83 protein-coding genes (2 of these 83 only partly in view) are annotated in these 115,343 nt (G+C 63.6%); 38 read left to right on the top strand and 45 right to left on the bottom strand.

Translation table 11 applies throughout. The features are described 5' to 3' along the window. The 5 genes in view from pgl to tkt are tightly spaced (at most 5 nt apart) and all read right to left on the bottom strand, a layout consistent with a single transcriptional unit that may run on beyond the window. On the bottom strand, window positions 1-704 hold the 5' portion of the coding sequence (gene pgl, locus ACFWEM_RS09615) for a 6-phosphogluconolactonase (protein WP_378533117.1). It extends 37 nt beyond the left edge of the window; 704 of the gene's 741 nt are visible here — the first part of the coding sequence; the start codon lies at window positions 702-704; its stop codon lies beyond the left edge, outside the window. Continuing rightward, window positions 697-1,605 (bottom strand): glucose-6-phosphate dehydrogenase assembly protein OpcA, encoded by a 909-nt coding sequence (opcA, locus tag ACFWEM_RS09610; RefSeq protein WP_095970270.1) that lies wholly within the window; start codon window positions 1,603-1,605, stop codon window positions 697-699. Before opcA ends, pgl begins: the two co-directional genes overlap by 8 nt. Further along, window positions 1,605-3,149, bottom strand: coding sequence for a glucose-6-phosphate dehydrogenase (zwf, locus tag ACFWEM_RS09605; RefSeq protein ID WP_378533115.1), 1,545 nt, complete (start codon window positions 3,147-3,149; stop codon window positions 1,605-1,607). The genes opcA and zwf overlap by 1 nt, the downstream gene beginning before the upstream one ends. 4 nt (window positions 3,150-3,153) lie before the next feature. Then, a complete protein-coding gene (gene tal / locus ACFWEM_RS09600) occupies window positions 3,154-4,278 on the bottom strand; it encodes a transaldolase (RefSeq protein WP_378533113.1) in 1,125 nt (374 codons plus the stop codon). 5 nt (window positions 4,279-4,283) lie between these two features. Further along, complete coding sequence (tkt, locus tag ACFWEM_RS09595) at window positions 4,284-6,386, bottom strand: transketolase (RefSeq protein ID WP_378533111.1); 2,103 nt, start codon at window positions 6,384-6,386, stop codon at window positions 4,284-4,286. A gap of 200 nt (window positions 6,387-6,586) precedes the next feature. On the opposite strand from tkt, the gene ACFWEM_RS09590 reads away from it, so the two are divergent. Then, window positions 6,587-7,570 carry a heme o synthase gene (locus ACFWEM_RS09590; protein ID WP_378533109.1) on the top strand — a complete coding sequence of 328 codons (984 nt, stop codon included), beginning with the start codon at window positions 6,587-6,589 and terminating at the stop codon, window positions 7,568-7,570. 56 nt (window positions 7,571-7,626) lie between these two features. On the opposite strand, the gene ACFWEM_RS09585 is transcribed toward ACFWEM_RS09590, so the two are convergent. After that, on the bottom strand, window positions 7,627-8,592 hold the full coding sequence (locus ACFWEM_RS09585; RefSeq protein ID WP_317552900.1) for a quinone oxidoreductase: 966 nt from the start codon (window positions 8,590-8,592) through the stop codon (window positions 7,627-7,629). Window positions 8,593-8,675: 83 nt separating this feature from the next. Here ACFWEM_RS09585 and ACFWEM_RS09580 point away from each other — a divergent pair, with 83 nt between their 5' ends. Beyond that, complete coding sequence (locus ACFWEM_RS09580; protein WP_230815574.1) at window positions 8,676-9,038, top strand: hypothetical protein; 363 nt, start codon at window positions 8,676-8,678, stop codon at window positions 9,036-9,038. Window positions 9,039-9,101: 63 nt separating this feature from the next. Here the strand turns inward: ACFWEM_RS09580 and ACFWEM_RS09575 are convergent, their stop codons facing one another. The 5 genes from ACFWEM_RS09575 to mptB form a co-directional block, all read right to left on the bottom strand. Beyond that, window positions 9,102-10,076, bottom strand: a complete 975-nt coding sequence (locus tag ACFWEM_RS09575) for a heme A synthase (RefSeq protein WP_378533107.1) — start codon at window positions 10,074-10,076, stop codon at window positions 9,102-9,104. Between the two features lie 208 nt (window positions 10,077-10,284). Further along, the gene (locus tag ACFWEM_RS09570) at window positions 10,285-11,679 is read right to left on the bottom strand and encodes a hypothetical protein (RefSeq protein ID WP_378534513.1); all 1,395 of its coding nucleotides are present in this window, start codon (window positions 11,677-11,679) and stop codon (window positions 10,285-10,287) included. 47 nt (window positions 11,680-11,726) lie between these two features. Then, window positions 11,727-12,566, bottom strand: coding sequence for an ABC transporter permease (locus ACFWEM_RS09565; protein WP_378533105.1), 840 nt, complete (start codon window positions 12,564-12,566; stop codon window positions 11,727-11,729). A gap of 14 nt (window positions 12,567-12,580) precedes the next feature. Then, on the bottom strand, window positions 12,581-13,522 hold the full coding sequence (locus ACFWEM_RS09560; protein WP_378533103.1) for an ABC transporter ATP-binding protein: 942 nt from the start codon (window positions 13,520-13,522) through the stop codon (window positions 12,581-12,583). After that, entirely contained in the window at window positions 13,519-15,273 is a 1,755-nt protein-coding gene (mptB, locus tag ACFWEM_RS09555) for a polyprenol phosphomannose-dependent alpha 1,6 mannosyltransferase MptB (protein WP_378533101.1), read from the bottom strand. The genes ACFWEM_RS09560 and mptB overlap by 4 nt, the downstream gene beginning before the upstream one ends. 130 nt (window positions 15,274-15,403) lie before the next feature. Here mptB and ACFWEM_RS09550 point away from each other — a divergent pair, with 130 nt between their 5' ends. From ACFWEM_RS09550 to ACFWEM_RS09515, 8 genes are all read left to right on the top strand, one after another. After that, window positions 15,404-16,150 carry a metalloregulator ArsR/SmtB family transcription factor gene (locus tag ACFWEM_RS09550; protein WP_076948451.1) on the top strand — a complete coding sequence of 249 codons (747 nt, stop codon included), beginning with the start codon at window positions 15,404-15,406 and terminating at the stop codon, window positions 16,148-16,150. A gap of 171 nt (window positions 16,151-16,321) precedes the next feature. Next, window positions 16,322-17,782, top strand: coding sequence for a Fe-S cluster assembly protein SufB (sufB, locus tag ACFWEM_RS09545; RefSeq protein WP_003944799.1), 1,461 nt, complete (start codon window positions 16,322-16,324; stop codon window positions 17,780-17,782). Continuing rightward, window positions 17,782-19,002, top strand: a complete 1,221-nt coding sequence (gene sufD / locus ACFWEM_RS09540) for a Fe-S cluster assembly protein SufD (protein ID WP_378533099.1) — start codon at window positions 17,782-17,784, stop codon at window positions 19,000-19,002. Before sufB ends, sufD begins: the two co-directional genes overlap by 1 nt. Before the next feature lie 60 nt (window positions 19,003-19,062). Continuing rightward, a complete protein-coding gene (sufC, locus tag ACFWEM_RS09535) occupies window positions 19,063-19,878 on the top strand; it encodes a Fe-S cluster assembly ATPase SufC (RefSeq protein WP_230815582.1) in 816 nt (271 codons plus the stop codon). A 5-nt stretch (window positions 19,879-19,883) separates the two neighbouring features. Beyond that, the gene (locus ACFWEM_RS09530) at window positions 19,884-21,149 is read left to right on the top strand and encodes a cysteine desulfurase (protein WP_003944865.1); all 1,266 of its coding nucleotides are present in this window, start codon (window positions 19,884-19,886) and stop codon (window positions 21,147-21,149) included. Between the two features lie 3 nt (window positions 21,150-21,152). Next, on the top strand, window positions 21,153-21,653 hold the full coding sequence (gene sufU / locus ACFWEM_RS09525) for a Fe-S cluster assembly sulfur transfer protein SufU (protein ID WP_378533097.1): 501 nt from the start codon (window positions 21,153-21,155) through the stop codon (window positions 21,651-21,653). After that, a complete protein-coding gene (locus tag ACFWEM_RS09520; protein WP_003944963.1) occupies window positions 21,650-22,072 on the top strand; it encodes a metal-sulfur cluster assembly factor in 423 nt (140 codons plus the stop codon). Before sufU ends, ACFWEM_RS09520 begins: the two co-directional genes overlap by 4 nt. 338 nt (window positions 22,073-22,410) lie before the next feature. After that, window positions 22,411-36,726 carry an amino acid adenylation domain-containing protein gene (locus ACFWEM_RS09515; protein ID WP_378533094.1) on the top strand — a complete coding sequence of 4,772 codons (14,316 nt, stop codon included), beginning with the start codon at window positions 22,411-22,413 and terminating at the stop codon, window positions 36,724-36,726. 1 nt (window position 36,727) lies between these two features. Here ACFWEM_RS09515 and ACFWEM_RS09510 read toward each other — a convergent pair whose 3' ends face one another. Further along, window positions 36,728-37,585 (bottom strand): Ku protein, encoded by an 858-nt coding sequence (locus ACFWEM_RS09510; protein ID WP_378533092.1) that lies wholly within the window; start codon window positions 37,583-37,585, stop codon window positions 36,728-36,730. Window positions 37,586-37,725: 140 nt separating this feature from the next. On the opposite strand from ACFWEM_RS09510, the gene ACFWEM_RS09505 reads away from it, so the two are divergent. After that, on the top strand, window positions 37,726-38,697 hold the full coding sequence (locus ACFWEM_RS09505; RefSeq protein WP_378533090.1) for an alpha/beta hydrolase: 972 nt from the start codon (window positions 37,726-37,728) through the stop codon (window positions 38,695-38,697). 14 nt (window positions 38,698-38,711) lie between these two features. Here the strand turns inward: ACFWEM_RS09505 and ACFWEM_RS09500 are convergent, their stop codons facing one another. Both ACFWEM_RS09500 and ACFWEM_RS09495 read right to left on the bottom strand, forming a co-directional pair. Then, window positions 38,712-39,842: a lycopene cyclase family protein gene (locus ACFWEM_RS09500; RefSeq protein ID WP_378533088.1), complete on the bottom strand. Its 1,131-nt coding sequence runs from the start codon at window positions 39,840-39,842 to the stop codon at window positions 38,712-38,714. A gap of 10 nt (window positions 39,843-39,852) precedes the next feature. Next, window positions 39,853-40,638 (bottom strand): SDR family oxidoreductase, encoded by a 786-nt coding sequence (locus ACFWEM_RS09495; protein ID WP_378533086.1) that lies wholly within the window; start codon window positions 40,636-40,638, stop codon window positions 39,853-39,855. A gap of 129 nt (window positions 40,639-40,767) precedes the next feature. On the opposite strand from ACFWEM_RS09495, the gene ACFWEM_RS09490 reads away from it, so the two are divergent. Continuing rightward, entirely contained in the window at window positions 40,768-42,399 is a 1,632-nt protein-coding gene (locus ACFWEM_RS09490) for an ABC-F family ATP-binding cassette domain-containing protein (protein WP_020907739.1), read from the top strand. Window positions 42,400-42,459: 60 nt separating this feature from the next. On the opposite strand, the gene ACFWEM_RS09485 is transcribed toward ACFWEM_RS09490, so the two are convergent. Together ACFWEM_RS09485 and acnA are read right to left on the bottom strand one after the other, a co-directional pair. Then, entirely contained in the window at window positions 42,460-43,026 is a 567-nt protein-coding gene (locus tag ACFWEM_RS09485; protein WP_214886600.1) for a TetR/AcrR family transcriptional regulator, read from the bottom strand. A gap of 180 nt (window positions 43,027-43,206) precedes the next feature. Continuing rightward, window positions 43,207-46,008, bottom strand: a complete 2,802-nt coding sequence (gene acnA, locus ACFWEM_RS09480) for an aconitate hydratase AcnA (protein WP_378533085.1) — start codon at window positions 46,006-46,008, stop codon at window positions 43,207-43,209. Window positions 46,009-46,463: 455 nt separating this feature from the next. Here acnA and ACFWEM_RS09475 point away from each other — a divergent pair, with 455 nt between their 5' ends. The 8 genes from ACFWEM_RS09475 to ACFWEM_RS09440 all read left to right on the top strand — a co-directional run bounded on the left by ACFWEM_RS09475 (window position 46,464) and on the right by ACFWEM_RS09440 (window position 55,177). Next, window positions 46,464-47,054 (top strand): DUF6676 family protein, encoded by a 591-nt coding sequence (locus ACFWEM_RS09475; protein WP_378533083.1) that lies wholly within the window; start codon window positions 46,464-46,466, stop codon window positions 47,052-47,054. Window positions 47,055-47,505: 451 nt separating this feature from the next. After that, complete coding sequence (locus tag ACFWEM_RS09470) at window positions 47,506-49,068, top strand: NlpC/P60 family protein (RefSeq protein WP_378534511.1); 1,563 nt, start codon at window positions 47,506-47,508, stop codon at window positions 49,066-49,068. Between the two features lie 152 nt (window positions 49,069-49,220). After that, the gene (locus tag ACFWEM_RS09465) at window positions 49,221-50,399 is read left to right on the top strand and encodes an AAA family ATPase (protein WP_378533081.1); all 1,179 of its coding nucleotides are present in this window, start codon (window positions 49,221-49,223) and stop codon (window positions 50,397-50,399) included. Continuing rightward, window positions 50,396-51,388 (top strand): DUF58 domain-containing protein, encoded by a 993-nt coding sequence (locus tag ACFWEM_RS09460; protein WP_030536393.1) that lies wholly within the window; start codon window positions 50,396-50,398, stop codon window positions 51,386-51,388. Before ACFWEM_RS09465 ends, ACFWEM_RS09460 begins: the two co-directional genes overlap by 4 nt. After that, window positions 51,385-52,365: a VWA domain-containing protein gene (locus tag ACFWEM_RS09455; RefSeq protein WP_378533079.1), complete on the top strand. Its 981-nt coding sequence runs from the start codon at window positions 51,385-51,387 to the stop codon at window positions 52,363-52,365. The genes ACFWEM_RS09460 and ACFWEM_RS09455 overlap by 4 nt, the downstream gene beginning before the upstream one ends. Window positions 52,366-52,435: 70 nt before the next feature. Further along, entirely contained in the window at window positions 52,436-53,185 is a 750-nt protein-coding gene (fabG1, locus tag ACFWEM_RS09450; RefSeq protein WP_378533077.1) for a 3-oxoacyl-ACP reductase FabG1, read from the top strand. Window positions 53,186-53,242: 57 nt separating this feature from the next. Continuing rightward, window positions 53,243-54,040, top strand: a complete 798-nt coding sequence (gene inhA / locus ACFWEM_RS09445; protein WP_003944803.1) for an NADH-dependent enoyl-ACP reductase InhA — start codon at window positions 53,243-53,245, stop codon at window positions 54,038-54,040. An 84-nt stretch (window positions 54,041-54,124) separates the two neighbouring features. Then, window positions 54,125-55,177 (top strand): ferrochelatase, encoded by a 1,053-nt coding sequence (locus ACFWEM_RS09440; RefSeq protein ID WP_378534509.1) that lies wholly within the window; start codon window positions 54,125-54,127, stop codon window positions 55,175-55,177. Window positions 55,178-55,188: 11 nt separating this feature from the next. Here the strand turns inward: ACFWEM_RS09440 and ACFWEM_RS09435 are convergent, their stop codons facing one another. Next, window positions 55,189-55,797: a transcriptional regulator gene (locus ACFWEM_RS09435; RefSeq protein WP_378533075.1), complete on the bottom strand. Its 609-nt coding sequence runs from the start codon at window positions 55,795-55,797 to the stop codon at window positions 55,189-55,191. Window positions 55,798-55,903: 106 nt separating this feature from the next. Next, window positions 55,904-56,245, bottom strand: coding sequence for a metallopeptidase family protein (locus tag ACFWEM_RS09430; RefSeq protein WP_003944783.1), 342 nt, complete (start codon window positions 56,243-56,245; stop codon window positions 55,904-55,906). 77 nt (window positions 56,246-56,322) lie between these two features. On the opposite strand from ACFWEM_RS09430, the gene ACFWEM_RS09425 reads away from it, so the two are divergent. Beyond that, window positions 56,323-56,814 (top strand): hypothetical protein, encoded by a 492-nt coding sequence (locus tag ACFWEM_RS09425; protein WP_378533073.1) that lies wholly within the window; start codon window positions 56,323-56,325, stop codon window positions 56,812-56,814. Window positions 56,815-56,968: 154 nt separating this feature from the next. Continuing rightward, window positions 56,969-58,762 carry an enoyl-CoA hydratase-related protein gene (locus tag ACFWEM_RS09420; RefSeq protein WP_378533071.1) on the top strand — a complete coding sequence of 598 codons (1,794 nt, stop codon included), beginning with the start codon at window positions 56,969-56,971 and terminating at the stop codon, window positions 58,760-58,762. Here the strand turns inward: ACFWEM_RS09420 and ACFWEM_RS09415 are convergent. Next, entirely contained in the window at window positions 58,752-59,543 is a 792-nt protein-coding gene (locus ACFWEM_RS09415) for a hypothetical protein (RefSeq protein ID WP_378533069.1), read from the bottom strand. The two genes, ACFWEM_RS09420 and ACFWEM_RS09415, sit on opposite strands and share 11 nt — an antisense overlap. Before the next feature lie 67 nt (window positions 59,544-59,610). Between ACFWEM_RS09415 and ACFWEM_RS09410 the strand changes: the two genes are divergently transcribed. Genes ACFWEM_RS09410 through ACFWEM_RS09400 form a run of 3 tightly spaced genes read left to right on the top strand, consistent with a single transcriptional unit; the run spans window position 59,611 to window position 62,195 of the window. Next, window positions 59,611-60,438, top strand: coding sequence for a DUF3097 domain-containing protein (locus ACFWEM_RS09410; protein WP_378533067.1), 828 nt, complete (start codon window positions 59,611-59,613; stop codon window positions 60,436-60,438). 42 nt (window positions 60,439-60,480) lie between these two features. Further along, window positions 60,481-60,912, top strand: coding sequence for an NfeD family protein (locus tag ACFWEM_RS09405; protein WP_003944877.1), 432 nt, complete (start codon window positions 60,481-60,483; stop codon window positions 60,910-60,912). Next, window positions 60,912-62,195, top strand: a complete 1,284-nt coding sequence (locus ACFWEM_RS09400; RefSeq protein ID WP_378533065.1) for an SPFH domain-containing protein — start codon at window positions 60,912-60,914, stop codon at window positions 62,193-62,195. Before ACFWEM_RS09405 ends, ACFWEM_RS09400 begins: the two co-directional genes overlap by 1 nt. Window positions 62,196-62,244: 49 nt before the next feature. On the opposite strand, the gene ACFWEM_RS09395 is transcribed toward ACFWEM_RS09400, so the two are convergent. The 3 genes from ACFWEM_RS09395 to ACFWEM_RS09385 are packed head-to-tail and all read right to left on the bottom strand — an operon-like array spanning window position 62,245 to window position 64,186. Beyond that, window positions 62,245-62,778 (bottom strand): hypothetical protein, encoded by a 534-nt coding sequence (locus tag ACFWEM_RS09395; RefSeq protein WP_378533063.1) that lies wholly within the window; start codon window positions 62,776-62,778, stop codon window positions 62,245-62,247. Between the two features lie 54 nt (window positions 62,779-62,832). After that, a complete protein-coding gene (locus ACFWEM_RS09390) occupies window positions 62,833-63,429 on the bottom strand; it encodes a hypothetical protein (protein ID WP_378533061.1) in 597 nt (198 codons plus the stop codon). Window positions 63,430-63,460: 31 nt separating this feature from the next. Then, complete coding sequence (locus tag ACFWEM_RS09385) at window positions 63,461-64,186, bottom strand: TVP38/TMEM64 family protein (protein ID WP_378534507.1); 726 nt, start codon at window positions 64,184-64,186, stop codon at window positions 63,461-63,463. 436 nt (window positions 64,187-64,622) lie between these two features. Here ACFWEM_RS09385 and mutA point away from each other — a divergent pair, with 436 nt between their 5' ends. Genes mutA through meaB form a run of 3 tightly spaced genes read left to right on the top strand, consistent with a single transcriptional unit; the run spans window position 64,623 to window position 69,804 of the window. Continuing rightward, window positions 64,623-66,518 carry a methylmalonyl-CoA mutase small subunit gene (gene mutA / locus ACFWEM_RS09380; protein ID WP_378533059.1) on the top strand — a complete coding sequence of 632 codons (1,896 nt, stop codon included), beginning with the start codon at window positions 64,623-64,625 and terminating at the stop codon, window positions 66,516-66,518. After that, window positions 66,515-68,767: a methylmalonyl-CoA mutase gene (gene scpA / locus ACFWEM_RS09375; protein ID WP_378533057.1), complete on the top strand. Its 2,253-nt coding sequence runs from the start codon at window positions 66,515-66,517 to the stop codon at window positions 68,765-68,767. Before mutA ends, scpA begins: the two co-directional genes overlap by 4 nt. A 17-nt stretch (window positions 68,768-68,784) precedes the next feature. Then, complete coding sequence (gene meaB, locus ACFWEM_RS09370) at window positions 68,785-69,804, top strand: methylmalonyl Co-A mutase-associated GTPase MeaB (RefSeq protein ID WP_378533055.1); 1,020 nt, start codon at window positions 68,785-68,787, stop codon at window positions 69,802-69,804. 61 nt (window positions 69,805-69,865) lie between these two features. On the opposite strand, the gene ACFWEM_RS09365 is transcribed toward meaB, so the two are convergent. From ACFWEM_RS09365 to ACFWEM_RS09300, 14 genes are all read right to left on the bottom strand, one after another. Beyond that, window positions 69,866-70,813: a sulfite exporter TauE/SafE family protein gene (locus ACFWEM_RS09365; protein ID WP_378533053.1), complete on the bottom strand. Its 948-nt coding sequence runs from the start codon at window positions 70,811-70,813 to the stop codon at window positions 69,866-69,868. 233 nt (window positions 70,814-71,046) lie between these two features. Then, entirely contained in the window at window positions 71,047-72,081 is a 1,035-nt protein-coding gene (locus tag ACFWEM_RS09360; protein ID WP_378533051.1) for a nucleoside hydrolase, read from the bottom strand. Further along, on the bottom strand, window positions 72,074-72,550 hold the full coding sequence (locus ACFWEM_RS09355; RefSeq protein WP_378533049.1) for an OsmC family protein: 477 nt from the start codon (window positions 72,548-72,550) through the stop codon (window positions 72,074-72,076). The genes ACFWEM_RS09360 and ACFWEM_RS09355 overlap by 8 nt, the downstream gene beginning before the upstream one ends. Window positions 72,551-72,581: 31 nt before the next feature. Beyond that, the gene (locus ACFWEM_RS09350; RefSeq protein ID WP_378533047.1) at window positions 72,582-73,883 is read right to left on the bottom strand and encodes a CoA transferase; all 1,302 of its coding nucleotides are present in this window, start codon (window positions 73,881-73,883) and stop codon (window positions 72,582-72,584) included. A gap of 19 nt (window positions 73,884-73,902) precedes the next feature. Further along, window positions 73,903-74,778 (bottom strand): 3-methyladenine DNA glycosylase, encoded by an 876-nt coding sequence (locus ACFWEM_RS09345; RefSeq protein ID WP_378533045.1) that lies wholly within the window; start codon window positions 74,776-74,778, stop codon window positions 73,903-73,905. Between the two features lie 3 nt (window positions 74,779-74,781). Continuing rightward, on the bottom strand, window positions 74,782-75,870 hold the full coding sequence (locus ACFWEM_RS09340) for a hemolysin family protein (protein WP_230815612.1): 1,089 nt from the start codon (window positions 75,868-75,870) through the stop codon (window positions 74,782-74,784). Beyond that, entirely contained in the window at window positions 75,863-77,245 is a 1,383-nt protein-coding gene (locus ACFWEM_RS09335; protein ID WP_378445995.1) for a hemolysin family protein, read from the bottom strand. The genes ACFWEM_RS09340 and ACFWEM_RS09335 overlap by 8 nt, the downstream gene beginning before the upstream one ends. A gap of 311 nt (window positions 77,246-77,556) precedes the next feature. Beyond that, on the bottom strand, window positions 77,557-78,993 hold the full coding sequence (locus tag ACFWEM_RS09330) for a GuaB1 family IMP dehydrogenase-related protein (protein ID WP_378533043.1): 1,437 nt from the start codon (window positions 78,991-78,993) through the stop codon (window positions 77,557-77,559). Between the two features lie 3 nt (window positions 78,994-78,996). Then, window positions 78,997-79,878 (bottom strand): DMT family transporter, encoded by an 882-nt coding sequence (locus tag ACFWEM_RS09325; RefSeq protein ID WP_378533041.1) that lies wholly within the window; start codon window positions 79,876-79,878, stop codon window positions 78,997-78,999. 4 nt (window positions 79,879-79,882) lie between these two features. Next, window positions 79,883-81,385 (bottom strand): DEAD/DEAH box helicase, encoded by a 1,503-nt coding sequence (locus ACFWEM_RS09320; protein WP_378533039.1) that lies wholly within the window; start codon window positions 81,383-81,385, stop codon window positions 79,883-79,885. Between the two features lie 62 nt (window positions 81,386-81,447). Beyond that, window positions 81,448-82,905 carry an NADP-dependent phosphogluconate dehydrogenase gene (gndA, locus tag ACFWEM_RS09315; protein ID WP_378533037.1) on the bottom strand — a complete coding sequence of 486 codons (1,458 nt, stop codon included), beginning with the start codon at window positions 82,903-82,905 and terminating at the stop codon, window positions 81,448-81,450. Between the two features lie 217 nt (window positions 82,906-83,122). After that, window positions 83,123-85,099 carry a DEAD/DEAH box helicase gene (locus tag ACFWEM_RS09310; RefSeq protein ID WP_378533035.1) on the bottom strand — a complete coding sequence of 659 codons (1,977 nt, stop codon included), beginning with the start codon at window positions 85,097-85,099 and terminating at the stop codon, window positions 83,123-83,125. Window positions 85,100-85,360: 261 nt separating this feature from the next. Continuing rightward, the gene (locus ACFWEM_RS09305) at window positions 85,361-86,314 is read right to left on the bottom strand and encodes a M56 family metallopeptidase (RefSeq protein ID WP_230815619.1); all 954 of its coding nucleotides are present in this window, start codon (window positions 86,312-86,314) and stop codon (window positions 85,361-85,363) included. Window positions 86,315-86,339: 25 nt separating this feature from the next. After that, the gene (locus ACFWEM_RS09300; RefSeq protein WP_003944876.1) at window positions 86,340-86,753 is read right to left on the bottom strand and encodes a BlaI/MecI/CopY family transcriptional regulator; all 414 of its coding nucleotides are present in this window, start codon (window positions 86,751-86,753) and stop codon (window positions 86,340-86,342) included. Window positions 86,754-86,930: 177 nt separating this feature from the next. Between ACFWEM_RS09300 and ACFWEM_RS09295 the strand changes: the two genes are divergently transcribed. Then, window positions 86,931-89,504 (top strand): bifunctional lysylphosphatidylglycerol flippase/synthetase MprF, encoded by a 2,574-nt coding sequence (locus ACFWEM_RS09295; protein ID WP_378533033.1) that lies wholly within the window; start codon window positions 86,931-86,933, stop codon window positions 89,502-89,504. 10 nt (window positions 89,505-89,514) lie between these two features. Here ACFWEM_RS09295 and ACFWEM_RS09290 read toward each other — a convergent pair whose 3' ends face one another. Genes ACFWEM_RS09290 through ACFWEM_RS09280 form a run of 3 tightly spaced genes read right to left on the bottom strand, consistent with a single transcriptional unit; the run spans window position 89,515 to window position 92,911 of the window. Next, window positions 89,515-90,366: an ABC transporter ATP-binding protein gene (locus tag ACFWEM_RS09290; protein ID WP_020907760.1), complete on the bottom strand. Its 852-nt coding sequence runs from the start codon at window positions 90,364-90,366 to the stop codon at window positions 89,515-89,517. Then, window positions 90,363-91,454 carry an iron chelate uptake ABC transporter family permease subunit gene (locus ACFWEM_RS09285; protein WP_230815623.1) on the bottom strand — a complete coding sequence of 364 codons (1,092 nt, stop codon included), beginning with the start codon at window positions 91,452-91,454 and terminating at the stop codon, window positions 90,363-90,365. The genes ACFWEM_RS09290 and ACFWEM_RS09285 overlap by 4 nt, the downstream gene beginning before the upstream one ends. Beyond that, window positions 91,451-92,911 carry an iron ABC transporter permease gene (locus ACFWEM_RS09280; RefSeq protein WP_230815749.1) on the bottom strand — a complete coding sequence of 487 codons (1,461 nt, stop codon included), beginning with the start codon at window positions 92,909-92,911 and terminating at the stop codon, window positions 91,451-91,453. The genes ACFWEM_RS09285 and ACFWEM_RS09280 overlap by 4 nt, the downstream gene beginning before the upstream one ends. 203 nt (window positions 92,912-93,114) lie before the next feature. On the opposite strand from ACFWEM_RS09280, the gene ACFWEM_RS09275 reads away from it, so the two are divergent. Both ACFWEM_RS09275 and ACFWEM_RS09270 read left to right on the top strand, forming a co-directional pair. Beyond that, on the top strand, window positions 93,115-93,897 hold the full coding sequence (locus tag ACFWEM_RS09275) for a hypothetical protein (protein ID WP_378533031.1): 783 nt from the start codon (window positions 93,115-93,117) through the stop codon (window positions 93,895-93,897). A 236-nt stretch (window positions 93,898-94,133) separates the two neighbouring features. Beyond that, window positions 94,134-94,562: a PaaI family thioesterase gene (locus tag ACFWEM_RS09270; protein ID WP_003945020.1), complete on the top strand. Its 429-nt coding sequence runs from the start codon at window positions 94,134-94,136 to the stop codon at window positions 94,560-94,562. Between the two features lie 68 nt (window positions 94,563-94,630). Here the strand turns inward: ACFWEM_RS09270 and ACFWEM_RS09265 are convergent, their stop codons facing one another. After that, on the bottom strand, window positions 94,631-96,046 hold the full coding sequence (locus ACFWEM_RS09265) for an NAD(P)/FAD-dependent oxidoreductase (protein WP_378533029.1): 1,416 nt from the start codon (window positions 96,044-96,046) through the stop codon (window positions 94,631-94,633). A gap of 410 nt (window positions 96,047-96,456) precedes the next feature. On the opposite strand from ACFWEM_RS09265, the gene ACFWEM_RS09260 reads away from it, so the two are divergent. Continuing rightward, the gene (locus tag ACFWEM_RS09260) at window positions 96,457-97,254 is read left to right on the top strand and encodes an ArsR/SmtB family transcription factor (RefSeq protein ID WP_378533027.1); all 798 of its coding nucleotides are present in this window, start codon (window positions 96,457-96,459) and stop codon (window positions 97,252-97,254) included. 391 nt (window positions 97,255-97,645) lie between these two features. Here the strand turns inward: ACFWEM_RS09260 and ACFWEM_RS09255 are convergent, their stop codons facing one another. Then, the gene (locus ACFWEM_RS09255; RefSeq protein ID WP_378533025.1) at window positions 97,646-97,927 is read right to left on the bottom strand and encodes a hypothetical protein; all 282 of its coding nucleotides are present in this window, start codon (window positions 97,925-97,927) and stop codon (window positions 97,646-97,648) included. A 102-nt stretch (window positions 97,928-98,029) separates the two neighbouring features. Here ACFWEM_RS09255 and ACFWEM_RS09250 point away from each other — a divergent pair, with 102 nt between their 5' ends. From ACFWEM_RS09250 to galE, 5 genes are read left to right on the top strand one after another with little or no spacing between them, the layout of a single operon-like run. Next, window positions 98,030-100,117 carry a glycosyltransferase gene (locus tag ACFWEM_RS09250; RefSeq protein ID WP_378533023.1) on the top strand — a complete coding sequence of 696 codons (2,088 nt, stop codon included), beginning with the start codon at window positions 98,030-98,032 and terminating at the stop codon, window positions 100,115-100,117. 47 nt (window positions 100,118-100,164) lie between these two features. Then, window positions 100,165-100,437, top strand: a complete 273-nt coding sequence (locus tag ACFWEM_RS09245) for a PqqD family protein (RefSeq protein ID WP_378533021.1) — start codon at window positions 100,165-100,167, stop codon at window positions 100,435-100,437. Window positions 100,438-100,444: 7 nt separating this feature from the next. Further along, window positions 100,445-101,323 (top strand): hypothetical protein, encoded by an 879-nt coding sequence (locus tag ACFWEM_RS09240; RefSeq protein ID WP_378533019.1) that lies wholly within the window; start codon window positions 100,445-100,447, stop codon window positions 101,321-101,323. Further along, window positions 101,302-102,432, top strand: coding sequence for a nucleotidyltransferase family protein (locus tag ACFWEM_RS09235; protein ID WP_378533017.1), 1,131 nt, complete (start codon window positions 101,302-101,304; stop codon window positions 102,430-102,432). The genes ACFWEM_RS09240 and ACFWEM_RS09235 overlap by 22 nt, the downstream gene beginning before the upstream one ends. After that, complete coding sequence (gene galE, locus ACFWEM_RS09230; protein ID WP_378533015.1) at window positions 102,429-103,463, top strand: UDP-glucose 4-epimerase GalE; 1,035 nt, start codon at window positions 102,429-102,431, stop codon at window positions 103,461-103,463. The genes ACFWEM_RS09235 and galE overlap by 4 nt, the downstream gene beginning before the upstream one ends. Here galE and ACFWEM_RS09225 read toward each other — a convergent pair. Beyond that, window positions 103,435-104,418 carry a hypothetical protein gene (locus tag ACFWEM_RS09225; RefSeq protein ID WP_378533013.1) on the bottom strand — a complete coding sequence of 328 codons (984 nt, stop codon included), beginning with the start codon at window positions 104,416-104,418 and terminating at the stop codon, window positions 103,435-103,437. The genes galE and ACFWEM_RS09225 overlap by 29 nt on opposite strands. A 535-nt stretch (window positions 104,419-104,953) precedes the next feature. On the opposite strand from ACFWEM_RS09225, the gene ACFWEM_RS09220 reads away from it, so the two are divergent. After that, entirely contained in the window at window positions 104,954-106,087 is a 1,134-nt protein-coding gene (locus ACFWEM_RS09220) for a diguanylate cyclase domain-containing protein (RefSeq protein WP_378533011.1), read from the top strand. Here ACFWEM_RS09220 and ACFWEM_RS09215 read toward each other — a convergent pair. The 3 genes from ACFWEM_RS09215 to ACFWEM_RS09205 all read right to left on the bottom strand — a co-directional run. Next, window positions 106,076-106,549 (bottom strand): DUF5709 domain-containing protein, encoded by a 474-nt coding sequence (locus tag ACFWEM_RS09215; RefSeq protein ID WP_003945009.1) that lies wholly within the window; start codon window positions 106,547-106,549, stop codon window positions 106,076-106,078. The two genes, ACFWEM_RS09220 and ACFWEM_RS09215, sit on opposite strands and share 12 nt — an antisense overlap. A gap of 73 nt (window positions 106,550-106,622) precedes the next feature. Then, the gene (locus ACFWEM_RS09210) at window positions 106,623-107,858 is read right to left on the bottom strand and encodes a lipase family protein (RefSeq protein WP_378533009.1); all 1,236 of its coding nucleotides are present in this window, start codon (window positions 107,856-107,858) and stop codon (window positions 106,623-106,625) included. A gap of 50 nt (window positions 107,859-107,908) precedes the next feature. Beyond that, window positions 107,909-115,343, bottom strand: the 3' end of a protein-coding gene (locus ACFWEM_RS09205; protein WP_378533006.1) for a non-ribosomal peptide synthase/polyketide synthase. The gene runs 19,154 nt beyond the window's last position; 7,435 of the gene's 26,589 nt are visible here — the last part of the coding sequence; its start codon lies off the right edge, out of view; it ends in the stop codon at window positions 107,909-107,911.

Raw genomic sequence — 115,343 nt, 5'->3', positions numbered from 1 at the left:
CAACGCGTCGCAACCAAACCGGTGGCTCCGGCGGACGGCCAGTCCTCGGCCGAGGCACCACCAACCGCTTTGGCAACGGCCTCGGCCTTTGCTGCACCGGAGACGAGTAACCAGACCTCTTTGGCACGCCGAACAGCAGGCAACGTCAGCGTGATGCGAACCGGTGGCGGCTTGGGGGAGTCCGTTACCGCGACAACGAACCGTGCTTCTTCTCGAACGGCGTCGGTGTGCGGGAACAACGAGTTGACGTGTCCTTCGCCTCCCATGCCGAGCAGGTGCACGTCGAAGGTCGGAACCTGATTGCCGTGTGCCTGAGCGCCCAGCAGTTGTTCGTACGCCGTCGCCGCACCGTGGGGATCACCGTCGTAGATACCGTCGGATGCGGCCATCGCATGCACCCGGTCGGGATCGACCGGCACATGATCGAGGAGCGCCTCACGTGCCTGCACTTCGTTCCGCTCGGGATCGCCGGACGGCAGGAACCGCTCGTCACCCCAGTACAGGTCGATCTGAGACCAGTCGATGTCGCCGGGAGCATTCCGCAACTTCTCGAGAAGTGCGATCCCGGTTCCGCCACCGGTCAGAACGATGGATGCGACTCCGCGAGCCTTCTGGGCCTCGACGATGGTCGTGACCAGGCGTGCGACAGCAGCATCGACGAGTTGGCCGGCGTCGGAAAACTTTTCTACGACAACATCACTCATAGGTCACCTTCTCCAATCCGGCCAGAGCTTCCTCGTAGATCTCGTCGGGATCGAGTCGACGCAATTCCTCGGCGAGGCAATCGCGTGTCTCTCGGCGACCCAGAGAAACCAGCGCGTCGGGCTGACCGGTACGGATCAACGTTGCAGTCGTGCCCTCCTGCGGGCGACTGATGGAAATGCTGCGGGTCTCGAGCTTCAACTCGACGGTCAGCTCACCCGTACGCCGAATGACCGGACCGTCGATCTTGGCCGCCAGCCAACCGGCGAGAATATCCAGTGCCGGTTCGGTTTTGAGACCGGAGACCACTGCGGAGGTGATCTTCTCGTGCGGCGGCTGATCGAGAGCCGAAGCAAGCAGCGCGCGCCAGTAGGTGACGCGACTCCAGGCGAGATCGGTGTCACCGGCGGTGTACGACGCGAGTCGCCCCTTGATGGTGGCCGTCGGATCGGGAGCACCGGTGGCATCGGTGATGCGCCGTATCGCGAGCCTCCCGACGGGGTCCTTCGCCGGAATCTCGGGTGCCTCGAGGGGCCACCACGCGACTACCGGGGTGTCGGGGAGTAGGAACGGGATGACGACGCTGCTCTCGTGATCCGCAAGCGGACCGTAGAGACGCAGGACCACGACCTCCGAGGCGCCGGCGTCGCCGCCGACACGGATCTGAGCATCGAGCCGAGGCTCACTCTGCTCGTCGCCACGCAGAAGCACGATGACGCGGCAAGGGTGCTCGCGGCTTGCTTCGTTGGCGGCCTCGATGGCTTCCTCGGCGTTCCCGGTGTCCCTGGTGCAGACGACCAGCGTCAACACTCGCCCCAAGGTGACAGCGCCGCCGGTCTTACGTACCTCGACCAGTTTCTTGCTGACCTGGACCGTGGTGGTGGACGGCAAATCGAGAATCACTAGGGTCGCCTCCATTCGCGTCCGGTGCGTTGCATCATTTCGTCCGCAGACGGTGGTCCCCACGTTCCGGCCTCGTAGGGTTCCGGCTTACCGCCGGCAGCCCAGTGCTCGAGGACGGGATCGAGGATCTCCCAAGACAATTCGACTTCGGCATTCACCGGGAAGAGAGACGGCTCGCCGAGCAACACGTCGAGAATGAGCCGCTCGTACGCCTCCGGTGACGACTCGGTGAAAGCCTGACCGTACGAGAAGTCCATGTTGACGTCACGGACCTCCATGCTCGATCCGGGAACCTTCGAGCCGAACCGCATGGTGACGCCCTCGTCGGGCTGCACGCGGATGACCAGAGCGTTCTGGCCGAGGTCTTCGGTCATCGTCTTGTCGAACGGCAAGTGCGGTGCGCGTTTGAACACCACTGCGATCTCTGTGACGCGACGGCCGAGTCGTTTGCCCGTGCGCAGGTAGAACGGCACACCCGCCCAGCGGCGGGTGTCGACCTCGAGGGTGATGGCGGCAAAGGTCTCCGTGATGGAGTCCGCTGCGAAGCCGTCTTCTTCGAGGAGCCCGACCACCGGCAGCCCACCCTGCCAGCCGCCCGCGTACTGGCCGCGGGCGGTGGTCTCGTCGAGGGGTTCTGCGAGGCGAGTGGCAGAGAGGACCTTGATCTTCTCCGCCTGCAGATTGAGCGGCTCGAAGCTGATGGGTTCTTCCATCGCCGTGAACGCGAGCAATTGCAGCAGGTGGTTCTGGATCACGTCGCGAGCCGCGCCGATACCGTCGTAGTACCCGGCGCGTCCACCGAGGCCGATGTCCTCGGCCATCGTGATCTGAACGTGGTCGACGTAGTGCGCGTTCCAGATCGGATCGAACAACTGGTTCGCGAAGCGCAGAGCCAGGATGTTCTGGACCGTTTCCTTACCGAGGTAGTGGTCGATACGGAAGACCGTGTCCTCGGGGAACACCTTGTTGACGACGGCGTTCAGTTCGCGAGCGCTCTCGAGGTCGTGACCGAACGGCTTCTCGATGACCACGCGTCGCCACTGACCGTCCTCGGCCTGCGCGAGACCGGAGGCAGACAGCTGTTCGAGGACCTGAGGAAATGCGTTGGGCGGAATCGCGAGGTAGAAGCCGTGATTGCCGCCGATGCCACGCTCGTTGTCGAGCGTGGACAACGTGTCGGACAGGTTCTGGAAGGCCTCGGCCTCGTCGAAACTGCCCTCCACGAACCGGATGCCTTCGGCGAGCCGCTCCCACACGTCCTGACGGAACTTGGTGCGAGCACCGTCCTTGACTGCTTCGAGGACGACGTTCGCGAAGTCCTCGTCCGTCCAGTCACGCCGGGCGAACCCGACCAGAGCGAATCCGGGCGGCAACAGTCCACGGTTGGCGAGGTCGTAGATGGCTGGCATGAGCTTGCGCCTGGCAAGGTCGCCGGTAACACCGAAAATCACCAGGGCGCAGGGCCCCGCAATGTGCGGAAGCCGTTTGTCGGTGCTGTCCCGAAGGGGATTCACCCAATCTGATGCCGCCGCGGAATCGCTCACAGGCTCAGCTCTTCTGGGTTGCTGCGCGGAGCTGCTCGGCAGTTGCGTCGAGCAACTCGTTCCAGGACACCTCGAACTTGTCGACGCCCTCGGTTTCGAGGACCGTGAACACGTCCGCAAGATCGATGCCGACAGCAGCGAGCTGATCGAAGACCGCCTGTGATTCCTGAGCGGTACCCGAGATGGTGTCGCCCGTCATCCCGCCGTGGTCGGCGAGAGCGTCCAGCGTCTTCTCCGGCATGGTGTTGACGGTGTTGGGTGCAACCAACTCGGTGACGTAGAGCGTGTCCGGGTAATCCGGGTTCTTCACGCCGGTCGACGCCCACAGCGGACGCTGAGCCTTGGCACCGTCTGCCAGGAGAGCCTGGAAGCGGGGCTGGACCTCGAAGATCTGCTGGTAGGCGTTGTACGCCAGGCGAGCGTTTGCGAGTGCAGCCTTGCCGCGAAGCTCGATAGCTTCCGGCGTGCCGATTGCCGTGAGGCGGTTGTCGATCTCGGAATCCACGCGGGAGACGAAGAACGAGGCGACCGACTCGATGGACGAGATGTCGCGGCCGGCAGCCTTGGCGGTGTCCAGACCTTCGAGGTATGCGCCCATGACTGCTTCGTAGCGCTCGACCGAGAAGATCAAGGTGACGTTGACGCTGATGCCCTCGCCGATCACCTTGGCGATGGCGGGAATGCCTGCCAGCGTCGCGGGGATCTTGATCAGGACGTTCGGGCGATCGACGATCTTGTGCAGCTCGATCGCCTGCGCGACGGTGGCGTCGGTGTAGTGTGCCAGGCGAGGATCGACCTCGATGGACACGCGGCCGTCGACTCCGTTCGACGCCTCGAACTGCGGAGCCAGGATGTCGCACGCAGCGCGGACGTCGTCGGTGGTCACCGCGGTGATGGTGGCGTCGACATCGGCGCCGCGCTGTGCGAGCTCACGAACCTGAGCATCGTAAGCCGAGCCCTTGGAAAGGGCTGCCTGGAAGATCGACGGGTTGGTCGTGACGCCCACGATCGACTTCGTGTCGATGAGGTTCTGCAGGTTGCCGGACTGGATGCGATCTCGCGAGAGGTCGTCGAGCCAAATGGAAACGCCTGCAGCGGAGAGCTTTTCGGTATTCACGTTCTGTGTCATCGAGATCATCCCTTCACAGCTGCGAGGGAGCGCTGCGCGGCTTCGACAGTCGCGTCGGCAGTGATGCCGAACTCCCGGTACAAGGTCTTGTAATCGGCGGAGGCGCCGTAGTGCTCGAGCGAGACGGCCTGACCGGCGTCGCCGAGGATGCGCCACCACGGCATTGCGATGCCGGCTTCGACGGACACGCGTGCGCGGACGGCGGGCGGAATGACCTCGTCGCGGTACGCCTGATCCTGCTCGAGGAACCAGTCGAGGCAGGGCACGGAAACGACGCGGGTTGCAACGCCCTGAGCTTCGAGGGTCTCACGAGCCTCGGTGGCCAGATGCAGTTCGGAACCGGTGGCCAGCAAGATGACCTCGGGCGAACCGTTGGCTGCGTCGACGAGAACGTACGCGCCGCGCTTGACGCCCTCGGCAGCCTTCTCCTTGGTGCCTTCGAGAACCGGGATGTCCTGGCGGGTGAGAGCCAGAGCGGTCGGTCCCGTCTTGTTCTCGAGTGCTGCCTGCCACGCGAACGAGGTCTCGTTGGCGTCACCCGGGCGGACGACGGCGAGATTCGGGATGGCGCGCAGTGCGGCCAGGTGCTCGACCGGCTGGTGCGTCGGGCCGTCTTCGCCGAGACCGATGGAGTCGTGGGTCCAGACGTAGGTGACGGCAGTCTTCATCAGTGCAGCCAGGCGAACGGCCGGACGCATGTAGTCGGAGAAGACCATGAAGGTTCCGCCGTACGGGCGGGTCGGGCCGTGCAGCGCGATGCCGTTGAGGATCGAGCCCATCGCATGCTCACGGATGCCGAAGTGGAGCGTGCGGCCGTAAGGCTGCGCATTCCAGTCGTTGGTGGAGATGGAGAACGGGCCGAACGAATCTGCGCCCTTGATGGTGGTGTTGTTGCTGCCCGCGAGGTCAGCGGAGCCGCCCCACAGTTCGGGCAGGATCGGTCCGAGCGCGTTGAGTGCCGAACCGGAGGCCTTGCGAGTCGCAACGCCCTTGGCGTCGGCCTCGTAGGTCGGGAGAGCGTCGGCCCAGCCGGCGGGGAATTCGCCGGCGAACAGGCGGTCGAAGAGTTCCTTGCGTTCGGTCTCACGTGCAGCCCACGCGTCGAACTCGACCTGCCATGCCTTGCGTGCGTCGGCGCCGCGCGAGACGACCTCACGGGCGTGAGCCAAAGCGTCGGCGTCGACGTCGAAGGACTTGCTCGGATCGAATCCGAGGGCTTCCTTGACCGCAGCGACCTCGTCGGCACCCAGGGCGGAACCGTGGACGTCGCCGGTGTTCATCTTCTTCGGAGCCGGGAAACCGATGATGGTGCGGAGAAGGATGATCGACGGGCGATCGACGACGGCCTTGGCCGCAGCGACTGCGTCGAGAATGCCGGAGACGTTTTCGCCGCCCTCGACGTGCTGAACGTGCCAGCCGTACGCCTCGTAGCGCTTTCCGACGTCTTCGCCGAGAGCGATGGTGGTGTCGTGCTCGATGGAGATCTTGTTGTCGTCGTAGAAGACGACGAGGTTGCCCAGTTCCTGGACACCGGCGAGGGACGACGCCTCGGAGGTGACGCCTTCTTCGATGTCACCGTCGGACGCGATCACGTAGATGTGATGGTCGAAGGGGGAGGAGCCGACCGGGGTCTCCGGATCGAACAGCCCGCGCTCACGGCGCGCAGCCATCGCCATACCAACTGCGGAGGCGAGGCCCTGGCCCAGCGGACCCGTGGTCATCTCGACGCCGACGGTGTGGCCGACCTCGGGGTGGCCGGGGGTCAAAGCGCCCCACGTGCGGAGAGCTTCGAGGTCCGCGAGCTCGAGACCGTAGCCCGACAGGTAGAGCTGGGTGTACAGCGTCAAGGACGAATGGCCACAGGAAAGAACGAAGCGGTCACGGCCGACCCATTCTGCATCCGAAGGATCGTGGCGCATGACGCGCTGGAAGAGGGTGTATGCCAACGGCGCCAAGCTCATTGCAGTTCCGGGATGGCCGTTGCCGACCTTCTGAACCGCGTCGGCGGCGAGCACGCGGGCGGTATCGACAGCCTTGGTGTCCAGGTCGGTCCAGTCCGAGGGGTGGACAGGTTGCGTGAGGACGTGGATCTCGTCTGTGATCGACACTGGCAGATGTCTCCTGACATGGTGTACGTGGATTGCGAGGGTGGGTGTCCCTCCACTGCGTAACCCAGCCTAATGGTCCTGGCTGTCCGGGTCGATTCGGTTCCTCCATGGCTGCGGTCTACCATCGTCCGTAGTAGAGAACAGTGTCAGCAGTGTGTCGTGAAGAGTTAGTGCGGTAACGCGTGGTGCAAGGAGAGAACGTGCGGACAGGGCAACAGCCGAGCGGACATGGCTTCGGCAGCCCAGGTGCCGCCCCGCGGGCGACCAATACCGATACGGTGTGGGGTCGCGCAACGGGCAAGGTTCTGGCTTATATCGCGCTCACGAAGCCGCGAGTAATCGAATTGCTGTTGGTGGCAACCATTCCGGCAATGCTGCTGGCCGATCGCGGAACAGTCGACATCGCTCTGATCCTCAGCACCCTCTTCGGTGGCTGGATGGGCGCAGCGAGTGCGAACTCCCTGAACTGCGTCGTCGACGCCGACATCGACAAGGTCATGAAGCGCACCGCCAAGCGTCCGCTGGCCCGCGAGGCGGTACCGACTCGCAACGCGCTCGTCTTCGGACTTCTCCTGGGTCTCGCGTCGTTCCTGTGGCTGTGGTGGCGAGCCAACCTCCTCGCCGGCCTCCTCGTCGTGATTACGATCGCGTTTTACGTACTCATCTACACGATGGTTCTCAAGCGCCGTACCTGGCAGAACGTCATCTGGGGTGGCGCTGCCGGATGTATGCCCGTCCTCGTCGGCTGGGCCGCAGTCACCGGATCACTGAGCTGGCAGCCCGTCGTGCTGTTCCTGATCATCTTCTTCTGGACGCCGCCGCACACCTGGGCGCTCGCAATGCGCTACAAGGAAGACTACAAAGCTGCCGGTGTTCCGATGCTTCCCGTGATCGCCACCGAAGAGCACGTCACCAAGCAGATCCTGTTCTACAGCTGGGCGATGGTCGTCACGACGCTCGTCCTCGTGCCCGCGTCCGGCGTCATCTACGCCGCCATCACCATCGTCGCCGGCGCGTGGTTCCTGCTCATGGCCCATCAGCTGTACCGCAGCGTTCGTGGCGGTGCCCAGGTCAAGCCGCTGCGCCTGTTCCTGCAGTCCAACAACTATCTTGCGATCGTCTTCGTCGGCCTCGCTGTCGACTCGGTGCTCGGACTCCAGACGATCAGTGACATGCTCAGCTGATTCTGCTGTGCGCCTTTATTAACCGCGGGCGGTTAATAAAGGCGCACAGCACTTCGCTAGGGGATCAGAACGATTGATCCCGTTGTTGCTCGACCTTCCAGGTCCCGGTGCGCTGTCGCTGCATCGGCGAGGGGGTATTCGGCCCCGACGCGAATATCGAGCTTCCCGGCCGCAATGGCATCGAAGACATCGCCGGCACGCCAGGTCAATTCCTCACGAGTGCGAATGTGATGCGCGAGCGTCGGACGCGTCAGGAACAGCGAGCCCGACGAATTGAGCCGCTGCGGATCCACCGGCGGAACCGGACCACTGGCCGCACCGAACAATGCGACGGTGCCGCGGATACGCACGGAAGCCAAGCTCGAATCAAAAGTTGTCGCGCCGACGCCGTCGTATGCCGCCGCGACTCCTTCGCCGCCGGTCAACTCCCGAACGCGCGCTGCGATGTCCTCGTCGTACCGCAGTACCTCCGAGGCGCCGGCGCCACGCGAGAGTTCTTCCTTCGCATCCGATGACACAGTCGTGACGACCTTCGCCCCGAGGCTGACGGCCATCTGCGTCAGGATCAACCCGACGCCGCCCGCGCCCGCGTGCACGAGCACGGTGTCTCCGCTCTGGATCGGATACGTCGACTTCGCGAGGTAATGCGCCGTCATCCCCTGCAGGAGCGCCGACGCTGCGGCTGATGCCGGGACACCGTCGGGCACTTTGACTGCGACTGCAGCGGGAACAGCCACCTTCTCGGCGTAGCTGCTCGTGGCCGCGGCCCACGCGACACGGTCGCCCACGGCGAATTCGGTGACATCGGAACCGACGGCTTCGACGACACCGCTGCCCTCGTCGCCGGGAATGTAGGGGAGCGGCCGCTTGTACTGGCCCATTCGGAAGTACGTGTCGATGAAATTGATGCCGATCGCTTCGGTCCGGACAAGTAGATCGCCTGGGCCCGGTGTCGGTTCGGGTTGTTCGGTCAGAGTCAGAACCTCTGGTCCGCCGGTCTCGGTCACGTAGATGGCTCGCATGGTTTCTGTTCTACACCCGCGGCGACCGAGCCTCAGTCCATGCCTGGTGTCGCTTCCGGGCTACCGACCAGTATTGTCGAGTCATGAGCACCGATACAGAGAAGTCGGACGCCACCCCGTCCGCGCCGGAACTGCCGAAGTCCACGGTGAATGCCATCACCAAGTTCGTCGCCGAGCACGGCGGAACCGCCAGCGCCGTCATCCAGCCGGTCGGCGTTGCCGGCGTTCGCATCACTCTCGTGGGTGCCGACGGCATCCTCGGTGACCAGGTCGTCGAGGACCTCGCCACGGCCAATGCCGTCGTCGCATCCTTCGACAACGTCACCGTTGCCGAGTGGGAGCGTGAGCTGACGAGCATCGTCACCCCGCAGGAAGGCCATTTCAAGAAGATGGCCGGTTGGGTTGCCAATCAGACTCGGTTCCCGAAAGCTCGCAACGAATCCTGAAATGACGTCTGGGGCGTAGGAACACCAAAAGGTGTTCCTACGCCCCAGACGTGTCTTCAAGCGTCAGACAGCTGGTATCGGCGAGCCGGTCGGCGTGAACTGGCGGGTCTTGCCCGCGGCCCAAACTGCTGCCGTCGCAGCCGTGCACAGCCCGGCACCAGCGACGTGCATGATCACGAGAACTTCCGGCACATCGGTGAAGTACTGCACGACGCCGATGAGTGACTGCGCGAGGATAAGTCCCAGCAGGACTTTCAAGCGGAGCTTCACGGCGGCTGACGTTCCTACCGCGTAAAGGCCGAAGGTCAGTCCCACGACCAGCGCGAGGTATCCGACCAGCAGCTGCGAGTGCAGATGAACAAGCGTTACGATCTCGACCTCCAGGCGAGGCACCGTGCGTTCGAGTCCCTTGTCGCCCGCGTGCGGGCCTGCACCCGTTACGAGGGTGCCGGCGACGAGCACGCCGGCGAGCGCCACTCCCGACAGTGCGGTCAGCCAGCGCAGCGGCTTCGGCATCACGATCAGTGTTGTTGCCTCGTCGGGTTCGGCGATCTTCGCGTACATCACCGTGGCGACCCAGACCATCAGCATCGACGCCACCAGGTGGATTGCCACCGTCCACCACAGCAGGCCGGTCAGGACGGTGATTCCGCCGATGACTGCCTGAACCACGGTGCCGAGCGGCATCATCCAGGCGTAAACAAGCACCTCTTTGCGACGGCGAGCACGAGTCACCGCGAGCACGATTGCAGCCGCGACGATCACAACCAGGAATGTGAGCAGGCGGTTGCCGAACTCGACAGCTTGATGAATGACCGCGACCTGTCCGTGGCCGACCGGGACGAAGCTACCGGGGAAGCACTGCGGCCACGTCGGGCAACCGAGTCCCGAGTCCGTCACGCGCACCACCGCGCCGGTGACAGCGATGCCGCCCTGCGTCAAGATCACGATGAACGCGATGATCTTCTGCGTTTTCAGCGAGGGGAGAGGTAGTCGATCCACCAAGCGTAAAAATCCGGCATACACACGATTCACCACGCCAACGATCGTAGTTCCCCATCAACTACACAGTGTCGTTGGGGCCAGCTCGCTCCGCGCCTGCCCCGCGTCGTTGGGGCCAGCTCGCTCCGCGCCTGCCCCGCGTCGTTGGGGCCAGCTCGCTCCGCGCCTGCCCCGCGTCGTTGGGGGCTAGGCGTTTGAAGCAAGCGCGAAGCGATATGCCTCGCGCCAATGGGGCAAGCGCGCGTCAGTTTGCGCGAACGCGCACGATTCCCGAGATCGTGCCCTGGAAGTACTCGCCCGACTCGGTGATGAGCGCAGACATCTGCAGGGTGTCGTTGAGGATGGTCGACGGCAGGGGAGTCGAACCGATCTGCGACCCGTCCTTCGAGTCGATCACCGCGAACGAGTACCCGTCCAGCGGCGAGGTGTTCGCAGCGCCGTCCCGGGTGACGGTGTAGATCGCACCGTCAGCCGTCGAGAGGTGCGGGACCGCGGAGCTTCGAATCGTGTTGTCCCACACGACATGGCAGCCGACCGGGTCGATGTCGACGCGGGTCATGCCGCCGTTGAAGGGTGCCGTGGCGGGGACCGCCGGGCCGGCGCCTTCAGGAGTTGTGGGGTACGGGTATCCGTAAGTGCCTGCGACGTAGACCGAATGACCGATGCCGACGGGCGAGTTCTCGCTGCCGCTCGGTGAGCCGTCCTGGCCTGCGGCGGACAACACCGGTTGTGTGCACACCTCGGCGCCCGTGTCAGCGCGATAGACGTGCAAGCTCACCGTCGGATGGGCGTTGTCGACGATGGTCAAGAAATCGCTGCCCGTCGACGGGCCGAAGTACGTCGGAGTCGATCCGGTACCCCAGCTGAGCTGACCCGGATTGCGGGCCGGCCCGCGATCGTACGGCTGACGCCAGTCGACGACGACCTCGTCGCCGCTTCGCTTCAGCTGGTAGAGCGCGTGGGTAGTGGCGACGGCAGTACCCGTCGGGGAAGTGGAGATGCTGTTCTGCACCTGTTCACCCTCGGGGAGAGCGATGCTGTGCGCGATTCGATCCGTGCCGACATACCCGACGGTGCCGTGCCCGGTGGCGAACCAGACATTGCCTTCCCAGTCCGGAGCGAGGCCGGTGACGTTGTCGTCGGCGGCAACCGCACCACTGAGATCGACGGCATCGGCGAGTTCCAGCCGCCAACTGCCGTCCGGATTCTGAGCATGGGAAATGCGGACCAGCTGACGGTTTCCGTCGACGGCGACGAGTCGGTTCTCGTTGTCCAGGTAGGCGTAGACGCCGCCGAGGAGACTGCCCTTCGCGAGCGGCAGTTGCGCTACCGACCGGCCCAACGGCGTGGCGTCGGCCTTCGGATCGATCAAGTGGATGGTCGGGATCTGGCCGATCATCGTCGTGCAGAGCGAGACGATCATGCCGTCGGAACCCTGCAGGACCGTCGGGCAGGCGGCCATCATCGGGAAAGCAGTTACTTCGTGTGGGCCGGTTCCGGGTCCGGGCAGCGGAGTGACGTCGGACGAGCCCGCGTCACCGTGCATGGTGGAGGTACCGACGGGACCGAGGTACGGATTTGCAGGTGCGAGTGGACCGGACACCGAAGGCGCCGCCGTTGCGGGACCGGCACACAACATCACTGTTGCGGCCACACTGCCGACGATCTGAGCTGTCCGTCGTGTACTCACGTGAACTTGAACCACCTTGCTGCGCAGACACCGGCCACCGCGGCCCAGATGAGAAGAACGAGAATCGAGAACCAGTCCATCGAGGTGTCGAGGGCCGCTTCGAGAGCGTGTGCGAGAGCACCGGACGGAACAATGCGCACCAGCGTGTGAACAGCGGTCGGAAGTTCGCCACTGGCGAAGACCACACTGCCGATGCCCACCATGATGAACCACAAGACGTTGGCGAGAGCGAGAACGATCTCCGCTCGCAAAGTGCCGCCGAGCAGTAGTCCCAGCGCTGCAAACGTGACAGTACCGATGGCAATGACCACTGCGCCGAGTACCAGTTCGGCGAACGACGGACGCCACCCCAACGCCAAACCGATTGCGCCGAGAAGCAATGACTGCAGTGCCACGACGATGATGACGGCAGCGCTCTTGCCTGCGATGATTCCCCACCGCGGTAGCGGCGTTGCACCGAGTCGCTTGAGCGCGCCGTATCGGCGATCGAATCCGACGGCGATGGCCTGTCCGGTGAACGCCGTCGACATCACGGCAACCATCATGACACCAGGGAGCACGGTATCGACCCGAGAATCGCCCAAATCGCCGATCGGCAGTAGACACAGTCCGATGAGCAGGGTGATCGGAATGAACATGGTCAGCAGCAATTGCTCACCGTTGCGGAGCAGAAGAGTCAGTTCCAGTTTGGTCTGCGCCGCCAGCATTTTTGCCGCCGAACTGGGGCGGGGATCCGGCGAGAAAGTGCCCGGCTCGAAGCGGTTCTCGGCGAGCCGGCGTTCCCTGGCTCCGTTGGCAGTCCCACTGTTCTGGCCGTTCGCTGCTGTTTCGTTCATGACCTTGATCTCCGTCATCCCCTCAGTTCCCGGCCCGTCAATTCGAGGAAGACGTCTTCCAGACTCCGTTGATCGACGCGGATGTCGTTGATCAGCACGTCCTGATCGGCACACCACGTCGCGACAGTCGCCACGGTTGCCGGATCGATTGCACCTTCGACGACGTAGGTGCCGGGATTGGATTCCTCGACGCGGAACCCGGCGAGTGAGCCGACCAGCGAGTCGAGGCTCAAACCGGGAACCGTCGTCAGGCGGAGTTGTCCTTCGGCGCCCTTGCTGGTGACCTCGGCCGGCGTTCCCGACGCGACGATCTTGCCGTGGTCGATGATGACCAATTCGTCGGCGAGCGCTTCGGCCTCGTCCATGAGGTGCGTGGTGAGCAGGACGCTGACGCCGTCGCGGCGCAGAGCGTCGATAAGTTCCCACACCAGTAGACGTGCCTGAGCGTCGAGCCCAGCGGTGGGTTCGTCGAGAAATACCAACTCGGGACGGCCGACAAGCGCGCACGCCAGAGACAGTCGTTGCTGCTGGCCGCCGGAAAGGCGACGGTAAGGCGTCTTGCGTGCATCGGTGAGGCCGAGTTTGGAAAGGAGCCAGGCGGGATCGAGTGGGTCGGCAGAGTATGCGGCGACGAGGTCGAGCATTTCTCCGGCCTTGGACCCGGGGTATGCGCCGCCGCCCTGCAGCATGACGCCGATTCGCGAGCGGACTTCACCGGAGTCGGCGATGGGGTCGAGACCGAGCACTCGAACGGTGCCGGCATCGGGGGTGACAAACCCTTCGCACATCTCGACGGTTGTTGTCTTACCGGCTCCGTTGGGGCCGAGCAGGGCAACGACCTGGGCCGTCTCGACAGTGAGATCGATACCGTCGACGGCTCGAACACCGTCGAAGGACTTGACGACACCCTGGATCTGTACCGCCGGCGTCGACGATCTGGAGGCTCTCGAGGTCACGGGGAATCAGCGTAAGCCCCCGCCGAGTTGTCTTCGTCTACCGGTCCGCCTTTCGTGATCTCCGCTACTGGCTTGTCGCTACGCCAGGGGAGTGAATTGCGGGTGAAGACGATGAGCGTTCCGGCGGTGAGGATGGTCGCGATGACGGCCTGCACGATCATGAACGGAAGGTATTCGGCGCCGTTCGACATCAACATGACGCTGACGATCGAGGTGAAGACCACAGCGGGGATGCGGAAAATCGGCGCAGTAGCCCAGGCTGCGAGCGGAAGTATCGCCCACAGCAGGTACCAGGGCTGAACGACCGGGAACAGGAGAACGATGGCCCCGAGTGCGATGCCGAGTCCACCGACCGGGTGAATGCGGCCCATGTACACCGAGATCATCATCCGCGCGGTGATGAGAATGGCAACCAGGTACGCGATCGGCCGCGTGATCGTGAGGATTGCCGTCGTGTGATCGCCGAGTCCGAGCAGTACACCTGCCAATCCAGTGCCGACGCCCAGGAGCGTCGGGATGGACATCCAACTCCGCACCGCCGTAGCGGTGTCGAGGGTGTTGATCCACCCCATACCGAGCCCACTGGCCACGCTGATGACGAACGTGACGACGGCGGCAACGATGCCCAGAAGAATCGCAGCTCCCGCCAAGGCTTTCCAGGTTCCACCCCAACGCCGGGCCAGAGCCATACCGACAAATCCGAGTGCCAGCAAGGACGGAATTTTGACAGTCGACGACAACGCGATCAAACCTGATCCCGCAATGAGATAGAACAGCGCTCGGCCACGGATGGGCCCGGACCCTTCGACTGCGCGGAGGGCGATCTCGATTCCGGCGAGCATCAACCCGAGCATGAGCGCTTCGTTGTGGATGCCGGCCACCAAGTGGAAGAGCAGCAGCGGGTTCGCGGCACCGAGCCAGAGTGAACTGACGGCAGAGACGCCGCATCGCTTGGCCAGTCGAGGTATCGCCCACACGATGAGCGCGACGCCGGCCAAGGCGAGCAGGCGGTGCAAGAAGATTCCGGCCACGATGTTGTCGCCGGTCAGTGAGCTGATCCCGCGTCCCAGCCACAGGAAGAACGGCCCGTACGGAGCCGGCGTGTCCCGCCAGATGGTCGGAACAGTGCGGGTGAGGACGTGGTCGACGCCCAGTGCCGCCTTGGGGCCGATGGCGTACGGATCGAGTCCGCGAGCCGCGATTTCGCTTTGTGCCAGATACGAGTAGACGTCGCGGCTGAACATCGGCGGTGCGACGGAGAGCGGCAGGATCCACAGCAGAAGCGTGCGGTCCAACTGAGAACGGGTCATGCGCCGCGGTGCGCCGGATCGGCTGCGTATGTCCCCGACGGCGAATCGGCCCATCATCAGCCAGGCGAGAACGACGAGCACCGTTCCGGTCATCGTCATGGTGAGCGAGACCGTCGGCATACGTCCGGGAAGGCTGAGGACTCGAAGGCCGGCGGTCGGATTCTGCAGGACTGGTTGTGCGCCGGCGCCGAGCGCGCCCACTGCCATCAAGACTGCGCCGGTCGCTCCGAATCGACGGATACCTCGCAGTTGCGCGGTTTCCTTCGCGTTCAGGCCCGGGCGCTCGCTTTCGTCGCCGTGCAACACCGCGGCCATACTTTGCCGGGGAGCGGAACCGAAAGGCCGAACGCCGATCGTGGAAAGCGCGAGTGCCTTGGGTTTGTCCAGCAGGATCGCGCGCGCCGATCGCGCGGTCGTCGTCTTCTCGGGGGTCTGCGGCACACCAGGCAGCGTAGCGGCTCGATACAGCCGGACAGACAAGCACAAACAACGTGCGCTGTCCGGATATTCCCGAATGTAATGCAGGTTGCCCTTAGTAGACCTGCGAAAAGAATTCGGTCACACTTGTGTTGTGAAAAGAAATGCGTCAGACCCTCGAAGCAAGGAAGTTGCAGGTCAGCCCACTGTAGCGACCTCGCCGAGTGCTGCCGCAAATCCGGTGACAGTGAGCGTCGAAGGCCAGACCCGGGCCGCAGTGGTCAAGCTGCTACTCGAAGAAGGCCCCATTACAGCCTCCGAAATCGGCACACGCCTCGGTTTGAGTGCCGCAGGTGTCCGACGTCACTTGGACGCGTTGATCGAGTCCGGTGAAGCCAGAACTGCTTCGGCGGCGTCGCTGCGCCAGCGCGGACGCGGTCGACCTGCCAAGCAGTTCCAGATCACCGCGACCGGTCGCGGGCGCCTCGGCCACACTTACGACGATTTGGCAGGAGCCGCGATGCGGCAACTCCGCGAAATCGGCGGGGACGCGGCAATCGAGGAGTTCGCCAAGCGTCGGGTTCAGGCCATCGTCGGAGACGTCGAACCGGCTGATCCGACAGATGTGGACAACGTCGAGGCGACAGCGGACGCAATCGCCGAAGCTTTCAATGCAGTGGGGTTCGCAGCGTCGACCCGGCCGGTAGGCAACGGTGTACAGATCTGCCAACATCACTGCCCGGTTTCCCATGTGGCAGAAGAGTTTCCGGAACTGTGCGAGGCCGAGCAGCAAGCATTCCGGCAGTTGCTCGGAACGCATGTCCAGCGCCTGGCGACCATCGCCAACGGTGACTGCGCCTGCACGACGCACGTGCCCCTCGTGTCCACCGGGAGTAGATGACCGGACCACAGTGTTGTCGGACCACAGTGTTCTACCGAGCGTTGCCACCGTGCAGCGTTCGAATAGAGATTTTTCAGCTAGTTCTTCAAAGTCAGAACTGCTCGACCGTAGCGACCAGCCCTCGCTGAGACCGAGCAGCCGTCAAGAAACAAGACTCCGGAAGGAGCTCGCATGACCGTCACATCAGACCAGGCGACTACCACTGCAGCTGCAGGCACCGAGCCGCTCACGCAGGAAGAGACCATCGCGTCCCTCGGTCATTACGGCTACGGCTGGTCCGATTCCGACGAAGCCGGAGCCAGCGCGCAGCGCGGGTTGTCCGAGGCTGTCGTGCGGGACATCTCCGCGAAGAAGAGCGAGCCGGAGTGGATGCTCGACATCCGCCTCAAGGCTCTGCGCACCTTCGACAAGAAGCCGATGCCGAACTGGGGCTCCGACCTCGAAGGCATCCACTTCGACAACATCAAGTACTTCGTGCGCTCGAGCGAGAAGCAGGCCGAGTCGTGGGAAGACCTGCCCGAGGACATCAAGAACACGTACGACAAGCTCGGCATCCCCGAGGCGGAGAAGCAGCGCCTCGTTGCCGGTGTCGCAGCTCAGTACGAGTCCGAGGTCGTCTACCACTCGATCCGTGAGGACCTCGAGGAGCAGGGTGTCATCTTCCTCGACACCGACACCGGTCTCAAGCAGCACCCGGAGCTGTTCAAGGAGTACTTCGGTTCGGTCATCCCGGCCGGCGACAACAAGTTCTCCGCGCTGAACACCGCTGTGTGGTCGGGCGGCTCGTTCATCTACGTTCCGCCGGGAGTCCACGTGGACATCCCGCTGCAGGCGTACTTCCGCATCAACACCGAGAACATGGGTCAGTTCGAGCGCACCCTGATCATCGTCGACGAAGATGCCTCCGTGCACTACGTCGAGGGTTGCACCGCGCCGATCTACAAGTCCGATTCACTGCACTCGGCCGTCGTCGAGATCATCGTGAAGAAGGGCGGCCACTGCCGCTACACGACCATCCAGAACTGGTCCAACAACGTCTACAACCTGGTGACCAAGCGCACCAAGGTCGAGGCCGGCGGATCCATGGAGTGGGTCGACGGCAACATCGGTTCCAAGGTCACCATGAAGTACCCGGCCGTCTGGCTGATGGGTGAGTACGCCCGCGGTGAGGTTCTCTCCGTTGCGTTCTCCGGCGAGGGCCAGCACCAGGACACCGGCGCCAAGATGCTCCACCTCGCGCCGCACACGTCGTCGACCATCATCAGCAAGTCTGTCGCCCGTGGCGGTGGACGCGCGTCGTACCGCGGTCTGGTGCAGGTCAACAAGGGTGCCCACGGCTCCAAGTCGACCGTCAAGTGTGACGCTCTGCTCGTCGACCAGATCAGCCGAAGCGACACCTACCCGTACGTCGACATCCGCGAGGACGACGTCACGATGGGTCACGAGGCCACGGTTTCCAAGGTCAGTGACGATCAGCTCTTCTACCTGATGAGCCGCGGACTGACCGAGGACGAGGCGATGGCCACCATCGTGCGTGGATTCGTCGAGCCCATCGCGAAGGAACTCCCGATGGAGTACGCGCTCGAGCTCAACCGCCTTATCGAACTTCAGATGGAAGGGGCTGTGGGTTAGTGACCACGCCAGAGACCGGAGTCATCGGAGCTGTTGCCGGGGAGAACCCGACCGCTCCTGTAAAGGGTGCAGCCACCGGCTCACCCATCACGAACAAGGGCGAGCAGTTCTCGTCGTTCGACGTCAACGCATTCGAGGTCCCGGGCGGACGTGACGAGATCTGGCGGTTCACCCCGCTGCGTCGTCTGCGTGGATTGCACGACGGCAGCGCAGTTGCCAACGCTCAGGTCACCGTCGAGGTGGACGGTGGCGGCGACATCACCGTCGAGACCGTCGGCCGTGACGACGAGCGTCTGGGCAAGGCTGGTGTTCCTGCGGATCGCATTGCAGCGCAGGCATATTCGAGCTTCGAGACTGCGACGGTCATCTCGGTTGGCGCCGAGGTCGAGGTCGAGAAGCCCGTCGTGGTCACCATGACCGGCCCCGGAGTCGACAATGTCGCCTACGGACATACCCAGATTCGTCTGGCGCAGTTCGCCAAGGCGACGTTCGTCATCGACCAGCGCGGCAGCGGAACCTTCGCGGAGAACATCGAATTCGTTCTCGGTGACAGCTCGCAGCTGACCGTCGTGGCCATTCAGGACTGGGCGGACGACGCAGTTCACGTGACGTCACACCACGCTCGCCTGAACCGCGACGCAGTGCTCCGGTACACCTCGATCAGCCTGGGCGGCGACCTGGTTCGCCTCTCCGCCACCGTCAAGTACGACGGACCGGGCGGCGACGCCGAACTGCTCGGCCTGTACTTCGCCGACGCCGGCCAGCATCTGGAACAGCGTCTGCTGGTGGATCATTCGCAGCCCAACTGCAAGTCCAACGTGGTCTACAAGGGCGCGCTTCAGGGAGATCCCGGATCCGGCAAGCCCGACGCGCACACCGTGTGGATCGGCGACGTTCTCATCCGCGCCGCAGCGGAGGGCACCGACACGTTCGAGCTCAACCGCAACCTGGTGCTCACCGACGGCGCCCGCGCCGACTCGGTTCCGAACCTCGAAATCGAGACCGGTGAGATCGTCGGAGCCGGCCACGCAAGTGCAACGGGACGTTTCGACGACGAGCAGCTGTTCTACCTGCGTGCTCGCGGTATCCCGGAGGATCAGGCGCGTCGTCTGGTCGTACGTGGGTTCTTCCACGAAATCATCAACAAGATCGCTGTTCCCGAGGTGCGCGATCGCCTCGAAGCCGCGGTCGAAGCCGAACTTGCAGCAGTCGGCTCCTGACCGCCCTGCCGGCGACCACCCCGTCGCTACGCTCGCCCCGCCTCATCTTGAAGGAATTTCATGTCTACCAGTGACAACACCACCACACCGGCCATCTCGGTCCTCGAGGTTCGTGACCTGCACGTCGAGGTTGCCAACTCCGACGCCAACGCCGAGCCCATCCAGATCCTCAAGGGCGTCGACCTGACGGTCCGCTCCGGCGAGACCCACGCGATCATGGGCCCCAACGGCTCCGGCAAGTCGACTCTGTCGTACGCCATCGCCGGTCACCCGAAGTACCAGGTCACCTCCGGTTCGATCACCCTCAACGGTGAAGACGTCCTCGCGATGAGCGTCGACGAGCGTGCGCGTGCCGGGCTGTTCCTGGCCATGCAGTACCCCGTCGAGGTTCCCGGCGTCTCCATGTCCAACTTCCTTCGCACCGCCGCTACGGCAGTGCGCGGCGAGGCTCCCAAGCTGCGCCACTGGGTCAAGGAAGTCAAGGAAGCCCTCAGCGAGCTCGAGATCGACCCCTCGTTCATCGAGCGCTCGGTCAACGAAGGCTTCTCCGGTGGTGAGAAGAAGCGCCACGAGATCCTGCAGCTGGGCATGCTCAAGCCGAAGATCGCGATCCTCGACGAGACCGACTCCGGCCTCGACGTCGATGCTCTGCGCACGGTCTCCGAAGGCGTCAACCGCTACAAGGAGCGCGAGAACGGTGGAGTTCTGCTGATCACGCACTACACGCGCATCCTGCGCTACATCAACCCCGACTTCGTCCACGTGTTCGTCGGTGGCCGCATCGTCGAGTCCGGCGGACCGGAACTGGCCGACGAGCTCGAGACCAACGGCTACGTTCGTTTCACCGCGGACACCGCAGCTACCCAGGGAGCGTAATCACGATGACCACCTCGGTGCGCGAGCTCGACGTCACAGCGGTTCGGGCCGACTTCCCGATCCTGGCGCGGACCGTGCGCGACGGAAAACCTCTGGTGTACTTGGATTCCGGCGCTACTTCGCAGCGTCCGGTCCAGGTTCTCGATGCCGAACGGGACTTCCTGACGACGTGTAACGCGGCAGTACACCGGGGTGCTCATCAGCTCGCAGAAGAGGCGACGGACGCGTACGAGAATGCTCGCGCCACCATCGCGTCCTTCGTGGGTGCGGATTCGGACGAGTTGGTGTTCACCAAGAACGCCACCGAGGCTCTCAATCTGGTGACCTACGTTCTCGGTGACGATCGCTTCGACCGCCATGTCGGTCCTGGCGACGAAATCGTCATCACCGAACTCGAACACCACGCCAACCTCGTTCCCTGGCAGGAACTTGCGCGCCGAACCGGTGCCACGCTCAAGTGGTACGGCGTCACCGACGACGGCCGGATCGATCTCGATTCGCTGGAGTTGACGGACGCGGTGAAGGTTGTTTCGTTCACCCACCAGTCCAACGTGACCGGCGCGATCGCACCGGTCGAGGAATTGGTGCGACGAGCACGCGCCGTCGGTGCGCTCGTCGTGCTCGACGCGTGCCAGTCGGTGCCTCACATGGCGGTCGACTTCCACGAACTGGGAGTGGACTACGCGGCGTTCTCCGGTCACAAGATGCTCGGCCCTTCCGGGGTCGGAGTTCTCTACGGCCGTCGTGAACTGCTGGCAGCGATGCCTCCGTTCATCACCGGCGGATCGATGATCGAGACGGTCACCATGGAGGTCAGCACTTACGCGCCGCCGCCTCAGCGTTTCGAGGCAGGCGTACCGATGACCTCACAGGTGGTCGGGCTGGGCGCTGCCGTGGATTACCTGAACACCTTCGGGATGGACGCAGTCGCCGCGCACGAGCACGTGTTGGTGGAGGCTGCTCTCGAAAAGTTGTCGGCGATCGAAGGTCTGCGCATCATCGGACCGCAGACGTCCGAGAACCGCGGCGGAGCGATTTCCTTTGTCGTGGACGGTATTCACGCCCACGACCTCGGACAGATCCTCGACGACGAGGGCGTCGCGATTCGCGTCGGACACCATTGTGCGTGGCCGCTGCATCGTAAGTTCGGTGTCGCTGCGACGGCCCGTGCGTCGTTTGCGCTCTACAACACCACCGCGGAAATCGATGTTCTCGTTGCCGCGATCAAGCGTGCGCAGGAATTTTTCGGTGTCGCAGGGGAGTTGAACTGAATCATGCGCATGGAGCAGATGTATCAGGAAGTGATCCTCGATCACTACAAACATCCGCACGGCCGCGGGCTGCGTGAGCCGTTCGGCGCCGAGGTGCACCACGTCAACCCGACGTGTGGCGACGAGGTGACGTTGCGCGTCCAGATCTCCGAGGACGGAACGGTCTCCGACGTCTCGTACGACGGCCAGGGTTGTTCGATCAGCCAGGCGTCGACGTCAGTGCTTAACGACCTCGTCATCGGGATGCAGGTCACCGACGCACTGAAGACCGTGACGGTGTTCAGCGAAATGGTGAGCAGTCGGGGCACCGTCGAGGGGGACGAGGACGTTCTCGGCGACGGCATCGCCTTCGTCGGCGTCTCGAAGTACCCGGCACGCGTCAAGTGCGCCTTGCTCGGATGGATGGCATTCAAGGATGCTGTAGTCCAGATTGTCGACGGCAGTGCTGTGACGACGGCGGACAGCAGTGAATTGGTCGACACGACTGAAGGACAGGGATCATGACCGAGACACAACCAGTGCAGGACGCCGAGGTCGGCGCTCCGGTGAATCCGAATCCCGATTCCACTGCGGAATTCGGTGGCGCACAGGGCAGTGGCACTGTCCCGTCGCCTGAGCGACTCGACGAACTCGAAGAAGCGATGCGCGACGTCGTCGACCCCGAACTGGGGATCAACGTCGTCGATCTCGGATTGGTCTACGGACTCTTCGAAGACGACGGCGTCGTCACGATCGACATGACTCTGACGTCGGCGGCGTGCCCGTTGACAGACGTGATCGAGGACCAGGCACGCGGTGCACTAGTGCGTAGCGATCTGTGTACCGACATGAAGATCAACTGGGTGTGGTTGCCGCCGTGGGGACCGGACAAGATCACCGAGGACGGACGCGAGCAGCTGCGCGCACTCGGCTTCACCGTCTGACGAGGAATCTCAGCACGATCAACTGAATAGATTTCACCGGAGCGTCGGTGCCCGTTCGTCGGGTACCGGCGCTTCGGTTTGTTATATAGGGCCGTTTTAGCCATGATATTCAGGACAATAGTCCCAAATGGTTGTTTGATGAATATTTGCTGGAAGCTGACTCATCGGTAACATCGCAGCTGATTGTCACGATGTGATCTCTGGCGGGCGATTTGCCAGTTTCCACCGGAACCTTCCAATGTATTCGTCTCATTTCGAAGTACCCCGATCAGTTCGAGGCGTCCAGCGGGCGCATATACCTGTTTGCATCATGATCAAGTTGTAAGAGGGAGATTCGTGTGGATGGCAGTCCCGACCGAGGAATCGTTTCCGCAGCTCGTCCGGACGACGAACTCACCTTCCCTCTTTCTGCCGCGCAACTTTCCCTGCTTGTCGCACAACAGCTTCGACCCGAGATACCGGTCAGCATCGCTCAGTACGTCGATGTGGACGGCCCGCTCGACATCGACCTGCTGACCGCTGCCAGTAAGCAGACCGGCCGCGAGATCGGTTCCGGGTACCTGCGCCTGGTCGAGGTCGACGGGGTTGCGCGTCAGTGGCTCGATGTCGACATGGACGATTCCCTCGACGTGGTCGACCTGCGCACCGAATCGGATCCGGAATCGGCGGCGCGCGAATGGATGCGGCGCGAGCACACCGCCGCCATCGATCCGTTCACCGATCGCCTGGTCAAGCTCGCGGTCCTGATTCTTCGCGACGACCATTCCTACTGGTACAGCCGCATCCATCACGTAGCCCTCGACGGTTTCGGTGCAATGTCGATGATGAACCGCACGGCCGAGATCTACACCGCCGCCGTACGGGATCTGCCAGTTCCCCCGGTGGTAACTGCGCCTCTCGAGGCTTTGGTGAAGGCTGAGTCCGACTATCTGGGCTCCACGCGGTGGGAGCGCGATCGCGACTACTGGACTACGAAGATGGCCGACAAGCCGAGCGGAACCTCGCTCGCGTCCTCGACCGCTCCGTCGCAGGCGTGGTCACGGCTGCGGTCGGCGACGGTGCCGGAAGAACTGCGAAGCTCCCTCGAACGCCTTGCCGAAGCGCACGACGTGACGACGTCCTCGGTGGTGATCGGCGCTCTGGCCGCCTACCTCGCCCGGGCGATCGGAACTCGCGATGTCGTACTCAGCCTCCCGGTTTCGGGGCGGACGACAAAGGCTGCTCGCAGGTCCGGCGGAATGATGTCGAACGTCGTCCCGATACGCGCGAGCGTCGACCCCTACTTCGCAGTGGGGGACTTGCTTCGTGAGGTGAAGCTCGAACTCACCGGCGCACTGCGTCATCAGAAGTACCGCCACGAGGACCTGCGACGCGTCCTCAACGCCGGTGATCACAGTATCGCCGACGGCCGCGGCTTCCACGGACCGCTGATCAACCTCATGCTGTTCCACTCCGGAATCACCCTCGGCGACGCGCACGGCGAACTCCACGTGATCTCGACCGGGCCGATCGAAGACCTCTCGGTCAACGTCTATCAGACTTCCGCAGCCGAAGAGATCCAGATCGACTTCGCCGCGAATCCAGACCTCTACACCGACGAGGACATCTCGAGTCACCATCGACGGTTCCTCGAATTCCTCGAATTGTTCTGTGCCGCAGAATCGGGAACTCGATTGATGGACATCGACCCGGACGCCGCGGGGAAGTGGATCGCAGAAGTACAGCACGCCCGCAACGTCGAATACTGGTCGTCGACATTGTCGAACCCGGCCGAGGAACTGGGGTTGCCGGTCGTCGCCGGAACCGGTCGAACGTCCACGCCCCTCCAGATCGAGGCAGACCTCTGCCGCCGCCTCGAGACGATGGCGACGACGATGAACACGAGTCTGTTCGTGCTGTTCCAGTCTGCGATGACCGGACTGCTGCGCCGCGTCGGTTCGGCCGACGAGGTGTCGATCGGAGTCTCGGTTCGCGGATACGGCGCCTCGAATCCGGACGACTTCGTCTCGATGTTCGCCAACCAGCTGGTGCTTCGCTCGATGGTGTCGAACACCATGACGCTCACCAACCTGGTCGGCGCGGTGGACACCGTCGCGATCGACGCCTTCGAACACGCAGACATTCTTCTGTCTTCGGTGACCGCCGCCCTCGGCGAGGGTCGATGGGTGGAGACGGGCCCGTTGTTCCGGGCGATGGTCTGCTTCGAGGAACCGCTCGATGCACACCCGAGATTTCCGGGACTCATGGTCGGTGCGCCGATCGGGTCCGACCTCGCGACAGCTCCGGAACTGTTTGTCTCCCTCGCGATTCCGACGGGTGAGCATGCCGACTTCGATCAGCCGATTTCCGGGGTTCTGGATTGGCTCGGCACGAAAGAGCAAGCCGAAGACCTCGCCGACCGCTATCTACGAATCTTGACCGCAATGGTCAGTGCTCCGCAGTCGGTGCTCGGTGCTGTGGACTTGCTCCGCGCGGACGCGCGCCAGGCGCTTGCACCGCCCGTTCTGCCGACCACGCCGGTCCGAACGCTCTCCGACATCTTCGCCGACCGTGTTCGCGCGACCCCTGACGCGATCGCCGTCGTGGGCGACGAGCGAGTGTCGTACCTCGAACTCGATCGACGATCGAATCGGTTGGCGCGCAAGCTCGTCGATCACGGCGTGCACTCCGAGTCGCTGGTCGGAATCATGCTGCCGAAATCCGTCGACATGATCGTCGCGGCTGTCGCGGTGCTGAAGGCCGGCGGCGGATATCTCCCGCTCGATCGTGCGCACCCGGCCGAGCGCTTGGCGTATGTGGTCGAGGATGCGCAACCGGTGTGCATCATTTCCGATTCCACTAGCCCGAACTCCACCTTCCCGAACCCCACCTTCCTGAACTCTGATGTGACGGTCGTCGGAGTCGACTCCGACGAGTACTCCGGTGCGAGTCTGGAAGCCGATGAGCGCCCGCGTGCGCACGGAGCCGACAATCTGGCGTACGTGATCTACACCTCGGGGTCGACGGGTCGACCCAAAGGCGTCTCCGTCACCCATGCCACCGTGGTGCGATTGTTCGAGAACACGCACGTCGAATTCGGATTCGACGGCAGCGACGTGTGGACGATGTTCCACTCGTTCGCCTTCGACTTCTCGGTGTGGGAACTGTGGGGCGCGCTGCTCCACGGTGGAACTCTGGTGCTGGTCGATCACGAAGTCTCACGCGACCCCGATGCTTTCCGAGCGCTGGTTGCTGCGGAAGGCGTCACGGTGCTCAATCAGACGCCTTCGGCCTTCTACCAGTTCATCGAAGCGGACCTTCGGGCCGATTCACAGACTCGGCTCCGGTTCGTGATCTTCGGTGGCGAAGCCTTGGACCTGCGTCGACTCGGACGCTGGTACGACAATCACCCGGGCTACGACAATCACGCGAAATCCGGGCCCGCGCTCGTCAACATGTACGGCATCACCGAGACGACGGTGCACGTCACGCATCTCGAACTCGACCGACCGAGCGCGAGTTCGGTTACCGGCAGCCGGATCGGTGACGCGATCGACGGACTTCGTGTGTACCTGCTCGACGAGCATCTCTCGCCGGTCCCGGTGGGAATTGCGGGGGAGATCTACGTCGCGGGCGGTCAACTCGCCCGTGGTTATCTGGGCCGGCCCGATCTCACCGCGGGCCGGTTCGTCGCGGATCCGTTCAATGCCGGCGGACGACGGCTGTATCGCTCCGGCGACCGCGCACGCTGGATCGCGCCCGGACAACTCGAGTACCTCGGACGCGGCGACGCACAGGTCAAGATCCGCGGATTCCGGATCGAACTCGGCGAGATCGATTCCGTCATCCTCAGCGCGCCGGGAATCGACGACGCCGTGACCGTCGTGGCTCCGACGCCGGCCGGTGGCGCTCTCGTGACGTACGTGACGGCTTCCGGCGCCGTGGACGTCGACGTCCTCCGCGCCCACGCGGCCGAAGTCCTCCCGACCTACATGGTTCCCGACGCCTTCATGGTCATCGATTCAATTCCGTTGACCACCAACGGAAAACTCGACCGGCGTGCGCTGCCGTCGCCGATCCTGGCCTCCACCAAGGCCTTCCGGCCTCCGACGACAGCGATCGAGGGCAAGGTTGCCGCGGTTCTGGCTGACATCCTGGGTAGCGGACCGCTCGGACTCGACGACAATTTCTTCCATCTGGGCGGAAACTCGCTGGTAGCGACGACGGCGGTAGCGCGCTTGACCGAATCTACCGGGGTTCGGATGCCGCTGCGTGCTCTCTTCGATCACCCCACGGTGTCCGGGATCGCGGCGACCATCGAGCGTGCCGCACAGACGCCGGACGCCGACGGTATTCAGGTAGTGGTCAGGCCGGCGGTACTACCGCTCGCTCCCGCGCAGCAGCGACTGTGGTTCCTCAACCGTGTCGCACCGGAATCAGGTGCCTACAACATTCCGCTGGCGGTGTCGCTGCGCGGCGACGTCGACGCCGACGCACTGGGCGCCGCGATCATGGACGTGGTGACCCGCCACGAGTCACTGCGCACCGTGTTTCCTCAGGTCGGGGACAACGCAACGCAAAAGGTTCTGGGCCTCGGTGAGGGTATCGCGGGGCTCGAGTCGATCGAGGTGGAACGCGAAAGCCTCGAGAGGGTGATCTTCGAATTCTCTTCGGCCGGTTTCGATCTCGTTCGCGAACGCCCGGTGCGCTACTTGCTGATCACTGTCGCCGACGACAAGGAGGGCAGAGACGAGGAAGCCGTCCTCGTCGTAGTTCTGCATCACATGGTGGCCGACGGTTGGTCACTCGCGCCGCTGGCCGCCGACCTCACCGGCGCCTACGCGGCCCGTGTCGGCGGCAACGGACCACAGTGGGCGCCCCTTCCCGTTCAATATGCCGACTATGCGCTCTGGCACCGGGAACACCTCGGTGACGCTACATCCGCCCAGTCTCTTGCCCACTCCCAAATTGCCTTCTGGAAGCAGCGCCTGGCGGGAGCGCCCGAGCAACTCCACCTGCCGACAGACCGTCTGCGCCCACTCGATCCGTCCATGCGCGGAGCCGGTGTCGACATCAGGATCGGCGCTTCCACCCACCAGAAGCTCGTTGCGCTCGCTGCGGATCACGACGCCACTACATTCATCGCGCTGCACGCGTGCTTCGCGCTCCTTCTGGCCCGCTACAGCGGCACTGACGACATCGTCGTCGGAACACCGGTGGCTGGACGAGGGGACAGGTCTCTCGATCTGCTGGTCGGCATGTTCGTGAACACCCTTGCCTTGCGGACCGTCGTCGATCGTGATGCACCCTTCGGGGAGTACCTCGCGCAGGTCAGAGCCGTCGATGTGGATGCCTTCGACAATGCGGACGTGCCGTTCGACGTCGTCGTGGACGCGCTCGAACTGGACCGCTCGTCCTCGCATCACCCGGTCTTTCAGGCGGCCATCACCTCGCGGATAACCACCACTCACACAGCTGAACTCGCAGGAGTGTCGATGACGGCGCGGGCGGTGGAGACGGGGCTGACCAAGTTCGATCTCGAACTCACCGTCACGGAGCGTCGCGAGGGCGGGTCCGCAGCGGGAATCGATGCCACGTTCACCTATTCCACCGATCTGTTCGACAAAACGACCGTCGAAGCGTTGGCGCGTAACTTTGTGACACTCGTGGAATCGGCAGTGTCGGAACCGTCTGCACCGGTTGGTGACCTTCGTGTACTCGGCGCCCGGGAGGGCGCCGTGATATTGCCGCGGCGCGGTGACCTCTCGCTCGGCGAATCGACCTTGGCGCAGATCCTGGGCGAGAGCGCGCTGGCGCATCCCGACGCGATCGCCCTCGAAGACTCCGAGCGGTCACTCACGTACGCAGAGTTGGAGCGCCGATCGAATCGGATTGCTCGATACCTCATGGACCTGGGCGTCGGCCCCGAAACGCCGGTCGCGCTGGCCGTCGCCCGATCGGTCGACTCGGTGCTCGCAGTCTGGGCGGTCACCAAAGCCGGCGGCGTTTTCGTGCCGGTCGATCCTCGCTATCCCGCAGATCGCGTTGCGCACATGCTCGAAGATTCGGGGGTGCGCATCGGAATTCGGTCCGCCGAGGTTGCGGCTGGTCCGGCGGTCGGCGGGAACGTCGCGGTCTGGATCGACCTCGGCGACGCGGACACCGTTGCAGAATGTGCCGCCTATTCCGATGCTGCGATCGACGAAGCGGACAGAACGGGATCGATCTCTGCGGCCTCGGCTGCGTACGTCATCTACACGTCCGGCTCGACCGGAGTGCCGAAGGGCACCGTCGTCACTCACGCGGGTTTGGTCAATCTTGCTCGCGAACAACAGGATCGGTACCGGATCACCGCTGATTCGCGGACTCTGCATTTTGCGTCGCCGAGCTTCGACGGCGCCGTGCTCGAACTTCTGCTCGCCGGTTCGACCGGCGCGACGATGGTGATCGCACCCGCCGACATCTACGGAGGGGAGGCGTTGAGCGAGTTCCTCCGAAGCCGCGAGGTCACTCATGCCTTCATCACTCCGGCTGCTCTGGCGACCGTCGATCCGGCGGGCGTGACGGCACTGGAATGCGTCGTCGTCGGCGGCGATGTGTGCACTCCGGAACTGGTCTCGAGCTGGGGCGACGGGCGCAGACTGCACAACGGATACGGTCCGACCGAAACCACCGTCATGGTCGCCATCAGTGATCCACTTTCACCGGGCGAGCCGATCACCATCGGCGGTCCCATCCGCGGGATCGACGCCGTGGTGCTCGACGCCCGGCTGCAACCGGTCCCCATCGGCGGCGTCGGCGAGCTGTACATCGGTGGGCCGGGCCTCGCGCGTGGCTACCACCTCCGGCCTGCACTGACGTCGGATCGTTTTGTCGCGCATCCGTACTCGACGCCCGGTGCCCGGATGTACCGAACCGGTGATCTTGTCCGCTGGACCAAGGGCCTCACCCTTCGTTATGTCGGCCGTAGCGATCATCAGCTCAAGATCCGCGGGTTCCGCATCGAACTCGGCGAGATCGACGCTGCCCTGATGGATTCCCCTCTCGTGCACTTCGCGACGACAATTCCCGTCGAATCTGCTGCCGGCACCACTCTGGCGTCGTACGTGCTGCTGAACGGACACGCTGATACCGAGTCGCTCTTTGCCACCCTCGCCGAGACGCTGCCGCGCTACATGATTCCGTCGTCGATCACCCCGATCGACGCGATTCCGCTGACCCCGGTCGGCAAACTCGATCGCAGAGCACTACCAACGCCGATTCCGCGCGAAATCCTCGGAACGGGTCGTGATCCGGAGCCCGGGCTCGAACGAACCGTCGCCGACATCTTCGCCTCACTGCTCGACGTATCCGAGGTCCGGGCCGCAGACAGCTTCTTCGATCTCGGAGGCAACTCCCTGGTCGCGACGCAGGTGTCCGCACGGTTGAGCGCAGCGACGGGGTTCGCCGTGGACGTGCGTTCGATCTTCGAAGCGCCGACCGTCGAAGCTCTCGCTGCGCGTCTGGCGGCGAACGCCGAAGAATCAGACGATCGACCTGCCCTGAGCGCCGGTGCTCGCCCGGACCGCCTGCCACTCTCCGCTGCACAACAGCGACTGTGGTTCGTCAATCGCTTCGATCCGCAGTCCTCGGTCTACAACATCCCGTTCGCGATCCGGATCACCGGACACATCCTCGGCGATGCACTCGAAGACGCACTTGCGGACGTCATCGCACGCCACGAGGTACTTCGAACGATCTACGTCGACAGCGCGGACGGCCCGAGTCAGGTCATCCGAGCGCTTTCCGACGTGCAGTTCTCCATCGAGCAGTATGTCGGTTCCGAAGGAGTCGACGCGGCGACGACGGAGTTTGCGGCGACGACGGAGTTTGCGGCGCGGGGGTTCGATCTCGGTTCGGATCTGCCGATTCGGGCACTGCTCGTGCGCGAGGACGCCGACGCTCACGTACTGGTCGTCGTCATCCACCACATCGCCTTCGACGGCTGGTCTCTGACTCCCTTTGCCACAGATTTCATCGCTGCGTACACCGCGCGCGTTGTCGGAGATGCACCAGTTTTTGCGCCGCTCGACGTGCAGTACGCCGATTACGCGCTGTGGCAGCAAGACTCGCTCGGACAGATCAACGATCCGGAGTCTCTGGTTGCCCGCGAGCTGACGTTTTGGACAGCTGCCATGGCGGGCGCCCCGGACGAGGTACTGCTACCCGTGGATCGCGCGCGCGGAACTGTCACCACCAACGCTGTCGGATCGGTCCCGATCGTCATCGACGCGGCGACGGGGGAGCGACTCGGCGCCCTGGCGCGGCGGAGTGGTACGACGCAATTCATGGTCTTACACGCGATCCTGGCGGTTGTTCTCGCCCGTCTCGGTGCAACCGACGACGTGGTGATCGGGACTCCGGTAGCGGGCCGCGGGCGACCCGAACTGGATTCCCTGATCGGGATGTTCGTCAATTCGGTACCGCTTCGCACTCCGGTCGATCATCGAGCGTCGTTCACCTCCCTGCTCGAGGTGGTCCGCGATCTCGACCTTGCCGCCTTCGCGCACGCCGAGTTGCCCTTCGAGGTGCTGGTCGACGCCCTCGATCTCGACCGGTCCACCACACGGCACCCCCTGTTCCAGGTCATGCTGTCGTACCACCAGAATCTGCTCTCGCCGCAGGTCACGGTCCACGACGCGCATCTCGAAGCGCAAGCACTCGAACCGTCCGTCGCGAAGTTCGACCTCGAGTTCACCCTGCTGGCCGGCGATTCCGAGAACACGGAGATCACCGGATCGCTCAGGTTTGCCGAGGCGCTCTTCGACACCGTCACCGCAGAATCGATCGCCGCCCGTGTGCAGTCTGTAGCCCGCGCCGTCGCCGCCGAACCGGACACGGCGATCGACGACATCGAATTCCTCAGCACCCTCGAGCGGGCGTCGCTGATGCCGGTTCGCGGTCCGGCGTGGACGGCCTCGCGTACCTTGGCCGAGATCTTGACGCGGACTGCTACCCGCTCAGGCGAATCGGTGGCCCTTCGATCCGGTGACACCACCGTTCTCTACCGCGACCTGTTCGCCCGTGCGTCTTCCCTTGCCCGGCGCTTGACCACCGAGGGGATCGGCGCCGAAGATATTGTGGCAATAGCCATTCCGCGTTCGATCGACTCGATCGTCGCGTTGTGGGGCGTGGCCTTGACCGGTGCTGCGTTTGTTCCGGTCGATCCGCGATACCCCGCCGATCGAATTCTGCACATGCTCACCGATTCGGGAGCCACCCGCGGAGTGACGACGGAAGCGGTGATCGAGTCTCTGCCCCGCCCGGTTCCGTGGATGACGATGGGTGGCATCTACGGCGACGGTGTCGGGCAGCCGGTTCCGGCCGCACCGATCCGAATCGACAACCTCGCCTACATCATCTACACGTCCGGATCGACGGGAAAGCCCAAGGGCGTCAGCGTCACTCACCGTGGCCTGAGCGCATTGGCCGCCGAGCAGACGGCGCGCTACGGCATCTCGGCGCAGTCGCGGACACTGCACTTCTCCTCACCGAGTTTCGACGCATCCATCCTCGAACTGCTGCTCGCCGTGGGTGAGGGCGGGGCGATGGTGATCGCAACTCCCGACGTGTACGGCGGCGAGGACCTCGCGAAACTTGTCACCGATCACCAGGTGACCCACGCGTTCATCACGCCGGCTGCACTGGCCTCGGTCGATCCCACCGGGCTGGACGTCTTGCAGTCGATCGTTGTCGGCGGTGAGGCCTGCTCACCCGAACTGGTCCGCAAGTGGGCACCCGGTCGCCGGTTGTTCAACGGATACGGGCCGACGGAAACCACCGTCATGGTGTGCATCAGCGATGCCCTGACGGCGGGGGAGACCGTGACCATCGGCGGACCCGTCCGCGGAGTGTCCGCGGTGGTTCTCGACGGTTCCGCTCGGCCGGTTCCCGTCGGGGTCGCCGGTGAGCTCTACATCGCCGGCCTGGGACTTGCCCGCGGCTACCTCGACCAACCCGCCTTGACGGCGACGCGATTCGTGGCGGCGCCGTTCGGTCCGGCCGGCACCCGCATGTACCGGACCGGAGACCTGGTTCGGTGGACGCCGCACGAGACGCTCGAATACGTCGGACGCTCTGATCATCAGGTGAAGGTGCGCGGATTCCGCATCGAACTGGGCGAGATCGACTCCGTGCTCAGCGCATACCCCGGCGTCGAGTTCGCGGTCACCGTGGGAGTGAACGCAGCCTCCGGTGAGACGATGTTGGCGTCGTACGTGGTACTCGGCACGGAATCCGTCGAGGTGGACGAGCTGTTGAGTCACGCGCGCCGCTCGCTCCCGGCCTACATGGTGCCGTCGGCGATCACCCCGATCGAGCGCGTTCCGCTCACCCCCGTCGGGAAACTCGACCGAGCGGCGCTTCCTGCGCCGACACTGCGTTCGTCCGAACGAAGCGTCGAGCCGCTGATCACCGAGACCGAATTCCAGGTCGCCGGCGTCGTGGCAGAACTGCTGGGAATCGAACAGATCAGTGCGTCGGACAGCTTCTTCGAACTCGGTGGCAACTCCCTACTCGCGACCAGACTGGCTCAGCGCCTCGGGGAGTCCCTGGGTAGGCAGATCCCTGTCCGAATGCTGTTCGAGCACCCCGAAATTCGGGAACTTGCCGCCGCACTCGACATTTCCGCCGAGGTAAAGGCACTTCCTCCGATCGCCGTTGCCGATCGCCCGGACCGGATTCCGCTTTCCTACGCGCAAGCACGCATCTGGTTCCTCAACCAGATGGATCCCAGCTCGCCGGCCTACAACGTCCCTGCCGCGATTTCGCTCGACGGTGCGCTCGACGTGCCGGCTCTCGAAGCTGCTGTCCTCGACGTGATCGAAAGACACGAGATCCTGCGCACGGTGTTCCCCGACTCCGACACCGGTCCACACCAGGTGATCCAGGACGCGTTCACCTCGCTGGAATTCGGAAACGCCGACACCCGCGAACCGGCAGAGCTCGCCCGAGAGTTTGCGTCGCGCGGATTCGACGTCACAACCCAAGCCCCCGTTCGGGCACTTCTGCTCGAGTCGACACCGCAGCAACACACTCTGGTCATCGTGATCCACCACATCGCGGCGGACGGGTGGTCGATCGCCCCGTTGATGAAGGACGTTCTCACCGCCTACGTCGCGAGAAGTTCGGGACACGCCCCCGAGTTCATGCCCCTCGAGGTGCACTACGCGGACTTCGCCATCTGGCAGCGGGAAGCGCTGGGCGCGGTGAACGAATCCGAGAGCGTGCTCGGGGCACAGGCGTCGTACTGGCGGGAGAAGTTGCGGGGAGCACCCGAGCTGATCGACCTTCCCAGCGATCGAACTCGCCCGCTCACCCAGTCGTTGAGCGGTGCCCACGCCGCGGTCTCGCTCCCGGCGCACACCCGGATCGCGGTCGAGGCGGTTGCCGCCGCGAATGCGGCGACGCCGTTCATGGTGTTGCACGCTGCATACGCGGTGCTGCTGTCCAGCCTCAGCCGGAGCACCGACATCGTGATCGGATCCCCGGTCGCCGGGCGCGGACACCGAGTTCTCGACGACCTGGTGGGGATGTTCGTGGGCACGGTAGGGCTGCGTACGACGATTGACCCCGGATCCACCTTCGTCGACGTCCTGCGTACAGTCCGGTCCGTCGATCTCGACGCGTTCGCCCACGCGGACATTCCGTTCGAGCAGGTCGTGGACGTCGTGGCGCCGACCCGGGCCACCGACCGTCATCCGGTGTTCCAGACGATGATCTCGTTCCACGGCGCTCATCCGACCGCGTGGGAACTCCCCGGACTTACCGTTCGCGCCCACGAGGTCACACCGGACATCGCCAAGTACGACCTACAGTTCACCGTTGTCGAACAGACCGCAGAGGAGGGCGGCGGCTACGCGGCCTCCCTCACCTATGCACAGGACCTCTTCGACGCCGATACGGCGAACTCGTTTGCGGTGATGCTGGAAACGATCGTCGAGACACTGACCGCCCAGCCCTCCGTCGTCGTCGGTGACGTGGACCTCGTGGGACATGGTCGGCGCGCGCTGCACGGACGTCCGGCCGGCGATGCTCTGACCTTGCCGGAACTGCTGCTTCGCGGCGCCGCCGATCCGCATTCCCTGGCACTTGTCGACGTCGCCGCATCCACCACCCTCACCTACGGCGAACTCGACCGCCGCTCCGACGCGATGGCGTTTGCACTGATCGCTCGTGGAATTACTCCGGAAATGATTGTGGCACTGGCGCTTCCAAGGTCAGCCGACTACGTGATCGCGCTCTGGGCCGTGGCGAAGGCAGGCGGGGTGTTCCTTCCCGTCGATCCCGCGTATCCCGCCGAGCGGATCGAGCACATGCTCACCGACAGTGGGGCAGTCCTCGGTATCACCAGAGGCCGGTATCTGGCCGAACTCCCGGATGTCACGTCGTGGATCGAACTCGACGCAGCCGAATTCACCGCCGAAATCGAGGCCGTCCATTCCGAGACTCTGCCTGACGCGCCACTCGAGCTCGACAATCCGGCCTACCTGATCTACACCTCGGGCTCGACCGGAAAACCCAAGGGCGTGTTGGTCACTCACGCCGGACTGGCAGCGTTCGCCGACGAACAGCGTGAACGCTTCGGGGTCACCACACACTCCCGCGCTCTGAGCTTCGCCTCGACGAGCTTCGACGCTTCGGTTCTCGAGCTGTTGCTGGCGTTCGGCGCCGGCGCAACGATGGTGATAGCGCCGCCGACAATTATCGGCGGCGTCGAATTGCACGAATTGCTCGACGAGCAGGCAATCACCCATGCGTTTGTGACTCCGGCCGCGCTGGCAACTGTCGATCCCGCTGGACTCGACCATCTCGAAGCCGTAGTCGTCGGCGGCGATGCGTGCTCTGCCGACCTCGTATCTCGGTGGGCCCCGGGGCGTCGAATGTTCAACGCGTACGGCCCCACCGAGGCAACCGTCGCGGTCACCGTCAGCGATTCGCTGGCAGCGGGGGAGCCCGTGACTATCGGCGGTCCGATCCGCGGCGTGGACGCGATGATTCTCGATTCCCGCCTGCACTCGGTCCCCGGCCGGGTCGTCGGTGAGCTCTACGTCAGCGGCGACGGTCTCGCCCGCGGGTACCTCGGCAACCCCGCGCTGACGGCGACGCGGTTCGTCGCCGACCCGCACGGACCCGAAGGCGCTCGGATGTACCGCACCGGGGATCTCGTGCGTGAAGATCGCGCAGGGTCGCTTGTCTACCTCGGACGCGCGGACCACCAGGTCAAGGTGCGAGGGTTCCGGATCGAACTCGGCGAAATCGACGCGGTGCTGGCGTCGGAGGCGTCTGTGCATTCGGCCGTGAGCGTGGTCGTCGGTGAAGGTGGCGACGCTCGGATCGTCGCGTACGTCGTCCCGGCCAACGGGGACGTCGACGCCTCGGCGTTACGCCGCCACGCAGCCATATCCCTGCCTGCGCACATGATCCCGTCCGCTGTTGTCGCGATCGACGCAGTCCCGACCACACCGGCCGGCAAGCTGGATCGCACCGCTCTCCCTGCTCCCCTCTGGGAGTCGCCCAGTGGACGCGGCCCGGAAGGCCGCGACGAGATCGCGATCTGCGCTGCTTTCGCGGAGGTACTTGATCTTGCCGACGCCGACACCTTCGCCGATTCGAGTTTCTTCGAACTCGGCGGAAACTCACTCATGGCAACGCGTTTGGTCGCTGCCATCAAGGAACGCACCGGCCTGACCGTCCCCGTCGCGTGGATATTCTCCGACCCGACTCCGGAGGCATTGGCGCGCAGACTCTTCGAACTCGAGGAAAAAGTTGTGACAAGTGACGCGGATACCTCCGCACTTGCAGTAGTCCTGCCACTGCGCCCGGAAGGCCGCGCCGAGCCACTGTTCTGCATCCATCCGGCCATCGGATTGGCCTGGTGCTACGGGGCGCTCGACCGCTACGTCGATTCGAGCAGGCCGCTGTACGGCCTGCAGTCACCGGTCCTGACGGACCCCGAATTCCGGGCGGAGCTGATCGAGGACTTCGCGGCGCGGTACGTCGAGGAAATTCGCGGCGTCCAGCCGCACGGTCCGTATCACCTGCTGGGGTGGTCGATCGGCGGATTGATCGCCCATGCGGCGGCGGTGCAGTTGCAAGCAGCCGGTGAGAGCGTCGCCGACCTGATTCTGCTCGACAGCTTCGTTCTCGAAGACCCGACTATGGCAGGTGCGCAGCCTTCTCTCGCCGAACTGATCGGCGGGTTGGGGATCTCGGTGCCGGACACCGACGAGCGCGATCTGACACCCGAGGACGCCGAAGAACTCTTGCGCGGAGCCATCGGCGATCATCCCTTGGTCTCGAGCGAGCGGATCGAGCGACTGTTCGAGGAGTACTCGGCCGGCGCCGAGCTGGCTCACCGCTACCGTCCGGGCAAGTTCGTGGGCGATCTGCTCTTCTTCTCGGCACAGACCGACACCTTCGACCCACTGCGGACTGCGTCGGCGTGGCGCCCGTTCGTGTCCGGGGTGATCATCGACCGTCCGGTGCCCACGTCACACGCCGAGATGTTCACCGAAGCAGGGCTGGACGCTGTCGGACCCGTGATCAACCTGGCAGTCGGAACGGGCCGTCACGCCGCCCCGGACGTCGACGCGGAACTGGACGCTCTGATCGAGGTTCAGGACGTGCGCGGCTGACTCAGGCGCGCTTCTTCGCTCGCGTCTTGCTTCCACTCGTTTTGCCGGCAGGGGTTTTGCTTGCGTTCGACTTGGCTTCGTCCACACTGCGCTGGAGCGCGGCAACCAGGTCGACCACTTCGGCGTCGGTGCCTTCCTGATCGACCTCGGCGGCAGGGATGACCTTCTTGCCGCCGTTCTCGATCATCTCGTCGAGCAACTGCCGCAGTTGGAGTTGGTAATCGTCGGTGAACTCGGTCGGATCGAAGTCGCCCGCCATGCTCTCGACGAGCGTCTGCGCCATCTTCAGTTCCTTGACCTTCGGCTTCTCCACGTCGTCGAGCGAGGGGAACTCTGCGGCGCGAACTTCGTCAGGCCAGAGGAGCGTCTGGATCACGAGGACGCCGTCGCGGGCGCGCATCGCGGCCAGACGCGTCTTCTGCCGCAGCGTGAAGTGCACGAGTGCTGTTCGATCGCTCTCGGTGAGCACAGTCGAGAGCAGGACGTACGCCTTCGGTGACGCCGAATCCGGTTCGAGGAAGTAGCTCTTCTCGAACAAGATCGGATCGATCTGATCGTTCGGCACGAATTCCAGCACCAGAATCTCGTGCTTCTCGGCGGCTGGGAGCTTGTTGAAGTCCTCGTCGCTCAGGATGACCCGTGACCCGTCCTCCGAGTCGTACGCCTTGTCGATGTCCGCGAACTGGACCGTGTTGCCGCACTCGGAACACACGCGGTTGTACTTGATGCGGCCACCGTCCTTTGCATGGACCTGGTGAAATCGGATGTCGTGGTCCTCGGTCGCCGAGTACACCTTGACCGGAACGTTGACCAGACCGAAGGCTATCGAGCCTTTCCAAATCGAGCGCATGTCTCCCATGATGGTCGCCGCCGGCCGTTTGCGCGAGGCAAACGCTCTCGGTTGATCCCGAACCGTTGTGTCCGGGTGGGCCGGTTCGCGGCGCAGCGAGCGGGTATCCGCTCCGAGAATCCGACTCGCACACCTGGGGGCATACTCCGATGAGTATCCGAACCTTCCGTCGACGCGTCACCGCTGCGCTGGCGATTTCACTGGTTCCACTGCTGTTCGCACCTTGGCCCGCAACAGCCGAACAGGCACGCACCGTCAGGGTCACCGTTCATTCGGATGCGATGGACCGCGACATACCACTCGAGGTGATCCTTCCCACCGACACCAGCGCCCCACGCCCGACGCTGTATCTGCTCAACGGCGCCGGCGGTGGCGAGGACAGTGCAACGTGGGAAGGACGGACGGATGTCCTGGACTTCTTCGCCGACAAGAACGTCAACGTCGTGACGCCGTTGGAAGGAGCGTTCAGCTACTACACCGACTGGCAGAAAGACGATCCCGTACTCGGACGCAATAAGTGGCAGACATTTCTCACCCGCGAACTACCGCCAGTGATCGACGCGCAGTTCAGCACCAACGGGGTCAACTCCATCGCGGCGATCTCGATGACGGCGACCTCGGTTCTCAACCTCGCGATCTCAGCACCGGGGCTCTATCGCAGTGTCGGTGCCTACAGCGGGTGCGCGGAGACTTCCACCCAGCCAGGGCAGGACTACGTGCGGCTGGTGGTCGGCGCGCGGGGAGGCGCTGACCCGACAAACATGTGGGGACCGTTCGACGGTCCCGGATGGCGCGAGAACGATCCCGTCGTGAACGCGGAGAAACTGCGAGGAACCGAACTGTACGTCTCCACCGGTTCCGGGCTGCCGGGTCCACACGAAAACCTTCAGGCACCAGATGTGAACGGAAATCCCGGAGCGCTCCTGAATCAGATCATCGTCGGCGGAATCATCGAATCCGCGGTCAACGGGTGCACGCACGGACTGGCGGACCGACTGAACGCTCTGGGCATCCCCGCGACCTTCGACTTCAAGCCGACCGGAACACACTCGTGGGGTTACTGGCAGGACGACCTACACAATTCCTGGCCGATGATCGCCGGCTCGATGGGAACGCAGTAGTCGGTCCAGAGTGCTCACCTCAGAAACGGCGCGCGCATCAACGTCTTTCGGACGTGCCACGGTGACGATCGGAACAGGGATGCCATCACCTTCGCCGTCGCGGACGCGTCCCGCCGATCGGACAGGTAGGACCGCTGAGCCTCGATCGGTAGATCGAAGAACGTGTCGAAAAATGTCGCGACCTCGCCGGAGCCGAGGGTGAGAAGTGCGTTCAGGCCAACGCGGCGAAGGGCAGACACCGCCCTGGCCGATCGCGGCCAGAGTGCTGCGTTGGGATCCCCACCGCCGGCGATTGCTTTCGCGACATTGTCTGCCTCGGCGAGTGAGGAGGCAACGCTGTATCCCGTTCCAGGATGCATCAAACCGCCTCGCCCGCCGAACTGGAGGATGCCGTCCGGTGAGGACCCCCTCGGGCCTTCGACCGCAAAACGGACTCGCTCGACCGGCGCGTCGTCGGGCACTTCGCAGCCCCGATTGTGAAGTCGGGTGCGCAGACGTGCTTCGAGTTCGCGGAGCCCCAACGCCGGCCGGCCGACGAGGCAGGTCTCCTCGAGGAGAACTCGCTCGTCGTCGAGTGGGACCGCATAGAGGAACGACGGGGCGTCGGCGTCGGAAGTGCCGTTGTCTCTTCGCCAGTCCATGAACCAGGCTTCGCCATCGCCCAGAATCGGATCGGCCAGGGCGCGGTCGACGATCACTCCGAAGGCGGTCTGCTGCGCGGTTGTCACTGTCAGATCGGTGCCTCTGGCGTCGACGACGACGGATCCCGTCAGCTGCGATCCGTCCACGCACTCGACGGTGGTGGGGGACAGTGTTCGAGCGCGCAATGCTCTGAACTGCATGGAAGCATCAGAGAGAAATGATTGCAGTAATGGTGTATTCAATACGCAATATGCGCGATCAAGCTTTTTCTGTCCATCGGTCCACACGTTCGGACATTGAATCCGGCTCGCGATCACCTCGTCCGGCAGCCACGACGGAAGCTCGTCCGCCCACGCCGAATACGTCGGAGTCCACACCCGATGGGGATGCGGATCGACAACGACGACGGTGAGTTGCCGGGCGATACAGCGGGTCGCGAGTGCCCGTCCGGCCGGGCCACCACCGACGATCACCACGTCGGCGGAGGAGTTTTCTGTGCTCACGACCGGCGCACTACATCGATCCCGTTGCGAGCAGACCGCCGTCGACCCGCACGGTTTCGCCGGTGATCCACGCCGCCGCGTCGGAGACGAGGAAGCCAACCAGGCCGGCAACGTCTTCGGGAGTGCCGAGTCGTTTCATCGGGTAGCCCGCCGACGCCTTGTCCTCGCCGGCAGCGACCAGGGCCGCCGCAAACTGCGTCTTGACGATCCCGGGAGCCACGGCATTGACACGAATCTTCGGTCCCAGTTGCCAGGCCAGTTCTTCCGTCAAACGGATGAGCGCAGCCTTCGATGCGCCGTACGCGGCGATGACGCCCGTCGATCGGATCCCGGCCACGCTGGCCAGATTCACAACCGCTCCACCGTGTTCTCCCATCCATGCCCGATGCGCTTGTTGGACGTAGCCGAGGGCGGCAACCACGTTCACGTCGAAAATCTTGCGCACGGCGTCGAGGTCCGCCTCCATGAGCGAACCGAAGACGGGATTGATGCCAGTGTTGTTGACCAGAATGTCGACTGAACCGAACTCGGAGACGGCGCGGTCGACGGCGCCGGAGCGGGCTTCGGCATCGGCAGCGTTGCCCGCGAATGCGACGACCTTTCCGCCGTGACCCAGAGCGGACAGTTCTGTTGCGGCGGCCTCGAGGGGCTCCGGCTTGCGGGCGGTGATCAGGACGTCTGCGCCGCGCGCGAGGAGTTCGGCGGCGACAGCTTTGCCGATCCCGCGACTCGCGCCGGTGACGATGGCGGCGCGGCCTTCGAGGTCGCGAGGACGAGTGCTGTTTTCGCTAGTCATGTCCCGAACGTTAGCGGACTCACACGCTGCTGGTCGGAACGACCGTCAGGTCACGGTAAAATCGATAGTTCTTGTGTCTGAAGTCAGGCATTGTTTACCCGTATTCGTCGTTTTTCCTGAGGAGTTTGCTTGATTACCGCCACTGACCTCGAAGTTCGTGCCGGTGTCCGCACCCTTCTCACGGCTCCCGGGCCCTCGCTGCGCATCCAGCCGGGCGATCGGATCGGACTCGTCGGACGTAACGGAGCCGGAAAGACGACCACACTGCGCATCCTGGCCGGTGAAGGTGAGGCATACGCGGGAAGCGTCGTACGCACCGGTGAACTCGGATACCTCCCTCAGGACCCCAAGGAGGGCGACCTGAGCATCCTCGCCAAGGACCGGGTTCTCTCCGCACGAGGTCTCGACACGATGCTCCGTGAGATGGAGAAGCAGCAGATCCTGATGGGCGAGGTGCTCGATCAGGAATCCCAGGATCGCGCCGTCAAGAAGTACGGCCAGCTCGAGGATCGGTTCTCGGCCCTCGGCGGATACGAAGCCGAGAGTGAAGCCGCACGAATCACCAGCAGCCTGGGCCTCGAAGACCGTATTCTCGGCCAGCCGCTCAGCACACTGTCCGGCGGTCAGCGTCGTCGCGTCGAATTGGCACGAATCCTCTTTGCCGCCTCGGACGGCAGCGGTGCACGCTCGGACACGACGCTGCTCCTCGACGAGCCCACCAACCACCTCGACGCCGACTCCATCACCTGGCTGCGTGGATTCCTCCAGAACCACGAGGGTGGACTGGTGGTCATCAGCCACGACGTCGACCTGCTCAACGACGTCGTCAACCGCGTGTGGTTCCTCGATGCCGTCCGCGGTGAGGCCGACGTCTACAACATGAACTGGAAGAAGTACCTCGACGCGCGCGCCACGGACGAGCAGCGTCGCCGTCGTGAGCGCGCCAATGCCGAGAAGAAGGCCGGCGCGCTGCGGATTCAGGCTGCGAAGATGGGCGCGAAGGCAACCAAGGCCGTCGCCGCGCAGAACATGGCCAAGCGAGCCGACAAGTTGATGGCGAACCTCGACGCAGAACGCGTCTCGGACAAGGTGGCGCGGATTCGTTTCCCCGAACCCGCAGCGTGTGGCAAGACTCCGCTGATGGGCAAGAACCTCACCAAGGTGTACGGCTCGCTCGAGATCTTCACCGGTGTCGATCTCGCGATCGACCGTGGATCGCGTGTGGTCATCCTCGGACTCAACGGTGCGGGTAAGACCACGCTGCTCCGGATCCTCGCGGGCGCGGAGAAGGCGGACGCGGGCGAGCTGATCGCCGGTCACGGACTCAAGGTCGGATACTTCGCTCAGGAGCACGACACCCTCGACGACGACGCATCCGTGTGGGAGAACATCCGCCACGCCGCGCCGGACACAGGGGAGCAGGAACTGCGTTCGCTGCTCGGTGCCTTCATGTTCACCGGCCCGCAGCTCGAACAGCCGGCCGGAACGCTCTCGGGTGGTGAGAAGACGCGTCTGGCTCTGGCCGGTCTGGTGTCTTCGGCCGCCAATGTTCTGCTTCTCGACGAGCCCACCAACAACCTGGACCCGATCTCACGCGAGCAGGTGCTCGACGCGCTCCGCAGCTACACCGGCGCCGTCGTTCTGGTCACTCACGATCCGGGTGCTGCCGAGGCACTCAACCCCGAGCGCGTCATCCTCCTGCCCGACGGCAACGAGGACCACTGGTCGCAGGAGTACCTCGAGCTGATCCAGCTCGCCTGACCCCCTGTGAGTGGTTAGGGAGTCCCCGCACTCCTCAACCACTCACAGGGGCGAAGCCCCTCAATCCCTTCGCCGCACAGACTCCTCGACCAGGTCGAGAACAGCCGAAAGGTTGTCGACGCCGTGGCCGGAGGCGATTCTCGCGACCAGGCCGTCCATCACCAGATCCAGATACCCGATCAGGATTTCGGTGGGAACGTCGTCACGGAGTCGGCCGGCAGATTTCTGTCGGGCGAGGCGCGCACTGGTCGCTTCCGTCAGTTCTGCGGAGCGCTGCGACCATTTCTCACGGAAATCGGCGTCGTTGCGTAGTCGACGCGCTATCTCCAGTCGCGTTCCCAGCCAATCGAATTGATCGGGCTGCGCGAGCATGTCCCGCATGACCTGGACGAGGCCCTCTTCGGCGACGACATCTGCCATCCGGCTCGCATCCTCGCTGGCAAGCGCGAGGAACAAGCCGTCCTTGTCCTTGAAGTGATGAAAGATCGCTCCCCGGGACAAACCGGTGACTTCTTCGAGACGGCGAACTGTGGCGCCGTCGTAGCCGTATTCCGCAAAGCAGCGGCGGGCGCCGTCAAGGATCTGACTGCGCCGTGCCGCGAGATGGTCTTCACTGACCTTGGGCACGGGCATCCCTCCTTTGTCGGGTTGCCTGTGAGCACTTTCGGCCGTAGGCGCTGAATGTCGACTCAGTGCACAAAGCGCTCACGACCACCGATGAAACATGGTTCGCCTTCCGGCGAAAGTGGTCGTGAGCGCTTTGTGACCCGTCATGGGCCGAAAGTGCTCACAGGCACGTAGTGCCTACTAGCCCCGGATCATGTTGCGAAGCACGTACTGCAGGATGCCACCGTTGCGGTAGTAATCCGCTTCGCCGGGGGTATCGATGCGTACGACTGCGTCGAACACGACCTTCTCGCCGTTCTCGCGCGTCGCCGTGACCTTCATGGTCTTCGGGGTGACGCCCTCGTTGAGCTTCTCGACGCCTTCGATGTCGAAGGTCTCGGTGCCGTCGAGCTTGAGCGAACCTGCGGACTCGCCGACCGGGAACTGCAGCGGGACAACGCCCATGCCGATGAGGTTGGAGCGGTGGATGCGCTCGAACGACTCGGTGATGACGGCCTTGACGCCGAGCAGGCTGGTGCCCTTGGCTGCCCAGTCACGCGAGGATCCGGAGCCGTACTCCTTGCCGCCCAGGACGACCAGCGGGATGCTGGCTGCCTGGTAGTTCTGCGACGCGTCGTAGATGAATGCCTGCGGTGCGCCTTCCTGCGTGAAGTCGCGGGTGTATCCACCGGAGACGTCGTCGAGGAGCTGGTTGCGCAGACGGATGTTCGCGAAAGTACCGCGAATCATGACCTCGTGGTTACCGCGACGCGAGCCGAGCGAGTTGTAATCCGCACGCTCGACGCCGTGAGAGTCGAGGTACTGCGCGGCGGGGGTACCGACCTTGATCGGACCTGCCGGGCTGATGTGGTCGGTGGTGACCGAGTCGCCGAGCAGCGCGAGGACGCGGGCGCCCTTGATGTCCTTGACCGGAGCCGGATCCATCGTCATGCCGTCGAAGTAGGGTGGCTTCCGCACGTAGGTGGAGTTCACGTCCCACTCGAAGGTGTCACCCTTCGGGGTTTCGAGGTTCTGCCAGCGGCTGTCGCCCGCAAAGATGGTTGCGTACGACTTGCGGAACATGTCCTGGTCGATCGAGGACTTGATGGTCTCTTCGATTTCCTGCGTGGACGGCCAGATGTCCTTGAGGTAGACGGGGTTTCCGTCGGTGTCGTTACCGAGCGAATCGGTCTCGAAGTCGAAGTCCATGGTTCCGGCGAGGCCGTAGGCAATCACCAGCGGCGGGGAAGCCAAGTAGTTCATCTTGACGTCGGGGGAGATACGTCCCTCGAAGTTACGGTTACCCGAGAGCACCGCGGTGACCGAGAGGTCGTTGTCGTTGATCGCCTTGGAGACTGCCTCGGGCAGCGGTCCGGTGTTACCGATGCACGTGGTGCAGCCGTAACCACCGAGGTAGTAGCCGAGCTTCTCGAGGTACGGCCACAGGCCGGCCTTCTCGTAGTAGTCGGTCACGACCTGCGAACCGGGAGCCATGTTGGTCTTGACCCACGGCTTGGTGGCAAGGCCCTTTTCGACGGCGTTGCGTGCGAGCAGTGCAGCGCCGAGCATGACCGACGGGTTGGACGTGTTGGTGCAGGACGTGATGCCGGCAACAACGACGGCGCCGTGGTCGAGAACGAACTCACCGGCGTCGGACTTGACGACAACCGGCTTGCTCGGACGGCCTTCTGCACCGTTGGCAGCGGAGAGAACGTCGACCGCTCCGTCGTCGGCAAACGACAGAACTGCGGGGTCGGAAGCCGGGAAGGATTCCTCGACTGCCTCGTCGAGCTGGGTGTGCTCGGTCGGGTAGTTCTCTTCCACGTAGTTGTGGATGTCCTTGCGGAACGCAGTCTTCGACTCCGACAACAGGATTCGGTCCTGCGGGCGCTTCGGGCCGGCGATCGAGGGAACAACGGTTCCCAGATCCAGCTCGATGTACTCCGAGAAGACGGGTTCCTTGTCGGGGTTGTGCCACAGGCCCTGTTCCTTGGCGTACGCCTCGACGAGAGCGAGCTGCTCGTCGCTGCGGCCGGTGAGGCGCAGGTATTCGATGGTCTCGGCGTCGATCGGGAAGATCGCTGCGGTGGAACCGAATTCGGGGCTCATGTTGCCCAGCGTTGCGCGGTTCGCGAGCGGAACCTCGGCAACACCGTTGCCGTAGAACTCGACGAACTTGCCGACGACGCCGTGCTTGCGGAGCATCTCGGTGGCGGTGAGCACGACGTCGGTTGCGGTGACGCCGGGCTTGATCTCACCGGAGAGCTTGAAGCCGACAACGCGGGGGATCAGCATGGAGACGGGCTGGCCGAGCATTGCTGCCTCGGCCTCGATGCCGCCGACGCCCCAGCCGAGCACGCCGAGGCCGTTGACCATCGTGGTGTGCGAGTCGGTGCCGACGCAGGTGTCGGGGTAGGCCTGTCCGTTACGGGACATCACGGTGGGAGCCAGGTATTCGATGTTGACCTGGTGAACGATTCCCATTCCCGGGGGGACGACCTTGAAGTCGTCGAATGCGCCCTGGCCCCAACGAAGGAACTGGTAACGCTCGCCGTTGCGCTCGTATTCGAGGTCGACGTTGCGCTCGAGTGCGTCGGCCTGGCCGAAGACGTCGAGGATGACCGAGTGGTCGATGACCATGTCGGCGGGGGAGAGCGGGTTGACCTTGTTCGGGTCGCCGCCGAGGGTGGTGACGGCCTCACGCATGGTGGCGAGGTCGACGATGCAAGGAACGCCGGTGAAGTCCTGCATGATCACGCGGGCAGGCGTGAACTGGATTTCGATGCTCGGCTCAGCTGAGGGATCCCAGCTCGCGATGGCGCGGATGTGATCCGCGGTGATGTTGGCACCGTCTTCGGTGCGGAGAAGGTTCTCGGCGAGAACCTTCAAGGAATAGGGCAATTTCTCGGTGCCGGGGACAGCCGAGAGGCGGAAGATCTCGTAAGAGTTCTCACCGACCTCGAGGGTTCCCTTGGCTCCGAATGAATCGATACTGGTGCTCACGTCTGCTCCACTCGTCTATGAGGGTCGCTACCGACGGGGCTGTGTCGGCAGCTGAAGCGAGGTACTTCGGCTGGTAGATCCTCCGTAGCTCACGCCAATCGCACAGTTCGCGTGAGAACTGTCCGAACATCGGAGCTGCGGTAGAACCTGTCCTGACCGGTGGTACCTCTCGGTCCAAGTCTAACAGTACGCTTGTCCTGTGAGAATTCAGGGCAAGTTGACCGAAACAATCTTCATGCAGACTGCGGGCCTGCGCAACGCAGGCTTGGCTGGGTGACCGCACCCACAGTTGCCACTCAGGCGGCACGCGCGGCGGTTGTGTGTGACGCCGGGTGGCAGTCGACCTGAAGTAGGCTGCATGCAGGCCCGTCGCGGGTCGGCCGCCGACAAACGACCTCGGACCAACTCCCCGCAACTCAGCGGTGGACGGAATCCGAACAGCACCCGGATGAGAGATGTCTGCTCCTACCAATCACGCTTTCGCGCCCGTGCACGTGAAGTCCCCGTCGCACACCGCTGTTCCGTCGGACGTCGATCTCGACGACGTATTCGCGGATCTCTCGACGGACGGCGTCTCCGCCCCCGAGTCCGATGTTGCCGGGCTGACCGCGGTGGTGACCGACGCTCGCGAACGTGGTGTCGACTTGAGCGTCGTCGTCGTCGATGCGAATCCGGGCCGGCCGTCCGATCTTCGGGACCTGGCCACGACGGTCGGCAAGACCGAAGGCGGCACAGTTCTCGTTCTGAGCCCGGATTGGATGGGAAGCTACAGCGACTCGGTCAGCCGCGTCCAACTCGAAACTGCGCAGGACCGGTCATTCGGCGAGAGCGCGAGTGTGACCGCGGACCGTTTCTCGCACGAGATCGTGGCGCCTGGTCCGCCTTGGACGTTGTACACGGTTCTTGTCATCGCCGTCGTGGCGGTAATTGCCGGAATTACCTTCGCGGTCAAATGGCGGCGAGAGCCGGAAAATACGCAAACCAGACATATCGGTTCTGCTTCAGAGATTGCGAAATCTTCCGACCACCGGGCCGATTCCGTCTGACCTTGGTCCTTTTGCGAGATTTTCAGTAACTCGTCGAAAACAGGTACTCACCGCTGTTTGCGGTGAGTACCTGCCCTTTTTGGTGCCTGCATGCCATTCGACCAGCTCAAATACCGTTTGTGTTATTTGTGGCTAAAGTTTCCAAAGAACGCTTGAGTGTCGTACGGTACAACTGGCACTTTTTGGGGAAGAAGTGTCGCAGACAGGCTGATGTTGTTCGACGCGTACTTGTCGGTTGCCTTGTTCTCGAGGTTCCGGCGGTGGCGTTCTTACGACACGTCCGGGTCAACCGTCAGCTCTCGGGCTGTGGGCGACCGGTGCTTGGTCTGCGCATTCCCTCCCCGCACGGATCGGCGACCCAGCGGGCCGTGGCGTTACACGCGAGGGAGAGTTATTTGTGAGGCAAGTAACACGTGGCGGCGAGTCCCGTCGTGGTCCTTCCCGTAAGTCCATGCGCCTGGCGCAGCTGGTCGTCGGGTTCGGCGTCGTCGGATCCCTGATCGTCGGAACGCCGGCCATGTCCTCGGCCGTACCGCCGCCGCCTCCGAATCCGAGTGACTCGGACATCGCCGCGGCAGATTCGCAGGTCTCGTCGAGCGTCGGCACCGTCAGCGCGCTCATCAATCAAGTCGCATCGGCCAACGAACAGTTGTCGGCACTCGACAACGAAGTTGCGATCAAGCGTGAAGACGTCAACAAGACTCTCGTGGATCTGCAGAACGCCCGCGGCGCCGCAGACTCTGCAGCGCAGGCCGTCGGAGTCACCAAACAAGCTCTGAAGGACGCGTCGGCGCAGATCGAAGTCGCTCAGACGGACTTCGACAAGTACGCACGCTCGAGCTACGTCAAGGGCACGAACACCGCGTCGATCTCGTCGTTCCTCGACGCCAAGGGGCCGGGCGACGTTCTCGACCGTGCCCAGGTCCTCAAACTTCTCGCCAATACACAGAGCGCAGTGCTCGACGGTCTCCAGCGAGCACGTACCGAGCAGGCGAACAAGGACTCCGCGACCCGCCAGGCCAAGCAGCAGGCCGACGCCGCCGCCGAGGTCGCCGCGCAGCTGAAGGATCTGGCGGAGCAAGCGATTCAGATCGCGCGCAATGCCCTCGATCAGCAGGTAGCCAAGAAGGCATCGATCGAAGCCGAGCGCAACTCCGCTCAGGCTCAGCTCGACGCCGCCCGCAATGCCGTCGCCGGCTTGCAGGGGCAACGCCAGGCATACGCGACGTGGGACGAACAGCGCCGCGCCGAGGAAGCTCATCAGAAGGCTCTCGAAGCCGCCGCCAAGGAAGCAGCCGCTCAGGCCGCCGCCCGTGCCGCTGCCGACCAGGCAGCCAAGGATCGAGCTGCAGCACTGGCAGCAGCCCAGCGTCCACACACCGCTGTCGAAGACCCGACTCCGACGGTCATCCCGGACGACGACGACACCTGGACGGACGAGGAAACCGGGACCGACGAAGAAACAGGCACGGACGAAGAGACCGGCACCGACGAGGAAACGGTCACCACGCCCAAGCCCACCACCCCCAAGCCCACCACGCCCAAGCCGACGACGCCGAAACCCACCACGCCGAAGCCTTCCGTTACCGGAAGCGCTGCAATCGAATCCGTCATCGACCGCGGGATGTCTCAGCTAGGCGTGCAGTACGCCTGGGGCGGCGGCGACGAGAACGGTCCGACGCGAGGCATCCGTGACGGCGGCGTCGCTGACAGTTACGGCGACTTCAACAAAGTCGGGTTCGACTGCTCCGGCTTGATGATCTACGCCTTTGCCGGCATCGGGATCTCGCTGCCGCACTACACCGGCTATCAGTACACCGCGGGCACGCAGGTTCCGTCCTCGGAGATGAAGCGCGGCGACATGATCTTCTACGGCCCCAACGCCAGCCAGCACGTGGCGCTCTACCTCGGTAACGGGCAGATGCTCGAAGCACCACAATCCGGTTCGAGTGTCATGGTCTCCCCGGTTCGCTGGGGCGGAATGACGCCGTACGCCGTCCGACTGGTGTCCTGACGGTCAGAGGAAATTGTCGCTGACGACCGCATTGTCAGGAGAAGTATCAAGTTCCCGACGTGGTGTTACGGCATCGAGCGCAACTACCTGGAATAGTTGACGGGGAACACGTTACTGTCGGTACTTTTCTAGGTGAAAGCGATGGATTCTTGGTGACCTCACGTGAAGATTCGGTCGGAACGGTCGACGTAAGCAAGGCGGGCGGAAGTGCGGACGGAGCAGCACCTTCCCTGACAGCCGACGTTCAGACCTTGGAACGAGCGATCTACGAGGTCAAGCGAGTCATCGTCGGGCAGGACCGTCTTGTCGAGCGCATTCTCGTCGGTCTCCTGGCCAAGGGGCACGTCCTCCTCGAGGGAGTCCCCGGCGTCGCCAAGACGCTGGCCGTCGAGACTTTCGCGAAGGTCGTCGGTGGTTCCTTCTCCCGCGTGCAGTTCACCCCGGACCTGGTGCCCACCGACCTCATCGGTACGCGCATCTACCGTCAGGGCCGCGAGGAGTTCGATACCGAACTCGGCCCCGTCGTCGCCAACTTCGTGTTGGCCGACGAGATCAACCGTGCCCCGGCCAAGGTGCAGTCCGCGCTCCTCGAGGTGATGGCAGAACGCCACGTCTCGATCGGTGGCAAGCGGTACCACATGCCCGATCCGTTCCTGGTGATGGCGACGCAGAACCCCATCGAGAACGAGGGCGTCTATCCGCTCCCCGAAGCGCAGCGCGACCGCTTCCTGTTCAAGATCCTCGTCGATTACCCGACAGTGGAGGAAGAACGCGAAATCGTCTACCGGATGGGCGTGGCAGCGCCGGAGCCGCACCAGATCCTCGGTCCGGAGGAGTTGGTCAGGCTCCAACGCGTCGCCAGCAACGTCTTCGTTCACCACGCGCTCGTCGATTACGTTGTCCGGGTCATCGCCGCCACGCGTACGCCGCGTGAGGTCGGACTCGAGGACGTCGCCGGCTGGATCGCGTACGGCGCCTCACCCCGCGCGACGCTCGGCATCATCGCCGCGTCGCGGGCCCTCGCTCTCGTCCGCGGGCGCGACTACGTAGTGCCGCAGGACGTCATCGAGGTGATCCCGGACGTGTTGCGTCACCGTCTCGTTCTTTCCTACGACGCCATGGCCGACGAGGTGACTCCCGACGCCGTCATCGCCCGGGTGCTGCAGACCGTCGGACTGCCGCAGATCGCCGCGCGGCCGGTTCCTACCGTTCCCGGACCGCCCCAGCAGGGCGCACCGCAAGCACCGCAGTTCAACGCACCGGGCACAGCTAATCCGCAGGGCAACGGCGCGCCGATCGCGACCGCTGAGACGATGAGTCGCCCGCAGTGACCGAAGGCCGCGACGGTGGCCAGGCGACACCCGCCGGATCCACCGGTTCTCCGCCGTCGTTCCGATCCGGCGAGCTCAGCGATCCCAAACTCACCGCTGCGCTGCGCACCCTCGAGCTGACGGTTCGCCGCCGCCTCGACGGTGTGCTGCACGGCGATCATCTCGGCCTGATTCCCGGTCCGGGTTCGGAGCCGGGAGATGCCCGCGAGTATCAGCCGGGCGACGACGTGCGGCAGATGGACTGGTCCGTCACCGCACGGACGACGCACCCACACGTGCGTCAAACGGTCGCAGATCGTGAGCTCGAGACGTGGCTCGTCATCGACTTGTCCGCAAGTCTCGACTTCGGGACCGCCGGATGCGAGAAGCGCGACCTGGTCGTCGCCGCAGCCGCGGCGATCACTCACCTGACCAGTTCGGGCGGTAACCGCGTCGGCGCCATCATCTCGACCGGCGCACAGACAACTCGAATTCCGGCCCGCGGTGGGCGAATTCACGCACAGGCGATGCTCCGCAAGATCGCGACGACTCCGCACGCGCCGGACGGGGTACGCGGTGATCTGGTCGGCGCGATCGAAGCGCTCAGACGCCCACAGCGTCGGCGCGGACTCGCGGTGGTCATCAGTGACTTCCTCGGGCCGATCGACTGGGAACGCTCGCTGCGCGCCATTTCGGGACGGCACGACGTGCTCGGCGTCGAAGTGGTCGACCCGCGTGACCTCGAACTGCCCGACGTCGGCGACGTGGTGCTCCACGATCCGGAGTCCGGTCGGACGAGAGAATTCACCACGACGCCGCAACTGCGAGCAGACTTCGCCAGAGTCGCCGCTGAGCACCGTGTCGAGGTCCGACAAGCTCTACGTCGTTGCGGCGCACCGCTGATGTCTCTGCACACCGACAGGGACTGGATCGCCGACGTCGTGAGATTCATCTCGGCACGCCGCCACAGTTATGGTGCCGGCGCCGGAACTGGGGGCGTTCGTTCGTGAGTCTTTCTCAATTCACCGCACCGTGGTGGCTGCTGTTCCTCGCTGTCATCGCCGCGTTGGTGGTCGGTTACGTTTTTGTCCAGAAGCAGCGTGAAAAGCACACACTTCGGTTCACGAACTTCGCGCTACTGGAGAAGGTCGCGCCTTCGCGGCCGGGGCGGTGGCGTCATATTCCGGCGATTCTGATGGTCGTCGCGTTGGTGTTCTTCACTGTTGCCCTCGCCGGTCCGACGGCAGACAAGAAGGTCCCGCGAAACCGCGCCACCGTGATCCTCGTGATCGACGTGTCGCTGTCGATGCAGGCCACCGATGTCGAGCCGACGCGATTGGCAGCAGCGCAGGAAGCAGCCAAGTCGTTTGCCGACGGTCTCACTCCTGGAATCAACCTCGGGTTGGTCGCATTTGCCGGAACCGCCTCGGTTCTGGTGTCGCCCACCACGAATCGTGACGCGACGAAGGTCGCCATCGACAACCTGAAGCTCAGTGAGCGGACGGCGACGGGCGAGGCGATCTTCACCTCCTTGCAGTCGATCGACACGCTGTCGGCGGTTCTCGGCGGAAGCGATCAGGCGCCCCCGGCGCGCATCGTGTTGCTGTCCGACGGTAAGCAGACCGTTCCCGAGAACCCGGACGATCCGCGGGGCGGATTCACCGCTGCCCGTCAGGCCAAGGACAAAGGCGTTCCGATCTCGACCATTTCCTTCGGAACGACATACGGACGCGTCGAGATCGAAGGGGACCGAATCCCCGTCCCGGTCGACGATGCGTCGTTGAAAGAGATCGCCAACCTGTCCGGGGGAAGTTTTTTCACGGCATCGAGCCTGGAAGAACTGCGCGAGGTGTACGACACGCTCGAAGAGCAGATCGGTTTCGAGACGACTCGAGGCGACGCGAGTCGACCATGGTTGATCCTCGGCGTCGTGTTCGCGACCGCAGGTCTGACGATCGCCCTGGTACGCAGGCAGCGTCTGCCTTGATCGAGAGCAGTTCCGAATTGTCCAAATACCGCTGGTACGCGGCCCGCAGAGAATTGATAGGTTGATCGCCATGTCTATCCCTCCCACGCCAGTGGTTTCCGAACGGACCGTCACCACACCGCGCTCGGTGCTCGTCACCGGCGGCAACCGCGGAATCGGCTTGGCCGTCGCTCAGCGACTCGCTGCAGACGGTCACAAGGTAGCCGTCACGCATCGCGGTTCCGGTGTCCCTGAAGGTTTGTTCGGCGTTGTCTGCGACGTCACCGACACCGAGTCGATCGACCGGGCGTTCAAAGAGGTCGAGGCACACCAGGGCCCGGTTGAGGTCATCGTCGCCAACGCCGGCGTCACCGACGACACACTGATCATGCGGATGAGCGAAGAGCAGTTCACGAGCGTCGTCGACGCGAATCTGACCGGAACCTTCCGCCTCTCCAAACGTGCGACCCGTTCGATGCTGCGCGCGCGTTTCGGACGGTTCATCTTCCTCGGTTCGGTGGTGGGTCTGGCAGGACAGGCCGGCCAGGTCAACTACGCCGCGTCCAAGGCAGGCATCGTCGGTATCGCTCGTTCCCTGACCAGGGAACTCGGCTCGCGCTCGATCACCGCCAACGTGGTCGCTCCCGGATTCATCGAGACCGACATGACGGCCGCCCTGGGCGACGACGTCAAGGACAAGGCCACCGAGTTCATCCCGTTGCAGCGGACCGGAAAGCCGGAAGATGTTGCAGCAGTTGTCAGTTTCCTCGCCTCGGACGATTCGGCATACGTCTCGGGTGCGGTCATCCCCGTCGACGGCGGACTCGGCATGGGGCACTGACCCGCTTTTTCGAACACGCACACCTTTCTCGTACGTCTGAAATCAGGAGGACATCTCATGGGCGGTTTGCTCGAGGGTAAGACCATTCTTGTCACCGGCATCATCACCGATTCGTCGATCGCGTTCCACGTGGCCAAGGTCGCGCAGGAGCAGGGCGCGAAGGTGCTCATCACCGGGTTTGATCGTCTGCGCCTCATCGACCGCATCGCCCAGCGCCTGCCGCAGCCCGTGCCGCCGGCAATCTCGCTCAACGTCCAGAGTTCGGAGGATCTCGCATCTCTCGCCGAGCGTGTTCGCGAGCTGGCTCCCGAGGGTATCGACGGCGTCGTCCACTCGATCGGCTTTGCCCCCCGTTCCTGCCTGGGAAGCCCGTTCATGGACGCGCCGTGGGAGGACGTGGCGGTCGCACTCGAGGTGTCCGCATACTCGTACAGCGCACTGGCCAAGGCGTTGCTGCCGGTGCTCAACGACAACGCGTCCATCGTCGGTATGGACTTCGATCCGGCACGCGCGATGCCGTTCTACAACTGGATGGGCGTCTCCAAGGCGACGCTCGAGGCCGTGAACCGCTACGTGGCCAAAGAGGTCGGCGTTCGTGGCATCCGCTCGAACCTGGTGTCCTCCGGCCCGATCAAGACCCTGGCCGCCAAGGCCATTGCCGGTGACAGCACCGGTCCGGGCGCGGAGTTGGACAAGCTCAACACCGCATGGGACGGCGCTGCGCCCATCGGCTGGGACGTCGACGATCGCGAGCCCGTGGCCAAGACCGTCTGCACCGTCCTCTCGGATTGGTTGCCCGGCACGACCGCGTCGATCATCTACGTCGACGGTGGCTTCCACGCGATGGTCGGCTAGTAGCACTAGTTCTACTACGCAGGTGAGTACCCGGGTGACCCCCGCCGAACGGCATCGCGCAAGATTGAACTCATGACCGCAAGTATGGACATGCAGTTCGATGCTCTTCTCGTTTTGTCGTTCGGCGGTCCCGAAAAACCCGAAGACGTACGACCCTTCCTCGAAAACGTCACGCGCGGTAGGGGAGTGCCGGCGGAGCGCCTCGACGCCGTCGTCGAGCACTACATGCATTTCGGTGGGGTTTCACCTATCAACGCGCTCAATCGGGACCTGATCGACCGGGTCGAGGGTGAACTGGCAGCAGCCGGCCTGGACTTGCCCGTGTACTTCGGCAACCGCAACTGGCACCCGATGGTCGAAGACACCGTTGCCAAGATGCGCGAGGACGGTGTCCGCAACGCCGCCGTGTTCGCCACGTCGGCGTGGGGCGGTTACTCCGGGTGTCGGCAGTACCACGAGGACATCGCTCGTGCCCGTGAGGCGGTCGGTGACGGCGCACCGACGCTGACCAAACTTCGCCAGTACTACGACCATCCGCTGGTCGTCGGCGCATTCGCCGACGGGGTCCGAGCTGCCCGCGCCGAGTTGCCCGAAGCGACTCGCGATACCGCGCGCCTGGTGTTCACAGCGCATTCGGTACCGATTGCCGCAGACCGCAATGCGGGTCCGCCGACGGAGGGCGGAAACCTCTACAGCCGACAGGTCGCCGAGGCCGCGAAGCTTGTTGCCGAAGCCGTCGGCGTCGAAGATTTTGATCTGGTGTGGCAGTCGCGATCTGGCCCGCCGCAGGTTCCGTGGCTTGACCCTGACATCTGTGATCATCTGGATACGTTGTCCGCCAAGGACGTTCGCGCTGTGATCGTGTGCCCCGTCGGTTTCGTCTCCGATCACCTCGAAGTGGTGTGGGACCTGGACACCGAGGCCAAGGACAAGGCAGCCGAACTCGGGATGGATTTCGTTCGTGCAGCGACACCCGGCCGCGATCAGCGTTTTGCGCAGCTGGTGCCCACGCTCGTTCAGGAACTGGCCGAGGCCGAGCAGCCACTGCGACTGGGGGTCGAGCCGCTGCTCGGCTCGACCACCAACGGACGCTCGTGCGCAGTGAACTGCTGCGCGGCCGTTCAGCGTCCCCGCTGACGGCCCGACGCTCAGGTGTTCGGCTGCTTGAGCTTTCCGCAGGGTCCCGGAACGGTTGACGTGCTGCGCGAGGTGAGGAGCGTCTCGACGACCTTTCGGTCTTCCGGGCTCAGTGACGGGTCGATGTAGTTGAGTTCGGGCGCTCCCAGTTCGCGGACTCGCCCGGCGAGGGTCGCGACAAACGAGACCCGTTCCTCGTCGTCGTCGTTGACGTCGTGGATCTGCAGAACCGACACCGGGAACTTGCGGAGCGTCACGGGCAGGAAGCGGGCGCTCAACACGTGGTCGACGTTGAATCCGGCCCATTGCCCCTGGTTGGCTTCCACGCATTCGGCGTCGGAGTGAATTGCGCTCTCGCCGATGTACTTACGGGCGGGCAGCATCTTCTTCGGTGCAAGTTCGGATGCGCCTTGCTGAAGGACGGGAAAGTCGCCGTCCGAGTACAACCACGGTTGGTTGGCCATCGAGATCAACCGGCCGGCGTCCAGATCCGGCAGATAACGAGACTTGAGGAGAAACGCGACGCTGTCGACCGAGATGCCCAACAGTTCGGCAGCCTTCTGTCGGCTCATCGCAAACGTCGGGGCATTCTTCGGGGCGATCTGGATCAAATTGACCATGCGAACTCCTGTGAGTGTTCAATTGTTGCGGGCTTGGTACAGCTGACATGACAATTCGCGGATTATCAACCTCTAGCTGATTTCCGACTTTTAGATGAGTCGGTTGTCACCATCCGAGTTCGCGCAACCGGGGATCCCCGATCCCGAAGTGGTGTCCGATCTCGTGGATCACGGTTCGGCGAACCTGCTCGATCACCTCGTCTTCGGTGCTGCAGATCGCACAGATGGCCCTGCGGTAGATCGTGATGCGGTCGGGAAGTACGCCTGCGTACGTGGTGGTTCTCTTGGTCAGCGGGATACCTTGATACAGCCCGAGTAGCCCTGGTCGTCCTCCTTCGAGTTGAACGGTCACCGCGACATTGGCCATCTCCGCACCCAATTTGGGCGGCAGACTGTCGAGCGCCCGTTTGACCATGTCCTCGAACTGACTGTCGTCCACGTCGATCATCTGCCCATTGTGCGTGTGGGGGCGAGATCCGGGTGTGTCCATGTGGAAACAGCGCAGCTTACGGCTATGTTCATTGCGTGGCCGAAGACCTCTATCACCGTTACGAATTCACATTCATCGTCCAGATGCTGACAGTCTCGCAAGAGCAGGCGATCGAAGAGAGCTTGGGCGGAAGAGTCGAGGATCGACGTGGGTTGCAGTTGCTGACGCTCACCTCGGAGGGCATGCGCGCAGCGACGACGGCTATCACCGTGGTGGACCAGTTGGTGGCCGCGGGCGTGCGCCCACAGCGGACACATCCTGACCTGGTGTCACGCCAGGACATTGCCGACCGTGCGGGCGTGACCCGGCAAGCCGTCGGGCAGTGGGTGCGAGGGGTCCGGCAGGCCGCCACTCCTTTCCCGATTCCGTACAACTCGGTGGCCGGTGGTATCTGGTTCTGGGGTGATGTCCTGGATTGGTTGCGCCGTCAGGGGTACAGCCAGGACACCGGTCTGCGCTACCCGACGCTGGACGAACATATTCGAATCGACCGCCACATCGCGATCAATCACAAGCCCGGGCGTTGACCAGACGAACTGTTTGCTTGAAAATAGCTATTGAAACAAACCGACGGTAGGTATAAAGTCCCTAAATACCTCAATCAATCTATCGGTGCGTCGACCCGGCTCTGGGGGGAGCCGGGTCTGCGCTGCGGATACTCGAGCATGCGAGCAGGAATCCATGGTTTCAACCCCCGAAGTCACACCGATGCCCACATCCGCTGCCCTCGCGACTTCTGTGGCCACTGCGGGTGTAGGAGCTACGGTGAAGCTACGCGAAGGTGGATCGGCCAAGGGGCGCTTGCGGGCGGCCACCGCGGCGCTGTTCCGGCGCTCGCGCCCACACGTCGCTTCCGCGCCGCCGTTGAGCGTGCTCCTCCTCGTCACCTTCGACAACGGTCTTTCTCAGCGGGCCGCCCTGGTTCTTCGGGAGGCAGGACACCAGGTCCGCACCTCCGTCGTAGCCGACGCAGAAGCGGCGCTGGCCGCAACGGCGGCCGGGGATTTCGATATCGTCATCTGCCCATTCCTGAAAGCCTATGTACCGGAATCCATTTGGCAGCGGTGGACGACGATCATCATTCACCCCGGCCCACCCGGAGATCGCGGACCGTCGTCGCTGGACTGGGCAATTGCAGACGACGAACCGATCTGGGGAGTCACCGCATTGCAGGCCGCCGAGGAACTCGATGCAGGAGCGGTGTGGGCGTGGCGGACCTTCGAACTTCCGAGCGGGGCAACCAAATCCTCGGTGTACAACGGGGCAGTCACCGACGCGGCGATGGAGTGCATAGCGGAGGTCGTCGAGCATTTCCGTACTCCTGATTTCCAGCCGATCCCGTCCGAGCGCGTTGCCAGGCCCGTGGCATCGGCCCGATCGAGGCCGAGCATGAAACAGTCCGATCGCGTGTTCAGTTGGGCGGAGGACGCATCGAGCATCGTCCGCGCCGTCAACGCCGCCGACGGGTTTCCCGGCGTCGCCGTTCAACTCGGGCTCGACCGGGTCTACGTCTACGACGCTTTCCTCGACGCCCACGTCGATGCGGCACCTGGCACCATCGTCGAGTACTTCCACCAGGCAATACGTGTTGCTACCGGTGCCGGTTCGGTGTGGATCGGGCATGCGCGGCTCGTCGGCGCGGGCAATGTCAAACTTCCGTCGACCGCTGTCGTGCGGCCGGACGTGTTCGTTCCACAGGTCTGGGAGAGTCGCTATCCCGAGACCGACTATCACCGGGACGGCGATATCGGACATCTCTCGTTCCGCTTCTACAACGGCGCGATGAGTACCAAGCAATGCGCACGCCTGGCGGCCAGGCTGCGCTGGGCGATCGCGCAGGACACCAAGATCCTTGTCCTGACGGGCGACTACGACAGATTCAGCAACGGTATCCACCTCAACGTCATCGAGGCGGCGTCGGATCAAGCCGGAGAAGCGTGGGCCAATATCAAGGCCATCAACGAGATCGCGAAAGCGATAGTCACCTGTACGGAGCAGGTAGTGGTGGCGGCTTTCACCGGCAACGCCGGTGCCGGTGGGGTCATGCTCCCGCTCGGGGCCGACGTAGTCGTGGCCAGGGACGGTGTGGTTCTCAATCCTCACTACGCCACGATGGGCCTGTTCGGCTCGGAACTGCACACGTACACACTTCCGACCCGGGTCGGCGAGGAGCAGGCACGCAGCCTGCTGACCGAATGCAGTCCTATCGGTATTCGTCGCGCATTGGACATCGGACTGGTCGACGCGATCGGCCCCAGGCGGCCGGATCTGTTCGAGGCGTGGCTGGACAAGGTCGCCGTCGACTTACTCGAAGGAGATCGCCTGGAATCGATGCTGGAGCGCAAACGTCTTCGGCTGGAACGCGATCCGGTGCAGCCCTACGAGGAACGTGAACTCGAGGAGATGAAGATCGACATGTTCGGTGACCGCAACGGGTTTGCCGAGAAACGCCGGAACTTCGTGCTCAAGCTCTGATCGACACACTGTTGGCCGAAGCAACACGGGCGATGCGGACGACGTCCCACAGTCGTCGCAGCAGGTCTTCACGCGTCTGCGCGGTGGACACGCTCGGTGCCTGGTTGGTCCCGGCCGACGCGGCGACGGCAAGAATTGCTGCCACGTTGTCTGCGGTGTCGATCACCTGCAGATGCCGCGGTGACAGCGTCGACGGCCAGCGATACCCGGCCTGCGCCTGCAGTGCTTCGGCGACCAGGGTGCGCGCGTCGCTTCCGGGCATACCCGTGGCAACAGTCGGAAGCCCGCCGAGGATCTCCGCTGCATCCCGAACAGCTTGACGCAGTTCGTATTCGGCTTCACGGAGCCCGATCGTTTCGGCGCTGCCCGCCACAGTCGGGATGGAGAAGACCGTCCACCGCAAGACGTCCGGGCCTTCCTTCGACGGCACGAGGCCGACTCCAGGTTTGCCGACGGCGCCGATTTGTATCCCCTCACCCGCTGTGATCGCAGCGCGAGCGAACTCGGTTCCGGTAGGCAGGCCTCGCACGTCGCCGGCCGTGGGAAGGACCAGGCGGACTTCGGCAGCCTCCGAGCGCGCGATTCTCAGCAGCGTGGAGATACCGGATGCCGTGAGACCCGGCCACTCGAGATCGTGGCGGACTGCGGTTTCCGCATCGGCGGCCCCGATCAGGTGCATCGGTGCCCACGCGGCAAGGGCGTCGATGACGTCGTCCGGCGCAGCGTCGCCGGCGAGCCATGACGCTGCCCACACGGTGAGGCTTGCGCTGGGAGAACTCATGACCGTGAAGTTTAGTTCGGCGTGGCGAGATGCGCGGCCCCGGCGTTGTGACCTAGCGTGATCCGGCGTGAGCGGTGGCAACGGATACGGTGACATTTTTGCGGGTCATACCCGTAAACAGAAGCGCGTGACGCCCGAAGTGGCGGCCGAACGTGATCTAGTCGTCGAGGATGCGGCGACGGGATTCTGCGGGGCGGTGGTCGGTTTCGAGCGCACGTACGACGGCGATTTCGTGCGCCTCGAGGACGGGCGTTCCCGGACGCGGTTGTTCGCGATGCGCGAGGCGGCTTTCCTCGTGGACGGCTCACCGGTCACCCTCGTCCGGCCTGCGCCCAAGGCCGCGTCCACCAAGCCCGCACGGTCGGCTTCGGGTTCGACGCGAGTCGAAGGCTTGCGTGCCCGCACGGCACTGCCCAGCCGGATCTGGGTGGAGGGAGTGCACGACGCGGCCCTCGTCGAGCGGGTATGGGGTCACGACCTTCGTGTCGAAGGTGTTGTCGTCGAACATCTCGAAGGACTCGACAATCTGGGGGAGCGGCTTGCCGAATTCGGTCCAGGTCCCGGTCGCCGCGTCGGGGTCCTGGTCGACCACCTGGTCACCGGTTCCAAGGAAACCCAACTGACGCAGGGCCTCGGCCCGAACGTGCTGGTGACCGGTCACCCGTACATCGACGTCTGGGAGGCAGTGCGCCCCACATCCGTCGGTATCGCAGCCTGGCCGAAGATCCCGCGCGGCGAGGATTGGAAGACGGGAATCTGCCGCGAACTCGGTTGGGGGACCCCTCAGGAGGGCTGGCGGCGGGTCTACAACTCGGTGGAGAGCTTCCGCGATCTGGAAGCTCCGTTGATCGGCGCTGTCGAACAACTTGTCGATTTCGTTACCGAGCCGAACTGACGTAGCGGCGGCCTGGGTCACACATTCTGGTTAGATGGTGTTGTGGCTGCACTAATTTGGCTGATCGGAGCACTTGTGCTCGCCGGGGCCGAGGCGTTGGTGGGGGATTTCTTCCTGCTGATGCTCGCCGGTGGGGCACTCGCTACTGCCGGTGTCAGTGCTGTCACCGACTTCCCGGTGTGGGTCGACGCCGTCATGTTCGGAGTTTTCTCCGCCGCTCTGGTCCTGGGCGTGCGACCGATCATGTTGCGTCGCTTCGGTAGTCCGCCGCCGACCCCGACCGGAATTCAGGCACTCGAAGGTAAGCACGCTCTGGTTCTGGAAGAAGTAGGCGAGCATTCCGGGCAGGTCAAGTTGGACGGCGAGGTGTGGACTGCCAGGCCGTACGACACCACCGAGGTGTACCCGCCGGGCACCAAGGTGACGGTGATGGAAATCAACGGCGCAACAGCAGTCGTCTGGAGGGGACCTTAATGGCAGCACTCATAGTGCTCGGTGTGTTGGTGCTATTCGTGATCTTGGTGGTCGCGAAGTCTGTGGCACTGGTACCGCAGGCAGAAGCCGCGGTCATCGAACGGCTCGGCAGATATTCGAAGACGGTGTCCGGTCAGCTGACGTTCTTGATCCCGTTCGCCGATCGCGTGCGCGCCAAGGTGGATCTTCGCGAGCGCGTCGTCTCCTTCCCGCCGCAACCGGTGATCACCCAGGACAACCTGACACTGTCCATCGACACTGTGGTGTACTTCCAGGTCACCAATCCCCAAGCTGCGGTGTACGAGATCAGCAACTACATCGCTGCCGTCGAGCAGTTGGCAACCACGACGCTGCGAAACGTCGTCGGTGGAATGACTCTCGAAGAGACGCTGACCTCGCGTGATTCCATCAACGGTCAGCTTCGCGGTGTCCTCGACGAGGCAACCGGTCGCTGGGGCCTGCGAGTGGCCCGCGTCGAGCTCAAGAGCATCGATCCGCCGCCCTCGATCCAGGAGTCGATGGAGAAGCAGATGAAGGCGGACCGTGAAAAGCGCGCCATGATTCTGACGGCTGAAGGTCACCGTGAGTCCGCTATCAAGACCGCCGAGGGTGCAAAGCAGAGTCAGATTCTTTCTGCCGAGGGCAACAAGCAGGCGTCGATCCTGAACGCCGAGGGCGAGCGTCAGTCTCAGATCCTTCGCGCTCAAGGTGACCGCGCGGCCAAGTACTTGCAGGCCCAAGGCGAGGCCAAGGCCATCGAGAAGGTCTTCGCCGCCATCAAGTCCGGTAAGCCGACTCCGGAATTGCTTGCATACCAGTACCTTCAGACGTTGCCGCAGATGGCGCAGGGCGATGCAAACAAGGTCTGGCTCGTACCCAGCGACTTCGGTGACGCACTGAAGGGATTTGCGAAAACGCTTGGCGCGCAGGGACAGGACGGTGTTTTCCGTTACGAGCCGCCGGCCGCCGAAGAGAATCTTCCCAACCCCGAGGACGATTCAGCTGAGGTGGCAGAGTGGTTCGAGACAAAATCCGACCCGGCCATCGCAGAAGCGGTGCGCGCCGCTGAAGTTGCTGCGCGCACACCCGTCGAAGATCCGGCAGCTGCAGTCAGGCACCGCCGTGAAAGTGCGCCCGAGCAGCCTGGATTCACCGATCCCACGCTACCGCAGCAGGGTGAAAACCCGTGGCCCGGTCAGCTACCGCTGCCGTCCGAGCGTGAAGAATTCCAGCAGAAGTACCCGTACCAGGGTCAGCCGCCGGAAGGCGGCCAGCGCCAGTAGTCACCTCTCGTAGTAGTAACTCGTAGTAGTCGGGACGGGCACTCATCACCTATGTGATGAGTGCCCGTCCCGTTCCACATACAGCGATCGCCCAGAGGACGCTGACGAAGGTTCCCATGATGAACTGCTCGGACGCGTGCGGTTCGCGAAGTTCCGGGTACCGTGCGAGTCCCTTGACGGCCAAGACGATCGCGATGCCTTCCGGCCAGGTCGCGAGAATCGACGCCGTCACCGCGAGCCGCTCGAGTATCCCGATCACACGTCCGCCACGAAGAGGTCCGGCATCCGGTGCCGGGCTTCCGTCTGGTTGGCGGCGGGCGATCTTGAAAGTGGCGAGCACCATCGGTGCGCCGGCCGTGGCGGCGGCAAGTACGCACAGGACAAGCGTCGCCCCAAGTGCAAATCCGGTGACCGGGCTCGTTCGGGTCGATGCCAGCGCGGCAACACCGAGCGCTGGTAGAGCCACCACGGACGACGCCCATTCGGGGACTTCGAGTCGACCACGACTGAGCGGTCCCAGCGCCGCTGCAACTGCTGGTGCCGCGGCGGCGACGGCGAGTGCGATCAACGCCAGAACGACCATGTATCCGAGCCCCCTGCTGTTTCGACGAGTTGTACCGGTGCGAGCGTGAGCAGTCTAGGGCTGGAGTCTGACCAAAAGTCGTTCTGCGAGGCGGCGCCCGGCGAGTTCTGCGTGCCATCCGGCGGTCAGGAGTCTCTTCGACATGGCCTGCTTGGTGATTCCGAGCTGGGTGGCCGCGCTGACCTGTGTGAGTCCGCTGTCCATCAGAGCGATGGCTTCGCGCCCGTCGTTCGTCTGTCTCGTGACAATTGTGCCGAGCAAGGTGAACGCGGCATCGACGTCGGCGGCAAGTTCGTCGCGTGATCTGTCGGCCGGCGCCTGTTCGACGGCTATTCTGGCCGGGGCTCGCTTGGCTCGCTCGACGGCGATCCGGGCAGCTTCGAACGCCGGTCCGCGTCCGGCTCGGGTCTGCCGTGGGAGAGGCTGCTCGACTGGGCCGATCCCGATCCCGACACTCCAGTGCTCGCGCCGAATCAGCTCCAGTGCGACGAGGACGAGCAGCGCCGGATCGTCGGTCACCGCTTGAATCTCGTCGCCTGCAGTGCGCTCGAACGGCCGCAGGAACCTGAGATCGGCCATGTCGTCGATGATGTCCCCGACGCGATCGACATCCCGTCGGCTACCTCGCTGATCCACTGTCAGTACGAACATTAGTCAATGTTATGTAGTTGACTTTCATTAGTCAATCGTTTTGGGTTGACTCGATCAAATCAATCTCTTGAGGTTGACCCGTGTCGTGCGGTTGACCAGTGTCGGTGGTGGTTTCGCCCAGCGGGGGCTGGCGGCGAGCGTCGAACACCAGACCGGCGATGCCGATTGCGATGCAGACCCCCGACAGGATCAGGAGACGAGGATCGGCTTCGCCGGAGAGAGCATCACCCAGAACGACGATCCCCACGGTGCCGGGCAAAATGCCGACAACGGTGGCAAGGACGTAAGGCACGATCCGGATCGACGAAATGCCGCAGCAGTAGTTCACCACCGAGAAGGGGACGAACGCGATCAAGCGCAGAGAGCCGACGGCCAGCCAGCCCCGCTTCTCGATCCGCTCGTCCACCCGCCGGATCGTCGGACTCGAAATCCGTTGCCAGACGACGTCGCGGCCGATGGCGCGCACCAGGTAGAGGGCCAGAACAGCGCTCACCGTCGTCGCCGCCACGGTCAGGGCGATGCCGGTCACCGAACCGAAGAGAACGCCCGCGCTGAGGGTGAAGACGGTGCGCGGGAACGGCGCGACGGTGACTATCGAGTGAACCAGGAAGAACACGAGGGGAAACGCCGGGCCAACCGAGTCCGCCCACTCGCGCACCTGAGACACCGTGGGATGTGGAGCGAGGAGGGCTGCGAGGAACAAAGCGAGCACTACCAGGACTATTGCGATCAATCTTCGGTCCAGCAGGCGTCCCATCACAGGTCACAAGGCTACCTGTGAACGGTGAACCGAGACGCTCGCGCGCTGGGAACGGTGTGCCGAAGACCATCCCGAATGCTGGTAATTCACGTGCTCCAGGCGACAATGAAAGCTGTGCTGTGACGAAAACCACTACGCTTTCCAGGTGGTCCACACCTGCAGTCCCGGCCAGTGAAACGAACTCGCGAGTAACCCACATACATGCTGAACAATCGCTAGGTAAGGACCAGTTGCAGGTGTCCGAATCACTGAACACGCACGCCGGCGGACCGGTCGGGAAGTGGTCGTGAACCGCGTCGTGAACGGCACTGTGAAGAACCTGACGTGATCCTCACGATATCTGAGCTCAGACGCGGGTTAGCATCACAGAACTAACGAACAATTCCGATTATCGGTAAAGCGCTCACGCTAAAAATGAGAGGGAGCGGACACAGTGTCATTAGCTTCAGAAGCCGAGGCTGTCGAGCAGGCATACGCGGAGTGGCAGCGCTCCGTAGCCGGTGTGCTCGCCAAGTCCCGCAGAGTCGATGCGGCAGAACTGGGCCCCGAGCCTCAGAAACTGCTTGAAACCGTCACCTACGACGGAGTCACTGTCGCACCGCTTTACAGCCCCCGCGACGAACGCCCCGAGCAGACCCTGCCGGGCACGTTCCCGTACGTGCGGGGTGTCGATGCTCACCGTGACGTCAATGCAGGCTGGTTGGTCTCCGCTGCATTCGGAACCTCCTCCGCAGCCGAGACGAATCGCAGCGTCCTGGACGCCCTCGAAAACGGCGTCAGCGCACTCTGGTTGAAGGTGGGCGGGGACGGCGTTCCGGTCACCGACCTCGCCGCTGCGCTCGACGGCGTGCTTCTCGATCTCGCGCCGCTGACGCTCGACGCAGGCGCGGAGGCCGGCGACGGCGCCCGCGCACTCTTCTCACTCCTCGACGCGCGTGCCGAAGCCGGTGACGGCGTCAGCGATCGCGCCGGTATCCGCGTCCACCTCGGTGCTGCTCCGCTGACCAGTTCGTTTTCCGGCTCAGCCGACGTCGAACTTGCCGACGCCGTCGAGTTGGCCGCCCTCGCTGCGACTCGCGCGGAAACCGTGCACGCGATCACCGTCGACGGCACGGCGTTCCACAACGCCGGTGCCGGGGATGCCGAAGAACTCGGAGCCGCGATTGCCGCAGGCCTCGAATACCTCCGCGCACTCACCGCCGAGAGCGGCCTGACCATCGGTGCTGCGTTGTCGCAGTTGGCTTTCCGCTACTCGGCAACCGACGATCAGTTCCAGACCATCGCGAAGTTCCGTGCCGCACGTCTCGTGTGGGCACGCATCGCCCAGGTCTGCGGAGCTTCCGATTTCGGTGGAGCACCCCAGCATGCGGTCACCTCCGCCGCGATGATGGCTCAGCGTGATCCCTGGGTGAACATGCTGCGCACCACCCTCGCCGCGTTCGGCGCCGGTGTCGGTGGAGCAGACGCAGTGACGGTTCTCCCGTTCGACGTCGCGCTTGCCGACGGCACCCTCGGCGTCAGCAAATCGTTCTCCTCACGCATTGCCCGAAACACACAGTTGCTCCTGCTCGAAGAGTCGCACCTGGGCCGTGTCCTCGATCCTTCGGCCGGATCCTGGTACGTCGAAGACCTGACGCAGCAGATCGCCGCCACCGCGTGGGAGTTCTTCCAGGAAATCGAAGCAGCCGGCGGATATCTGGCCGCACTCGAAGCGGGAATCGTCTCCGATCGCATCGCTGCCACCAAGGCCAAGCGCGACTCCGACATCGCACACCGTAAGACCACGGTCACCGGTGTCAACGAGTTTCCGAACCTCGGCGAAACGCCGCTGTCCGCCGAAGCCGTCGAGCCCGGCCAGTCCGTCGCCCGCTACGCAGCTGCATTCGAAGCGCTTCGTGACCGTTCGGATGCGTTCCTCGCCGCCGGTGGCGCCCGCCCCACGGCACTTCTTGCGCCGTTGGGCTCGGTTGCAGAACACAACGTGCGCACCACGTTTGCGTCCAACCTGCTCGCTTCGGGTGGTATCGACGCAGTCAACCCCGGCCCGCTCGAGGTAGGCGCAGAGGCTATTTCCGCAGCCGTCAAGGCATCCGGCGCCACCGTCGCCGTTCTGTGCGGCACGGACAAGCGCTACGGCGAGAGCGCCGCAGCGGCCGTCGCCGAACTTCGCGCCGCCGGCATCACCAAGGTGCTGCTCGCAGGACCGGAAAAGGCAGTCGCCGACGCGACCGGCGATTCTCGCCCGGACGGATTCCTCACCGCCCGCATCGACGCAGTGTCGGCTCTGACCGAACTGCTCGACTTCATCGAGACGGGAAGCTCCAAGTGACGACACGAGAGGTCAAGCACGTGATCGGCAGTTTCGCCGAGGTCCCACTCGAGGACCCGCAGTCTCCGGCACCCACACCGCCGTCGGTCGAGCAGGCCCAGGCGCTCATCGAAGAGGGCGCCAACGCCAACAACTACGCCGCCGAGCAGGTTGTCTGGTCCACGCCGGAAGGCATCGACGTCAAGCCGGTGTACACCGGTGCGGACCGCACGGCCGCTGCCGAATCCGGATACCCGCTCGACAGCTTCCCAGGTGCTGCTCCGTTCCTGCGTGGTCCGTACCCGACCATGTACGTGAACCAGCCATGGACCATTCGTCAGTACGCCGGCTTCTCCACTGCCGCCGAGTCGAATGCGTTCTACCGACGTAACCTTGCGGCCGGTCAGAAGGGCCTCTCGGTCGCCTTCGACCTCGCTACACACCGCGGCTACGACTCCGACCACCCGCGTGTGGCCGGCGACGTCGGAATGGCCGGTGTCGCAATCGATTCCATCCTCGACATGCGTCAGCTCTTCGACGGTATCGACCTCTCGCAGGTGTCGGTTTCGATGACGATGAACGGTGCCGTGCTGCCGATCCTCGCGCTGTACGTCGCAGCGGCAGGCGAGCAGGGTGTCACTCCGGACAAGCTGGCCGGAACGATCCAGAACGACATCCTCAAAGAGTTCATGGTTCGTAACACCTACATCTATCCGCCCAAGCCCTCGATGCGGATCATCTCGGACATTTTCGCGTACTCCAGTGCGGAAATGCCGAAGTACAACTCCATCTCCATCTCGGGCTACCACATCCAGGAAGCCGGAGCGACGGCCGATCTGGAACTGGCATACACCCTCGCCGACGGCGTCGAGTACATCCGCGCCGGCCTCGACGCCGGGATGGACATCGACAAGTTCGCGCCTCGGCTGTCCTTCTTCTGGGCCATCGGCATGAACTTCTTCATGGAGGTCGCAAAGCTCCGCGCCGGACGCCTCCTGTGGGCCGAGCTGGTTGCCAAGTTCGACCCCAAGAGCGCCAAGTCTCTGTCGCTGCGTACCCACTCGCAGACATCGGGCTGGTCGCTGACCGCGCAGGACGTCTTCAACAACGTTCCGCGTACCTGCGTCGAAGCCATGGCAGCCACGCAGGGACACACCCAGTCGCTGCACACCAACGCTCTCGACGAAGCCATCGCTCTGCCGACGGACTTCTCCGCGCGTATTGCCCGCAATACCCAGTTGCTGCTGCAGCAGGAGTCCGGCACCGTTCGCCCGATCGACCCGTGGGGCGGCTCGTACTACGTCGAGTGGCTCACCAACGAGCTCGCCAACCGGGCACGTAAGCACATCGAAGAAGTCGAGGAAGCCGGCGGAATGGCTCAGGCCATCAACGAGGGCATCCCGAAGCTGCGCATCGAGGAAGCTGCCGCTCGTACGCAGGCGCGCATCGACTCCGGTCGTCAGCCGTTGGTCGGCGTCAACAAGTACGTTCCCGACGAGGTCGACACCATCGAGGTTCTCAAGGTCGAGAACTCCAAGGTGCGTAAGGAACAGCTCGAGAAGCTGGTTCGTCTTCGCGCAGAACGTGATCCGGTAGCCGTCGAGGCTGCACTCGCAAACCTCACGCGCGCAGCAGCGTCCACCGAAGGCGGCATGGAGAACAACCTCCTCGCACTCGCCGTCGTTGCGGCCCGCGCCATGGCTACCGTCGGCGAGATTTCCGACGCCCTCGAAAAGGTGTACGGACGCCACCAGGCGGAGATCCGCACCATCAGTGGTGTGTACCGCGACGAGGCAGGATCGGTGAGCAACATCAGCAAGGCGATGGAATTGGTCGAGAAGTTCGCCGAGGACGAGGGACGTCGTCCCCGCATCCTCGTTGCGAAGATGGGCCAGGACGGTCACGACCGTGGCCAGAAGGTCATCTCCACGGCATTTGCCGACATCGGATTCGACGTCGACGTCGGACCGCTGTTCCAGACCCCCGAAGAGGTCGCCAACCAGGCGGCCGACAACGACGTCCACGTAGTCGGTGTGTCGTCGTTGGCAGCCGGTCACCTCACCTTGGTGCCGGCGCTGCGGGAAGCTCTGGCTGCGGCCGGTCGTCCCGACATCATGATCGTCGTCGGCGGCGTCATCCCGCCCGGTGACTTCGACGAACTCTACGAGGCCGGCGCTGCTGCCATCTTCCCGCCCGGAACCGTCATCGCCGACGCCGCCAGCGGATTGTTGGAGAAGCTCTCCGCCCAACTGGGTCACGACAACAGCTGAGAAGGGGGTCACTGAAGATGGCACGTCAGCCCATCGACACGCCGTCGCCAGCGGCAAGGCCATCAGTTGATTCCCTCGCCGAGGCGGTGCGCGGAAATCAGCGTGCCGGCCTCGCTCGGGCGATCACCCTCGTCGAGTCCACTCGCGACGACCACCGGGCCCTTGCGCAGCAGCTTCTACTGAAGTTGCTGCCCGAGGCCGGGGGAGCGCACCGGATCGGCATCACCGGCGTTCCCGGCGTCGGCAAGTCGACGTTCATCGACGCGCTCGGAATGTACTTGCTGGGCAAGGGACATCGGGTTGCGGTGTTGGCGGTTGATCCGTCGTCCACCCGCACCGGCGGCTCGATTCTCGGCGACAAGACACGCATGGCTCGGCTCACCGTCGAACCGAATGCGTACATCCGGCCGTCACCGACGTCCGGCACCCTCGGCGGTGTTGCAAAGGCAACCCGCGAGACCATCGTGCTTCTCGAGGCTGCCGGTTTCGACGTCATCCTCGTGGAAACGGTGGGCGTCGGGCAGTCCGAGGTCACCGTCGCGAACATGGTGGACTGCTTCACGTTCTTGACCCTCGCTCGTACGGGCGATCAGCTGCAGGGGATCAAGAAGGGTGTACTCGAACTCGCGGATCTGGTCGCGGTCAACAAGGCCGACGGCAAGCACGAGCGCGAGGCGAAAGGCGCAGCCCGCGAACTGGCCGGAGCGTTGCGCCTGATCTACCCGCACGACGCCATCTGGAAGCCGCCCGTCATCACGATGAGCGGCCTCGAAGGTGTCGGTCTGGACGAGTTCTGGGGAACTGTCACCAAGCACCGTGAGGTGCTCACCGAAGCGGGGCAGTTCGAGGAGAAGCGCCGACAGCAGCAGGTCGACTGGACCTGGACGATGGTCAACGATCAGCTGCTGCGCAGACTCTCCAGCAACGATCGGGTGCGTGCGATCCGGGCCGACGTCGAGCAGAGCGTGCGCGACGGTTCGCTGACAGCGGCGTTGGCTGCGGGGCGGATTCTCGACGCGTTCGACAGAAGCAACTAAAGCGAAAGCAGGAAATCCCGGGTATCCGAGCGCGGATACCCGGGATTTCTTCTGTGACGAGTTATCGTTCGCGCTTGGCTGCAGGCTCGGTGAGTTCGGTCTCGACCGCGAGTTCGACTCCCGTGAAGTCGCCTTCTGCTTCGGCTGGGGTGAGCGTGGACCGCTTCCACGCGTAGAACAGCAACGCTGCCCAGGCGGCGATGATGGTGAGGTATCCGGCCACCGTGACCGCTCCGGTGATGTCGAAGGATTTGAACAGCTTCTGCGCGTTGGTCAACACGATCACGCCGCCCACTGCCGTTCCGAGCAAGGTTGCAGGTACGCGGCTGACCAGCCACGCCGCGAACGGGGCAGCGATGACACCACCGAGCGCGAGACCGGCGACAACGAGGAGGTTTCCCGCCGACTCACGCCCCAATCCGACAAGGAATCCCAGCGACGCGGCTGACGCGACCAGAAACTCCGAGGCGCTGACCGAGCCGATCACCGTGCGCGGTGCGGTCTTGCCGCGGGAGAGCAGTGTGCTGGTGGTGATCGGGCCCCAACCGCCGCCGCCGGATGCGTCGATGAAACCACCGAACAGGCCGAGCGGGGACAGGAAGCGAGCGGTATGCGGGGTGGTGCGAGCATTCGCGACGGCCGGTGGACGGACCGAAAAGCGAAGTGCCACATAGACACCGATTGCCAGCAGAATTGTCGCCGTGATGGGGACTGCCGCTTCGGTCGACAGACCCGAGAGAACGGTGGCACCGATGAATGCACCGACAGCGCCGGGCACGCCCAGCTTGGCGACCAGCTTCCAGTCGATGTTCTTGAACTTCCAATGCGACACCCCTGAAGCGAGGGTGGTGCCGACCTCGGCCAGGTGAACCGCGGCGCTCGCCTGAGCCGGACCGAGGCCACCGATCATCAGCAGGGTCGTTGCGGTGACACCGAAGGCCATGCCGAGGGCGCCGTCGACGAGCTGGGCGCCGACGCCGACAAGGGTGAACAAAAGAAGGTTGAACATGAGAAGACAGACTCCGAGCGAAGAAGCGACAAAGTCAGGGGTGCAGGCAGCGAGAAATCGCCGCTCAGCAACACGCCTGATCGAAGCATGCGCTACGACGAGTGGGCCAGAACGCCATCAATCCGAGCGCAAATGCCGGGGAGGCATCGTGGCTGGAAATCTGCACGTCAAGGTCCTTCGGTTCTCGTTCGTTGGTGTTCTGTCCATGCGAGCATAGCCGGTGCCGCGCTCGATCAACCCACGGCGCGGGCGTAATTTCCCACTCGGTGGACAAGTCGATCGAAGAATTCCGCCGGATCGGTGCTGACGGCGATGTCCGCGTTTGGTTCGCGTTTCCAGTGTCCGACCCAGTCCGCGACGGTGGTTCCGATCAAGAGTGGGCTTTCGGTTTCGACGTCTACCGTTGCCGGTTTCAGGGTCGCCAGGGTCGGGTCGAGTGCGACGGCAGCCGCAAAGGGATCGTGCATGTGAGCAAGAAAGCCCTGGTCGTACTCGCGATGGAACTCCATGTAGAACCGAATCGCGTCGGACATGTGCCGGATCACGCTGTTGGAGGCGGAGCTGCGGAAATCGGGGCCGTCGTCAGGAGAGATGATCTCTTCCGGGGTGCTCGCGGCAGCGTCGGCGAGTCGACGCACATGTTCGGGGAACATCTCGATGGATTCGGTGACGTTGAGGCCGCAGATGATCGGACGTCGGTGCGCGGGTACTGCGGAGAACGCGTCGAACACTTCCTTGGCGGCGTGCGGATCGACCGAGACGTTCCACTCCGCAGTCGGCGTCGTGTTGCCCGGATAGTTGAACGACCCACCCATCACGACCAGTCGTTTCAGTAGAGAGGGAAGGTCGGGTTCGCGTCTGATCGCCAGGGCCAGATTGGTGAGCGGTCCCGTCACCAACCCCGTGAGTTGTCCGGGGTACTCACGGACGAGATCCACCCAGAGGTCGGTGGCGGTGCGAACCGAGAGCTCACGACCCGAATCGGGGAGCACGGCATGCCCGATTCCTTGCGGACCGTGAGTCTCCTCGGTGGTGCGCAGCGGGATGACCAGGGGCTCGCGGGCACCGAGTGCAACCTCGATGTCCGGGGCGCCGCAGAGCGCAAGCCAGTTCAAGTTGTTGGCCGCGACCTGTTCCACGGGAACGTTGCCGGCGGTACTCGCGATCCCCAGAATCTCGGCCTCGGCGCTGGCGAGTAGATAGAGCAGTGCCAGCGAGTCGTCGATACCGGTGTCGACGTCGACAATGAGCTTGTGGACATCACTCATCGGTGGCCACCAGGATCGTCGGGGAATGCAGGACCGGGAAGTTCACCGAACGAGCGATGAAGCACTTCGTGTGTGCCGGGCCGTGAAGATCCTCGGCCGTCTCGACCATCGACGCGTCGGCGACCAACACCGTCGGATTCAACGTCACTTCGATGAACTGGCCGCCGCCATCGGATTCCTCGATCATGCTGCCGACCGGCTGATCGCTGTAGTCGAGAACGACGACCCCTGCGGCCGCTGCCAGGCCGAGGTACCAGAGCATGTGGCACTGGGCGAGCGAGGCAACGAGCAGTTCCTCGGGATTCCACCGCTGCGCGTCACCGCGGAACGAGGGATCGGAGCTGCCGAGAAGCTCCGGCTTCCCGACCGCGGATATTGCGTGATCGCGCGAATATGCCTGTGTGCTGGACGTTCCGGATCCCAGATCGCCCGTCCACTGAAGGTCGAGTGTGTAGGTATGTGACTTCACAGGTCCATCTTGCCCTGAATGTGCCGGTCCCTCAGTGTGCCCACTCCGCCGGATCCGATCCCCACGAATGTGCCGGTGAAGGGTAGTCCTCGAACTCTGCCAACGCGGGTCGTGCGGTGGTCACGTCGCCGTGGTTGACAACAGCATCGAAGCCGGGGGCCGTCGGCAGGCCGGGGTGGAGGGTCCGCCCAGGCGCGTCCAGAAGACGGGCGCAGGTACCTGCCAGCGACACGTCGACAGCGCGGCCACGGCCGTCGTGCGAGCGCATGGTCAACGCGTCGAGGATCCCTGCTGCAAGGAAGTACCCGCTTGCGTGGTCGAGTGCCTGTGCGGGAAGGGCGCCGGGTTTCTCTCCACCCTCGAGGAACGAGATACCGGACGCGGCTTGCACGATGCTGTCGAAGCCGCGCCGATCCGCCCACGGACCTTCCCAACCCCATGCGCTGACACGACCGTGAATCAGGTGCGCGGGAAGATCTCGCCCGATGAGCGCTTCGAGTGCACCCGGCCGGTAGCCGGTGACCAGCACGTCGGCTGTTTCGAGGAGTTCGCGGAACGCTGTCGCACCCTCCGAGGATTTCAGGTCGAGAAGCGCCGAGCGCTTGCCCTGGCCACTGTCGAGGTGCTGCCATCCGATTTCGGGGATCGCCGGGGGATCGATCCGTAGAACTTCGGCGCCGACCAGTGCGAGGGCGCGGGTCGCGACCGGGCCGGCGATGACGCGGGTCAGGTCGAGAACACGTGGGCGCGTGGGGAGTGCGCGGGGTTCCCCCATCTCGCGTGCTCGGATGGATACCAGAGGCGCAGACCTCGCGGCTGCACACTGCTCACTCAGGCGCCACTCGGTCTCGGTACGCACGCGAACCGCGATGGCACCGATCTCGGCGGCTTGCTGTTCGATCTCGATAGCAGAGAGTTCGGATATACGTTGCGCCACTGCCTCTTTGGGCGACCCAGGTTCGAGTTCCAGAATGGTGAGCAGTCGGTCGCGATGGTGCGGATAGTTGCCGTGCGTGCGGACCCAACCGTCACGGGCGGCGAAGAATCCCGAGTACTCGGAAAACCCGTTGATCGGTTCGCTTCCGGTGCGGAACAGGCGATCGCTCGAGAAGGAGGCGGCGATACGCTCGGGATTCAGCGTCCAGTGCCCGGCCGCTCGATCAATCGCAGAGGCGAACGCCGCAACCGAACCCGCAGCGAGGTCGAACACCGGCAAGTGGGCCGCGAGAAAGCCCGCCGAGTCCGGGCATTCGATGTGCCCGCGCCGGTCCTCGGTATGCACCCCGACGTCACGTTGGTATTCGTCGAGATAGAACCCGTACCCGTGATCCATACGACGCCTTTCGGGCAGTTCAGTGGTCGAGAAGCTCCCGACACTTCTTTGCCAGCGTATCGCGGAGCGGCGCAGCACGATCCGCCAAGTGCTGTTGCTGGCGCACGTATTCGGCGCGTCCGGCGGGGGTTTCGATGCGGATAGGGGAGTACCCGTACTCGGCGAGGTCGTAGGGGCTCGCGCGCATGTCGAGTTCGCGGGCCAGGAGCGCGTGTTCGAAGCACCGCATCACCAGATCCGAATCGACGAGCGGCAACAATTTGAAAGACCACTTGTACAGGTCCATCCCGGCGTGCAGGCAGCCCGGCTGCTCGTGGTCCGCCTGAGTCTCCCGGGCAAGGGGGAGCGAATTCTTGGGGGCCGCGTCCGGCGTGAAGAACCGGAACGCGTCGTAGTGCGTGCATTTGAGCGGCAAGGATTCGACGACCGCGTCTGTACCCGCGAATCCGAGCCGCAGCGGCACGGATTGGTGCCGGATCGCATCCTCGCCGCCGCGATAGACCATCGCCCATTCGTGCAGGCCGAAGCAGCCGAGCACAGCGGGGCGCGCAGACGTCTGGTTCAACAGATTCCACACGAATTCGACAGTGTGACGACGCCGCTCGAGCACTGAATCGTCGACCGTCGCGGTACCCGAATCGACACGGTAGCCGGAGAAGGCTGCGTATTCACCGGCATTCTCGAGCGCGACTCCGTAGCCGGGGTGCCAGCGCCGCAGTTGAGCGGGCTTGAAGTTGTAGTACGTGAAGAGGAAGTCGTGCACCGGGTGCGAGATACCGGCGCTACGACGCGCTCGGTGCGGCTCGACGAGCTTCTCCACCTCCTCGAGGTGAAGTGCCCGCCGAGCCGTCCACTCGCTCTGCGCGAGTGCGAGTGAGTGCACCGAACGTGTCATTGATCAGCTGTTTCGTTGTCCGGGAACAGCATCCGTGCCGCGGTGTGTGCCGTCGCGAACCGTGCCGACGTACTCCTCGAGGAGATCCTCGAGCGCGACGATACCGATCACAACTCCGTCAGCGTCGGTGACTGCACCGAGGTGCGAGCTGGCCCGACGAAGGCCGGCCAACGCTTCGGCCAGCGGCGTGCTGAGCGGGACGATGGGCAGCGGGCGGATATCCGACGTCGGAACGACGGTGTCCGGTCCGGCAGCTTCGTCCAGAACCTCGTCGAGCACGTCCTTGAGGTGCACGTATCCAGCCAGGGATCCGTCGCTCGCCCGCACCGGGTAACGCGAGTATCCGGTCTCGATGACTGCACGCTCGATCTCACCCAGTGTTGTTCCCGAGGGTGTGAGGGGAATGGTCCGAACCTTGTCGAGGGTGATCAGAACCTCGGACACCGTGCGATCGGTCGATTCGAGAGCCTGCTTCAACCGCCGGTGTTCTTCGGCGTCGATCAGACCTTCGGATCGCGATTCACCGATCATCGCGGACAACTCCACGGCAGAGACCGTGACGTCGAGTTCGTCCTTCGGTTCGACGCGCAGGAGCTTCAGCACGCCGTTTGCGCACAGGTTGTAGAACGCGATGATCGGGCGAGCGATCTTGATGAAGGCCAGATGCACGGGAACGAGCAGCATGGCCGTCTTCTCGGGGCCGGCCAACGCGATGTTCTTCGGAACCATCTCGCCGAGCAGGATGTGCAGTACGACGACGAGCGACAGCGCGATCGCGAACGAGATCGGGTGCAGCAGTCCGTCAGGCAGGCCGACGGCTTCCATCGGCACCTCGAGGAGGTGCGCAATGGCAGGTTCGGCGACCTTACCCAGGAGGATCGAGCAGATCGTGATACCCAGCTGAGCCGCCGCGAGCATCAGCGACAGGTTCTCACCGGCCTTGATGACTGTGAGTGCCCGCTTCTTGCCTTGCGCGACCAGTGCCTCGAGACGGTCACGGCGAGCGGAGATCAGCGCGAATTCCGCGCCGACAAAGAATGCGTTGCTCGCGAGCAACACGACGGTCAGGAGAACGCCGAAGAGGTTATTCATCGTCGGACTCCTTCTTGTCGTGGTCGGCGGATTCGGGTTCGACGTCCGCCGGGACCGGTGTGATGGTTACTCGGTCGATGCGACGGCCGTCCATGCTGGTCACTCGGGCGATCCACTTTCCGCGGGAATCCCCGGACGAGTCCACGTCGGGCAACTCCACTTCGTCACCTTCCTCGGGGATGCGCCCCAATTCGGTGAGCACCAATCCGCCGAGGGTGTCGTAGTCGCCTTCGGGCGCGGTGTATCCGGTAGCCGAAGTGACCTCGTCGATACGCAGGAGACCGGAGCACGACCATCCGTCGCCGACGCGTTGCACGTCCAGCTCGGGCTCGTCGTGTTCGTCGCGCACATCGCCGACGATTTCCTCGATGAGGTCTTCCATCGTGACGATGCCCGCAGTTCCGCCGTATTCGTCGACGACCAGAGCGACCTGCATGCCGTCCGAGCGGATCCGCTCCATGACGGTGTCACCGTCCAGGCTCGACGGCACGACCGGAACACGTTGAGCCAGACTGTCGACTCGCGTCGTGCGCCTGCGCTCGGCGGGAACCGTGAACGCGTGCTTGATGTGTACGACGCCGACCGTGTCGTCCAGATCACCGCGAACGACCGGGAAGCGCGAGTAGCCGGTCCGCGACGCCGTCACGATCAGGTCTGCGACAGTGTCCGAGAGTTCCAGCGATTCGATCTTCACTCGCGGGGTCATCAGTTCTTCTGCCGTACGGTCACCGAACTGCAGCGAACGGTCGACGAGCATCGCCGTGCCCTTGTCGATGGAACCGCGCTGCGCGGACGTCCGCACGAGGGATCCGAGTTCCTGCGGTGAACGCGCCGAGCGCAGTTCCTCCGCGGGTTCGATGCCCAGGCGTCGCACGATCCAGTTGGCAGTTCCGTTGAGACCGTTGATTGCCCACTTGAAGATCAGCGAGAAGCCGGCCTGCAGGCCCGCAGTTGCACGGGCGGTGGGCATCGGCTTGGAGATTGCGAGGTTCTTGGGTACGAGCTCGCCGAAGATCATCGAGAACGACGTCGCGAGTACCAGCGCCAAGATCAAAGACGTTGTCGAGGCGGCGGATTCGCTGAGTCCGACGGCCTTCGCAACCGGTGTGATGAACCGCGCCAGAACGGGCTCGGCCAGGTAACCGGTGATCAGTGTCGTGATCGTGATGCCGAGTTGGGCACCGGAGAGCTGGAACGAGAGAGTCTTGTGCGCGTGTTGAACCTGGCGCGAGCGTCGGTCGCCGTCGCGAGCGGCTTCGTCGACGGTACTGCGCTCGAGCGCGGTCAGTGAGAATTCGGCCGCCACGAAGAGGGCGGTGCCTGCAGTCAGCGCGATGAAGCCGAAGAGGCTGAGAATGGTGAAAACGATGTCCATGTGTCATCGCCACCTGAGTTGTGCACGGGGGCCGCCGGGTTTGTCTCCCGGCTCGCTAGAGGAGCCCTCCGAACCGGCGGAATCAGACGATTCCTCGGATAAAACGACGGGTGTAGCGCCGGGTAAGTGTGTGGGTGCCTCGGGCACCGGGTTCCTCTCGTCAGAGCCGAGGATTTCTCGGCTGTAGCGGGCTCGGTCGGGTCGCCGAAGGGCACCCGACCGAGTTTTGTTTTCTGTTTACGGAACCAATGATACCGGCGGGCGCCCGGGAGTAGGGACCCGAGCACCCGCCGACTGTCACGGAACCCTGTTCACCAACCTGACGGAAGCGGCCGTCCTTCGGCGAATCCGGCAGCGGACTGAACACCGAGAACTGCCTTCTGGTGCGACTCTTCGAGGGAGCGCGCACCCGCGTACGTGCAGGTACTGCGCACGCCGGAACAGATCTGATCGATCAGGTCCTCGACTCCCGGGCGCTCGGGATCGAGACGCATCCGCGAACTGGAGATGCCCTCCTCGAACAATCCCTTACGAGCGCGATCAAAAGCCGTTTCGGTGGCTGTGCGAGCGGCAACGGCGCGCTTGGACGCCATACCGAAGCTCTCCTTGTACGCATTGCCCGCCTGATCGACCTTGAGGTCGCCGGGGGACTCGTACGTGCCGGCGAACCACGAGCCGATCATGACGTTCGACGCGCCCGCCGCGAGGGCGAGTGCGACGTCGCGAGGGTGGCGTACTCCGCCGTCGGCCCAGACGTGCTTGCCGAGCTCACGTGCCGCTGCGGCACATTCCGCGACGGCCGAGAACTGTGGGCGTCCGACGCCGGTCATCATGCGCGTCGTGCACATGGCGCCCGGCCCGACTCCGACCTTGACGATGTCCGCGCCGGCCGCGATCAGATCGCGGGTGCCCTGTGCCGACACCACGTTGCCTGCGACCAACGGGACGCCGAGGTCGAGGGCCTTGAGAGTGGTGAGCGCATCGATCATTCTCTGCTGGTGACCGTGCGCCGTGTCGACGACGATCACGTCGGCACCGGCGTCGACGAGTGCCTTTGCCTTCGCGCCCACGTCACCGTTGACACCCACCGCCGCAGCAACCCGGAGTGCGCCCCGATCGTCGACTGCGGGATCGTAGATTCCCGCACGAATCGCACCGGTACGGGTGAGGACTCCGGCAAGAGTGCCGTCTTCGTTGACGATGACCGCCAGCGGATCATGCTTGGCTTCGAGGAGTTCGAACACCTCGCGAGGTGTAGCGGTGACCGGGGCGGTGACGAAGTCGGTGATCGCGACGGTACGTAGGCGCGTGAACCGGTCGACGTCCGCACAGGCGGCCTCGGTGACGACACCGAGCGGCTTACCGTCCTCGACCACCACGACGGCGCCGTGAGCGCGCTTGGGCAGAAGCGCCAGCGCGTCGGAGACGGCGTCGTCGGGGCTCAAGGTGACCGGCGTATCGGCGACGAGGTGGCGGCTCTTGACGAATGCCACGGTCTCGGCGACGGCTTCGGTGGGGACGTCCTGCGGAATGATGACCAGCCCGCCGCGGCGGGCAACTGTCTCGGCCATACGGCGGCCGGCCACTGCGGTCATATTGGCGACGACGACGGGAATGGTGGTTCCGGATCCGTCGGAAGAAGTGAGATCGACGTCGAACCGGGAGGTGACCTCTGTCCGGTTAGGGACGAGAAAAACGTCGTCGTAGGTCAGGTCGTATGGGGGGCGTTGCCCTTCGAGGAACTGCACGTTTCACGAGCTTACCGTCGATTCCGCCGCAGCGCCCTCGGTATCGCGTGCCTGTGAGCGGGAGAGGGCGATCGTGGTCATGATCATGACGGCGACAGCGCACCCGATGAGAGCAATCCCGGGGCCGTCGACGCGTAGGCGTTCGTCCAGAACCGTCATCCCCAGGAAGATGGCCGCAATCGGCTCGCCGATCGTGAGAGCGGGCAGCGACGCCGACAGCGGCCCGACCTGGAATGCGCGTTGTTGCAGGTAGACGCCGATCGCGCCCGAGGCGATCAGTGCCCACGTCTGCCAGGCCGAAATCACCCCGACGACGCCGTGTCCGAGTAGGTCGGTGACGTACTTGGTGAATGCGACCGCAACGCCGTAGAAGATGCCGGCCGCGGAGCCGAGAAGCAGTGCGCGCCAACCACCGTCGAGTTTGGACAAGCCGCCGATGGTCGCCACCACGGCGACTGCGACCGTGATCGTCAGGGGCACAGCCCAATCGGACCACGGAGCATTGCTGTCACCCTCGGTGGGATCGCCGACCACGAGGAAGATCGCCAACGAAATCGCGAGCATGATCGCCAGTGACCACACCGAACGGGTGATGCGAATACCCGAGAACTTGGCCGAGAGCGGCAGCGCGAACAGCAGAGAGGTCACGATCAGCGGCTGCACCACCAACACCGAACCCAACGACAGTGCAACGGCCTGCATGACGTAACCGCCGCCGTCGCCGATCAATCCGGCCCACCACCGAGGGCTCCGAATCAGCGACGCCACCAGCGCTTCGCCCTCGGGAACTGCCGACGCTGCCCGCTGCTGAGCGACGGACGCGCACGCGAAGAGCAGTGCGGCGACGAGTGCGCAGAGAACCGAGATCAGTGGAAGATCACCCATGTCCTCAGTGTGCGCGTTTGCCCGCCCGATTTCCGGCAGACGGCTTTCCTGCGCCCGGTGCACCCCGCCGAGGCGTCAGGCCCTTGGAGGCCAAACGTTCCGAACGGGTCGGGACCGGGGTGCCGTCGGCCCGGATCTTCTTCACACTCTTGGGATCGGTGACGCGCCGCGAGGAGGCGGCTCGCTTGTCACCGTCCTTTTTCATGCGGCCACCTGCAGCCGTCCGACCTGCGGTGTCGTGTTCCTGGCGTCCACGCTTTGCGGTGTGCTTGACGGCGACGGTCGTATCGGGAGCCTCGACCGGAATGCCCGTCGGCTCCATTGCTCCGGTGATTCGTGTTAGTTCCAGATCGTCGGGGCGGACCCGCACACCATGAACCTTGATGCCTGCCTGCTTGGTCAACTTCTCGACCGCGTCACGTTCTTCGTCGGTGACGATGGTGACGACGACGCCCGATTCACCGGCGCGAGCGGTCCGGCCGGCGCGGTGCAGGTAGTCCTTGGCCTCGGCCGGGGGATCGACGTGAACAACGAGGGTCACGTCGTCGACATGGATTCCGCGGGCCGCGACATCAGTGGCGACCAGGACGGGGGTTGTTCCGTCGGAGAACGACGCGAGGGTCTTGGTCCGGTTGTTCTGTGTCTTACCGCCGTGCAGAGCGCCGGCAGAGACACCGATCAAATGCAGCTGCTGCGCAAGCCGATCCACGCCGTGCTTGGTCTTGACGAACATGATGGTCCGCCCCGCGCGCGAAGCGATATGTGCGACAACGGATCTCTTGTCGTCGCGGTCGACGAAGAGCAGGCGATGCTCCATCGTCGAGACGGTGGCAACCGGGGGAGCAGTCGAGTGCGACGCCGGATTGCGCAGGTAACCCGCGACCAGATCGTCAACCTTGCCGTCGAGGGTTGCCGAAAAGAGAAGGCGCTGACCATCTTTCGGGGTCGTGTCGAGAATCTTCGCGACCTCGTCGATGAAGCCCATGTCTGCCATGTGGTCGGCCTCGTCGATAGTCGTGATCACGACGTCGTCGAGCACGACCGACTGCTGCTCGAGCAGGTCGAGTAGACGGCCGGGAGTGGCGATGAGCAGGTCGACGCCCCTGGTCAAGATGTCGGCCTGGCGCTTGATCGGAACACCACCGACCGCGTTGGCCACACGCAAACCGATCTCGGTAGCGGCGTCGTCGAGTGCTTTGTGAATCTGGATCGCCAGTTCGCGGGTGGGAGCGAGCACCAACCCGCGAGGACGATTCCGCTTGCTCGCCCCACCCTTGAGGCGCACCAACATCGGAAGCCCGAAGGCCAAAGTCTTTCCGGAACCCGTCGCGCCGCGCCCGAGCACATCCCGGCCGGCAAGGACATCGGGGATGGTGGCCGACTGAATGGGGAAGGGGGCATCGATGCCGTTCCGACGCAACGCGTGCACCATCACGGCGGGGATTCCGAGGTCGACGAACGAACGCCCTTCGGTCGAGGTGGGCGAGTCGATCGTCGATTCCTGCATTTGTCCAGGCTACCGGGTATCGGTAGACGCAGATAACCGCATCTACCGATACCCGCTGTGAATCAGGCCTCGATTTCGCTGCGGTCACCGCTCCACAGCGTGTGGAACTTGCCGGGCTTGTCGATGCGCTCGTAGGTGTGCGCGCCGAAGAAGTCGCGCTGACCCTGTGTCAGGGCGGCCGGCAGACGCTCTGCGCGCAGACCGTCGTAGTACGACAGCGAAGACGCGAACGCCGGTACCGGAATGCCGAGCATCGTCGCCGTGGCGACCACACGGCGCCAGCTGTCGATGCCCGCCTCGATGGCCTCGCGGAAGTACGGCGCCAGAATCAAGCTCGGCAGGCTCGGATCCGCGTCGAACGCGTCCTTGATGCGGTTGAGGAACTGCGCACGGATGATGCAGCCGCCGCGCCAGATCGTTGCCAAGTCGGCAGGCTTGAGGTTCCAGTCGTACTCGGCGCTACCGGCAGCGATCTGGTCGAAGCCCTGCGCGTACGCCACGATCTTCGACGCGTACAGCGCGGCCTGGATGTCAGCGGCGAACTGCTCGGCGTCAGCCGGCTTGTCGCCGAGCGAACCCGAAGCCAATCCCTGCGCCTGGGCTGCGGCGCGCTGATTGCGGCTACCGGACAGTGCGCGAGCAAACACGGCCTCGGCGATACCGGTGACCGGCACGCCCAGATCCAGAGCGGACTTGACCGTCCAGCGGCCCGTGCCCTTCTGCTCGGCAGCGTCGACGATGACGTCGACCAACGGCTTGCCGGTCTCGGCGTCGACCTGACGGAGCACCTCGGCGGTGATCTCGATCAGGTAGGACTCGAGCGTGCCCTTGTTCCACTCGGTGAAGACGTCGGCAACCTGACCGGCGTCGTAGCCCAGCGCGTCACGGAAGAGGTTGTACGCCTCACCGATGAGCTGCATGTCGGCGTACTCGATGCCGTTGTGCACCATTTTGACGAAGTGACCGCTGCCGTCGGGGCCGATGTGCGTGCAGCACGGTGTGCCGTCGACGTGAGCGGAGATCGACTCGAGAAGCGGGCCGAGAGCCTCGTACGACTCCTTCGGGCCGCCCGGCATGATCGACGGACCGTTGAGTGCGCCTTCTTCGCCGCCGGAGATACCAGCGCCGACGAAGTGCAGACCGCGGGCGCGGATCGCGGCTTCACGGCGGATCGTGTCCGTGTACAGCGAGTTACCGCCGTCGATGATGATGTCGCCGGGCTCCATGGCGTTCGCGAGCTCTTCGATGACAGCATCCGTCGGCGCGCCGGCCTTGACCATGATCAGGACGCGTCGCGGCTTCTGCAGTGCGGCAACGAACTCTTCGACGGTCTCGGTGCGCACGAAATCGCCCTCGGAACCATGCTCGGCGATCAAAGCATCGGTCTTGGCGATGCTGCGGTTGTGCAGGGCAACGGTGTGACCGTGGCGGGCGAAATTGCGGGCAATATTCGAACCCATGACAGCCAGGCCGGTGACGCCGATCTGAGCCCGGGGTGATTCGGTGCTAGTGGTTGACATGCTTACAGCTTTCCCTCTCGGTCCGCGGCTGTGAAATCCTGCGCTGTGCGCAGCCGAAAACTGTGCGGCCGCGACGCGCGTGAACATCAGACCGTGCATACAAAACACGGATGCAGATCACTTTAATTGCAGTGACCTGCATCCGTCTCGATACAGCTTCCGGCGCAGCCGGAAGGTTCTCAGTGTTCAGTTGTCGAGCCGCAGCTCAGCGCAGGTATTACCGCTGATCGCGCTTCGGGCCGTCGAATCCGTCATAGCTACGACGGTCGGTGCGGCTGCGGAAGCCACCACCGCTGGTCGAGGCTGCGCGGTTGTCGCCGCCGTCGCGGTTGCCCTGGTATCCGCCGGAGGATCGGTTGCCCTGGTATCCGGTCGAGGGGCGGCTGTCGCGGTCTCCGTAGGACGGACGGCTGTCGCGGTTGCCCTGGTATCCGCTGCCACCCGAGGATCGGTTGCCCTGGTAGCCGCCGCGGCTCTCGCCGTCACGGCTTCCCTGGTATCCACCCGAGGATCGGTTGCCCTGGTATCCGGTCGAGGGGCGGCTGTCGCGGTCTCCGTAGGACGGACGGCTGTCGCGGTTGCCCTGGTAACCACCGCTGGAGCGATCACCCTGGTAGCCACTGCCACCAGAAGAGCGGTTGCCCTGGTAGCCGCCGCGGCTCTCGCCGTCACGGCTTCCCTGGTATCCACCGGAGGATCGGTTGCCCTGGTATCCGGTCGAGGGGCGGCTGTCGCGGTTGCCCTGGTATCCACCGCTGGAGCGATCACCCTGGTAGCCGCCGCGGCTCTCGCCGTCACGGCTTCCCTGGTACCCACCCGAGGAACGGTTGCCCTGGTATCCGCCGGAAGAGCGGTTGCCCTGGTAGCCGCCGCGGCTTCCGCCACGATCACCGAAGGAACGCTCGCCACGAGAAGAGCTCTCGCGCAACGGTTCTCCGGTCGGCTTCTTGGCGCCGGTGATACGAGCCAGCTCAGCAGAACCCGGGGTGACGGCGACGGCAGCGGCATTGACGCCGGCCATTCCGGTCAGACGCTTGAACTGACGCTTCTGGTTGGGCAGCACGATTGCGACAACGGTGCCCTTCTCGCCGGCGCGAGCGGTACGACCCGCGCGGTGCAGGTAGTCCTTGTGATCAGCCGGGGGATCGACGTGAACGACAAGGTCGATGCCGTCGACGTGGATTCCGCGCGCTGCGACGTCCGTTGCGACGAGGACCGGGGTGCGGCCGTTCTTGAAACGCTCGAGGACGCGGGTGCGCTGGTTCTGAGCCTTGCCGCCGTGAAGCGACTCGGCAGCGATGCCGACTGCGCGGAGTCGGTCGGTGATTCCCTCGCAACCGAGCTTGGTACGGGCGAACATGATCGTGCGTCCGTCGCGGGCACCGATCTCGGCGAGGACGGAATCCTTCTGGCCGCGGTCGACGAGGAGGACGTAGTGCTCCATCGTGTCGACGCTCGCGCGGCCGTCTTCGGTGGAGTGCGTGACGTGGTTGGCCAGGAACTGACGAACCAGCGACTGGACCTCACGGTCGAGGGTCGCCGAGAACAGCAGGCGCTGTCCGTCTGCGGGGGTCTCACCGAGGATCGAGCGAACCTCGGGCAAGAAGCCCATGTCTGCCATCTGGTCGGCTTCGTCGAGTGCGGTGATTTCCACCGAGTCGAGGATGCAAGTGCCCTGACGCAGGTGGTCGCCGAGACGACCCGGGGTGGCGACGAGGACGTCGACGCCGCGGCGGAGCTGATCGACCTGCTTGGCGAACGGCGTTCCACCGACAGCGGGACGAACCGTGAGTCCGAGTGCGCTGGCGTAGGAGTTGAGGGAGTCGACCACCTGGAAAGCAAGCTCACGGGTGGGGACGAGCACGAGTGCACGGGGACGCTTGGCGGCCGGGCGATCCTCGTGGCGCGAGAGGCGGGTCAGCATCGGCAGGCCGAATGCGAGGGTCTTACCCGATCCGGTCTGTGCGCGGCCGAGAACGTTGGTTCCGGCGAGCGCGTCCGGGATGGACTGCGCCTGGATGGGGGACGGGACGGTGATGGAGTTGCGCGCCAATGCGGCAACAAGCTGCTCGGGCAGGCCGATCTCGGCGAAGGTGATACCCGGCTCGGTGGCGACTGCTTCTTCGGCAGCGGGGGTGTTGACGGTGGTGTCTTCGATGTTCTCGGAAGACGACATTTGGACAGCGTTGGTCACGCGGAAACCTCTCCGGACTACGGGCACGTCGCGGAGCGGAAGAAGCCATGCTGAAATACACGACACAGTTCGCAAAGGGACGAGCCAGGGCACATGTCACCTGGCAATCCGAACGCATACTGCGGGGAATTGGGCTGTGTGCCGTTATATGTTGACGGACCACGATGGTGGCCGAGGTCCACTCTACGCCACCGGCTAGGTCGAAGTCAGGTAACCCCGCCTGTGACCTGCACTACTACACGTGGTTGCGCTGGTCAAGACTCAGTAGGCGTTGAAAAGCAGGCGAAGTTCGGTGAGCCAGGGCACTGCCACAGCCACGGTGGGTACCACGAGAATGGCGACCGCCCCCAGATACGCAAAAATCGCAATCCGGGGATCGGCATCGTCAGCCGAGAGGCGCTGCACACGGATGAGCGTTGACGGACCGCCCGCTGCCATCGCTCCGCGCGGTGCGGTCGATCCGGCACACGCGACCAGTGCTCGTGCCAGGGGAGTCGGTCCGGTAGCGCGAACTGCCGAATCGTCGGCGAGCAACTCCACTAGGAGCTGTACGGATCCGAGAGCCGACTTGCTACGGACGAAACGGGGGAACGCGTGGTTGACCGCGGTGAATGCCTCGAGGACGAGATCGTGACGAGCCCGCAAGTGCGAACGCTCGTGCGTCAGGATGGCCTTGACCTCGGCATGATCGAGGTTCTGCAGAGTGCCCTGACTGAGGACCACGCGTTGACGCAGGCCAGGCAGGCAATAAGCGATCGGTTCGTCGACGTCGAGCACTCGCAGGTCGGGCGTGCGTTCGACCGAGGCGGGCATGGCGCAGTCGTCGAGAAGGTCAACCAACACACGGTGACGTGCACGGCGACGCCTGGTCCTCACGGCGACCTGGATGACCGAGAAGATCAGCTTTGCGCCGATCAGAAGCGTCAGGGCAAAAACAACCACGTACAGAATCCAGAGAGGGAGTCCGAGTGCATCGATTTCGGCGGTCGGGGCCGTCGTCGGCCTTCCGTCAGCGCCGGGAACGAGCAACTGGCTGGCAATGGCCAGGCCCGAACTGAATGCCGACAACACCGCAGCAATCGCGACGGCTTGCCACAGGACCAACGCCGCGCGTGGAGCGCGGTAAGGCCACGTGGAGCGGCTCAGGAGTGCGGGAACCGGACCGGCCAGCAACAAGGCAAGCAGTCCGAAAACCAGTGCAGTAGTGGCGTTCATGTCCTACACATCATGCACGACGAATTCAGTTCGGCCTAGAAATTCCGGGCTGCGCAGCCTTTTTCGCGGACTCGCGCACCTCGAGGGCAGCGAGCGCTTCGCGGAGAGCATCGGCTTCGTCTGCATTGACCTGGCCCACGAAGTGAACGAGTGCCGCAGCGCGACCGCCGGACTCCGGAGCCTGGGCGAGAGCGTCCACCATCAGGCTCGCAACCAGTTCTTCGCGCTTGTTGACGGGAAGATAGCGATGCGCGCGATCGTCACGCTGCTGTATCACCAGATGCTTCTTCGCCAGGCGCTGCAGAACGGTCATGACCGTCGTGTACGCCAATTCGCGATGCGTCGCGAGTGCTTCATGCACCTGTCGCACAGTTTGCGGTTCTGATGTGGACCACAAATGATCCATCACCGCGCGTTCGAGTTCACCTAGACCTGCCATTCTTCGATTCTACGGACTTCCACGACGAAATACGTACTACTGGTAGTAGTAACCGCCTTGGTGGGGGTGTGGTATTGGCCATAGTGATCTGCATGACGGTTACGGTGGTGATCGCAGAGAGACATGCCCGATACTGAGCAAGCCCCTAGTCGATCCGCAGAAAGTAGCCGCACGTAGATGACGATCGACAGTTCGCCGGGCACCGAAGAATCCACATCACGGGCACGGGCAGTCGCGCAGAAAGCTGGCGACATCGTTCGTTTCGGTATTCGCGACGCACCGTTGACGGTCGTTCTACTTCTCACCATGTGGATCCTGGGCGCTGCCAGCGGCAGTCTCGTGCACGGACCGTCTCGCGATCTCGAGCACGCGATCGGCGCGGGAATGGGCTCGATCCAGCACGGACGCATCTGGACTCCGCTCACCTCCGCTCTGTGGGCGGGAAACCTGCTCGGGTACATCGGTGCGAGCGTGCTCCTGATCGCGGTCGCTGCACCCCTCGAGCGGCGCATGGGGACGCTCAAGCTCGCAATTGCCGGAGCGAGCACCCAAATCCTCGGTGTGCTCCTCGGACTCGGCTGGGCATCGTTCGCGAAGGTGTTCGACTCCAACTGGGGATTCCGCCTACACGTCGGCTCCGCTGTCGGCACGAGTGCATGGATCGTCGGCGCCGTCATGGCCGCCAGCTCGAACATGGGCACACTGTGGCGTCGACGCATCCGCGTCGGAACCCTGGCCTTGACCATCACCTTGGCCCTGTTCAGCGGCCAACTTCAAGATGTCATCAGGTTCTTCGCCGCCGTCGTAGGTCTGGTGATCGGCCAGTGGATCGTGGGACGGTCGGCTCGCGGTGAGCGAATCGCCGGGACCCAGCGGGAGGGCCGCGTCCTCGTCGCCATCGTCGTGGCGGCCAGCGCGATCGGCCCGATGATCGCCGCACTGTCTCCGCAAGCGGTAGGTCCACTTGCCGTCCTGCGTGACCTCTTCCGCGGAGTTCCGTGGACCGTCGCCGAGGTTCGAGAACTGTGCGAGGAGTCCGCGTCGGACCCGGACTGCCGGCGAGGACTCCTCGAGCTCAGACTCTCGGGTATCGGGCCGACTCTGCTCTCGCTGATGCCGTCGATTTTTGTCCTGGTGCTGAGCGACGGGCTTCGGCGTGGCCGCAGATTCGCCTGGATTGCGACGGTGTGCGCTCAGGTTGTCCTGCTCGTCCTCTCGATCGGGAACTTCGTCATCAGGTTCGTCGACGCCGTGGACAGTGACAGTCTGTTCTACGGAATCAGCGATCCGAACGTGTACCGGACACTCGTGCCGTTCCTGACGCCGCTGTTCGTGCTGATCCTCTTGATCTCCACACGCCGATACTTCGACGTGGCGGCCCCGGCCAGGACATACAGACGCTTGGGCGTTGCGATCGTGACGTTGCTCGGGGTCCTCGCCGTGATCTACGTGGGCGGCGGAATGCTCGCCAGGCACGGGTTCGACCGCGAGCCCACTGTCACCATGCTGCTCGCAGACTTCCCTCAGCGCCTCGTACCGCCGGTGTACCTGCAGTTGATCGACCCGCGCCTGCTCCCTGTAGACATCGAGTCGACGCTGCTGTTCGAGTGGACCGGCGTCGTGTTCTGGGGCGTTGCTGCCGTGCTGGTCTTCGTGAGCTTCCTCAAGCCCGTCAAGACCGCTGATCCGAAAGCCGCCGAACGCGCGCGATCGATGTTGCTCGCCGGCACCGGCAGTCCGTTGTCGTGGATGACGACGTGGAAGGGCAACACCTACTGGTTCAGTGCAGACGGTTCGAGCTACGTCGCCTACCGCGTCATCGCCGGAGTCGCACTCACCACGGGTGACCCGGTCGGTCCTCCTGATCGGATGCGCGCAGCGATCGAGGGGTTCGCCGAGTTCGCGTCGTCGAACGGTTGGATTCCGTGCTTCTACTCGGTGACCGACGACGCGCGCACCATTACCGATTCCATGGGCTGGAGCGGCCTACAGGTCGCCGAGGAAACAGTGCTCGATCTGGGCGGAATCGCGTTCACGGGCAAGCGGTTCCAGGACGTGCGCACGGCACTGAATCGGGCGAAGAAGTCCGGGATCACGGCCGAGTGGATTTCCTTCCCGCACGCGCCTCTCGCGATCAAGGATCAGATCGTCGCGATCTCGGAAGAGTGGGTGGCGGACAAGGGGATGCCCGAGATGGGCTTCACTCTCGGCGGGCTCGACGAGGTCGACGACGAGGCGGTGCGCTGCCTGATCGCCGTCGACGAGGATCGCACGGTGCACGGTGTCACGTCGTGGCTGCCGGTGCACCGTGACGGCCAGGTCGTCGGCTGGACCCTCGACTTCATGAGGCGACGCTCCGAAGGGTTCCGGCCCGCGATGGAGTTCCTCATCGCTTCTGCCGCACTGAAATTGGAGGAGGAGGGTGTTGAGTTCCTCAGTCTGTCCGGTGCACCGTTGGCAACAATCGCCGCCGACTCCACTACGGACGCAGCCGAACCTGCGGCCACGACCTTCTCGGCGATGATGGACAGCGTCCTCGATCTACTCGGTCGCACACTGGAACCGGTGTACGGCTTCCGATCGCTGCTGGCCTTCAAATCGAAGTTCCAACCCCGGTACGTGCCGATGCACATGACTTTTGCCGATCCGGCCGCGCTACCGAGCATCGGCAACGCGGTCGGGCGGGCGTATCTGCCGACCGTGTCGATCGGTCAGGGATTCAAACTCGTTCGGACGATTCTGGGTCGCTGATTCGCGATCTTCAGGCGGGCTTGGCCGGCCCGCCGACAGCGCCGAAGACGTGTCGGGTGCCGATCGGGACGATCAGGGGCCGATCCGAGACCGGATCGTCGATGACTGCAGCTTCGAGACCGAAGACCTCGAGCAGAAGTTCCGCGGAAATGATGTCCTTGGGGACGCCCGAAGCGACGACGGCGCCGTCGCGCATCACGATCAGATGATCGCTGTACCGGACTGCGAGATTGAGGTCGTGCAGAACCATCACCACGGTGCGCCCCATTTCCTCGTGGAGTTGATCCACCAGGTCGAGGACTTCCATCGAGTGCGCAAGGTCGAGGTACGTGGTGGGCTCGTCGAGGAGCAGGATGTCGGTTCCCTGGGCGAGAGCCATCGAGATCCAGGCCCGCTGACGTTGGCCGCCGGACAATTGATCGACCGGCCGATCCGCAAGGTCCGAGACTCCGGTCAGCTCGAGTGCTTCGGCGACCTCGCCCTCGTCGTCCGCAGACCACTGCCGAATCCACGACTGATGCGGGTGGCGTCCACGTGAGACCAGATCGGCGACGGTGAGCCCTTCAGGCGCTACCGGCGTCTGGGGGAGCATGCCGAGGACCCGCGCGACTTCCTTGGTCTTCATCGAACTGATCGCTTTGCCGTCGAGGATGACCGATCCGCCCTTGGGCTTGAGTAGACGGCCCAGCGCGCGGAGAAGTGTCGACTTGCCGCATCCGTTGGGTCCGATGACCGTCGTGATCACGCCGGTGGGGATCTCGAGATCGAGTCCGTCGACGATGATGCGATCCCCGTACCCGAGCGTCAGATTCTGCGCGACGAGACGCGAAGGAGCATCGGTGGACTGGGCGATGGTGGTCATGCTGTGACCTTCCGATTGTTACGAACCAACAGGTAGAGCAAGAACGGACCACCCAGTGCGGAAGTCACGATTCCGACGGGGAGTTCCACAGGCAGAATTGTTCGAGCGATGACGTCGCTGCCGACCACCAGTACAGCACCGGTCAGCGCGGAAGCCACGATGGGCGGGCCGGCAGAGCGCACCAGACGCATGGCGACCTGAGGCGCAGCCAGGGCGACAAAGCCGACCGGACCTGCTGCGGCGGTTGCGATGGCGGCCAGCGCCACGGCGGAGAGCAACAGTTTGGCCTGCGATGATTGCAAGCGAACACCGAGTGAGGTGGCGTTGTCGTCACCCAACCGCAGCGCTCCCATGGTGAACGAGGCGATCACCGCGTAGCCGCCGACCACCGCGACAGCGATGGCTACCGGCCACATCTGATTCCAGGTGGCACCGTTGAGCGAACCGTTGAGCCACACCTGCGCTCGGGAAGCATCGTTTATGTCCGCCGAGATGAGGAGCCATCCCGTCGCTGCCACGAGCATGGCGTTTATGCCGATGCCGATCAGGATGAGGCGGAACCCCTCTACGCCTTTACGCCATGCCAAGGCGTAAATCACCACTGCTGTCAGCAGTCCGCCACAGAGTGCCGCCAACGGAATCCCCAGTGTGGCAAGCAGTCCCACGAACGACCCGCCACCGCCGAGCACGATGAGAGCAACTGCGGCAGCACTCGATCCGGCCGTGATTCCGAGGATGTCGGGGCTGGCGAGGGCGTTGCGAGCGATCGTCTGGGTGACCGCACCGGCAATGCCGAGTGCCATACCGATGAAGAGTGCGGTGAGCGAGCGAGGAAGTCGGAGGTCGAAGACGATCAGGTTCTGTGTCTTGCTTCCATTGCCGAGCAGGACGGAAATGACATCGGGGATCGAGATCGGATAGTCGCCGCGTCCGATGTTGATGCAGAGCAGAAGGAAGAGTGCGACCGCGAGTGCAATGCTCACCGACACCGCGAGTGGACGGTAGACGAGCGAGAATCCACCGATACGAATCGACTTACGGGAGGGGACGGTCCGGGGCAGTACCCGGAGTTCTTGCTTGAGCGTCACAGACTTGCCAACTTCCTGCGGCGTACGAGAGCGATGAAGAACGGAGCGCCGAAGAGGGCCAGGATGATTCCGACCTGCAACTCGCCGGGGCGCACGACCACGCGACCGATGATGTCCGCGGTGATCAGCATGACCGCACCGAGCAAGCCCGCGTACGGGACCAGCCATCGGTAGTCGGGTCCGGTGATGGCCCGGGCCACGTGGGGGACCACCAATCCGATGAACGCGATAGGTCCACACGCTGCAGTCGCGGCGCCGGTCAGCAGGGTGATCGCGATGATGCCGAGTGTGCGACTGAACGCGATGTTCGTTCCCAACGCTTTTGCGACGTCTTCACCCAGGCTCAGGACGTTGAGACCAGGCGTACTTGCCAGGGCGATGACCAAACCGAGTATCAGGAAGGGGAGGACCTGCCAGAGAACGTCGAACCCTCGACCGGACACCGACCCGACTACCCAGAAACGGTAGGCGTCCAGGCTGGTCTGGTCGAGGATGATCACGGCATTGGTCATGGCTTGCAGGAAGAACGCGACGGCTGCGCCCGCCAGAGCCAAACTCAGAGGACTTGCGCCGCCGTTTCCGATGGAGGACAAGCCGAAGACGACGATGCTGGCGACGAACGATCCTGCAAACGCGAACCAGAGATACTGACTCGGTGCGGTGAAGCCGAAGAGATAGATCGCCATGACTACGAAGAACGCCGCGCCGGCGTTGAGGCCGAGCAGACCGGCATCTGCCAACGGGTTACGCGTGTGTCCCTGAATCAGGGCGCCGGCGATACCGAGTGCGATGCCGACAACAAGACCCAGGATGGTCCGAGGCGCACGCAACGTTCGCACGATGATGTCCGTCTGGGTGCCGTCCGAACTGAAGATGGCGTGGAAGATCTCGGCAAACGTCAGCGGCCGAGCGCCCACCGCGATGCTCGCGAGCATGACGAGCGCGAGAAGTACCGTGAGCACCGCGAGACCGATCAGTCGGCGTCGACGAGTTGCCCCGACGCTGTTGTCGCGCGCGAGTTCCTCGAACCCTTCTTCGCGCGCCGTGCTTTCACGCACCACCTCGATACCGGTTCGATCGAACGGCCTGCGCAGAGCCCGGCGAACACCGATGGGCTGCTTTGTCTTCGCGTCTCGCGTGACCAGGCCTACCCATCCCTTTCCCGAGGTCCGGCCCGTGGCACCTTCGCGGAATCCGAGGTTCCACACAAGGAGACCGACGGCAATGGCTATTGCCGTCCCACCGAATACGGCGCGGTCGGCTTCGCCGCCGCCGTTCTCGTCTCGGAGCGACTGAACGATGTACCAGCCGACGAGCAACGGAAGCAGGAACACCCCCGCGTCGAAAATGCCAGCTAGAACACGCATTCGGACAGGAGCCGGGCCGCGCGGCACTATGCGCCGTCCGTACGTCTCGCTGGGTCCTCGGGGATGTCCGTTCCCGAGAGGTTTGATCATCGTCACTGGCGGTTCGAGCTCCTGGTCTTTGTGCGCAGGGAATTCGCATCTTAGGTTACGGAACCCTATGTGGGTGTGCTCCCCGCGGGGCAAGTTCCTGTGAATAATGCGGTGCCCAGCGTCACAGTTCTTTACTCTTGAATTATGGTGAGGCTAACCTACATTAAGAACCACAAGACAACTTCGGCCGATTGGAGTGCACGGTGACAATCACCTTGACCACCCAGCATGCGGATGTTCGTGAATTCGAACTCCGGTCGAACGCATTGAGCCGCACCAGCGTTCGCCTACGAGCACTCAACCCTGACTATCCGCGTGTCTATGCGGTTGCCGCCATGGCGGGCGAAGGCAAACGGCGCTGGTGGCAGCTCAGTGAAGGCTTGTGCGGGGATCGGGTGCAACAGATGTTCGCCCGGTCACTTCAAGATCTCGACAGTGCTGAAGCTGCCGCGATACAGGTTGCGACGTCGCTCATTCATGCCGTGGTCGGCAGAGTTGCCGCATCCATCGTCTCCGAGGGGTCCGCCTGGGACCCGGGGCTCGAGAACCTGTTCATCCACATGGACAGCGACGGCGGAATCGATTGGGCAGGCGTAGTCGACGAAACGCTTCGTGTGGCACCCAACGGGCGAGAGTCCGGAAGTGACGGCGTCGTCGACATGCCGTGTGAAGAGGCGCTCCTCATCTGGACTGCGCACCGTTGCCTGACGTCGCTGCGCGCCATCTACGACGCCGTGGCCAGATGTGCGCCCGTCGACCAGTTCAGATTCTGGGGACTGGTGGGGGAGTCGATCCTGGGTGCAGCTGCTTATGTCCCCATCCTGGCCGGTGAAGGCGAATCGGTAGCGCAGCGCCGTGGACAGGGCCTGCTCGACGCCTTTGTCGCAGCCGGGTTGCCGGTTCGCGCGCGCCGCAAGGTCTCGCTGCGCCCTCGCTGGAACCAGTTCGACGAAGGGCTTGCTAAATTAGGTCAGCCTTGCCTATGATTGTGGAAGACCTCGCGGAGAGTTACACACCGCGAGAGCGGCGAAACTGCCGGACCGCGCCGGAGTCCTGAGGGCTGCAGAGACTCCCGGTCCTTCCCACGGCGGGTTTCACATCGATTGATGTGAAACCCGCCGGTTCTTTTTCCAGACCTGATTCCAAGCTCGAGTTACCTCTCGTGTAATCAAGTAGGGAGTGGCAGCCACACCGGCGCCGGAGAATCACAGATGGAGATGGCATGGTCGACACTGCTGAGACCGCAGAGATGATGAAACGGCTCGGAACGGGCTTCGACGCCACCATCGGCCTCGAATACACCGAACTGAGCCCAGATCGTGTGCGGGCGCAATGGACGGTCAAGCCCACGCTGCACCAACCCGCGGGGATTCAGCACGGAGGCGTCTACTGCTCGGTGGTGGAGTCTCTCGCCAGCGTCGGTGGCACCGTGTGGCTGGGCGAGCGAGGTCACGTGGTCGGCGTCAACAACAACACCGACTTCCTGCGTGCAACGAGGGAAGGCACACTCACCGCAGAAGCCACCCCGATTCATCGCGGACGCACTCAGCAGCTCTGGGAGGTTCGCATCACCGACGAGAACGACAGACTCGTCTCCAAGGGACAGGTTCGCCTCGCGAACATCACCGAGGTGGCGAAGATCGGAAACTGAGAACACGGGAAAGGGTGGCAGTGGAGTTGAACTCCACTGCCGCCCTTCGCCGTTCACTCAGGTACTGATCAGCCGGCAGCCTTCTGTTGCTTGCCTGCCGTCTTCTTCGACTCGCCGTTGGAAGCACTGCCGGACTCGGTCGCTTCCTTGTTCTTCTTCTCCAATTCGCCCATCGCGTTTCGCGCGAAGACCTGCTGCTCGGTGGACGCCATCTGAGCACGGCCACGCCCAAAGAACGTCACAGCCCATGACAAGAGCGTCGAGGCTCGCGAACGGAACCCGACCAAGTACAGAAGGTGAATTGCCAGCCAGGCAACCCATCCGATGAAGCCACTGATCTCGAGTTTGCCCACCTTGGCTACCGCGCTGAAGCGCGAGATCGTTGCCATGCTGCCCTTGTCGAAGTACTTGAACGGAACTCGCGCCGAGGGGGACTGACCATTCAGTTCCGCCTTGATCTGCTTGGCCGCGTACTTGCCGCCCTGCATGGCGACCTGAGCCAAACCGGGAAGCTTGTCGAGCGACATCATGTCGCCGATGACGAAGACATTGGGGTGTCCGGGAAGCGACAGGTCGGGATTGACCATCACGCGGCCGGCGCGGTCGGTTTCTCCGCCGCTCTGCTCTGCGAGCTGCTTGCCGAGAGGGCTCGCCTGAACTCCGGCAGACCACACCTTGCACTGCGACTCGATACGGCGAAGCGTGCCGTCCTTCTCCTTGATGATCAGACCGTCGTTGTCGACGTCGGTGACCATCGCGTCGAGCTGGATCTCTACGCCGAGCTTCTCGAGGGTCTCGGCTGCCTTACGGCTGAGCTTGCCGCCGTACACAGGCAGGACTGCAGGCGCGCCGTCCAGGAGCACAACACGTGCCTCACGCGGATCGATCTTGCGGAAAGCGCCGTCGAGCGTTCGGCGGGAAAGCTCGGCGATCTGTCCGGCCAACTCCACGCCGGTGGGGCCGGCGCCGACCACGACGAAGGTCAGCAAGCGCGCGCGCTCGGCAGGATCGTCCGACAGCTCAGCTTGTTCGAACGCGCCGAGGATACGTCCACGCAGTTCGAGGGCATCGTCGATTGTTTTCATGCCCGGGGCGAACTCTGCGAACTGATCGTTACCGAAGTACGACTGACCGGCACCTGCTGCCACGATCAGACTGTCGAATGGCGTTACCGTGACGCGTTCGAGCAGGCGCGAGGTCACAGTCCGGTTCTCGAGATCGATCGTCTCGACTTCACCGAGCAGTACCTGGGCGTTCTTCTGCTTACGCAGCACGAGCCTCGTAGCGGGAGCGATGTCCCCGACCGAGAGGATGCCGGTGGCAACCTGATAGAGGAGCGGCTGAAACAGATGGTGGGTTGTACGCGCGATCATCGTGATGTCGGCATCGGCTTTTTTGAGAGCCTGAGTGCCGAACAATCCTCCGAAGCCGGAACCGATCACCACTACGCGGTGGCGGTGCGGTTCAACCGACTGGATGCTCATTCCGTACTCCTCGAGTTCTAGGCGACAGTCCTACGGTAGTCCCACCGCGGCCGAGCTTCTCTGCGAGCAGGCCGTCGAACGCAGCAGGGTCCGAATCGATCAAGCGGCCTCGGAGGTGATCACTCCCGATGCGATCGGCTTCGCCGAATCGGGGGTGATCACCACTTTGTCGAGGTGTCGGCTACTGGCGGACCGACAAGATGAACAGTGCGATGCACCCGCCGACGAAAACCAGGATCGACAGGGCCACCGACGCGTACCCGACACCTACTCCAATTGCTGCCCAGTCCATGTGCCCAACCTCTCGTCTGCTGCGATCCGGGATTCAGATCACATTTACCTAGTGACATCACACCTCATCGATCCCCACTTTCGAAACCCGGCACGCCCAACCATTGACATGCAAGTAAATGCTTGCATATTATGAAGTTGTGGACGACCGGATGAATGCAGTGTTCAAAGCTCTTGCCGATCCGACACGGAGGCTTCTTCTGGATCGCTTGTTCATAGCCAACGGTCAGTCGCTCGGCGACCTGTGCGACAGCCTGGACATGAGTCGACAAGCTGTCACGCAACACCTCACAGCGCTCGAGGATGCAAATCTGATCAGCACGGTTCGGCAGGGGAGATCCAAGCTTCATTATCTCAATCCCGTTGCGCTCGAGGAAATTCGAGAGCGATGGATCAACAAGTTCGAGGTACCGCGCCTGAACGCGCTCAGTGCCGTCAAAAAACTCGCGGAGGAAGCCATGACCGACAAGCCCAGCTTTGTGTATGTCACCTACATCGCCAGCACAGCCGAGAGCGTCTGGAAAGCACTCACGGATGCACAGGCCACTGCAGAGTATTGGGGACACAGCAACGTCTCCGATTGGCAGCCGGGATCGACGTGGGAGCATCGCCGGATCGACGGCTCGAACATCGCGGATGTAGTCGGCACCGTGGTCGAGAGCAACCCGCCGTCGAGGTTGGTTACCACCTGGGCCGATCCGAACGGTGAACCAGGCGTCGACATCTCGCGGGTGAGTTTCGACATCGAAGCCTTCGGCGCGATCGTGCGCCTGACCGTCAAGCACACCGATTTGGCGGACGAATCGGCTCGCATGGAGGTAGCGGGCGGATGGTCGGCGGTGCTGTCGAACCTGAAGTCCTATCTCGAGACCGGAAACACGCTTCCGGTGGCGCCGTGGGAGATGCCGGTCGGTTGACGGTTGTCGACCACGACAAACGTGTCCCCTGAACAGGAGGAATTCGCCGTACTTCGGCCCGAATTGTCGGCACGATCCGGTCTCAAATTCGCAAAAAGCCCAAATTTCGGCGCGTTCAGTCTGTAAAGTTGCCAGTTGGATGCTAGCGTTTGCCCCGACATCGGGTGAGGACGACCTCGTCTCGGACGCATGGGAGAAACGCTATGGGCGGCGACGCTTTTCAGAATGTTCCGGTTGATCGGCGCAAGTTCGTCAAGACAGTTCTAGCGGCCTCGGCGGTAACTGTGCCGGTCGTGACGTCGATCAGCCTCGGTGGTGCGGCGCCGGCCTTCGCAGCCGGTGACACGCCGAATCTTTCCGGAGCGCCTAGTCGTGGCCAGCAGAATCCGAATCAACCAGGCGGTGAACAACCGGGCGGGAACCAACCCGGAGGCAATACTCCGGGAGGGAACCAGCCGGGCGGAAACGAGCCGGGCAACCCCGGATCGTCAGGAAGTTCAGGATCGTCGGGAAGTTCGGGGTCCTCGGGTAGTTCTGGTAGTACCGGGAGTTCGGGATCAACTGGTAGCTCTTCAGGTTCGGGTGGAACGACGACCGCAAAGCCCACCGGGCCCACTGGGCCGACTGAGCCGACAGAGCCGACCGTCCCGACTGTGCCAACGGTGCCGACCACTCGCACCGAGCCGACCCTTCCGACCGTCCCGACTCTGCCGACGAATCCCACAGAACCCACGTAACCGACACAACGAAATTGGTTCCGAGTGAGCACACGACGATGACAGAGTTCGACGTCGCGCTACACCGCGCTCTGAAGAAGCTTCAGAGCGCGGGCCCAGTCCAGGTGAGGGAGACGCCACCGCACGGAGAACCGGCTGATCTGACTATCGCAATCGCGACCTACGACGATTTCGACGGGGCGTACTTCACGATCCACTCGATCCTGGTCCATCATCGCGAGATTCTGGACAGAGTCGAGTTCGTCTTGTTGGACAACAACCCCGAGGGGTTGCCGGCGCCTATGCTCGAGTCGTTTGCGGGATACATCGATCGTTTCCGCTACATTCCGTTTACCGATGTTCGATCCACCGCAGTGCGGGATGTCCTGTTCCGCAAGGCAACCGGGAAGTACGTCCTGGTCCTCGATTCTCACGTGATCCTGGCACCTGGATCGCTGTCGGCCCTGCTGGCGTATTTCGATGCGAACCCGGAAACCGACGATTTGATCCAGGGACCGATGCTCTCCCAGGATTCCTCGCATATCGCGGCGACCCATATGGACCCCAAGTGGCGCAACGGAATGTTCGGCTCCTGGGGTGTTGATCCGCGCGCGAAGCAACACCCCGACGTGCCTTTCGAAATTGTCATGCAGGGCCTCGGCTCATTTGCCTGCAGGCGCGAGGCGTGGCCCGGATTGAACTCGCATTTCACCGGATTCGGAGGCGAAGAGGGGTACATCCACGAGAAGTTCCGAATCAACGGCGGCAAGGTCGTCTGCCTTCCGGCATTCGGTTGGCACCATCGATTCGAGCGCCCGGCAGGTGTACCGTATCGAATAAATTGGGAAGATCGTGTTCACAATTACCTGCTCGGTTGGAGTGAAGTCGGTTGGGACCTCGGCTCACTCCATCGTCAGTTCTCCAGGTACCTCGGTGATTCGTATCCCGAGATTCGCCGCCGTGCCGAACTGAGCGTCCAGCGACCGGAACTGATTTTCGGTGGGGTGATCGTTCTCAGCGATGACAGCCGAGTCGCTCCGTGGCGTTCATGCCTGGCCGAGGCCGAGTCGATCGAACTGACCGTTCACCGTGCGATTCCGTCGCAAGAGGACGGTCCGGATGTGTGGAGGACGGCGTCCGCGTTGCTCGCCGGAATCGACAAGGCAATTCTGCTGGGATGGAAGTCGGTGGTTTTCCTGGACGAGGAGCGCGTGATCGAACCTGCCCTCGCGTACAAACTGCGGAACATAACCAACGATCTCCCTACCGAGGCAGATACGGCCGTTATCCACGCACACGGCGACAACCTGCCCGGGGCCACACTGATTGTTCGCGCGGCGGCGTACCGAGCTTTGCGGGACGAACTCTCTCGTCTCATCGACGGACCCGCGCCGACCGACTTTTCACTGGCGGCGTATCTGCTCGAGCGGGGCGCAGTCGACGTTGTGCTCGATCGTCCCCTGTCGCCCGCCCGGTCAGTGGCAGAACATGACTCGGATATCGAGGATTCGAACTCGGAACTCGGCGTTGTCGTCGTGAATCTCGACCTCGACATCGACAGATGGAAGGCGTCCTGGCATAGATTCATTCGCCTGCCGGGCGTAGCCGCGGTGGAGAGGGTCTCAGCTTTCGAGGACGTGATGAATCAGGAAGCGGCCTTTGCCGTCTCGTGGCGTCGCGCGATCTCTCGGGCGACCGAGAAGGGCTGGGATTCGGTCCTCATCGCAGCTGACGACGTGAGTTTGCTCGATGCGGCTGCCTCGATCCTGGACCATGCACGCGAAGAGCTCGATCACCGCGATTGGGATGTCGTCCACCTAGGACACGACCCGAAATCGAGGGACGGAGCTCTGCTCGACGGTTCGGCACTCTTGCGCACCAGCCCCGAGAACCGTGGCGTCCACGCCGTTCTCGTCCATTCGCGCGCCTTCGAGCGAATTCTCGACGAGATTGCGGATCCGGAGTCAGATCCCGAAGCATTCGGAAAATGGGCGGGTCACTACCGAACTCTGGGCGAGTACCTGGTGGATGCGAGTGCCGGGGGAGCGCTCACGTGCCTGACGGTGGCACCCGGCATCGCCTCCACGCGCAGCCTGATTCATTCGGGCGCAATCGAATCCGAATACTCACGACGCTTCGCGCTGTGAGACCACCACCAAAACGAAAATCGGAACCGCTGAATCAAGGAGATATCTTGACCGAACTACTCGAAGATATGAGACCGCAACGCTCTCAGACGGTGGAGAGCAACGATCTCACCGACGGTGTTGTGCTGTACGACAGTTCCAGCGAGGTTGCCCATCACCTCAACCCAGTCGCGACGTTGGTGTGGGAACTGTGTGACGGCCGGACCGTCAGCGAGATCGTCCAGGCTGTGGCAGAGGTGCTCGAGATCCCTGACCACGACGCGGAGTCGGTAGTCACCGAGACGTACGGGCAGCTGAACACCTCGCGTCTGCTGGTGTGAGAATTCCGTGATCGGGAACGACGTACCGCAATTCCGGGCGCACTATCTGTGGGTTGACGCGATTGTGCGCGGTTTCGGCATACCAGAGGTCGGCGTCGTCGAGCATCGGATTGCCAGCCCCTGGCCTGCGGACAACAACGTCGACGTTCGGATTCAGCGGAATCGAGCGACATTCGGTCGCTGGGACGTCACCATCGAATCGACCATCGGTGGGGGCAATGAAATGCTGGTCGGTCTGGACGGCCTACAGCTCGCGGAGAACGTGTATCGGACGGTGCACCGGGATGTCATGACAGCCGCACAGGCCCAACAGTGGACACGGTTGCACGCCGCTCTGGTCGACTGCGACGGTGTGAGAGTGGCGATCGCCGGGCATTCCGGGGCGGGCAAGACCACCTTGGCGCTCGCCCTTGCCCTGCGGGGTGCACAATTGCGTGCTGACGAAGGCGTCTTCATTCGTGGTACCGACGCTGTGGGCTTACCGCGGCGGGTTCACCTCAAAGCCGGTACGTTCGACGTCCTCCCGGAGATCAAAGCGCACGATTCGCTGTATCTTCCGTACGCCCCGCCGGTGTGGGCGTTGGACCCGTCAACCTTGCCTGCTGAACCGAACGTCGACTCGGCGGTTCGCGGAATCGACTTGGTGCTGATCCTCGATGGGTGGGACGAGGGTCCGACTCGACTCGCTCCGATGCCCGTATCCCAGGCGATACAGTCGCTGGCCGAGCAATCCGCATTGTGGTCCGACAATCACGGACTGACCCTGAGAAACATCGCTGCCCTACTCTCGAATGCCCCGTGCTACAGACTGATTCGGCACCACCGCGACACCGGCGCGGACACTGTGGAGGAACTGGTGGCGTCATGCGTGACACCCGGTATCTGATTTCCATGTTGGAACCCGAGTGTGGGGTCGATGTCATCCGCTTGTGTTCACAGCAGGATTGGCCCAGAGTCATCGACGCCGCTGCAAGGCACAAGGTGTTGCCGCTGCTCGCCTCCCGAGCAGTCGAGGCCGGCTTCGCATCGGTCCTGCCTGCGAGCTTCGCGGAAATGCTGTCGGAATCCTCGGCCACCGCATCGAGTCCGGAATTGACGCTGAGCCTTGTCCATCACCGAAACACCATTCGGATCTCGGACCTCGACGTGCAGCGAGTGGAACTGCAAGAGTTGTTACACCGCAACGGATTTCCGACGGTTGCGCTGAAGGGTGCCGCCCTTCTCGAGCGAAATGTCTGGCCGAACCCGGCGGCACGACGGATGACGGACATCGATCTCTTGGTCGTCGACCCTGCACATGCCGTTCCGGCCAACGAAGCGATCCTCGATTTCGGCTATCGAATGGTCCGCCCCGACGAAGTGGACTCCGATTCCATCGATCACGACAATCATCAGGAACCGGCACTACTTCGCGACGACCGTCATGGCTCCGTCGAAATCCATTCGCACCTGCTTCCGCGGTTCGCCCGCCACGCATTGACCCGAGAGGCTGCGGTCCGAGGAATCAGCGCAGAGGCGAAAGGATCCCAGCTTGCGATTGCCGACGTCACGCTGCACGTCATCGCTCACGCGCGGCTGGCCGATCGGGCCTTGATTCGAGCCGATTTGTCGATGAACAGCGTTTTCGACGTGGGGTACCTGCTCGCTTCCGAACCGGCACTCGCTGTGACGCTATCTCGGCGCCAGTTGCCACGCGATGTCCGTCGGGCGGTGAACGTCCACTGGGCCGCCGTGGAATCGATCTTCGGCGTGAGCACCGGAGTGAGCACCACCTCCGCGCGTTGGTGGTGGCAATGGACGTTGTGGTTGGCCGATCGCCCACGTCTGCACTCGCTCTACCGCGACCTGGTCATGGTGCCGCTCTTTCTCGACCGTGATCGGCTCTCGATCCGGGACGGACGGGACCTACGCGGATGGGACTTGGCGCGCGCACGCGTGTCTCACTTCGTCCGTCGTGCGAGGACTGCTGTCGAAGATGCCGGGGGAGCAGCATGAAAGTCCTGATCACCGGCGGAGCGGGGTTCATCGGAAGCACCGTGGCGTCGAGGTGCGTCGACGCCGGGATCGATGTCGTGATCCTCGACAACCTTCTGACAGGCCGTGCCGAATTCGCCCGTCGATTCCCGTTCTACTGCGGCGACATTGCGGACGAGAAATTACTCGACAAGATATTCACCGACCATCCTGATATCGGTGCCACAGTTCATTGTGCGGCCCTGATCGTGGTCGGAGATTCCGTGAATAGCCCGGCGCGGTACTACGAGAACAACGTCTCCAAATCACTGGCGCTGGTTTCGAGTGTCCTTCGGAACGGGTGTGGGCGCTTCGTATTCAGTTCCTCTGCCGCGGTGTACGCGCCGGGCAAGGGCGGGTGTGTCGACGAATCCTCGCCGATCGAACCGCAGAGTCCCTACGCGCACAGCAAAGCTCAGTTCGAAACCATGCTCGACGACATCGTGGCAGCAACAGATTTGTCGGCGATATCTCTCCGCTATTTCAACCCGGTCGGAGCAGATCCGGAACTGCGAAGCGGAATACCATCGGCACGCCCGACGCACGCACTCGGAAAGCTCTTCGAATCATATTCGACAGGAACACCTTTCACAGTGACCGGGACGGATTGGCCGACGCGCGACGGGTCCGGAGTGCGTGATTACGTTCATGTCTGGGACCTTGCAGATGCCCATGTTCGAGCACTGCAACGGTTCGACCGGATCACCGTCGATTCATCGGGAATGACTGTCGTCAATCTGGGCAGTGGGCGGGGGACCACGGTGTGGGAGCTGGTTCGCACATTCGAGAATGTGCTCGGTGAAGATATCGACGTGGTCGTTGCCGACCGACGCACCGGTGACACTGCCGGCGCTTATGCGTCGAACGACCGTGCGTTGCGACTACTCGGGTGGGTTCCGACATTCACCCTGGAACAGGGGATCGAGGACACCGCACGGTGGCTGGCCGTGCGATCCCACCTGCTGAATTCGGTGTCGCCGAACGTCAGCCTGTCGGGTCGTCGTCGAGGGTGATGTTGTTGCTGCGTAGCCAGTAGGTGGTGTCGGGATTCCACCCGGCGAGCACGGTGGCACCCGAGTTGGCCGACAGCGGTATCGCGATGCCTGGAGTGGTCAGGTACGCCATCATGGTCAGGTGGACGGCGTCGTAATCGTCGGCCACCGAGACCCAATCCGGGATGAACCAGTTGCGGAATTCACCGGACGTGTCGTGCCACACGGAGCGACGTGAAGCGGGCACTGCCAGGGGATAGGTGTCGACCAGATTTGCCCAGGCCTGCGGACCGGTGATCTCGTAGATGCGGGGCGCACCGTAGGTCCTTACCGGCTGCACCCGAGCCTCGTTCGAGGAGCTGTCTTCTTCGAGAAACACCCCGAGTGCCCCGATACCATCGCGGGCCCTGGTTGTTTCGGTTGTGCCGTTGGCGAAAGGGATAGACCACCATTCGCCTCCGATATGGCGGTCCGGATCTGCGTTCTGATACTCCAGAAACTGACGTTCGGTATCGAGCGCCTCAGCGCGCCACTGTTCAAGGCCGTCTTCCGTACGGTAAATCCGCACGGGTAAGTCCGACCAGCCGTAGATGGGATTTCGCTTCTCAACCAGATGCTGGTTCAGGAGGTCAATCGGCTCGGTCCACCAGGCAGAGTGTGGCGAGCCGAGAAGGGTCCGGGCGATCGGGTGTAATGCCGCAATGACCGCGGGGCGCACGAAGATCAAGTCTTCCTCGTCGGGCGGCTCCCAATAGCGTGCAAAATCCACGGCATACGCGAGACAGTGCAGAATCTCGAGTTCCGACATTTCGGTGATTGCTCGGACGTCAACAGCGTCGAGCACTTCGAGCGCATGTTCGGTCGATTGAGGCCAGTGTCTACCGGATGAGCGTGCATCGGGCTGGCACGCGTACCCGACATTCGCGCAGAACCGACGACCACGCGGTGAGCCGAGGACAAGCGCCACAGAATCCATGTGGGTAAAGCTAGCGGACGAGCTGACGGGGGACGTTCGAAAATCCATTACTTGACATAATGTAGATTATCGGCAAATTGTCGACCTGGCGATATTCGGCTTACGTGCCGTTTCTTGCATTCGTCTTCGACGTCGCCCGCCGATGTCGATCTGTCGGTTTCATCTGCCGTCTGTTCACACATTTCCGTCCGAGATCACTGACTGCCTTGGGTTGACTCGATCTGATCATTGCGACTCGACTGTCGCCGGCCGAGTTGCCAGCGATCGCCATCTGGCCTTGCCGGCGACTGCGGCCGCGCCGAGTGGCCTAGTTACCTAGTTACTCACTAAGCAGGATCGTCCAATAAGCGCTCTGATCTGGATTGATGTTGATAAGCGCGGCTCGCCCACTTCCAGCCACCCGATGTTAATTCGTCACTGTGACGTATTAAGGGCGACAGGCTGGACGCGAGTGCAGTTCCATTGTCATTGCCACGGACTACTATCGCCGCATGTGTTGTATTCGACCGGCCGCTTCTCATGGTCAGTGGCCGCTATGAGCGACACACCCAAGGTCGTGCACCGGTGGCTCGCAGTGCCAGACCAGTTTGACCGATTCACTCGATTCTTGCGCGACAACGGAATTCTGATGCCGACGCGCATAGGCATCGGCGTACTGGTTTTCCTCCTGGGCGTCACAATTCTGCTGAAGCGACTGGGCACCCACTCGGTACAGACCATCGGATTTCCGTTGGACGTCGTCGTCGCAGTGCTTGTGATGATCGGCGGAATTGCCCTGCCGGTCATTGCGACCACCCGTGAAAGATCGTATTTCTTAGTCGTTACCGGGGACTTCGCGATTGCGGTGATCGTGCTGGCCGAGGCGAATCCGGATCAGCGATTGCTCGGATGTCTCGTCTTCGGACTCGTCGGCTCGTACGTAGCCTTCTTTCACAACCTTCGAGCGCAACTATGGCACCTCCTGTGGTCCGGGGCGATTATCGTTGTCGCCAGCATCGGGGTTTTCACGGATGCCCCTTCGTCAGCCTCAGACGTACTGGGACGCATCGCCTTTGCCATCCCTGTCATCACTGTCATACCGGTAGTCACACAGATTGCTCTGGCGCTCCTGAGCAACGACGCACAAAGCTCCGAACTCGATCCATTGACGGATCTGCTGAATCGGCGTGGCCTGGCGCGGCGGACTTCCGAACTCCTACAAGCGAAATCCAGCCTCGATCAGTCTTTGCTGGTTGTGGTGATCGACATCGACAATTTCAAACACTTCAACGACACCTACGGTCACGACGTGGGTGACCGCGTCATCTTGCGGACCGCGTATCGACTCCACGACTGGGCCAGATCGGACGCAGCGATCGCTCGTATCGGCGGAGACGAGTTCGTCGTCGTTCAGATGATGCCGTTGCCCTATGTCGGCGACTTGCTCGCGCGGATTCACCCCGTCATGAACTCCCCTACAGGCGAACCACTCTCGACGACGAGCATCGGCATAGCCGTACACAACGGCGGCTGGCCGGACGTGCAGGCAGCAGAAAGCGGCCTGCACGATCTACACCGCCTAGCCGATTCAGCGATGTACGAAAGTAAGAGGATGGGCGGAAATCACGTTCATTCCATCGTTCTCACCGATCAGCAGCCACAACAGGTCGGCGGTCGTTCAGTCCTCTGAGTCGTCGATCAGATGCATCGCGGCTTCCTCTGCCGACGCTGCGCCGCCGTCGATTCCGACGTCTCCGGCGATGAGTTCGCTTTCCTCGTCTTCGTATCGGCCCTCGTCTTCGGCAACGAGACGCCCGACGCGGCGGTTACCCACTTCGTCACCGTTCGGGAATTCTTCTTCACGTTCGAATTCGTCGGCATCGGCGGGATCCTTCAGCGGATCACCCAGCGACGCGTACGGATCGGGTTCTTCCTCGGCCAGGCGCTCGTCGAGGGTCTCCCCCGCTGATTCTTCGCTACCGGTCAATCCGTGAGCGTCCAGTCCGAGTGGGCGCTCCGGTGGTGAGATTCCCTCGTCGAGAATGTCGTCCACGCCTCGATCGATCAGGGTGTCTTCGGGCTGAAGCTGGTCGTCGGGATCGAGACTGTAATCGCCATTGCCGGCTGCGCCGGTGTCATCCGTGTCGCTCATACGATCAACGATGCCACGAGCACACCGAGTTGGCCATGTGCCGCGCTTGCCCGATACATCACTCCGGATACATTCAGCACGAACGCGGGGCCGGCACTCCGTCGAACCGGTCCTGCAGGTACTCGAACGCGGTGGGCAAGCCGAGGACCGCGGTGGTCAGGTGGTCCGGGCTGGGGAACAGTTGGGATTGAATCGTTGCTCCTGCGGCGCAGTACCTCGAAATGGTGTTGACCACCGAATCGATGGGAATCAGCACGTCGTCGGGCGTGTGCCATTCGAACACTGGGGCGGTCGGTACTCCTGGATAGAGTTCGACGCTGTTGTCGTCCATCACCTTTCGCACTTCAGGACTGGACAACAGGGAAGTCGACGTCGACACCTGGGAAGCGCTGCGCCCGGCGCCGACTCTCAGGATGTCGTTGGTGCAGGCATTGGTGAGTTCGGACCGCATCGACCGACCGAGGTCGTTGAGTTGGTTACCGAGTGGCAGGAGGTCGGGATACTCCCGCTCGAGGCCCATCGCTGCGGCGAAGGCGAGACCGAATGCCGGGTGCGGATCTTGCCCGAGTCCATTGGCCATCTTGGACAGATTCATCGGAACGCCGCCTTCGGCAACACCGACGAGGTTGACCTCGGGTGCGTAGGTCGGCGCCAGTGCAGCTGCCCACGCGGTGGCCATACCGCCACCGGAGTATCCAGCGATGCCGACTGGGCTGGCGCCGCTACGCAATTCGGGGACTTTCTGGACGGCGCGTATGCCGTCGAGCGTGATCTGTCCGCCCAGTCTTGCGGCGCCGTATGCGCTGTTGGGTCCGAGATGGTCGGGAAGCGCGATAGTCCATCCGCGCTGCAGAGCGACGTTGAGGATGGGTGCTTCACGGATGACGATGTTGGGATCCGATGCGTAGAGCGCTCGCGATGGCGCACAACCTGTTCCGAGTGCGTTGACGATGTGCTGATAGGAGAGCAATGGGCCGTCTTGCGCTTGGTTCGGCGGGACCAGGATCGTGCTGACCGCGGCAATCGGCTTGTTCTCGGAGTTCGTGGACCGATAGCTGACCTGCCAGATCGCGACGCCAGGAAAGGTCATCAGATCGGGGGCTCGCCGTACGGAGATCGGCGTGCCGGCGCTGCCCTCGGCTGCTGCCTGCGAATAGAACGGGTCCGGGTCCGGTGCGGGGTACGCGGGATCTGCCTGTGCGGTCCACCCGGAGAGCAGTGTGGCGGTCAGTGCCGCGGCAGTCAGCATCGATCCGGTAAACACGCGTTTGGTTCGCAGTTTCAATGTTTTCCCCTCGTCCGGACCCACGCGGGATCCATCACCCTGTGTGTTTCACTCATACCCATGTCGAACCTGGTTCAGACACCCCACTGAGCGATAACTTCTCGCAATCGTACAGCTATGGATGCCGCAGGCCCCGGTTCGATCATCTGGTTGTGTTCACAGTCGACTTCGACGACGCGGATGTCACCCGTCACGAACCGGCGCCATTCGGCCACATCGTGTCCGTTTTCGCTCGACCTTCCGGCGACGAAGAACTCGATGTCTCCGGCGAGAACCGGCGGTCGGTGCTGATTCGTCAACGCGACGGAGTGGGAGTAACCGCGACTGATCCGCGCTAGATGCTCCGCTTCGATCCCGATCCCGGCTCCCAGGGTCTGCTCCAGCAATTCCGCCGCTTCTTCGAAAGTCTCGACTGTCTTCGATCCCGCAGGCATCGCGAGCCCCGCCAGCAGTTCGGAGACCGAGAGTTCAGCGGGCTGATCGGAATCGGACGATGGATAGCTGTCGAGGATCGACAGCGTCACGTCACGTCCGCTCCGAGTGAGCCTGTGCGCCACGGCGTGTGCGATGACGCCGCCGAGCGACCAGCCGGCCAGATGGATCGGGCCGGTCGATGCCACCGCTGCAATGCGATTCGCATAGTCGTCGGCGAGTTCGGTCAGCGAGTCGAAGCTGGGCCCGCCGCTCAGTGACGGTAGCTGCAGACCGTATACGGGTTGATCCAGCTCGAGATGCTTGACGAATTCCGCGTAGCCCCAGGACAATCCGATACCTGGATGAACGAAGAACAGTGGTGCACGATCGGATCCGGCGCGCAGCGTGATCATCGGGGCAAGCAGATCCGACGAGTCGTCCGGCGAGTGTGCGTCCATTCCGTCGGCCGCCCGGGCGACACCGGCAGGCGTCGGATCCAGGAACAGTGCCTGCAACGGCACCCGCATCCCGAGGCGCTTTTCGAGTTCGATGGTGATCCGGGTGGCCACGATCGACGTTCCTCCCAGTTCGAAGAAGTCGTCGTCCACGCCGATGTGTTCGTGACCGAGCACGGTCTCGAAGATGTCGACGACTGTTCGTTCGGTGCCGTTGGTCGGCGGTGCGTACGGGACCGTACGACGCTCGAAGCTCGGTGTCGGCAGTGCTTTGCGGTCCAGCTTGCCGACCGGCGTCACCGGTATGCGGTCGACGACAACGATCGCGCCGGGAACCATGTGCGCAGGTAGGCGAGAAGACAGGTGGCGTCGAAGCTCCCAGTCGTCGACGGTCTGTCCATCCACGGGCTGGATGTAGGAGGCGATCATCGTCTCCCCCGACGGCGCTTCGTGCCCGAGTGTCGCGGCGAAGTAGACGGAGGGGTGTGCCATCAGGACGGAGTCGATTTCGCCGAGCTCGATGCGGAATCCGCGGACCTTGATCTGGAAGTCGCTGCGGCCCAGGTATTCGAGGGTGCTGTCGGAGCGCCAGCGCACCAGGTCGCCCGTGCGGTACATCCGCTGGCCTGGTTCGCCGAACGGATCGGCGACAAATCGGTCGGCGGTGAGGTCGGGACGATTGTGGTACCCGCGGGCGAGTCCGGGGCCGGTCACGTACAGCTCCCCGATGACTCCCACCGGCACGGGCTTGAGGTGCCCGTCGAGGACCAGGCCGGCAAAGCCGATGGCCGGACGGCCGATGTTGATGTCCTTGCCCGGTCGCATGGGTTCACTGACGCTGGCCTGGATCGTGGATTCGGTGGGTCCGTATCCGTTGAACATGCGACGGTCTCGGCCCCAGATGTCCACGAGTTCGGGTGGGCAGGCTTCGCCGCCGACGGCGAGCACGCGGAGTTCGGGCAGCGCGGAGCTTTCGATGGAGCTGAGCGCGGTCGGTGTGATGAACGCGTGTGAGACGTGTTCGTCGGCAAAGATTTCGGCCAACTCGGATCCGCCGAAGACCGTGGGTGGGATGACGACCAGGCAGGCCCCGCTGCCGAACGCCATCATGAGTTCGAAGACGGAGGCGTCGAAGCTCGGTGATGCCAGGTGCGAGATCCGCGAGTACGGCTGGACGTTGAATCTCTTGTGTTCTTCGGCGTTGAGGTTGGACAACCCGAGGTGGGTGACGATGACGCCCTTCGGCTTTCCGGTCGAACCCGAGGTGTAGATCAGGTACGCGGGATGCCCGTGATGCAGTGGGATCGTGCGGTCGCGATCGGTGATCGCGGCGACGCTCTGGCGCTCGATCTCGTCGACGGTCTCCGCTTCATCGAGGACCATCCACTCGACCGTGTCGGGAAGTTGACTGCGGTGAGCGTCGTCGGTGATGCCGAGTACGGCCCGCGAATCGTCGAGCATGTGGTTGATGCGGTCGTCGGGATAGTTCGGGTCGACGGGCAAGAATGCTGCCCCGGTCTTCGTGACCGCCCAGATGGCGACGATCTCCGCGGCGGACCGCGGCAGACCCAAGGCCACAAAATCTTCGGGTCCGACACCGCGCCGGCACAGCGCTCTCGCCAGCTTTGTCGATTCCTCGTCGAGTTCGCGGTAGGTCATCGACCTCTCACGACTCGAGAGGGCTGGTGCATCCGGGTTCGAGGCGACTGCTTCGGCGAGGATTTCCGGCCACACGCGCGCTCGAGTCGCGGCTGCACCGGATGCCGGCACCAGAGCGGCTGTTTCGTCGGCGGCGAGGATACCGATGTCGGCGATGCGTGTTGCCGGTTCACGTCCGACAGCGCCCAGGATCAGGCGAAGTCGGTCGGCAAACCGCCGAATGGTGCCGGGTTCGAACAGATCCGTCGCGAAGTCGAAGGCAGCGGACATCCCGGCAGGGGCGCCGGTCTCGTCGAACTTCTCGTCGACGATCAGCTCGAGGTCTTCCTTCGCGAATTTGGTTTCCACGGTCAGCCCGTCGATGTCGAGGCCGGGCAGGTGGAAGTGCGCGGGTTCGTTGTTCTGAAGTTCGAGGGCTACTTGGAACAGCGGCGAGTACGACGTGGATCTGGTCGGGTTGATCACGTCGACGAGCCGCTCGAAAGGTAGATCCGAGTTCTGGAATGCGGCCAGATCGATTTCGCGGATGTGTTCCACCAGTTCGGCAAACGTGATGTCGGGATCGACGCTGGTTCGCAGGACCAGCGTGTTGACGAACATTCCGACGAGGTGGTCGAGCGCTGCCTGACCGCGGCCGGCGATCGGGGTGCCGATGGTGACCTCGTCTGCGCCGGACAGCTTCGACATCAGCACGGCCAGTGCGCCGTGCAGTGCCATGAACATCGTGACGCCGTGGGACCTGGACAGGTCCGCGAGCGCGCGGTGAGTGTTCGCGTCGATGTCGAAGGTGAATCGGTCACCGTGGAAGGTCTGTTGCACGGGCCGCGGGTGGTCGGTGGGCAGAGCGATGACATCGTCGAGTCCGGCGAGTTGCTCACTCCAGTAGCGCAGTTGGCGGCTGATGACAGATTCCGGATCGTCTTCCGATCCGAGGACCTGATGCTGCCACAACGTGAAGTCCGCGTACTGCACTTCGAGTGGTGCCCACGTGGGCTCCGTCCCTGCCGTACGCGCCAGATAGGCCGCCATGACGTCGCGCGCGAGCGGCGCCATCGACGAACCGTCGGCGCAGATGTGGTGGACGACGACAAACAGAATGTGAACGGGTTCGTCGGTGTCGAGTCGGAAGAGTGCCACGCGCAGCGGTTGGTCGACCGACACGTCGAAGCCGGTGGTGGCGAGCCGTTGCATGCGCTCTGTGAGTTCGTGCTCCCCCAACGTCATTTCACGGACCGGAGGTATTGCCTCGTCGGCAGTGAGGACTTTCTGAATCGGATCGCCGCCGACGGCGGGGAACACGGTCCGCAGTGTTTCGTGGCGCTCGACGACGTCGGCGATCGCCTGTTGCATGGCGGCGACGTCGAGATCACCGGTAAGACGCACTGCCAGTGGGATGTTGTAGGCGGCCGATCGTGTGTCGAATTGGTTGAGGAACCACATGCGCTTCTGCGCCAGTGACAGCGGGACGTTGCCGACGCGCTCCATGGGAGTGAGCGGCACTGTGCCGACGGCAGTGACGGCGCTGGAAAGCCGCTCGGCGAGCTGGGCGGTCGTGGGAGCTTCGAACAGCACGCGTACCCCGACGTCGATGTTCAGGGCGGAGTTTAGCCGCGAGACGACGCGAGTGGCGATCAGTGAGTTGCCGCCGAGTTCGAAGAAGTTGTCGTCCAGGCCTACTCGCTCGACGCCGAGTACATCGATGAACGCATCGGCTATCCGGCGTTCGAGGCTGGTACCGGGGGCCCGGAATTCCACGGCGGTTCCGGTGAACTCCGGGGTCGGCAACGCTTTTCGGTCGAGCTTGCCGACCGCGGTGCGGGGAAGCTCGTCGACGATCATGATGCTGGCCGGAACCATGTGCGACGGAACACGTCCGGCAAGGTGCGCGGTGATCTCGGCGCCCGTGAGCGTCGATCCTTCCTCGACTGTGAGGTAGGACGCGAGGACAGTCGCTCCGGCCGGTCCGTCGACGCCGAGTGTCACGCAGTTCGTGACAGTCGACATTGCGGTGATCTGGGCGTCGACCTCACCGAGCTCGATGCGGAATCCGCGAATCTTGACCTGGAAGTCGCTGCGCCCGACGTATTCGATGGTGTGATCGCTTCGCCAGGAGACGATGTCACCGGTGCGGTACATCCGGTCACCCGGCTTGCCGAAGGGGTCGGCGACAAATCGCTCACTGGTCAGGCCGGGACGGCGGTGGTATCCGCGAGCCAAGCCGATTCCGGCGATGTACAGCTCACCGGGAGCTCCGACGGGTACCGGTTGCAGGCGCGAATCGAGGATCATCTCGTGCACACCGCGGATCGGGCCACCGATAGTGATGGGTGCGCCCACCGTCATGGGTTCGCTGATGTCTGCCATGACGGTTGTCTCGGTCGGGCCGTAGGCGTTGACGAATTCGCGTCCGGGAGCCCACAGACCGACGAGGTGCGGTGGCAGTGCCTCTCCCCCGACGACAACGTGCCGGAATTCGTCCAGGCCGGCCGGGTCGACGGTGGCGAGTGCCGCCGTGGTGACAAACGCATGAGTGACGTGTTCGCGACGGATCAGACTTGCCAGTTCGGCTCCGCCGTAGATGTCGGTCGGGACGATCACCATGGTTGCTCCGACACCGAATGCCTGCAGGTACTCGAAGATGGCTCCATCGAAGCTCGGGGTGGCGAAGTGCAGGGTCCGAGAGTGGTGATCGGCGTGGAATCGGCGTTGCTGATCGAGTGCGAAGCTGTCGAGTCCGGTGTGGGTGACGACCACTCCCTTGGGTCGTCCGGTGGATCCCGAGGTGTAGACCACGTAGGCGGCGTTGTCCATGGCCACCGGTGCGGGCCGTTCGTCCTGGGCGATCGGCAGTGTGCAACTGGTGGCGACGTCGTCGTCGAAGGCTTCTTCTCCGAGCACCAACCAGGACACGATCGGTGGCAATGTCTCGATGGCGTCGACGACGGTCAACCCGAACAGCACTTCGGAATCGCTGAGCATGTGTTCGATTCGGTCGGCCGGATAGGTGGGGTCGACGGGGACAAAAGCTGCGCCGGTCTTGGCGACCGCCCAGACCGCGAGAACCGATTCGATGGACCGTTCGATGCCGATGGCAACCGACGTTTCGGGTCCGGCGCCGCGGCGGATCATGGCTCTGGCCAACTGGTTCGAGCGCCGGTCGAGTTCGGCGTAGGTCATGGAGCGATTGCCGGACGAGAGCGCGATGCGGTCGGGATATGTGGCGGAAACGTCGGCGAGTATTTCCGGAAGCGTTCGAGCGGAGCGACCCGGGGATCCGAAGACCGGCGCAAGATCGCGGCTTTCGAACTCCGTGAGTACCTGCAGGCGAGCGAGCGGTTGATCCGGTGCCGAGGCCAGATGTTCGAGGACGATGCCGACGCGCTCGGTGATCTTCGCGACTTCGCGCGCCGAGAAGTGCGTGGGCAGATACTCCATCTTCAAGTTGAGCGTGTGACTTTCCGACGCGACCACGGCGATCGGGTAGTGCGCCGAGTCGCGTCCGTCGATGCCGAGAACGTGCATACCCGCGATGTCGGTTTCGGCGGTCAGGGCTGCCTCGTCGACGGGATACGACTCGAACACCGTCAGTGTGTCGAAGGATCCGGCGGCGCCGACTGCTCCCGCGATGTCCGACAGGCCGATGTGGTGGTGGTCGAGCAGTGCCGCCTGCTCGGATTGGACGCGAATGGCCAGTTCCGCGAGGGTTTCTCGGGCGTCGAGGCGGACTCGCACCGGGACGGTGTTGATGAACAGGCCGACTATCGATTCCACCCCGGACACCTGGGGTGGGCGTCCTGAGACGGTTCCGCCGAAGACGACGTCGTCGCGGCCGAGGAGTTCGGCGAGCACGATTCCCCAGGCCACTTGGACCAGGGTCGCCATGGTCAGACCGCGGCTTCGCGCGAATGCCCGGAGAGTTTCGGCTCGTTCGGTCGGCAGTGAGTACGAGTGAATGTCACTCGCCACGGTTTCGGCGGCGGCGCCTGCCTGCGAGAGTTGGGTGGATGTGTCGACGCCTCGTAGCGCTTCCTGCCACGCCCGCAGCGAAATCTCGGGTTCCTGCTTCGAGATCCAGGTGAGGTAATCGCGATACGACTGAACTCTGGGCAGAATCTCGGGGTCGCCGTCAGTTGCGTAGAGAGTGAGCAGGTCTCGAAGCAACAGCGGAGTGGACCAGCCGTCGAGCAGGATGTGATGGTTCGTCACGACGAAGCGTGCCGCGTCCGGTCCGTTTCGCACGAGCATGAACCGGATCAGTGGGGCTGTTTCCATGTCGAAACGCTCAGCGCGATCACTCTCGAGCAGCTGAGCGAACGCGAGTTCGCTGTCCTCGGCCCCGGACAGGTCGATTTCGGTCCAGCTGATCTCGACTCCGGACCGGATCACTTGCAGCGCCCGACCTCCTGGCGCGGAGACAAATCCCGCGCGCAGGCTCGGATGACGATCGACCAAGGCCTGCGCGGCGCGGCGCAGTCGCGGCGCTTCCACCCGTCCCCCGAGCTCGAGGGTCAGTTGCACCATGTACGGATCGATTTCCGTTTCGTCGAACTGGGCGTGGAAGAGCATGCCCGATTGCAGAGGTGACAGTGACCAGATGTCGGTCAGGTCGGGGAATCTGCGCTCGAGTTGCTCGATGCTCTGCTGGTCCGCGGTAACGAGATCGAGATCGGTGGGCGTGAGCTCACGCTCGGAGTGTCCGTCGACGTACGAACTCAGCGCGCCGAGTGCAGTGGCCCAGAGCTCCGCCAGTTCGGTGACTTCAGCCTCACTGAGGATGCCGCGGGGGAAGGACCAGGTAGCCCGCAGAATGGGACCGTGTGCGGTGTCGGTGGTGACGGCGTTGATGTCGAGTACCGACGCGGCAGCAAGCTCTCCGCTGTGCGCTTCGTCGAGGGTCACATCGGAGATCGGCAGCCACGGCACTTCGCCGTGCTCGGGATCCGAGCCGGCAAAACGTCCGAGGTAGTTGAACGAGATCTGC

The sequence above is a fragment of the Rhodococcus sp. NPDC060176 genome (genome assembly GCF_042728675.1).
GTDB lineage: Bacteria > Actinomycetota > Actinomycetes > Mycobacteriales > Mycobacteriaceae > Rhodococcus_F.
This window is presented reverse-complemented; position numbering and strand designations above follow the sequence as displayed.

What these genes read in the sequence shown, in the direction of transcription:
- tal (WP_378533113.1), bottom strand. Translation starts at nt 4,278, where the DNA reads ATGACACAGAACGTGAATACCGAAAAGCTCTCCGCTGCAGGCGTTTCC.
- ACFWEM_RS09585 (WP_317552900.1), bottom strand. Translation starts at nt 8,592, where the DNA reads ATGCGAGCCATCTACGTGACCGAGACCGGCGGACCAGAGGTTCTGACT.
- ACFWEM_RS09580 (WP_230815574.1), top strand. Translation starts at nt 8,676, where the DNA reads ATGAGCACCGATACAGAGAAGTCGGACGCCACCCCGTCCGCGCCGGAA.
- ACFWEM_RS09570 (WP_378534513.1), bottom strand. Translation starts at nt 11,679, where the DNA reads ATGTTGTGTGCCGGTCCCGCAACGGCGGCGCCTTCGGTGTCCGGTCCA.
- ACFWEM_RS09565 (WP_378533105.1), bottom strand. Translation starts at nt 12,566, where the DNA reads ATGAACGAAACAGCAGCGAACGGCCAGAACAGTGGGACTGCCAACGGA.
- sufB (WP_003944799.1), top strand. Translation starts at nt 16,322, where the DNA reads ATGACCGTCACATCAGACCAGGCGACTACCACTGCAGCTGCAGGCACC.
- sufC (WP_230815582.1), top strand. Translation starts at nt 19,063, where the DNA reads ATGTCTACCAGTGACAACACCACCACACCGGCCATCTCGGTCCTCGAG.
- ACFWEM_RS09530 (WP_003944865.1), top strand. Translation starts at nt 19,884, where the DNA reads ATGACCACCTCGGTGCGCGAGCTCGACGTCACAGCGGTTCGGGCCGAC.
- sufU (WP_378533097.1), top strand. Translation starts at nt 21,153, where the DNA reads ATGCGCATGGAGCAGATGTATCAGGAAGTGATCCTCGATCACTACAAA.
- ACFWEM_RS09520 (WP_003944963.1), top strand. Translation starts at nt 21,650, where the DNA reads ATGACCGAGACACAACCAGTGCAGGACGCCGAGGTCGGCGCTCCGGTG.
- ACFWEM_RS09510 (WP_378533092.1), bottom strand. Translation starts at nt 37,585, where the DNA reads ATGGGAGACATGCGCTCGATTTGGAAAGGCTCGATAGCCTTCGGTCTG.
- ACFWEM_RS09505 (WP_378533090.1), top strand. Translation starts at nt 37,726, where the DNA reads ATGAGTATCCGAACCTTCCGTCGACGCGTCACCGCTGCGCTGGCGATT.
- ACFWEM_RS09495 (WP_378533086.1), bottom strand. Translation starts at nt 40,638, where the DNA reads ATGACTAGCGAAAACAGCACTCGTCCTCGCGACCTCGAAGGCCGCGCC.
- ACFWEM_RS09475 (WP_378533083.1), top strand. Translation starts at nt 46,464, where the DNA reads ATGTCTGCTCCTACCAATCACGCTTTCGCGCCCGTGCACGTGAAGTCC.
- ACFWEM_RS09470 (WP_378534511.1), top strand. Translation starts at nt 47,506, where the DNA reads ATGCGCCTGGCGCAGCTGGTCGTCGGGTTCGGCGTCGTCGGATCCCTG.
- fabG1 (WP_378533077.1), top strand. Translation starts at nt 52,436, where the DNA reads ATGTCTATCCCTCCCACGCCAGTGGTTTCCGAACGGACCGTCACCACA.
- inhA (WP_003944803.1), top strand. Translation starts at nt 53,243, where the DNA reads ATGGGCGGTTTGCTCGAGGGTAAGACCATTCTTGTCACCGGCATCATC.
- ACFWEM_RS09440 (WP_378534509.1), top strand. Translation starts at nt 54,125, where the DNA reads ATGGACATGCAGTTCGATGCTCTTCTCGTTTTGTCGTTCGGCGGTCCC.
- ACFWEM_RS09435 (WP_378533075.1), bottom strand. Translation starts at nt 55,797, where the DNA reads ATGGTCAATTTGATCCAGATCGCCCCGAAGAATGCCCCGACGTTTGCG.
- ACFWEM_RS09430 (WP_003944783.1), bottom strand. Translation starts at nt 56,245, where the DNA reads ATGATCGACGTGGACGACAGTCAGTTCGAGGACATGGTCAAACGGGCG.
- ACFWEM_RS09420 (WP_378533071.1), top strand. Translation starts at nt 56,969, where the DNA reads ATGGTTTCAACCCCCGAAGTCACACCGATGCCCACATCCGCTGCCCTC.
- ACFWEM_RS09415 (WP_378533069.1), bottom strand. Translation starts at nt 59,543, where the DNA reads ATGAGTTCTCCCAGCGCAAGCCTCACCGTGTGGGCAGCGTCATGGCTC.
- ACFWEM_RS09400 (WP_378533065.1), top strand. Translation starts at nt 60,912, where the DNA reads ATGGCAGCACTCATAGTGCTCGGTGTGTTGGTGCTATTCGTGATCTTG.
- ACFWEM_RS09395 (WP_378533063.1), bottom strand. Translation starts at nt 62,778, where the DNA reads ATGGTCGTTCTGGCGTTGATCGCACTCGCCGTCGCCGCCGCGGCACCA.
- ACFWEM_RS09390 (WP_378533061.1), bottom strand. Translation starts at nt 63,429, where the DNA reads ATGTTCGTACTGACAGTGGATCAGCGAGGTAGCCGACGGGATGTCGAT.
- ACFWEM_RS09385 (WP_378534507.1), bottom strand. Translation starts at nt 64,186, where the DNA reads ATGGGACGCCTGCTGGACCGAAGATTGATCGCAATAGTCCTGGTAGTG.
- meaB (WP_378533055.1), top strand. Translation starts at nt 68,785, where the DNA reads ATGGCACGTCAGCCCATCGACACGCCGTCGCCAGCGGCAAGGCCATCA.
- ACFWEM_RS09365 (WP_378533053.1), bottom strand. Translation starts at nt 70,813, where the DNA reads ATGTTCAACCTTCTTTTGTTCACCCTTGTCGGCGTCGGCGCCCAGCTC.
- ACFWEM_RS09360 (WP_378533051.1), bottom strand. Translation starts at nt 72,081, where the DNA reads ATGAGTGATGTCCACAAGCTCATTGTCGACGTCGACACCGGTATCGAC.
- ACFWEM_RS09350 (WP_378533047.1), bottom strand. Translation starts at nt 73,883, where the DNA reads ATGGATCACGGGTACGGGTTCTATCTCGACGAATACCAACGTGACGTC.
- ACFWEM_RS09345 (WP_378533045.1), bottom strand. Translation starts at nt 74,778, where the DNA reads ATGACACGTTCGGTGCACTCACTCGCACTCGCGCAGAGCGAGTGGACG.
- ACFWEM_RS09340 (WP_230815612.1), bottom strand. Translation starts at nt 75,870, where the DNA reads ATGAATAACCTCTTCGGCGTTCTCCTGACCGTCGTGTTGCTCGCGAGC.
- ACFWEM_RS09335 (WP_378445995.1), bottom strand. Translation starts at nt 77,245, where the DNA reads ATGGACATCGTTTTCACCATTCTCAGCCTCTTCGGCTTCATCGCGCTG.
- ACFWEM_RS09325 (WP_378533041.1), bottom strand. Translation starts at nt 79,878, where the DNA reads ATGGGTGATCTTCCACTGATCTCGGTTCTCTGCGCACTCGTCGCCGCA.
- ACFWEM_RS09320 (WP_378533039.1), bottom strand. Translation starts at nt 81,385, where the DNA reads ATGCAGGAATCGACGATCGACTCGCCCACCTCGACCGAAGGGCGTTCG.
- gndA (WP_378533037.1), bottom strand. Translation starts at nt 82,905, where the DNA reads ATGTCAACCACTAGCACCGAATCACCCCGGGCTCAGATCGGCGTCACC.
- ACFWEM_RS09305 (WP_230815619.1), bottom strand. Translation starts at nt 86,314, where the DNA reads ATGAACGCCACTACTGCACTGGTTTTCGGACTGCTTGCCTTGTTGCTG.
- ACFWEM_RS09300 (WP_003944876.1), bottom strand. Translation starts at nt 86,753, where the DNA reads ATGGCAGGTCTAGGTGAACTCGAACGCGCGGTGATGGATCATTTGTGG.
- ACFWEM_RS09295 (WP_378533033.1), top strand. Translation starts at nt 86,931, where the DNA reads ATGACGATCGACAGTTCGCCGGGCACCGAAGAATCCACATCACGGGCA.
- ACFWEM_RS09290 (WP_020907760.1), bottom strand. Translation starts at nt 90,366, where the DNA reads ATGACCACCATCGCCCAGTCCACCGATGCTCCTTCGCGTCTCGTCGCG.
- ACFWEM_RS09280 (WP_230815749.1), bottom strand. Translation starts at nt 92,911, where the DNA reads ATGATCAAACCTCTCGGGAACGGACATCCCCGAGGACCCAGCGAGACG.
- ACFWEM_RS09270 (WP_003945020.1), top strand. Translation starts at nt 94,134, where the DNA reads ATGGTCGACACTGCTGAGACCGCAGAGATGATGAAACGGCTCGGAACG.
- ACFWEM_RS09265 (WP_378533029.1), bottom strand. Translation starts at nt 96,046, where the DNA reads ATGAGCATCCAGTCGGTTGAACCGCACCGCCACCGCGTAGTGGTGATC.
- ACFWEM_RS09260 (WP_378533027.1), top strand. Translation starts at nt 96,457, where the DNA reads ATGCTTGCATATTATGAAGTTGTGGACGACCGGATGAATGCAGTGTTC.
- ACFWEM_RS09250 (WP_378533023.1), top strand. Translation starts at nt 98,030, where the DNA reads ATGACAGAGTTCGACGTCGCGCTACACCGCGCTCTGAAGAAGCTTCAG.
- ACFWEM_RS09235 (WP_378533017.1), top strand. Translation starts at nt 101,302, where the DNA reads ATGCGTGACACCCGGTATCTGATTTCCATGTTGGAACCCGAGTGTGGG.
- galE (WP_378533015.1), top strand. Translation starts at nt 102,429, where the DNA reads ATGAAAGTCCTGATCACCGGCGGAGCGGGGTTCATCGGAAGCACCGTG.
- ACFWEM_RS09225 (WP_378533013.1), bottom strand. Translation starts at nt 104,418, where the DNA reads ATGGATTCTGTGGCGCTTGTCCTCGGCTCACCGCGTGGTCGTCGGTTC.
- ACFWEM_RS09220 (WP_378533011.1), top strand. Translation starts at nt 104,954, where the DNA reads ATGAGCGACACACCCAAGGTCGTGCACCGGTGGCTCGCAGTGCCAGAC.
- ACFWEM_RS09215 (WP_003945009.1), bottom strand. Translation starts at nt 106,549, where the DNA reads ATGAGCGACACGGATGACACCGGCGCAGCCGGCAATGGCGATTACAGT.